Annotated in this window: 81 protein-coding genes and 1 tRNA gene (1 of these 82 cut by a window edge); 28 read left to right on the forward strand and 54 right to left on the reverse strand. The window is 56.2% G+C overall.

Annotated features, from left to right (window positions below; genetic code table 11):
- Positions 1 to 43 precede the first annotated feature (43 nt).
- The 5 genes from NIM72_RS06010 to yejF are packed head-to-tail and all read left to right on the forward strand — an operon-like array spanning position 44 to position 7,189.
- Positions 44 to 1,606, forward strand: a complete 1,563-nt coding sequence (locus NIM72_RS06010; RefSeq protein WP_222925208.1) for a cyclic di-GMP phosphodiesterase — start codon at positions 44 to 46, stop codon at positions 1,604 to 1,606.
- A 44-nt stretch (positions 1,607 to 1,650) separates the two neighbouring features.
- Positions 1,651 to 3,459 (forward strand): extracellular solute-binding protein, encoded by a 1,809-nt coding sequence (locus NIM72_RS06015; RefSeq protein WP_253419351.1) that lies wholly within the window; start codon positions 1,651 to 1,653, stop codon positions 3,457 to 3,459.
- 11 nt (positions 3,460 to 3,470) lie between these two features.
- Positions 3,471 to 4,565, forward strand: coding sequence for a microcin C ABC transporter permease YejB (locus tag NIM72_RS06020; RefSeq protein WP_253419354.1), 1,095 nt, complete (start codon positions 3,471 to 3,473; stop codon positions 4,563 to 4,565).
- Positions 4,562 to 5,584 (forward strand): ABC transporter permease, encoded by a 1,023-nt coding sequence (locus NIM72_RS06025; RefSeq protein WP_253419357.1) that lies wholly within the window; start codon positions 4,562 to 4,564, stop codon positions 5,582 to 5,584. The genes NIM72_RS06020 and NIM72_RS06025 overlap by 4 nt, the downstream gene beginning before the upstream one ends.
- On the forward strand, positions 5,585 to 7,189 hold the full coding sequence (gene yejF / locus NIM72_RS06030) for a microcin C ABC transporter ATP-binding protein YejF (protein ID WP_253419360.1): 1,605 nt from the start codon (positions 5,585 to 5,587) through the stop codon (positions 7,187 to 7,189).
- On the opposite strand, the gene NIM72_RS06035 is transcribed toward yejF, so the two are convergent.
- The 3 genes from NIM72_RS06035 to rsuA all read right to left on the reverse strand — a co-directional run bounded on the left by NIM72_RS06035 (position 7,176) and on the right by rsuA (position 9,753).
- A complete protein-coding gene (locus NIM72_RS06035; protein ID WP_253419363.1) occupies positions 7,176 to 7,496 on the reverse strand; it encodes a hypothetical protein in 321 nt (106 codons plus the stop codon). The two genes, yejF and NIM72_RS06035, sit on opposite strands and share 14 nt — an antisense overlap.
- Positions 7,497 to 7,787: 291 nt before the next feature.
- Positions 7,788 to 8,984: a Bcr/CflA family multidrug efflux MFS transporter gene (locus NIM72_RS06040; RefSeq protein ID WP_161732183.1), complete on the reverse strand. Its 1,197-nt coding sequence runs from the start codon at positions 8,982 to 8,984 to the stop codon at positions 7,788 to 7,790.
- 49 nt (positions 8,985 to 9,033) lie between these two features.
- On the reverse strand, positions 9,034 to 9,753 hold the full coding sequence (rsuA, locus tag NIM72_RS06045) for a 16S rRNA pseudouridine(516) synthase RsuA (RefSeq protein ID WP_161732182.1): 720 nt from the start codon (positions 9,751 to 9,753) through the stop codon (positions 9,034 to 9,036).
- A 155-nt stretch (positions 9,754 to 9,908) separates the two neighbouring features.
- On the opposite strand from rsuA, the gene NIM72_RS06050 reads away from it, so the two are divergent.
- Positions 9,909 to 11,663 (forward strand): DEAD/DEAH box helicase, encoded by a 1,755-nt coding sequence (locus NIM72_RS06050; RefSeq protein ID WP_253419366.1) that lies wholly within the window; start codon positions 9,909 to 9,911, stop codon positions 11,661 to 11,663.
- 163 nt (positions 11,664 to 11,826) lie between these two features.
- Entirely contained in the window at positions 11,827 to 12,111 is a 285-nt protein-coding gene (rplY, locus tag NIM72_RS06055) for a 50S ribosomal protein L25 (protein WP_013358540.1), read from the forward strand.
- Positions 12,112 to 12,231: 120 nt separating this feature from the next.
- Here the strand turns inward: rplY and yejK are convergent, their stop codons facing one another.
- Positions 12,232 to 13,236 (reverse strand): nucleoid-associated protein YejK, encoded by a 1,005-nt coding sequence (gene yejK / locus NIM72_RS06060; RefSeq protein ID WP_161732180.1) that lies wholly within the window; start codon positions 13,234 to 13,236, stop codon positions 12,232 to 12,234.
- A 158-nt stretch (positions 13,237 to 13,394) separates the two neighbouring features.
- On the opposite strand from yejK, the gene NIM72_RS06065 reads away from it, so the two are divergent.
- From NIM72_RS06065 to NIM72_RS06090, 5 genes are all read left to right on the forward strand, one after another.
- Entirely contained in the window at positions 13,395 to 13,622 is a 228-nt protein-coding gene (locus NIM72_RS06065) for a YejL family protein (protein ID WP_010248348.1), read from the forward strand.
- A 22-nt stretch (positions 13,623 to 13,644) separates the two neighbouring features.
- Positions 13,645 to 15,399: an LPS biosynthesis-modulating metalloenzyme YejM gene (gene yejM, locus NIM72_RS06070; RefSeq protein WP_253419369.1), complete on the forward strand. Its 1,755-nt coding sequence runs from the start codon at positions 13,645 to 13,647 to the stop codon at positions 15,397 to 15,399.
- A 73-nt stretch (positions 15,400 to 15,472) separates the two neighbouring features.
- Positions 15,473 to 15,549: transfer RNA gene (locus NIM72_RS06075), tRNA-Pro, on the forward strand.
- Positions 15,550 to 15,988: 439 nt separating this feature from the next.
- Positions 15,989 to 16,192 carry a hypothetical protein gene (locus NIM72_RS06085; protein WP_161732178.1) on the forward strand — a complete coding sequence of 68 codons (204 nt, stop codon included), beginning with the start codon at positions 15,989 to 15,991 and terminating at the stop codon, positions 16,190 to 16,192.
- Between the two features lie 72 nt (positions 16,193 to 16,264).
- The gene (locus NIM72_RS06090) at positions 16,265 to 16,981 is read left to right on the forward strand and encodes a 4'-phosphopantetheinyl transferase (RefSeq protein ID WP_253419372.1); all 717 of its coding nucleotides are present in this window, start codon (positions 16,265 to 16,267) and stop codon (positions 16,979 to 16,981) included.
- A gap of 156 nt (positions 16,982 to 17,137) precedes the next feature.
- Here NIM72_RS06090 and NIM72_RS06095 read toward each other — a convergent pair whose 3' ends face one another.
- The 3 genes from NIM72_RS06095 to apbE all read right to left on the reverse strand — a co-directional run bounded on the left by NIM72_RS06095 (position 17,138) and on the right by apbE (position 20,573).
- Complete coding sequence (locus NIM72_RS06095; RefSeq protein WP_161732176.1) at positions 17,138 to 18,790, reverse strand: multidrug ABC transporter permease/ATP-binding protein; 1,653 nt, start codon at positions 18,788 to 18,790, stop codon at positions 17,138 to 17,140.
- Positions 18,791 to 18,885: 95 nt separating this feature from the next.
- On the reverse strand, positions 18,886 to 19,527 hold the full coding sequence (alkB, locus tag NIM72_RS06100; RefSeq protein WP_222925202.1) for a DNA oxidative demethylase AlkB: 642 nt from the start codon (positions 19,525 to 19,527) through the stop codon (positions 18,886 to 18,888).
- Positions 19,527 to 20,573: an FAD:protein FMN transferase ApbE gene (gene apbE / locus NIM72_RS06105; protein ID WP_253419375.1), complete on the reverse strand. Its 1,047-nt coding sequence runs from the start codon at positions 20,571 to 20,573 to the stop codon at positions 19,527 to 19,529. The genes alkB and apbE overlap by 1 nt, the downstream gene beginning before the upstream one ends.
- A gap of 172 nt (positions 20,574 to 20,745) precedes the next feature.
- Here apbE and NIM72_RS06110 point away from each other — a divergent pair, with 172 nt between their 5' ends.
- Positions 20,746 to 20,856 (forward strand): response regulator, encoded by a 111-nt coding sequence (locus NIM72_RS06110; protein ID WP_202604857.1) that lies wholly within the window; start codon positions 20,746 to 20,748, stop codon positions 20,854 to 20,856.
- A 149-nt stretch (positions 20,857 to 21,005) separates the two neighbouring features.
- Positions 21,006 to 21,200: a hypothetical protein gene (locus tag NIM72_RS06115; RefSeq protein WP_150010500.1), complete on the forward strand. Its 195-nt coding sequence runs from the start codon at positions 21,006 to 21,008 to the stop codon at positions 21,198 to 21,200.
- Between the two features lie 26 nt (positions 21,201 to 21,226).
- On the opposite strand, the gene ompC is transcribed toward NIM72_RS06115, so the two are convergent.
- From ompC to NIM72_RS06145, 6 genes are all read right to left on the reverse strand, one after another.
- Positions 21,227 to 22,345: a porin OmpC gene (gene ompC / locus NIM72_RS06120; protein ID WP_161732173.1), complete on the reverse strand. Its 1,119-nt coding sequence runs from the start codon at positions 22,343 to 22,345 to the stop codon at positions 21,227 to 21,229.
- Positions 22,346 to 22,943: 598 nt separating this feature from the next.
- Positions 22,944 to 24,113, reverse strand: coding sequence for an HlyD family efflux transporter periplasmic adaptor subunit (locus tag NIM72_RS06125; RefSeq protein ID WP_161732172.1), 1,170 nt, complete (start codon positions 24,111 to 24,113; stop codon positions 22,944 to 22,946).
- On the reverse strand, positions 24,110 to 26,254 hold the full coding sequence (locus tag NIM72_RS06130) for a type I secretion system permease/ATPase (RefSeq protein ID WP_253419378.1): 2,145 nt from the start codon (positions 26,252 to 26,254) through the stop codon (positions 24,110 to 24,112). The genes NIM72_RS06125 and NIM72_RS06130 overlap by 4 nt, the downstream gene beginning before the upstream one ends.
- A gap of 16 nt (positions 26,255 to 26,270) precedes the next feature.
- Positions 26,271 to 27,626: a TolC family outer membrane protein gene (locus NIM72_RS06135; RefSeq protein ID WP_253422001.1), complete on the reverse strand. Its 1,356-nt coding sequence runs from the start codon at positions 27,624 to 27,626 to the stop codon at positions 26,271 to 26,273.
- Positions 27,627 to 27,930: 304 nt separating this feature from the next.
- Positions 27,931 to 29,847, reverse strand: a complete 1,917-nt coding sequence (locus NIM72_RS06140) for an Ig-like domain-containing protein (RefSeq protein WP_253419381.1) — start codon at positions 29,845 to 29,847, stop codon at positions 27,931 to 27,933.
- Positions 29,848 to 30,192: 345 nt separating this feature from the next.
- Entirely contained in the window at positions 30,193 to 48,195 is an 18,003-nt protein-coding gene (locus tag NIM72_RS06145) for an Ig-like domain-containing protein (protein WP_253419384.1), read from the reverse strand.
- A 738-nt stretch (positions 48,196 to 48,933) separates the two neighbouring features.
- On the opposite strand from NIM72_RS06145, the gene NIM72_RS06150 reads away from it, so the two are divergent.
- Genes NIM72_RS06150 through rcsB form a run of 3 tightly spaced genes read left to right on the forward strand, consistent with a single transcriptional unit; the run spans position 48,934 to position 53,417 of the window.
- Positions 48,934 to 50,088 (forward strand): MFS transporter, encoded by a 1,155-nt coding sequence (locus NIM72_RS06150; RefSeq protein WP_253419401.1) that lies wholly within the window; start codon positions 48,934 to 48,936, stop codon positions 50,086 to 50,088.
- A 19-nt stretch (positions 50,089 to 50,107) separates the two neighbouring features.
- A complete protein-coding gene (gene rcsD, locus NIM72_RS06155) occupies positions 50,108 to 52,765 on the forward strand; it encodes a phosphotransferase RcsD (protein WP_161733348.1) in 2,658 nt (885 codons plus the stop codon).
- Between the two features lies 1 nt (position 52,766).
- Complete coding sequence (rcsB, locus tag NIM72_RS06160) at positions 52,767 to 53,417, forward strand: response regulator transcription factor RcsB (protein WP_003854204.1); 651 nt, start codon at positions 52,767 to 52,769, stop codon at positions 53,415 to 53,417.
- A 54-nt stretch (positions 53,418 to 53,471) separates the two neighbouring features.
- Here rcsB and rcsC read toward each other — a convergent pair whose 3' ends face one another.
- Together rcsC and gyrA are read right to left on the reverse strand one after the other, a co-directional pair.
- Positions 53,472 to 56,324, reverse strand: coding sequence for a two-component system sensor histidine kinase RcsC (gene rcsC / locus NIM72_RS06165; RefSeq protein WP_161733350.1), 2,853 nt, complete (start codon positions 56,322 to 56,324; stop codon positions 53,472 to 53,474).
- A gap of 621 nt (positions 56,325 to 56,945) precedes the next feature.
- Positions 56,946 to 59,618, reverse strand: a complete 2,673-nt coding sequence (gene gyrA / locus NIM72_RS06170) for a DNA topoisomerase (ATP-hydrolyzing) subunit A (protein WP_161733352.1) — start codon at positions 59,616 to 59,618, stop codon at positions 56,946 to 56,948.
- Positions 59,619 to 59,795: 177 nt separating this feature from the next.
- Here gyrA and ubiG point away from each other — a divergent pair, with 177 nt between their 5' ends.
- The 4 genes from ubiG (at position 59,796) to yfaE (ending at position 64,800) form a co-directional block, all read left to right on the forward strand.
- Entirely contained in the window at positions 59,796 to 60,521 is a 726-nt protein-coding gene (ubiG, locus tag NIM72_RS06175) for a bifunctional 2-polyprenyl-6-hydroxyphenol methylase/3-demethylubiquinol 3-O-methyltransferase UbiG (RefSeq protein WP_090959232.1), read from the forward strand.
- A 527-nt stretch (positions 60,522 to 61,048) separates the two neighbouring features.
- Positions 61,049 to 63,334, forward strand: a complete 2,286-nt coding sequence (nrdA, locus tag NIM72_RS06180) for a class 1a ribonucleoside-diphosphate reductase subunit alpha (RefSeq protein ID WP_013358562.1) — start codon at positions 61,049 to 61,051, stop codon at positions 63,332 to 63,334.
- A 72-nt stretch (positions 63,335 to 63,406) separates the two neighbouring features.
- Positions 63,407 to 64,537, forward strand: a complete 1,131-nt coding sequence (gene nrdB / locus NIM72_RS06185) for a class Ia ribonucleoside-diphosphate reductase subunit beta (protein WP_161733354.1) — start codon at positions 63,407 to 63,409, stop codon at positions 64,535 to 64,537.
- Between the two features lie 2 nt (positions 64,538 to 64,539).
- The gene (yfaE, locus tag NIM72_RS06190; protein ID WP_010258095.1) at positions 64,540 to 64,800 is read left to right on the forward strand and encodes a class I ribonucleotide reductase maintenance protein YfaE; all 261 of its coding nucleotides are present in this window, start codon (positions 64,540 to 64,542) and stop codon (positions 64,798 to 64,800) included.
- 411 nt (positions 64,801 to 65,211) lie between these two features.
- Here yfaE and NIM72_RS06195 read toward each other — a convergent pair whose 3' ends face one another.
- Positions 65,212 to 66,408, reverse strand: a complete 1,197-nt coding sequence (locus NIM72_RS06195; protein WP_253419405.1) for a nicotinamide mononucleotide deamidase-related protein YfaY — start codon at positions 66,406 to 66,408, stop codon at positions 65,212 to 65,214.
- 245 nt (positions 66,409 to 66,653) lie between these two features.
- The gene (gene elaB / locus NIM72_RS06200; protein WP_003854223.1) at positions 66,654 to 66,965 is read right to left on the reverse strand and encodes a stress response protein ElaB; all 312 of its coding nucleotides are present in this window, start codon (positions 66,963 to 66,965) and stop codon (positions 66,654 to 66,656) included.
- A gap of 335 nt (positions 66,966 to 67,300) precedes the next feature.
- Here elaB and NIM72_RS06205 point away from each other — a divergent pair, with 335 nt between their 5' ends.
- Complete coding sequence (locus NIM72_RS06205) at positions 67,301 to 68,959, forward strand: glucan biosynthesis protein D (RefSeq protein ID WP_253419408.1); 1,659 nt, start codon at positions 67,301 to 67,303, stop codon at positions 68,957 to 68,959.
- Positions 68,960 to 69,225: 266 nt separating this feature from the next.
- Here the strand turns inward: NIM72_RS06205 and NIM72_RS06210 are convergent, their stop codons facing one another.
- From NIM72_RS06210 to lrhA, 15 genes are all read right to left on the reverse strand, one after another.
- A complete protein-coding gene (locus tag NIM72_RS06210) occupies positions 69,226 to 69,684 on the reverse strand; it encodes a GNAT family N-acetyltransferase (RefSeq protein WP_253419412.1) in 459 nt (152 codons plus the stop codon).
- A gap of 123 nt (positions 69,685 to 69,807) precedes the next feature.
- Positions 69,808 to 71,265 (reverse strand): NADH-quinone oxidoreductase subunit NuoN, encoded by a 1,458-nt coding sequence (gene nuoN, locus NIM72_RS06215; RefSeq protein ID WP_253419415.1) that lies wholly within the window; start codon positions 71,263 to 71,265, stop codon positions 69,808 to 69,810.
- A gap of 6 nt (positions 71,266 to 71,271) precedes the next feature.
- On the reverse strand, positions 71,272 to 72,792 hold the full coding sequence (gene nuoM, locus NIM72_RS06220) for an NADH-quinone oxidoreductase subunit M (RefSeq protein WP_161733362.1): 1,521 nt from the start codon (positions 72,790 to 72,792) through the stop codon (positions 71,272 to 71,274).
- 210 nt (positions 72,793 to 73,002) lie between these two features.
- On the reverse strand, positions 73,003 to 74,838 hold the full coding sequence (gene nuoL / locus NIM72_RS06225) for an NADH-quinone oxidoreductase subunit L (protein WP_253419431.1): 1,836 nt from the start codon (positions 74,836 to 74,838) through the stop codon (positions 73,003 to 73,005).
- A complete protein-coding gene (nuoK, locus tag NIM72_RS06230; RefSeq protein ID WP_003854236.1) occupies positions 74,835 to 75,137 on the reverse strand; it encodes an NADH-quinone oxidoreductase subunit NuoK in 303 nt (100 codons plus the stop codon). Before nuoK ends, nuoL begins: the two co-directional genes overlap by 4 nt.
- Positions 75,134 to 75,685 carry an NADH-quinone oxidoreductase subunit J gene (nuoJ, locus tag NIM72_RS06235; RefSeq protein ID WP_003854237.1) on the reverse strand — a complete coding sequence of 184 codons (552 nt, stop codon included), beginning with the start codon at positions 75,683 to 75,685 and terminating at the stop codon, positions 75,134 to 75,136. Before nuoJ ends, nuoK begins: the two co-directional genes overlap by 4 nt.
- Before the next feature lie 10 nt (positions 75,686 to 75,695).
- Positions 75,696 to 76,238: an NADH-quinone oxidoreductase subunit NuoI gene (gene nuoI, locus NIM72_RS06240; RefSeq protein ID WP_003854239.1), complete on the reverse strand. Its 543-nt coding sequence runs from the start codon at positions 76,236 to 76,238 to the stop codon at positions 75,696 to 75,698.
- Positions 76,239 to 76,249: 11 nt separating this feature from the next.
- Entirely contained in the window at positions 76,250 to 77,227 is a 978-nt protein-coding gene (nuoH, locus tag NIM72_RS06245) for an NADH-quinone oxidoreductase subunit NuoH (protein ID WP_003854240.1), read from the reverse strand.
- A complete protein-coding gene (nuoG, locus tag NIM72_RS06250) occupies positions 77,224 to 79,947 on the reverse strand; it encodes an NADH-quinone oxidoreductase subunit NuoG (protein ID WP_161733366.1) in 2,724 nt (907 codons plus the stop codon). Before nuoG ends, nuoH begins: the two co-directional genes overlap by 4 nt.
- 112 nt (positions 79,948 to 80,059) lie before the next feature.
- Positions 80,060 to 81,400, reverse strand: a complete 1,341-nt coding sequence (gene nuoF / locus NIM72_RS06255) for an NADH-quinone oxidoreductase subunit NuoF (RefSeq protein ID WP_029519446.1) — start codon at positions 81,398 to 81,400, stop codon at positions 80,060 to 80,062.
- Positions 81,401 to 81,402: 2 nt separating this feature from the next.
- Positions 81,403 to 81,918 (reverse strand): NADH-quinone oxidoreductase subunit NuoE, encoded by a 516-nt coding sequence (nuoE, locus tag NIM72_RS06260; protein ID WP_010258066.1) that lies wholly within the window; start codon positions 81,916 to 81,918, stop codon positions 81,403 to 81,405.
- Between the two features lie 2 nt (positions 81,919 to 81,920).
- Positions 81,921 to 83,720 carry an NADH-quinone oxidoreductase subunit C/D gene (gene nuoC / locus NIM72_RS06265; RefSeq protein ID WP_161733368.1) on the reverse strand — a complete coding sequence of 600 codons (1,800 nt, stop codon included), beginning with the start codon at positions 83,718 to 83,720 and terminating at the stop codon, positions 81,921 to 81,923.
- Between the two features lie 113 nt (positions 83,721 to 83,833).
- Entirely contained in the window at positions 83,834 to 84,511 is a 678-nt protein-coding gene (locus NIM72_RS06270) for an NADH-quinone oxidoreductase subunit B family protein (RefSeq protein WP_003854245.1), read from the reverse strand.
- 15 nt (positions 84,512 to 84,526) lie between these two features.
- On the reverse strand, positions 84,527 to 84,970 hold the full coding sequence (locus NIM72_RS06275; protein ID WP_010258058.1) for an NADH-quinone oxidoreductase subunit A: 444 nt from the start codon (positions 84,968 to 84,970) through the stop codon (positions 84,527 to 84,529).
- A 637-nt stretch (positions 84,971 to 85,607) separates the two neighbouring features.
- A complete protein-coding gene (lrhA, locus tag NIM72_RS06280; protein WP_013358575.1) occupies positions 85,608 to 86,531 on the reverse strand; it encodes a transcriptional regulator LrhA in 924 nt (307 codons plus the stop codon).
- 981 nt (positions 86,532 to 87,512) lie between these two features.
- Here lrhA and NIM72_RS06285 point away from each other — a divergent pair.
- Both NIM72_RS06285 and yfbR read left to right on the forward strand, forming a co-directional pair.
- Entirely contained in the window at positions 87,513 to 88,730 is a 1,218-nt protein-coding gene (locus NIM72_RS06285) for a pyridoxal phosphate-dependent aminotransferase (RefSeq protein ID WP_033733369.1), read from the forward strand.
- Between the two features lie 69 nt (positions 88,731 to 88,799).
- On the forward strand, positions 88,800 to 89,399 hold the full coding sequence (gene yfbR / locus NIM72_RS06290; protein WP_161733370.1) for a 5'-deoxynucleotidase: 600 nt from the start codon (positions 88,800 to 88,802) through the stop codon (positions 89,397 to 89,399).
- Between the two features lie 29 nt (positions 89,400 to 89,428).
- Here the strand turns inward: yfbR and NIM72_RS06295 are convergent, their stop codons facing one another.
- From NIM72_RS06295 to yfbV, 3 genes are all read right to left on the reverse strand, one after another.
- Positions 89,429 to 90,088 (reverse strand): sugar phosphatase, encoded by a 660-nt coding sequence (locus NIM72_RS06295; RefSeq protein WP_161733372.1) that lies wholly within the window; start codon positions 90,086 to 90,088, stop codon positions 89,429 to 89,431.
- A gap of 13 nt (positions 90,089 to 90,101) precedes the next feature.
- Positions 90,102 to 90,596 carry a YfbU family protein gene (locus tag NIM72_RS06300; protein ID WP_161733470.1) on the reverse strand — a complete coding sequence of 165 codons (495 nt, stop codon included), beginning with the start codon at positions 90,594 to 90,596 and terminating at the stop codon, positions 90,102 to 90,104.
- A gap of 145 nt (positions 90,597 to 90,741) precedes the next feature.
- A complete protein-coding gene (gene yfbV, locus NIM72_RS06305; RefSeq protein ID WP_161733374.1) occupies positions 90,742 to 91,194 on the reverse strand; it encodes a terminus macrodomain insulation protein YfbV in 453 nt (150 codons plus the stop codon).
- Positions 91,195 to 91,530: 336 nt separating this feature from the next.
- Here yfbV and ackA point away from each other — a divergent pair, with 336 nt between their 5' ends.
- Positions 91,531 to 92,733 carry an acetate kinase gene (gene ackA / locus NIM72_RS06310; protein WP_033733374.1) on the forward strand — a complete coding sequence of 401 codons (1,203 nt, stop codon included), beginning with the start codon at positions 91,531 to 91,533 and terminating at the stop codon, positions 92,731 to 92,733.
- An 86-nt stretch (positions 92,734 to 92,819) separates the two neighbouring features.
- Complete coding sequence (gene pta / locus NIM72_RS06315) at positions 92,820 to 94,949, forward strand: phosphate acetyltransferase (protein WP_033733375.1); 2,130 nt, start codon at positions 92,820 to 92,822, stop codon at positions 94,947 to 94,949.
- Positions 94,950 to 95,058: 109 nt separating this feature from the next.
- On the opposite strand, the gene yfcD is transcribed toward pta, so the two are convergent.
- Both yfcD and yfcF read right to left on the reverse strand, forming a co-directional pair.
- The gene (gene yfcD, locus NIM72_RS06320) at positions 95,059 to 95,583 is read right to left on the reverse strand and encodes an NUDIX hydrolase YfcD (RefSeq protein ID WP_003854255.1); all 525 of its coding nucleotides are present in this window, start codon (positions 95,581 to 95,583) and stop codon (positions 95,059 to 95,061) included.
- A 108-nt stretch (positions 95,584 to 95,691) separates the two neighbouring features.
- Complete coding sequence (gene yfcF, locus NIM72_RS06325; RefSeq protein WP_161733376.1) at positions 95,692 to 96,333, reverse strand: glutathione transferase; 642 nt, start codon at positions 96,331 to 96,333, stop codon at positions 95,692 to 95,694.
- 182 nt (positions 96,334 to 96,515) lie between these two features.
- On the opposite strand from yfcF, the gene NIM72_RS06330 reads away from it, so the two are divergent.
- Positions 96,516 to 97,412: a TIGR01777 family oxidoreductase gene (locus NIM72_RS06330; protein ID WP_161733378.1), complete on the forward strand. Its 897-nt coding sequence runs from the start codon at positions 96,516 to 96,518 to the stop codon at positions 97,410 to 97,412.
- Positions 97,413 to 97,445: 33 nt separating this feature from the next.
- Here NIM72_RS06330 and NIM72_RS06335 read toward each other — a convergent pair whose 3' ends face one another.
- The 3 genes from NIM72_RS06335 to dalD are packed head-to-tail and all read right to left on the reverse strand — an operon-like array spanning position 97,446 to position 101,614.
- Positions 97,446 to 98,726 (reverse strand): MFS transporter, encoded by a 1,281-nt coding sequence (locus NIM72_RS06335; protein ID WP_161733380.1) that lies wholly within the window; start codon positions 98,724 to 98,726, stop codon positions 97,446 to 97,448.
- A gap of 27 nt (positions 98,727 to 98,753) precedes the next feature.
- Positions 98,754 to 100,223 carry a xylulokinase gene (gene xylB / locus NIM72_RS06340; protein ID WP_253419434.1) on the reverse strand — a complete coding sequence of 490 codons (1,470 nt, stop codon included), beginning with the start codon at positions 100,221 to 100,223 and terminating at the stop codon, positions 98,754 to 98,756.
- A 2-nt stretch (positions 100,224 to 100,225) separates the two neighbouring features.
- Positions 100,226 to 101,614 (reverse strand): D-arabinitol 4-dehydrogenase, encoded by a 1,389-nt coding sequence (dalD, locus tag NIM72_RS06345; RefSeq protein WP_253419436.1) that lies wholly within the window; start codon positions 101,612 to 101,614, stop codon positions 100,226 to 100,228.
- Positions 101,615 to 101,808: 194 nt separating this feature from the next.
- Between dalD and NIM72_RS06350 the strand changes: the two genes are divergently transcribed.
- On the forward strand, positions 101,809 to 102,756 hold the full coding sequence (locus NIM72_RS06350) for a sugar-binding transcriptional regulator (protein ID WP_161733385.1): 948 nt from the start codon (positions 101,809 to 101,811) through the stop codon (positions 102,754 to 102,756).
- Between the two features lie 80 nt (positions 102,757 to 102,836).
- Here NIM72_RS06350 and hisP read toward each other — a convergent pair whose 3' ends face one another.
- The 14 genes from hisP to pdxB all read right to left on the reverse strand — a co-directional run.
- Positions 102,837 to 103,610: a histidine ABC transporter ATP-binding protein HisP gene (hisP, locus tag NIM72_RS06355; protein WP_161733387.1), complete on the reverse strand. Its 774-nt coding sequence runs from the start codon at positions 103,608 to 103,610 to the stop codon at positions 102,837 to 102,839.
- 8 nt (positions 103,611 to 103,618) lie between these two features.
- On the reverse strand, positions 103,619 to 104,335 hold the full coding sequence (locus NIM72_RS06360) for an ABC transporter permease (RefSeq protein WP_033733383.1): 717 nt from the start codon (positions 104,333 to 104,335) through the stop codon (positions 103,619 to 103,621).
- Complete coding sequence (locus NIM72_RS06365) at positions 104,328 to 105,017, reverse strand: histidine ABC transporter permease HisQ (RefSeq protein ID WP_253419452.1); 690 nt, start codon at positions 105,015 to 105,017, stop codon at positions 104,328 to 104,330. The genes NIM72_RS06360 and NIM72_RS06365 overlap by 8 nt, the downstream gene beginning before the upstream one ends.
- A 185-nt stretch (positions 105,018 to 105,202) precedes the next feature.
- Positions 105,203 to 105,985 (reverse strand): lysine/arginine/ornithine ABC transporter substrate-binding protein ArgT, encoded by a 783-nt coding sequence (gene argT / locus NIM72_RS06370; protein WP_222925187.1) that lies wholly within the window; start codon positions 105,983 to 105,985, stop codon positions 105,203 to 105,205.
- A gap of 259 nt (positions 105,986 to 106,244) precedes the next feature.
- The gene (locus tag NIM72_RS06375) at positions 106,245 to 106,814 is read right to left on the reverse strand and encodes a UbiX family flavin prenyltransferase (RefSeq protein ID WP_013358589.1); all 570 of its coding nucleotides are present in this window, start codon (positions 106,812 to 106,814) and stop codon (positions 106,245 to 106,247) included.
- Positions 106,815 to 106,927: 113 nt separating this feature from the next.
- Positions 106,928 to 108,445 carry an amidophosphoribosyltransferase gene (purF, locus tag NIM72_RS06380; protein WP_013358590.1) on the reverse strand — a complete coding sequence of 506 codons (1,518 nt, stop codon included), beginning with the start codon at positions 108,443 to 108,445 and terminating at the stop codon, positions 106,928 to 106,930.
- Positions 108,446 to 108,482: 37 nt separating this feature from the next.
- Positions 108,483 to 108,968 carry a colicin V production protein gene (gene cvpA, locus NIM72_RS06385; protein WP_003854265.1) on the reverse strand — a complete coding sequence of 162 codons (486 nt, stop codon included), beginning with the start codon at positions 108,966 to 108,968 and terminating at the stop codon, positions 108,483 to 108,485.
- Positions 108,969 to 109,232: 264 nt separating this feature from the next.
- Positions 109,233 to 110,015, reverse strand: coding sequence for a cell division protein DedD (gene dedD, locus NIM72_RS06390; RefSeq protein WP_253419455.1), 783 nt, complete (start codon positions 110,013 to 110,015; stop codon positions 109,233 to 109,235).
- Positions 110,005 to 111,273 carry a bifunctional tetrahydrofolate synthase/dihydrofolate synthase gene (folC, locus tag NIM72_RS06395; RefSeq protein WP_161733395.1) on the reverse strand — a complete coding sequence of 423 codons (1,269 nt, stop codon included), beginning with the start codon at positions 111,271 to 111,273 and terminating at the stop codon, positions 110,005 to 110,007. The genes dedD and folC overlap by 11 nt, the downstream gene beginning before the upstream one ends.
- Positions 111,274 to 111,367: 94 nt before the next feature.
- Positions 111,368 to 112,282, reverse strand: coding sequence for an acetyl-CoA carboxylase, carboxyltransferase subunit beta (gene accD / locus NIM72_RS06400; protein ID WP_222925185.1), 915 nt, complete (start codon positions 112,280 to 112,282; stop codon positions 111,368 to 111,370).
- Positions 112,283 to 112,426: 144 nt separating this feature from the next.
- On the reverse strand, positions 112,427 to 113,089 hold the full coding sequence (locus NIM72_RS06405; protein ID WP_033783739.1) for a DedA family protein: 663 nt from the start codon (positions 113,087 to 113,089) through the stop codon (positions 112,427 to 112,429).
- Between the two features lie 29 nt (positions 113,090 to 113,118).
- Positions 113,119 to 113,922 carry a tRNA pseudouridine(38-40) synthase TruA gene (gene truA / locus NIM72_RS06410; RefSeq protein WP_161733399.1) on the reverse strand — a complete coding sequence of 268 codons (804 nt, stop codon included), beginning with the start codon at positions 113,920 to 113,922 and terminating at the stop codon, positions 113,119 to 113,121.
- 2 nt (positions 113,923 to 113,924) lie between these two features.
- Positions 113,925 to 114,932, reverse strand: a complete 1,008-nt coding sequence (locus NIM72_RS06415) for an aspartate-semialdehyde dehydrogenase (RefSeq protein ID WP_161733401.1) — start codon at positions 114,930 to 114,932, stop codon at positions 113,925 to 113,927.
- A gap of 182 nt (positions 114,933 to 115,114) precedes the next feature.
- A protein-coding gene (pdxB, locus tag NIM72_RS06420; protein ID WP_253419458.1) for a 4-phosphoerythronate dehydrogenase PdxB crosses the window boundary here: on the reverse strand, positions 115,115 to 115,343 show its 3' portion. It continues 905 nt past the right edge of the window; only the last 229 of its 1,134 coding nucleotides appear in the window; its start codon lies beyond the right edge, outside the window; it ends in the stop codon at positions 115,115 to 115,117.

The following is a 115,343-nucleotide window of genomic DNA, read 5'->3' on the forward strand; positions in this document are numbered from 1 at the left end:
GTGTGCAATAACATAATAATAATTTGATCAGGGGAAGTTCCTCATGCCACTGTCGGGGGCGCTAAGGCGCCATGCCACCTATCCTCGCCGAATCGCATGGAGTAGCGCGATGGTCGGTGGCGTATTCTTTCTTCTGTTTGCCGCCCTGTCATTTCACCAGACCTGGCAGAAGCGCGAACGACAGCACCAGCAACTGCTGGAGAACAGCCGAACAGCACTACAGCAAACACTCTCCAGTCTGCTCATCAGCACCCTCAGTCCTCTGCTTCCGTTCACCCACACTGCCTGTCATACCATTAATCGTGAACTGACCTCGCGCGCCGCGTTTGCCGGTAATCTCCGCGCCATCCTGCTGGTTAACAATGGCAATGCCTTTTGCTCGTCGGCCACCGGCAGTTTTAGTCTGCCGCTTAATGTTATCGCACCCAATAGTGATACCTCACGCGATATTGATCTGCAGCTCATGTCAGGCACGCCGCTTCAGCCAAATAAACCGGCGCTGGGATTGTGGATTAAAAATCCTGGCCGTCAGCAGTCAGGTGTCTTCGCGACGCTGAATATCAGCCTGGCTCCCTACCAGCTGCAGATCTCCGGGCATCCGGAAATTACTGGTATGGCGCTGATGGCGCAAAAGAGTGCCTTAACCAGCTGGCAGCCTGGCGTGATGAAAAATAAAAGTCTGCCGCCGCCGCTGTATCAGCAGGCGCTGACAGGCTATCCGCTGGAGTTTGTGTTGTTCGGTTCGGTTCTGGCGTTCAGTGATTATCAGAATATCCTGCTGTGCAGCCTGCTGCTGTCACTGCTGGTTTCCGGCGGCTGCTGGCTGCTGTTATCTGTTTATCAGCGTCCGGGCAAAGAGCTGATTCGGGGCATGAAGCGCGGCGAGTTTCATGTTGAATATCAGCCGCTGGTTACTTCCCATGATGGTCAGCCTTATGGTATGGAAGCGTTACTGCGCTGGACCCATCCGACCGAAGGCCCGATCCCGCCCGATGTGTTTATTCAGTATGCCGAGTCGCAGAACCTTATTATTCCTCTGACCCGGCATCTGTTTCAGCTGGTTTCACGTGATGCTCACCAACTGTGTCACACCATTCCCCGTCATGCCTGCCTCAGCCTTAACATCTCTGCGTTGCATCTGGCTGACAGCGGTTTCCGGCAGGATGTGCTGCGCTGGCTTGATACCATGCCTGCGGCTCACTTTAATTACGTGTTTGAGATTACCGAGCGCGCCATGGTGCGAGATGAAAACGTCGGAGAACTGTTTGACTGGCTGCATCAGCAGCATATCAACATTGCTATTGATGATTTTGGTACCGGCCACAGTGCGCTGATCTATCTGGAACGTTATGCGTTTGATTACCTGAAAATCGATCGTGGCTTTGTCCAGCGCATCGGCACAGAAACCCTGACCTCGCCGGTGCTGGACACCGTGCTGCAACTGGCGAAGAAGCTGAATCTGAAAAGTGTGGCGGAAGGGGTAGAAACCGGCGAACAGGCCGCCTGGCTGATCCATCGAGGTGTAACCCATCTGCAGGGTTATATCTTCAGCCGTCCGCTGCGACCAGAAACACTGATAGACTATTTCCGGCGTCATAACGCCTGAGACTCTCTGGCCCAAATCGCGCCGGATATTTAACAGGAGAGAGCATGCTTTTTCGCTTAGGATTTCTGCTGCTGTGCGGCCTGTTCAGCGCCCCACTGCTGGCGGCCACGGTCCTGCAAACGTTCGCCTTCACCCAGGCGGGCGAAGCGAAATATCCGCCCGGCTTCAGCCATTACGATTACGCCGATCCCCACGCGCCTAAAGGCGGTAGCATCACTATGGCGGTAGTGGGCACTTATGACAACTTTAACCGTTACGCCTCGCGCGGCAATCCGGGCATTAACACCGGCACGCTTTATGACGGGCTTTACACCAGCTCAGACGATGAACCGGGCAGTTATTATCCGCTGATTGCTGAATCAGCACGCTACGCCAGCGATTTTACCTGGATTGAGATCCGCCTGAATCCCCGCGCCCGGTTTCATGACGGCACGCCAATCACCGCCCGCGACGTAGCGTTCACTTTTCAGAAGTTTATGACCGAGGGCGTGCCTCAGTTCCGCGTCGCCTATCGTGGCGTGACCGTCAGGGCGCTGGACGATATCACGGTCCGCATCGAGGCACAGAAACCGGATAAAGATCTGCTGCTTGGATTACTGACGCTACCGGTTATCCCCGAGTCGTTCTGGCGCGATAAGAAGTTTAACGAGCCGTTAAGCGCACCGCCGCTTTCCAGTGGGCCTTATCGCATCACGCGCTGGAAACTGGGCCAGTTTATTGAGTTCAGCCGGGTAAAAGATTACTGGGCTGCCGATCTGCCGGTGAATCGTGGACGCTTTAATTTTGATCGCATGCGCTATGACTACTATCTGGATGACAATGTTGCGTTCGAAGCCTTTAAAGCGGGTGGCTACGATCTGCGTGAAGAGACATCGGCGAAGAAATGGGCGACCCAGTATCGTGGCCGCAATTTCGACGATGGCAGCATTGTAAAAGAAACCACGCCCAATGAAGCCGCTATCGATACCCGCTGGCTGGCATTCAACAACGAAAAACCGCTGTTCCACGATCGCCGGGTGCGCCAGGCGTTATCACTAATGTTCGATTTCGAGTGGATGAATAAAGCGCTCTATTACGGTGCCTGGCTGCGTGCCAGCAGCTATTTCCAGAATACAGAGTATGCTGCCCACGGGGTGCCGGATGCACAGCAACGGGCGCTGCTCGAACCCTGGCGCGCGCAGTTGCCTCCTGCGCTGTTCAGCCAGCCTTACCTGCCACACAAAACCGATGGCAGCGGCTATGATCGCGCCAGTCTGTTAAACGCGTTTGAGCTCCTGAAACAGGCGGGCTGGCAGATCAAAAATCGCCGACTGGTTAACAATAAAACCGGTCAGCCGTTTACGGTCGAACTGCTGCTGCGCGGTGGCACCAGTACCGAATGGGCATTACCGTTGCAGCACAACCTTGCGCGGCTTGGCATTACGCTGAACCTGCGGCAGATCGACAGCTCACAGTACCTGCGGCGCTGGCGTGAAGGCGACTATGACATGATTGCCACCGTTTACGGGGCGATGCCGATCCCGACCTCCAGTCTGCAGATCCTCTGGCAGTCCGACTACATCACCTCGTCGTGGAATACCGCACGGGTCAACGATCCTATCGTCGATCACTTTGTGAAACAGATTGTCGCGCATCAGGGCGACCCTGCCGCGTTGCGGCCGCTGGCACAGGCGCTGGATCGGGTGCTGCTGTGGAATGCGTATATGATCCCGATGTGGTACAACGCTGAACAGCGGCTGGCGTACTGGGATAAGTTTTCTCACCCTGTCCGCAAGCCTGCCTACAGCACCGGGCTGGAAAACTGGTGGTACGACACTAACAAAGCCGGACGCCTGCCGGCCAGCAAACGCTAAGGAGATGACCGTTGGCCGCATACTTTCTGCGCAGATTGCTGCTGATTATCCCGACCTTATGGGCGATCATCACGCTCAACTTCTTTATTGTGCAAATCGCGCCCGGCGGACCGGTCGACCAGGCGCTGGCAAATATTGAGTTTGGTCAGACAACTGGCCTGCCCGGCAGCGGCGCGGAGAGCGCCAGTTCACGCGCCAGCATCAGTCATATTAATCCTGCTGATAATCAGTACCGTGGCGCGCGCGGGCTGGATCCCGAAGTGATTGCGGAGATTAAAAAGCGTTACGGCTTCGATAAACCGCTATGGCAGCGCTACGGCGAGATGCTGTGGAACTACCTGCGTTTTGACTTTGGCGACAGCCTGTTTCGTAGCGCCTCGGTAATCGGGTTGATTAAGGAGAGCCTGCCGGTCTCGATCAGTCTGGGATTATGGAGCACGCTGATCATCTATCTGGTGTCGATTCCACTGGGGATCCGCAAAGCGGTGCGCAACGGCAGCGCCTTTGATGTCTGGAGCAGCGCGTTTATTATCATTGGCTACTCCATTCCGGCTTTTCTGTTCGGCATCATGCTGATCGTACTGTTTGCCGGTGGCAGCTACCTTGACTGGTTCCCGCTGCGCGGGCTCACCTCGGCGCAGCACGACACGCTGCCCTGGTATGGCAAAGTACTGGATTACTTCTGGCATATCGCCCTGCCGGTACTGGCAACGGTGATTGGCGGCTTTGCTACACTGACCATGCTGACGAAAAACGCCTTTCTGGATGAGATCCGCAAGCTCTATGTCGTCACCGCGCGCGCCAAAGGGGTGCCGGAACGCCGAATTCTTTATCACCATGTGTTTCGCAATGCGATGCTGCTGGTCATCGCCAGCTTCCCCGCTACGTTTATCAGCATGTTTTTTACCAGTTCGGTGCTGATCGAAGTGATGTTCTCGCTCAACGGACTCGGCCTGCTCGGCTATGACGCGACGCTGCAACGTGACTATCCGGTGATGTTTGGCACGCTCTATATTTTCACGCTGATCGGTTTGCTGATGAATATTCTCAGCGATCTGACTTATACGCTGGTCGATCCGCGCATCGATTTCGGGAGCCGCTCATGACGCGCTCTCCACTCATTCAACAGCGCTGGCAGCGCTTTCGCCATAACCGGCGCGGCTACTGGTCGCTGTGGATCTTTCTGGTTATTTTTCTGCTGTCACTCTGTGCCGAACTGATCGCCAATGACAAGCCACTGCTGGTGCATTATCAGCAGCGCTGGATGGTGCCGCTGCTGTTTGACTACAGCGAAACCGACTATGGCGGCGTACTGGCGACAGCGGCGGATTATCAGGATCCCTGGCTGCGGCAGCGCATCGCACAGAACGGCTGGGCCTTATGGGCTCCGGTTCACTTCAGCGACAGCACCATCAATTTTGCCACCGAGGTGCCGTTCCCCTCTCCGCCCTCGGCGCAGAACTGGCTCGGCACAGACGCCAACGGTGGCGACGTACTGGCACGGCTGCTCTATGGCACGCGCATCTCCCTGCTGTTCGGCGTGCTGCTGACACTTATCTCCAGCGTCATCGGAATTGTGGTTGGCGCGGTGCAGGGTTATTTCGGCGGCAGAATTGATCTGATTGGGCAGCGGATGATTGAAGTCTGGTCTGGTATGCCGTCGTTGTTTCTGCTGATCCTCCTTTCCAGCGTCATTCAGCCCGGTTTCTGGTGGCTGCTGCTGGTCACCGTCGCATTCGGCTGGATGAGCCTGGTAAGCGTGGTCCGGGCCGAGTTTTTGCGTACCCGAAACTTTGACTACATCCGCGCAGCACAGGCGCTGGGGGTCAGCGATGCCCGGATCATGCTGCGTCACATGCTGCCTAACGCGATGGTGGCTACCCTGACCTTTCTGCCATTTATTTTGTGCGGTTCGATCACCACGCTCACCTCCCTCGACTTTCTCGGTTTCGGTCTGCCGCTGGGTTCACCCTCGCTGGGTGAGTTGCTGCTGCAGGGCAAAAATAATCTGCAGGCACCCTGGCTGGGCCTGGCGGGCTTTTTCACCCTGGCGATCCTGCTTTCGCTGTTGATTTTTATTGGCGAAGCGGTGCGCGACGCCTTTGATCCGGGCAAAGGAGCCTGAATGACGACGCCACTGCTTGCCATCAATCATCTCTCGGTCGCCTTTCGTCAGGGCGAGCAGCTTCGTCAGGTCGTGGATGACGTTTCACTGCACATCGACGCGGGCGAAACGCTGGCACTGGTGGGCGAGTCGGGTTCCGGCAAAAGCGTCACGGCGCTGTCGGTAATGCGACTGCTGCATGAGGCAGCGGTGGTTTATCCCCGCGGAGAGATTCTGTTTAACGGTGAAGATCTGCTGCGTGCCCGCGAACAGCGTCTGCGTGCTATTCGTGGCAACCAGATTGCGATGATTTTTCAGGAGCCGATGGTATCGTTGAATCCGCTACACACCGTAGAGAAGCAGCTGTATGAAGTGCTGTCGCTGCATCGTGGGCTGCGTCGTCAGGCGGCACGCGGTGAGATTATCAGCGTGCTCGATCGGGTCGGTATCCGTCAGCCTGCCGCCCGGCTCAACGATTTCCCCCACCAGCTTTCCGGCGGGGAACGCCAGCGAGTGATGATCGCTATGGCGCTGCTGACCGAGCCGCAGTTGCTGATTGCCGATGAGCCCACCACTGCACTGGATGTGACGGTGCAGGCGCAGATTCTCGCGCTGCTGCGTGAACTGCAGCGGGAGCTGAATATGGGCATGCTGTTTATCACCCATAACCTGAATATCGTGCGTCAGCTGGCGGATAACGTCAGCGTGATGCGTCAGGGTCACATCGTGGAACAGAATCGCTGCCAGATTCTGCTGAACCAGCCGCAACATCCTTACAGCCAGCAGTTGCTGGCTGCCGAGCCGGAAGGAAAAGCGCTACCGCTCCCTGCAGATGCGCCTGTCATTCTTCGGGTCGGGCAGCTTCAGGTCAGTTTTGCGCAGCGGCGCGGACTGTTCCGGCGGCAGGCCAGTGAAAAGCAGGTACTGTCCGGACTAAGTTTCAGCCTGCGGCGTGGCGAAAGTCTGGGTCTGGTGGGCGAGTCCGGGTCGGGTAAAAGCACCACCGGCCTGGCGCTGTTGCGGCTGATTGCCTCACGTGGCGAAATCTGGTTTGACGGCCAGCCGCTGCATCAGCTGTCGCGCCGGCAACTTCTGCCACTGCGTCAGCGCATTCAGGTAGTGTTTCAGGACCCGAATTCTTCTCTCAATCCGCGTATGACGGTGCAGCAGATTATTGCTGAAGGTCTGGCGGTGCATCAGCCTGAACTCAACAGTGCGCAGCAGGCGCAGCGCGTGATTGCGGTGATGGAGGAAGTCGGGCTTGAAGCAGAAAGTCGCTATCGTTATCCGGCCGAATTCTCTGGCGGTCAGCGACAGCGGATTGCTATCGCGCGGGCACTGATTCTGGAGCCAGAGCTGCTGATACTGGATGAACCCACCTCATCGCTGGATCGCACGGTGCAGAAGCAGATTCTGACACTATTACGCCGCTTACAGCAGCAGCGTCAGCTCAGCTATCTGTTTATCAGTCACGACCTGGATGTGGTTCGCGCCCTGTGTCATCAGCTTATCGTGCTGCGTCAGGGGGAGGTGGTTGAACAGGGAGAGTGTGAAACGTTGTTTGCGTCACCGACAACTGTTTATACTCGCGAGCTGCTGCAGTCGGCGCAACTCAGCCTGCGATAAAGGTTTCCGCAATCGCCACGCCCTGATTTTTCAGGCAGCAGTTAGTGGCGCTTTCGTCGCGACGCTGAATAAACAGGCAGGGCTGCCCTTCACATTCGGCCACTTTGCAGTCGACCTGAATATCCGCCAGCACCTCTTTCAGCTGCTGCAGAATCTCCCATGCCGGAATGCCGTCATGGCTGATCAGTCGCAGCGCCACGAACTCCTGCTCATCCAGCGACGTGTCATCGGATTCAATGGCACTATGGTGATCGCTGGCCCAGCGAAAACGCTGTGGCAGACGATGCACAATTGAAAGTTGCAGCATAGGTTACTCTCCCGGATGAGTTTATGTCGCAACACCGACCTTCCCGGCTGAAAACGGGTTGATCCCCGCAGAGTCAGGACAGGGATGGCAGGCCCGTCTAGGCGGATTGCAGAAGCGCATTTTTGCGACTTACATCGCACTTCAGCCTATATGTACCGCGTTCACACGACGTTAACAATCATTTTAGCTGCATTGTGGTTACTTTTTTAACTAAAAGTTTTCACAATAAAGAAACAAAACCGGCGAGATGTGCATCACTGCGGATAAAGGCGGGAAAACCACTGCGCCCGATTAACGGGCCGCAGGGCGGGAACGTGAAGCGTAGAAAAAGAGCAGCAGAGAGATTGTTGCGCAGAGCGCGATAGTACCGACCATCGGCCAGGCGCTGTTAAAACTTACCAGCGACAGCAACGCCCCCACAAAAGCACCAACGCCAAAACGCAGCGTACCCGCCAGGGACGAGGCCGTACCCGCCATGTGGGGAAACTCATCCAGAATCACCGCCATCGCATTCGATGAGACCATCGACACGCAACCGATAAACAGCGCTATCCCCATCACCAGCGGCAGGAAGCCGAGGCTGAAGGCGCTGACAATCAGCAGCCAGATCCCCATGCAGAATTGTATCAGCAGGCCCAGACGGAACATCGCCACCGGACCAAAGCGGCGTACGGCGCGGCTGTTAATCAGCGTCAGCAGAAAAAGAAACACCACGTTGAGGCCAAAATAGTAGCCAAAGTTTTGCGGTGAGACGTGATTAAGCTCGATGTAGACAAAGGGACCGGCATTGAGAAAGGTAAAGAGTCCGGCAAAGGAGAAGCCGCTCGCCAGCATGTAACTGAACGCCCGCTTGTGGCGGAACAGCGTCACGAAATTACCCAGCGTAGTGCGCAGGTGAAACCGCTGTCGCTGCTCCGGCTTCAGGGTTTCGCGGATCTGCGTGGTCACCAACACGGTCGTCACCAGTGCCGCACCCGCGAGCGCCCAAAAGATAGCGTGCCAGCTCCAGAGCACCAGCAGCCAGCCGCCGATGATCGGCGCCAGCAGCGGCGCAATGGTGGTAATCAGCATCACAAAGGACATCATGCGGGAGAAGTCCTCTTTCGAGTAACTGTCACGCATCAAGGCATTGATCACCACACTGGCTGCGGCAGCCGACAGCCCGTGAAGGAAGCGCATCAGAATCAGCTGGTCGATACTCTGCGACAGCGCACAGGCCGCGGCGGCACAGGCAAAGATCAGAGTCCCGAGTGCAATCACTGGCTTGCGCCCATAGCTGTCTGCCAGTGGCCCATAAATAAGCTGGCCAATCGCGAAGCCAAGAATATAGAGGTTGAGCGACATCTGCACGCTACCGGCTGAAACGCCAAATTCTCTTGCTATCTGGGGCATCGCAGGCAGATACATGTCGATCGACAATGGCATCAGCATGGCTAACAAACCAAGGATAACCACCAGTCCTGTTGGTGAATTCTTTTCCTTACGCACACCCTCTCCTGCACGAATGAATCAGGTACGAGCCGCCTGGCCCGCCCGGTTATTTTGCCTTCAGCTCTTTTGGCAGACCGATGCTGGCGATCTCGTCTTCCGTCAGCGCCCGGTATTCGCCCGGTTCCAGATCGTCGTCCAGCGCAATGTCACCGATACGTTCGCGATGCAGCTCAATGACCCGGTTACCGACGGCGGCAAACATCCGTTTCACCTGGTGATAACGGCCTTCGCTCAGGGTCAGCCGCACGTCTGTGGGGGTAATCACCTCCAGCTGTGCCGGTTTCGTCAGGCTCTTCTCATTGTGGAGCTGCACGCCCGCGGTAAACTGCGCGGCCGTGTCGTCACCGAGCGGCGATTCCAGGGTGACGCGATAGGTTTTCTCGCAGTGATGACGTGGCGAAGTAATGCGGTGTGACCACTGGCCATCATCTGTCAGCAGCACCAGCCCGGTGGTGTCAATATCAAGACGCCCTGCCGCGTGCAGTTTGAATGACATTGGCTCTTCGATGAAATAGAGGATAGTCGGATGATCGGGATCGTCGGTTGAGCAGACGTAGCCCTGCGGTTTGTTCAGCATAAAGTAGCGTGGGCCGGTGAGCATCTGCAGCACGTTGCCGTCGTAGGCGACTTCGTGATCGGGCAGCAGTTTAAACGCGGTATCGCGCACCACTTCACCGTTGACGGTGACACGCTGGCCACGGATCTCGCGATGAGCGATAGCGCGGCTGATTTCCAGTTGCTGAGAGATGAATTTGTCGAGTCGCATGAATTCGTTTTGCCTGTTACTGCGGAGGGAATCTGAAACGGCCTGGTTAACCGTTGAAAATGTGCGGGAAGTATAACGTGATCCGCGCCAGCCTGACAGCGCGTTTACCGCCCTTTCATGGCATAATTACCACCAGTTTTATAAAAGTGAGCAACATGTCTTTTACCTTACGTCCCTATCAACAGGATGCGGTGAATGCCACCGTGGCGCATTTCCGTCGCCATCAGGAGCCTGCCGTCATTGTGCTGCCAACCGGTGCCGGAAAAAGTCTGGTGATTGCCGAGCTGGCACGGCTGGCGCGTGGCCGGGTGCTGGTGCTGGCGCACGTCAAAGAGCTGGTGGCGCAGAACCACAGTAAATATCAGGCCTACGGGCTGGAGGCGGATATCTTTGCCGCCGGACTGCAGCGCAAAGAGAGCCAGCGCAAAGTGGTGTTTGGCAGCGTACAGTCGGTGGCGCGCAACCTCGACCTGTTCGACAGCGCCTTCTCGCTGGTGATCGTCGACGAGTGTCACCGCATCGGCGATGACAAAGAGAGCCAGTATCAGCAGATCTTCAATCATCTGCGTCAGCACAATCCTCAGCTCCGTTTACTCGGCCTGACCGCCACGCCCTTCCGTCTGGGTAAAGGCTGGATTTATCAGTTCCACTATCACGGCATGGTGCGTGGCGACGAAAAGTCGCTGTTCCGCGACTGTATCTATGAACTGCCGCTGCGCTATATGATCAAGCATCAGTTTCTGGTGCCGCCGGAGCGGCTGGATATGCCAGTAGTGCAGTATGATTTCAGCCGCCTGACAGCACAGTCTAATGGCCTGTTCAGCGAAGCCGATCTGAATCGCGAACTGAAACAGCAGCAGCGCGTGACGCCCCATATCATCCGTCAGATTGTGGCGTTCGCCGAAGATCGGCTAGGGGTGATGATTTTCGCCTCAACGGTGGAACATGCGCGTGAAATTCTGCAGCTGCTGCCTGAAAACAGCGCGCTGGTCTCCGCTGAGACGCCCCCCCGAGAGCGTGATGCCCTGATTCTGGCGTTTAAAGCGCAGCAGCTGAAATTCCTGGTGAACGTGGCGGTGCTGACCACCGGGTTTGATGCCCCGCACGTGGATCTGATTGCGATCCTGCGCCCGACAGAGTCGGTCAGCCTCTATCAGCAGATCGTCGGCCGCGGGCTGCGGCTCTCGCCCGGTAAAACCGACTGTCTGATCCTCGATTACGCCGGTAATCCGCATGACCTCTTTACGCCCGAAGTCGGCGCGCCTAAAGGGGCCAGCGACAATCAGCCGGTTCAGGTTTTCTGTCCCGCCTGCGGTTTCGCCAATACCTTCTGGGGCAAGGCGACCGCTGATGGCATGGTGATTGAGCATTTTGGCCGACGCTGTCAGGGCGTGCTGGAAGATGATGAGGGTGAGCGCGAACAGTGTGATTTCCGCTTCCGCTTTAAAAGTTGCCCCGACTGCGGCGCAGAGAATGATATTGCCGCCCGGCGCTGTCATCAGTGCGACAAAATTCTGGTCGACCCGGACGATATGCTTAAAGCTGCCCTGAAACTGAAGGATGCGCTGGTGCTGCGCTGTGGCGGCATGACGCTGGAACAGGGCCGCGACGCCAAAGGTGAATGGCTGAAGGCAACCTATTTTGATGAGGAAGGTACCAGCGTCAGCGAACGGTTTCGTCTGCAGACACCCGCCCAGCGTAAGGCGTTTGAACAGCTCTTTATGCGCCCGCATCAGCGCGCGCCCGGCGTACCGCTGGGCTGGCAGACCGCCGCTGACGTGCTGGCGTTGCAGCCATTGCTGCGTCATCCTGACTTTGTCGTGGCGCGCGCCAAAGGCCAGTTCTGGCAAATCCGCGAGAAAATGTTCGATTATCAGGGTCGTTATCGCCGCGCCAATGAGCTGCGTTAATGGACGACACAGGCAATCCGGAACCCGGCGGGCGGGTATATCGTTTGCTACCACCCGGCATAACGGCTATACTGCCGCCCGCTTTTGCATGTGCATCAGCGGGATTGAATAACCTGCCTGTTACTGGGTCGCCTGTAGCAGGATTAAATAAAGAGAGATATTAATGCTCACTATCAATGCAGTAGAACGTAAAGAGCAGGGTAAGGGTGCGAGCCGCCGCCTGCGTACAGCAAACCGTTTCCCGGCCATTATCTACGGTGGTTCTGAAGCGGCTGTTGCCATCGACCTGGATCACGACTCCGTAATGAACCTGCAAGCTAAGCCAGGTTTCTACGACGAAGTGCTGACCCTGTCAGTTGACGGCAAAGAAACTAAAGTGAAAGTTCAGGCTGTTCAGCGTCACCCGTTCAAGCCAAAACTGTTCCACATCGACTTCGTTCGCGCTTAATCGCGAATTATGTTGAAAAGTAGAAGGGCCGGTTGAAAAACCGGCCCTTTTATTTTGTCGCTGCCAGGTGAAGATTATCGTTGCGGGCAGGAAATGAAAGCCGGGCTAAGCCCGGCTTTTTTATTTGCTGCTGGTACGGCGCTGAAGCTGATCGCGCAGATTAGGCGGTGTGCCCTTAATCGTCAGGGTGTCCGTGGCCGGATCCCAGAAAATGCGTTCGCCCAGCAACATCGCATCGAAATTCAGGGTCAGTCCCCCGCCGCTTCCGGCAAACTTTGTCAGCTGGCGCAGCGTGCTGCGATCCGCAGGAAAACTCTCTTCCAGCTCATAGCCCTGCTCCTGGGTAAAGGCCTGGAAGGTTTTTTCGCCCAGCGGAGGCAGTTCGCTCGACAGATCTTCCAGCGCAATCTCCTCGCCCGCCTGTAACTGCTCATTGCAGTAGCTGTAGACCTGCTGGCGATAGTTCTGCCGCTCCTGCTTATCCAGTTCCGATTCATTGCAGTAGTCATCGACCGCCTGCAACAGACCGCGGTTCTGCGCCTTAGTGTCTAATCCCACTTCGGCACCGAGGAAGTCCATAAAGAAGTCAGCGACCTTACGACCAACGCGGCCGCGCAGGAAAGTCAGGTAACGGGTCGATTCCGGGTTGGTTTCCCATTCGGTTAAGTCGATACGCGCCACGATGTCCGCATGATTAATATCGAGATAATGCGTGCTGCTGATATCCAGCTGCTCATTGACGCGCATGCTGGACTGGCTGTTCAGCACCGCAATCAGCAGGTACTCCACCGCCAGATAGCGATAGTGAATAAACAGCACCACGCCGCCTTCCGCAAACGGATATTTTGCCAGCTCGTCGCGCAGACGACCGGTCGCGGCACGGCTAAAAGCGAGAAAATCATCGTTGCCCTTACGGCAATTACGCAGCGCTTCTGCCAGTTCACTCTCAGTGTTGAACAGGCCATAGGCTTTGCTTTTTGCGCTATAAACCCGGTGTAACTCCTCCACCATCGCGTTGACCGTGTTGGTGGCAGGCAGCAGCGAATCGCGCAGCGCCAGTTCAAGCTGGTTTTCATCGCGTTTAATTAACTGATGCAGGGCAATCTGGTCGATATCCAGACTCATGGTAGACTCTCCTTTTAGCACAGGCGCGTATTCAAACACCGCCAGCATCGGCTTTCAACTCCATGCTGAAAGCGAACGCGGTGCTTTCGATAAAATTGCGGTAAAAAGTGCGCTCTTCCGGTAATATATCGCCTTTTGAAATGAGCTTAGACGACGATATGGCACAATCATCACGCTACAGTGACGAACGCGTGGAACAACTCCTCGCGGAAATGGCCCAAATCCTGCACAAGGACAAAGCCCCCACCGATCTCTCCCTGATGGTACTGGGAAATATGGTGACCAACTTAATTAACAGCGATGTCGCTCCGGCGCAACGTCGTTCACTGGCACGATCTTTCGCCGATGCCCTTCAGGCATCTGTGCGCGACGACAACGCCCATTAATTGGCTGATTTGACTTCATAATATGGTAACCAACCGGCAGCGCTACCGCGAAAAAGTCTCCCAGATGATCAGTTGGGGGCACTGGTTTGCTCTGTTTAATATCTTATTCGCGCTGATTTTAGGCAGTCGCTACCTGTTGGTCGCCGACTGGCCTTCTTCACTGGCGGGGCGTATCTACGCCTATACCAGCTGGGTTGGTCATTTCAGTTTTGTCGTGTTTGCCGCCTATCTGCTGATTATCTTCCCGCTGACCTTTGTAGTGATGTCGCAACGGCTGATGCGGGTGTTGTCCGCGGTGGTCGCTACCGCCGGGTTGACGCTGGTGATGGTCGACAGTGCGGTATTCAGCCGTTTCCACCTGCACCTGAATCCGATGGTGTGGGAGCTGGTCATTAACCCCGATCAGAGCGAGATGGCGCGCGACTGGCAGCTGATGTTTATCAGCGTGCCGCTGATTTTCCTGGTCGAGATGCTGTTTGCGACCTGGAGCTGGCAAAAGCTACGCAGCCTGAATCGCCGTTCATTTGGCAAGCCTGTCGCCGCCCTGTTTATCAGCGCCTTCTTTGCCAGCCACCTGATGTATATCTGGGCTGATGCCAACTTCTATCGCCCGATTACCATGCAGCGTGCCAATCTGCCCCTCTCCTATCCGATGACCGCCCGCCGCTTCCTGGAACGTCACGGCTTGCTCGATGCGCAGGAGTATCAGCGTCGGCTGATTCAGCAAGGCGACCCGGAAGCGGTGGCGGTGGAGTATCCGCTGAGCGATATTACGTTCCGTGATGCCGGCACGCGTAACAATCTGCTGGTGCTGACGGTTGATGGTCTGAACAACGCTACGCTGGCCAAAGCGCTACCGCAACTCAATCAGTTCGCCAGCGAAAACGTGCGTTTCACGCAGCACTACAGCGCGGGTGATACGCCGGAGAAAGGCTTATTTGGCCTGTTCTACGGTATCTCCTCCAGCTATATGAACGGAATTCTGGCCTCCCGGACGCCGTCTGCGCTGCTGGGTGCATTGAGTACCCAGGGTTATCAGTTTGGCCTGTTCTCCTCCGAAGGCTTTAATCCGCCGCTCTACCGGCAGGCACTACTGACCGATTATTCACTGCCTGCGACCAACAGTCAGCCCAACGCCAGCACGGTGGCGCAATGGCAGAACTGGCTGGAGAAACAGAACGGTTCACAGGCACCCTGGTTCTCATGGATTGCCCTGAACGGCCCTGATGTGACCGGCGACAGTGCTAAAGCCCGTCAGCGCAGCTACCTGCGTCAGGCTCCGGCTGTTGATGAACAGATTCAGGCGGTACTTAACAGCCTGCAGGCGCGTGATTTACTGAAGAACACCGTCGTGGTGATCACCGCGCAGCGTGGTCTGGCGCTGGACGGCAATCCTGACAGTGCCGGAAACCGCCAGACATTGCAGGTGCCGTTAGTGATTCACTGGCCTGATACCCCCGCGCAGACTGTTGATCGCCTTTCTGATCATCAGGATGTGATGGCGACGCTGATGCAGCGCCTGCTGCATGTGCGCACCAATCCGGTGAATTACTCGCAGGGTGAAGATCTGTTTGCAGCGCGTCGTCGCCATGACTGGGTCGCCAGCAGTGAAGAGAATAAACTGGTCATTACCACGCCGCAGGTGACGCTGGTACTCAACAACAACGGCAGCTATCGCGCTTATGATGCGCAGGGCAACGCGCTGAAAGATCACAAGCCAGAACTGGCGCTGCTGTTGCAGGTACTCACCGAGGAGAAGCGGTTTATCGCTAACTGATTAATTATCAGGCAAATAGTTTGCAGGTATCTTGCATTAATGGTGATAACCAGTAGACTAATCCTCCAGAGTTCGGCACGTAGCGCAGCCTGGTAGCGCACGGTCATGGGGTGTCCGGGGTCGGAGGTTCAAATCCTCTCGTGCCGACCAAATTCCCCGAAAAGCAGCCCAAAAGGCTGCTTTTTGCGTTTCTGTCATCAGACCTTCACTTTCCTCGCACCTTCCGCAATCCGATCTATACTTAAAAGCATGTGGGTAACAAGAGGAGAGTTCATGACATTCATCGAAAAAGACGATCCAACAGAAGCACCCGAGTCTGGCGATAAGCAACCTTCTCCGCCAGACGAAAAGTAACCCACGAGGCCGCGTCTGACGCGGCTTTTCTCTGTCACGACTTCCCATGGCTTAACATTCAGATTAATCCCGAACGGGGTTAGCATTCTTCATGAAATCATCAGGTTATCGCTTGCAAAAAAGCCTGACCCGCTTCACAAAAGTAGTCGCCCGCTGCGCTTTTTCATCAAACTGAAACAAAAATGTCACAGAAAATAACTACCCTGAACTTCCCAGAAATTGACGGATAATTTTTATGGCGATCAAAGCGAAAAGCCTGAAAGATGCAGAAGCGTTACTTCATTCAGGCATTAGCAAAGTGGAACTGGCGTATGACATTGGCAGCGACGATTTCTTTCGTCTGGCGAGCCACTGGTGCAACCGGGGTGCACGCATCAGCAGGGGTCACCACCATTTCGTTGTTTCTCTCAAGAGTTTTGCCATTCCTCCCAACGACTGATTGCGGCGGGCTGCTTGCCCAGAACCATCGCGCCTGATTAAATGCCTTTTTAGGTTCTGATGATGGTTTCGCATGCGCTATCCCGACCTGCCGCTGCCGCCTGTTGCAGGCGGCTTTATCCTTTCCTGTCATCTTAACCACAGCGATCCTTTGCTGGCGGTGAGTCACTTTGACCCACAAAAATATCATGACGCGCTGGCTGTCGAATGGCGTATTCCGCTGCCTGCCCGACTGCAGCAGGCGGTCAATAAAAGACGTGCGGAATATCTCGCCAGCCGATTACTTGCCCGGTCAGTAATGGCAGAACTGGGCATTGATGATTTCATTCTGACCAACGCGCCTGACCGATCTCCCTGCTGGCCCGCTGGCATTCAGGCCTCACTGTCTCACAGTAGTGGTGTCGTCGTGGTGGCGGCTACGCGTCAGCCCTGCGCTATCGGGGTCGACGTCGAGCAGCTCATGTCGGAGACCACCGCGCAGGAAACGGCCGGCCTGCTGATGAATGAGCAGGAACAGCAGCTGTTGCAGACACTGCCCGTCTCCTTCAGTGCGGCCGCTACCCTGCTCTTCTCGCTCAAAGAGAGCGTATATAAAGCACTATGGCCACAACTGCATCAGCCGATGGACTTTCTGGATGCGGCACTGGTGTCCGTAGATTTCGCGCAGCAAAGTGCCACGCTGCGCCTGACTCAGCACTTCGGCGAGCGTTTTGTGAGGGGTACGTTACTGGAAGCGGACTTTATGTGGCAGGAAAATCAGGTGATCACCCTGGTCTCGCATCGGCTTTAAAAAAACCGGCTAAACAAGGGTATTTAGCCGGGGTAAACACAGACGAAAGAAGACGTTTCAGGATGGCAGAAACTGACGTTTCTGATGATTGCTAAAGTAGCCTGTCTGACGCGCAGCACGCCAGTGCGCTTTTCTGCTAAGTTTTGCCAGTTGCCGTCAAAGTCCGGTGTCGGTGCGCTTTACCGAGTCGAGTGTGGCGAGATCGCGCTCATTACCGGTCAGCTCCGTTAACTGACCTTCGCGCATCTCCAGCAGCCGATCGGCATGAATGAAGTAGTGATCGTCATGACTGATGGCAAACACCGTTTTACCCGCCTGCTGCAACCACGGCAGCAGCTCACGATAAAAGATGCGGCGAAAATGGGGATCCTGATCTGCCGCCCATTCATCCAGTAACAGCACATCGCGCTCTTCCGCCACCGCCAGCAGCAGTGCCAGTCGTTTACTCTGCCCTTTAGATAGCCGCAGGTTCAGCACTTTGTTGCCTTCAATCTTCAGTTTGTCCTGCATCTTCAGCCGCTCCAGCCACTGCTGCACCAGCGCCGGATTGGCTGCCACGCCTTCCCGCCCGATCAACCGGTCAAACAGATGCAGGTCGGTGAAGACCGCCGAAAACTGACTGCGCCACACATCCAGCTCCTCTGCCGTGATCGCTTTACCATCCAGCAGCAGCGTGCCGGACTGCGGCTGATACAGCCCGGTCAGCAACATCGCCAGCGTCGATTTACCGCTGCCGTTGCCGCCAATCAGGAACACCAGTTCCCCCCGGCGCAACGTCAGGTTAATCGGCCCGACCTGAAAACCGTTATCACCATAATGGAAAGAGACGTCGCGCAGCTCCAGTGTCTGCCAGTCAGAGACGGGAGATGGCGCGTGAAACCCGGGCTGATAGGGGGCGAGGTCAAAGGCGTTGAGCTTACGGAATGCGACCTGGGCACTGAGCAACGTCGGTAACGCACCCACCGCCGAGAGCAGCGGCGTGCGTAAGAACAGCAGCGTCAGGGAAAAGGTAGCGGCGACGGCGGTATTAGCCCAGCCCAGGCTATTGGCCATAAAAAAGACCATGCCGATAGCGCCTAACGTCATGATATTCGACCAGTTAACCGCACTGAGATGGTATGTATCTGCGCGTACAATATGGTGACGCCAGGCACGGGCATCCTCCTGATACACGGTGTCATAGACCTGCTGTGCACGGGAGCGGTTAAGCTGCAGCTCTTTGCGCCCTTCAATCACCGTCTGGTAATCGCGATAAAGGTTGTCTTCGATTTCCCGCAGCTTTGCCATGTGCTGGTAGACGCGTGAAACCAGCATCCAGCCGCCCACCAGCGTGACACCCAGCCAGAGACTGGTCACCAGCAACATTTTCGGGGACAGCCAGGCGAGATAAAGTGCCGAGCCAAGCGTAATGATGACGCCCTGAAACAGCTCCGGCAGGCGCACAAAGGCCAGCGTAATCGCCCGCACATCGCTGGTCAGTCCTGCCAGCAACTGCGCGCTGCCAAGTTGCTCGATACGTTCAACCCGGGAATCGAGGATACGCTTAATAAATTCGCCGCGCAGTCGCCAGACAAACTGATGGCCGAGCATCGTCAGCGCCAGCTGCGAGGCCAGCGTCACCGCCATCAGCACCACCAGCTGCAACAGAAACTGCGGCAACACCGCAAAAGAGGTGTTAATGGCGACAATCATTTCGCGGTTGATAAAGGCGATCATGCCGATACCCAGCACGGCGCTTAACAACGTCAGCGCAATCACCCCGATAAAAGGCCAGCGGAACTGGCGAAAAACAACGCTTAACAACGTCATGCAGGCAATCCATCAGCTAAAAATAGCCTGCAGTGTAATGGGATGCCAAATGATAGCAATAGTTATTCTCACCACGCCGTGACCGGCGTGACGGGTCAAAAGGCGCGGCGAAACGTCAGGTTATAACGCCAGGGACCGGCCAGCGGATGAACGCCTGGCTTCAGCGGCAGAATGCCGTGGTAGCGCAGGCGCGACGGCCCGCCCCATACCACAATATCACCGTGTTCCAGCAGCACACGCTGAGTTGTGTCACCACGCTCGAAGCCGCCAAACTGGAAAACCGCAGGCAAGCCCAGCGACACCGAAACGATAGGCTGGCGCAAATCTTTCTCATCTTTATCCTGATGCAGTGTCAGCTTCGCGCCCGGTTCATAGCGATTAAGCAGGCAGGCATCCGGATTAAAATCAGCAAATCCTGCCTCTGATGCTGCCTGCTGTGCCAGAGTACGAAACAGCGGCGGCATTGGTGGCCATTTACGTCCGTTGAGGTTGTCCTGCTGCTGATAATTGTAGCCACGTGAATCCACCGACCAGCCAAAATCGCCGCAATTGGTCATCGCCACCGACATGCGATGACCGCCGGGCGTAATGCGATGGGCAAACGGGTTCTGTTCCGCAATTGTCAGGATCTGTTGATAAAGCGCTTCTGCATCTTCGCGCGCGCGACGCCGCAGGATCATGGCACCTTCAGCCAGCGGCTCCTGCCAGGGGTGCTCTTCACTAAAAAGATCTAACATCAGGGTTCTCCGGATTTTTCGGGGATCAGGAAAGCAGCAAACTGCGGCGACATCCAGCTGACAAATTTATCGCCCTGCTTACTGATCAGATAGATCGCCAGATGCTCTTTTATCGCCAGCGCTTTGGCTTTTTCGGTACCGAGTACCATCAATCCGGTATCCCAGCCGTCGGCTTCCAGTGCCGTAGTGGCGATCACCGTGGCGGAAACCAGTTTATGCTCAATGGGCCGTCCGGTAACGGGATCGATCACATGAGAAATGCGCTTGCCATCCAGTTCATAATAGTTGCGATAGCTGCCGGATGTGCTGATACCGTGTCCCTGCAGATCAACGCGCGCCTGAACCGCATTTTCGCGATCGGTCGGTTTCTGAATCGCTACGCGCCACGGCTGCTGCTGCGCATTCAGACCACGACTCAGCACCGCGCCCCCGACCGACACCAGATAGTTGTTGATGCCGAGTTGCTCCATCAGGCGCGCCAGATGATCGGTTGCGAAGCCCTCGCCCACTGTTGAGAGATCGACATAAAGGTCAGGCAGATCTTTCTGCAGCCACTGCGCGTCTGCACCCTGCACCACCCGCAGATGCTGCAACCCGGTCTGCGCCCGGGCGGTGGCGATCTGTGCAGCATCCGGCGTATGAGCTGGCTGTCTGGTCGGGCCAAAACCCCATAAGTTAACCAGTGGCCCGACAGTAATATCCATCGCCCCGCCGGTTTTACGGCCAATTCGCAGTGAGGTGGTGACAATATCCGCCATGTTTTCACTTACTGCCCACGGTGACAGATCCCGGCTCTGATTGAAGCGTGATAACACGGAATCGGCTTTCCAGGTTGAGAGTTCAGCATCGTCCGCATCCAGCTGCCGCTGGATGCGCTGCTGCAGCTCCGCTTTACGTTCGATCTCCACACCCGCCAGGCTCACACGCCAGACGGTTCCCATCGTTTTTCCTTCCAGTACCAGTGCGGTTGTTGCTGCTGGCTTATCGCAGGCTGCTAACATCAGTACTAACGTCACTATAAACAGCAGATTAATCTGAGAACGCATCCTTCCTCGCATGTAACACTTTATTAGTCTCTGCTACAAAGCATAAACTTCGGGTAAATTAGCTTAAATAGCGTTGAATATTTTTCTGAATCACGAGAACATTCACTGGTCATCTATCCTGACCCCGCCTCCCGACAGGCGATAAACATTATTTCAAAGTAAGGAGCTACAGATGATTTATGCGATTCTCGTTATGGCCCTGGGCCTGTTTATTTACGGAAGTTATAAAGTGGTCGAACAGCGTCGTCATCGTCATATGACACCTTCACGGCCGCGCCATTAACAAGCCTGACTGCACCTGATTGGGGCAATGCCTCTCTGATGCGTGCGGCAAGTGTATCAAAACGGGCGCGCCGTCTGTGGCTGTGAGAGCGGTAAAGCTGGCATGAATTCTGCACTGTTGAAACAGTGTTTATCTCTGAGAGGTGCAGAATGAAAAATTCACAGAAGTGGCCGTCGGCATGGCATCACTGGCTGAGCTTTTCAGCCTTTACGCTGGCAGGTGTCGCATTTGAAGGTGCGCGATTCGGCAGTGTTGTGTCGTCGGTAACGACAGCACCGGAACCCACGAAGTGGCAAAAGGCTGAAGCGCTCAGCCCGGAAGGCGATGCAGGAGCGCAGCGGTAACTGCGCTCCCTGACAACTCAGAACGTTTAGAACTGGTAAACCAGACCCAGTGCCACCACGTCGTCGGTATTGATACCGGCTGCGTCGGTGAACGCGTTGTCGTCCAGCAGGTTGATCTGGTAATCAACATAGGTAGACATGTTTTTGTTGAAGTAGTAGGTCGCGCCAACATCGATATATTTTTTCAGATTCTGTTTGCCCCAGTTCTGAACATCGGTGCCGCGTGAGGTGACATAGGCCAGGGATGGACGCAGGCCGAAGTCGAACTGATACTGTGCAACCAGTTCCCAGTTATCCGCTTTATCCGCATAGCCGTAAGCTGAAGAGGCGTCACTGCTGTCACCAAAGCGGGTCGCATTGTAAGCACGCGAGTACATCGCGGCCAGATAGACATTGTTTGCGTCATATTTCAGACCGCCCGTGTACACTTCCGCTTTATCGCCGCGGCCAAGAATACCTGATGTCGCGCTGTTCTGATCGTTGGTACGGTCAGACTGGAAAGCCGCGGCACCAATGCCAAAGCCCTGACCCAGATCATACGTGGTGCTCAGACCCCAGCCGTCGCCATTCTGACCCAGTACGTCACGGCCATTTGCAGATTCGGTGTTGTTGCCATTCTTGCCCTGATACTGCACGGCGAAGTTCCAGCCATCCACCAGACCAAAGAAGTTATTATTGCGGTAGGTCGCCATGCCGTTGCCACGCTGATACATAAAGTTATCTGCGCCATAGGTATCGCCACCAAACTCGGGCAGCACGTCGGTCCATGCGCCGATATCGTAAGCTACGCCGTAGTTACGACCGTAGTCGAACGAGCCCGCATCCCCAAATTTTACCCCGGCAAAGCCGACACGCGTGAAACTATCAGCAGTGCCTTCAGACTCGGCGTTGTTCAGCGCAGCCTGATATTCCCACTGACCGTAACCGGTCAGTTGATCGCTGATTTCGGTTTCGCCTTTGAAGCCGAAGCGCACGTAGGATTGGTCGCCGTCAGAGCTGTCGTTGTCAGAGAAGTAGTGCAGACCGTCAACTTTACCGAAGAGGTCTAATTTGTTGCCGTCTTTGTTATAGATTTCAGCTGCGTTTGCTGATCCTGCTGCAACCAGCAATGCAGGGATCACCAGGGAGAGAACGCGACGTTTCATTTTATTACCCTCTGTTATGTGCCTTTATTATTTGCCACTGCGAACTGAATGATTAAAAATTCAGCCGGCAGGCCATTGTTGTTATATAACGGGCAATAATCCACCAGGAAAATGCTACTAAATTTCCAAAACTGTTTCATAGATCGAAACAGTTATTTCTTAATGTAAATATCGGGGAACTAATAACCAGCACAGATCGATAAAAATCAGCGCACGAATCGTTAATCTCAATTCGTATTGTTTGTTATCAACAGGTTGCATCAGAGCTTTATGAAGCACTGAATGATAAAACTTTTACGGCATCTGGTAATAGAATAGTCCCCGCTATCATCATTTATTCCATTATTACCTTCATTCTCCCCGAATGAGATGTACAACTTATTATTTCCCGCCGGACACGTTGTCCGGCATTTTTTTGCCTGAAATTTGCCGTTCCGTTATATCTGCGTAAACTTTCTTAAGCTGATTAAATTAACTCTGCCCCAGTTCCGCACAGAGTGCTAAATTTCGCACGCTTTGCGCCCTGAATGATGAAATATCCGCCATGTTAATTTATCACCGTAATTAAGCAGGCGGAGAGTGGGGATGGTGCTGATTTTCAGCGCTCGCGCAGCGATTCTTTGACTTTATTCAGCGGCTTAATCAGATAGTCCATGACCGATTTCTGACCGGTTTTAATCTCCACGTTAGCCACCATACCCGGCACAATCGGAAATTTTCGTCCGGCACGGTTGGTCAGCTCTGCTTTCTGAGTACGAACGTAAACACGATAGTAATATTGATCGCGTTTTACCTCATCCTGCAGGGTATCGGGCGATACCGTTTCAACTTCGCCGGGCAGATCACCATAGATAGAAGAGTCATAGGCGGTCACTTTTACGGTGGCGGCCAGACCGGGGCGGATGTACGCGATATCACGTGGATTGATACGCGTCTCAATCAGCAGCTGATCCTCCAGCGGCACGATCTCCATCAGTTTACCGCCCGGCTCCAGTACGCCTCCGACCGTGGTGACCTGAATATCTTTGACGATGCCGCGTACCGGCGAGTAGAGCGTGGCACGCGTCAGCTGATCTTCTTTGCCCGCAGCAACCTGCAGTTGTGCATCCAGTTCGGCATTGTTTTTCACCTGCTCTTCATGGGCGCGCACCAGATAGTCGTTACGCGCCTCATCAATTTTACCGCGCAGATCGCTGACCTGACGGCGCAAACGAATCACCTCGACCTGCCCTGCCGCACCCTTAGCCACCAGCGGTTCCGTCAGCCGCAGTTCATCCTGTACCAGTCTCAGCGACTGCTGCAGGTTACTGATGGTTTCGGTGAGATTACGACGACGCGACTCGTAGAGCTGCCGTTCGCGCGTGACCAGGTTCGGCTCCTTCAGGGTTTCGGCGCTGAACGTAAGCGGCGTGCCTGACAACTCCGCCTCAAGCCTTTCGGATGAGGCACGCAGCGTGCGCACTTTGGCCTGTGCTTCGCCGAAGTTGGACTGGAAGCGCGTCGGATCGAGCGTCGCCAGCACCTGCCCTTTCTCAACAATATCGCCCTCATGCACATTCAGCTGTTTGACGATGCCGCCGTCCAGGCTGTCGATCACCTGCGCGCGGCTGGAAGGTGTTACCTTGCCGATGCCGACGGTCACCTCATCCAGAATGGCGAAGTGCGCCCAGATGAGAAAAATTGCCAGTGCGGCGGTGCAGAGCCAGATAATCGCCGATGTCCGGCGCTCATGACGGGCAAGATCTTTATCAACAATAACCAGACTCATGCAGCATCTCCTTTCCCTGGCGTCGCTGGCGTCGTCGCACGGCGCAGGATCTCGTCACGCGCACCATCGGCCACAATCCGGCCGTTATCCATCACCACAATACGGTCGACCATCTTCAGCAGCGCCGGCCGGTGCGTCACCAGCACCAGCGTCCGGCCACTGATCCAGCCCTGTAGCTGACGGATCACATGCTCCTCCAGCTGTTCATCCATGGCCGCAGTCGGCTCATCCAGCAGGACGACCTGCGGCTGCCGCAGGATCATACGACTCAGCATCACCATCTGACGCTGCCCGCCTGACAGTCCGCGTCCGCCTTCATTAATAATGCGATCCAGACTGGCGGCATCCTGCTGGACCAGCGACAGTGCGCCGCTGATGCGCAGCGCCTGCAGCATCTCCTGTTCGCTGGCGTGGGGATTACCCAGCATCAGGTTCTGCCGCAGCGTGCCAAAGAAGAGACGGGAGTCATGCGACAGCCAGCCGAGCTGACGGCGTAAATCGACAGGATCGATACGCTCAATATCGACGCCATCGACAATCACCTTGCCCTGAGTGGCCTGCGCCTGACCGGCCAGGATCTTCAGCAGCGTCGACTTCCCTGCCCCGACTTTACCCAGAATGGCAATCTTCTCGCCGGGCTTGATCTGCAGCTGCTGCACGTTGAGCACATTCTTTTCATTCTCTTCGTCATAGCTGTAATGGACATTGCGCAGATCGTACTGGCCGGTAAGCGTCGGACAGTGCGCCAGCGTAGCGGCTTCAGGCTGATCGAGCGGCTTTTTCAGCAGCTCATCCAGCCCTTTCATCGCCATTTTGGCGTGCTGCCAGCGTGAGAAAACCATCGTCAGCTGCATTAACGGGGCGATGGTACGGGATGAGAGCAGGCTACAGGCGACCAGCGTACCGGTGGTGATTTGAGAATCGAGCACCAGATAGACACCAAACACCAGCATTCCGGCATAGGTGAGCTGCTGCACGGTTGACGCCCAGCCGGTAAGACGCGCGCCCCATAACCGCTGCTGATTGCTGATTGAAGCGCTGACTTCGTGGGTCTGTTCCCATTGACGCTGAAAATAGGGTTCCGCCTGTAGCGCCTTGATATCCTCAATCCCCTCGATGGTCTCCACCAGCACCGCATTGCGCAGCGCGCCCTCGCGCAGCCCCTCTTTGGCCAGCTTCGCCATCGGAATCTGCACCAGCAGGCCGGGAATGACGATCAGCGGGATCGCCGCCAGCGGGATTAGCACCAGCCAGCCCCCCACAAATGACATGATAAACAGGAACAGGATGACAAACGGCAGATCGGCTGCTGCACCCACCGTGGTTGAGGTTAGCAACTCGCGCACCTGGTCGATCTCACGCAGCTGCGAGATAAAGGAGCCGGTCGATTTTGGCCGCGCCTCATTTCGGATACTCATCGCCCGGGCAAACAGCATGGCCGAGACTTTGAGGTCGATGCGTTTACCCATCAGGTCTGATACCTGGGTGCGCATCAGCCGGATCACATACTCAATGGCCGCGGCGATCAGCACCCCGACAAACAGCACCCACAGCGTGGATTGCGACTGCGCCGGAATCACCCGATCGTAGACCTGCATCGAAAAAAGAATACCGGCCAGCGCCATCACGTTGCTGATCACTGAGGCCAGCGAGATCTCGGTAATACGGCGCCCCATGCCGCGAAAGTTTTTCCAGAACCAGTGCGGCTCATAGGGCTGAACGAATTCGTCGATACGCGCATCCCGGCCACGCGCCGCTACGCCTATCACCCCGACATCGCCCTGAGCACGTGCCAGCAGTTCCGATAAGGCGCTTTCACGCACCACATCGCCGCCTTCACTGAGCCAGTAGCGCGCGCTGCCGTCGGCATCAATGCTCTCCAGCACCGCCACGCTGGCATTTTCCAGCACCAGCACTACCGGGGTGATCTCCTGACGCCAGCGCAGTTTGTTCTGCGGCACCATGGTCAGATGCAATCCCAGCAGCCCGGAGAGCCGCTCCAGCTGCTGGGACACCGGCAGATGTTCAAACCAGCGCATCTGCTGACGCAGGGTTTTGCCATCGGCAGGTTTACCGAATCGCGCGGCGACGCGCAGCATGGCGGCAATCCAGTTATCGGTATTCAGGGTTGATGTACTCATTATTAATGCCTTATCGCTATTGCAGCGAAGGAAGGAGATCGCCGCTGCTTTGCTGGCGATCGATACCCATGATATCGAGCAGATTGTCTACCGCGGCGGCATAGCGCACGGTGGCATCCCAGCCGTCATAAAGCGCGGTGATACGTGAGCTGTCAGCCTGAAACACATCCTGTTCCACGCTCAGCAGATCGTTCAGGCTGCGCTTGCTCAGGCGATATTCATCGGCGTAGACATTTCGGGTATGGTCGGCGCTGGCCAGCTGCACTTCCCCGGCAGCCTGCCGTTGCTGCGCGCCAATCATGTCGGCATAGGCGGTGGAGGCATTCTGATTAATGGTGAGTTTGGCCTGCTGAACTGCGGCCTGCGCCGCTTCACGATCGCCCTCCGCTGACGCGGTTCTGGCATTGACCATGCCGCCCTGATAAAGCGGCGCTTCCACCTGCAGCTGCACTTCATCATCCCAGTAAGACGCACGATCGTTTTCATAGCGGGTCCGGCCCGCCTGCACTTTAATCGTCGGCCAGTGACCGGACTCTGCCTGGCGCACCCGTTCACGGGCGGCTTCCTGTTTCGACTGCGCGCTGCGCACCGCCGCGCTGCTTTCATAGGCGATTTTGTCGAGGGTGATCTGCTGCTTAAGCAGCGCCTGTGGCAGTTCCGGCAGCGTGGCGGGAACCACGCCGGTCAGCACAGTCAGCTGCGCGGTGGCGGAACGGTGCTGGGCACGATATTGCTCAAGCGTGGCCTGCATTGCGGCGATGCGGGTTTCCGCCTGCAAAACATCTGACTGCGAGTTGAGTCCGGCATCGGCGCGCAGTTTTGCAATATCCCGTACCCGCTGCAGCGAGGCGATATTGGTCTGCGCCGTTTCAGACAGCGCCTGATAGCGTTTGACTTCAAGGTAGGCCTGCAGCGTATCTTCCGCCACGGTAGTCATCGAATCAAACAAGCCAAAACGATAGGCATCTGACAGCGCATGCTGTTCATCGATGGCGCTGCCGGTGCGGCCAAAATCGTAAAGCAGTTGACTGAGTGTGATACCGCCGGAGCCATTATTGTTCAGACTGCCAGCGGAGTCGGTCTGGTGAGAGCGTCCCGCGGCACCCTGCAGTGAGATCTGCGGATACCAGGCGCTGCGGGCGGCATCCATATCCCCCTTGCCGACGTGGATCTGTGCCGCCGCTTCCGAGATTTTCGGATTGCGGGCGAAGGCCCGGAGAATGGCGTCGCGCAGCGTTAAGCTGGCAATCTGTTCTTCGGTCGGCGCAGCACGCCAGTTAAATTCGGCTTTAGGTAACGGTGCGGCAAAGGCCGCGTGCACTGCCACGCCACTCAGGGCGCACAACAAAAAAGTTAATCGCGCTTTGTTCATCATCAATACCAGCAGGGGTTCTTATCATCATGGTGTTTTTCCTGGTGAACAAAGCGAGCTAAAAGGAGTATGTCTCAGAGCCAGACCGCGTTATTGCTTTATTTTTTTTATGGTTCGTTAGCGGGACGCCAAACGACATTTAACATTATTAGATCATATCCCGCGCTTATTCCTGCTAAAAATAGATGAAATCATTAATATTTCTCCTGAACGGACGAAAAACAACCATCAGACAAGTCCATGCCAATCCAGACAGGCTTAACAAACCTGTCCGGAAGGCAGTGCTTTTACTAATGTGTCGGCGTCAGACTATCGGCTGTGCTGCAGGATGCTGCAGCAGATGGTCGGCAAGGGTATAAGGAACATCGGAGAAGAGATGGCTCTCCTGCGGAACAGCAGAAGCCGTGGAGGTGTGCGCCACGTACGCGGTCTCTGCCTGCTGAGTCAGAGTGACGGTTTCAAGCAAATTATCCACCGTCTGGTCCGCCATCAGGCTGGCCGTTTCGGTATGCGATGCCACCTGCACCGTCTGACTGGCCGTGGCCAGATTACCGGCGCTGTCTTTGCCGCTGACCGTCATCTGGTACTCACCATTATCCAGCGGTGCCAGCTGTCCGGCCAGAATAGTCAGCGCCCAGCCACCATCCGCTTTTACGCTGGCGCTGTAGTGCTGATCGCCCAGCGTTAATTCTACCAGGCTGCCCGGTTGCAGATGGCTGGAGCTACCCTGGATCAGATGCCAGCTGTTGACATCGGCAGCATCAATTTTATTGTCACCAAAAGCCGTATCCAGGGTCAGCGTCGGGCGCTGATGCACGGCTACGGTAAAGAGTTTATCGCTGGTCTGGGTGTCGCTGTTGCCATATTCATCCCAGCGGTGAAAGATGGCGGCGACCGGGCCATCCGGCAGTGCCAGCAGCTCGCTGGAGGTCAGTGTTACCATACCTTTGGCATCAGGCTGGTAGGTTTTACCGTTGATCTCCAGGGTGTTGGCACCTTCAACGTAGAAGCTCAGATCGTGCTGCGCCTCCTGATAGTTAAGCGTCATGTCACCGCCGATATCCATTTCGGTGTAGATCGGAATAAAACCGGTGTGGATATTCAGCTCATGCGTGACGTCAAGGTAGTTTTTGGCCCCGTCGATCGACCAGGCACGAATTTCTCCAACGTTGATAAAAGCGGGCACATCCGCTGCCGGGATTACCACCTGCCAGTGTCCATCTTCGCCTATTGTGGCGGCATAATCTTTCTGGTTGGCACCGGTGATCACCAGCCGGTGACCCGGCATCACGGTAGAGAGCGTGCCGCTCAGCAGCAGATCCTGCTGGGTTTCCGCCAGATTAATGACGTCGTCCGACGTGACCTTATCAAAGGTGATGATGGGCACGCTACTCAGGTGAGTAATCAACGTCAGATCGTGATATTCGGTCGCGGTTTTTCCATTGGGATCGGTCGCCGTGACTTTCAGACTGTAGACGCCATCCGCCAGCGCTTTCATATCACTTTCCTGGAAAGAGCCATACCACTTGCCATCACGTCCCATGACGGCGGTGGTCGTTTGCGTGCCCAACGTTAATTTCAGCACCGACCCCACCGGCAGGTGCGTTGCGCTACCGCTGATTTCAACGCCGTAAATGCTCTCAGCAATATTTACCGCGTTGTCGCCACTGATCGTGTCCACTGTCAGTGTCGGTTTGATGGTGCGGTCAACATAGAGACCAAAATCGACGTCGGTTGTGGTGCTGTGGCCCGCTTTATCGGTAAGGGTCAGCGTCAGCGAGTGATTGCCATCCGGCACACCTTTTAGCGCCTCAGCCGGCATGGAAGCGTTCCAGTAGCCCCACTTGTTAACGGTGCTGTGCCAGCTCTGGTCGTTGAACGTCAGTGTGACCGTTGAGCCTGCTTCGCCTTCCGCCCGGCCGCGCAGATGTACCGGTTTTTGCGCCTCCCAGCCGGCAATAACACCATCCATAGCAAGAGGTTCATAGGGGCGTAGCGCAACAGGAGGGGGACTCTCAACCGCGCTGACAGCCAGGGCACTGTAGTTGAGCGGGCTGCTATGCGGTGACTCCGCAGAGAAAGGGGTAACAGGCAGAGAGAGACTCTGCGTTGTGACTGGCGCAATGGCGGGCAGCGCGCTGTCGGCGACGGCAAAGTCGCTCACCGCCGTCTGGAAAATGGATTCGAACCGGACGGAACGAAGCGTATCGCGTGTTGACATAGGTAACCTCAGTTCAGAACAGAAATGCAGACCAAAGGGCCCGGATAAACCGGACGTTAAGACTGTCGATAGGTAGTGGGTCAGCTGACGCTGCCCGTTTTCGCTGGTCGGAACTGATTACCCGCAGGTAACAGGGATGATGAAAGAGGACGCTGATAAAAGCGACAAATGGAGCCAGAATGCTGATTTACGGCGTAACGCCGTTTGCTGCGCTTACCCTAATCTTTCATTCTGCTAATGGATAGTGGCGATAATCTGGAAAGTGAAATTATTACGTGACTAAAATAAAAAAAGCGGGTGCTTATGCACCCGCTTCTCAGAGCGACCTGACAGACGTTGCTGTGACTACGCCACGTGGACCTGCAGGTTCTGCTGCACCAGCACATCACCCAGGGTGTTTTCACTGCTCAGCGCCGAGTTGTGGTAGATCTCAAAGACTCTGCCCTCCACCGTGCGCTCGCCGGTCACTTCCCAGATACCGCCGTTGCTGTTCGCCAGTGTGACCTGACTGCCTTCTGCGCCTTTGATCAGCAAATCATCACTCTGTTTGTCCGTAATATTGAGTGCCTCATTGAGATCGAGTTTCACGGAGTTGGTGCCGGTTTTACCCAAATCAAGCACTTCAATGTGTTCAACTTTCAGGCCCAGCGCGGTGAGATCCAGATTGAGATACTCACCATTCAGCACCAGAGTATCGGTGCCTGCGCCGCCATCAATATGGGTAAAGTTAAGATCGCTGACCGTCACGGTATCTGCACCGCTGCTGCCGATCACCGAAGCGCCCTCTGCCGTACTGCCATCGGCCAGCGTAATCACGACGCCGCCAATGGTGTAGCCCACCTCCTCTGCCGGTGCCGCCGCCACAGCGGTGTCACTGGCTACCACGGTTTCACTGCTGCTGACCGGCGTCACCGTATCCGCTTCGGTAATCAGCGTCGAGGCCACGGCTACATGGGCGCTGTTATCGTCGCTGCTGGTACTGCTGCTATGCTGCGTCTCCACGCTGGCACTGGCGACGGTAACGCTGTCGTCCGCTATCGAGAAGAGTGCCACCGACTCGGTTGCCGCCAGCGTTGCCGGCAGCAGCGAACCCAGCAACAGAGTGTTGGTGGTGGTGTAGCTGTTACCGGCCACATCAGTGATGGAGACTTTTGCCAGCGTGTTCAGCGACAGCAGCAGGCCACCCACCGACAGCAGTGAGGGTGAGAAGTTGACCGCGTAACGCCCCAGCGCATCGGTGGTGGTGTTCAGCGTTGGCCCGTTGCTGCCGTTGGAAAGCAGCAGCGTCACGCTGACTTTCGATCCCTGCGCTGCATTCAGCGATCCCCCCTGCACGACCAGACCGGTAAGCAGAGAACCGACGATGCTGAGCACCGGATCAACGCCGACCAGCGGCTGATTATGGGACAGCGCAGTAAAGCTGCTGGTGCTCGTCGCGGTATTGCCCCCAATATCCGTCACCGTCACGGTCAGTGGATGGCTGCCATCTGCGATCCCTTTCAGCGTCGCTGACGGCACGCTGATGCTCCATGCCCCATTCGCGCCGATGGTCGTGGTAAGGACATTGCCTGCCACGTTAACCGTTACCGTACCGCCCGCCGCGTTGGTACTGGTTCCTCTGATGGTTTCAGCCGTATTGGCTTCCGCGATGTTGAGATAACCATCGCCACCAAAGAAACTGTTCACACTGACGGTCGGCGTGGTGTGACTCACCACACCCAGCGACGCCGAGGTGGAACCGTTGCTGCCCGCGCCGTTGATGACGCTGGCCGTCACGGTCTGCAGACCATCCGCAATGGCGGCGAGGTTGGCCGCCGGTACAGAGAGGCTCCAGTTGCCGTTACTGCTCACCGTGGTGCTGTAAGTCTGGCCACCCAGCGTAACGCGTATTACCGATCCTTCGGCGTTGCTGGCGGTGCCTGAAATAGTCTGCGCGGTTTTGACATCGGCTGCACTCAGCGCATTGTCGCCAAACAGTGAGGTAATGGCGACCACAGGCGTTGACTGACTGATAACACTCAGTGTTCCGCTGCTGTTCGCCACGTTACCGTAGGCATCTGTGCCGGTCACCGTCACGGTTTTACTGCCGTCAGTGATCGCGGCAAGATCCGCTTTCGGCACGCTGATGCTCCAGTTGCCGCCACTCACCACTTTGGTGGTATAGGTCAGACCGTTCAGCGTGGCGCTGACGGTCGAACCGGCCGACAGGCTGGAGGTCCCGCTCAGCGTCTGGTTCGAGGCCAGATCGGCGGCACTCAGGACGCCATCGCCGAACACCGTATTCACCGTCAGGGTTGGCTGCACCAGCCCCAGTGACACGCCTGCGCTGGTGCTGCTGACGTTGCCGACCGGGTCAGTGACCGCCGCGCTGACGGTGAAGTTACCGTTCAGCAGTGTCGAGAGCACAGCTGGCGAAACGGTGGTGGAGAAGGTGCCATCAGCGTTGACCAGCGCGGTGGCTGTTGTGTTGCCAATGGCCAGCCTGACGCTGCTGCCCGCTGCCACGCCGGAGACCGTGCCGCTGATGGTCTGGGTAACCAGCGATTCCGCCAGGTTCAGCACGCCATCACCAAACAACGGATTGAGCGTAACCTTCGGCAGATTGTGAATACCTACCAGCGCGCCGGCAGTGGTGCTGCTGGTGTTACCGGCGCTGTCGGTGACGCTGACGCCGACGGTCAGATTGCCATCCGCAATTCCCTGCAGCAGCGCAGGCGTCAGTGAGACGTTAAAGTTGCCGCTGGCATCGGTTGCCGTCACAAACTGCTGTGAACCCACCGATACGACAACACGCGATCCCGCTTCTGCACCACCGACGACGCCGCCAATCACCTGGGTTACCAGCGCATCCGCTACGTTCAGCAGACCATCACCAAACAGCGGATTTACCGTGATGGTTGGCAGCAGCGTATCGACGCGAATACCGGCGCTGGTGCTGGCGGTATTCCCCGCTGCATCCGTTACTGACGCGCCGACCGTCAGATTGCCCTGCGCCAGGGTGCCCAGGATATCCGGCGTCACCGTGGCGCTGAAGGCGCCGCCCGCACCCACGGTCGCGGTCAGCTGGCTGTTGCCCACTGAAAGCGTCACCACACTGCCCTGCGCAACGTTGTTCACCACCCCGCTGATGACCTGGCCGGTGGCGATATCAGCCAGATTCAGCACGCCATCGCCAAACAGAGAGGTCAGGGAAATGGAGGGTGTCTGGGTAAAGATGCCAATCGACGCGCTGTTCGAGGCGACATTACCCGCCGCATCCCGGACGCTGACGCCCAGCGTCAGATTGCCATCAAGCAGTGAGGTGAGATCGCTGCCCGGCAGGCTAACGCTCCATGCTCCGCCCGCCTGCACTGTCGTGCTGTAAGTTTTACTGCCAAAGGTCACCGTCACCTGTGAACCTGCAGCCGCATTACTGATTACGCCACCCACCAGCTGTCCGGCAGCCGCTTCCGCAATGTTCAGCAGGTTATCGCCGCCAAACAGCCCGGTGAGCGCGCCCACCACCGGCACCGCATCAACAATCGCCGTCACGGTTTCACCCACCGTGCGGGTGTTGCCTGCCGCATCGGTCAGGGTGACGTTAACCGCAAGATTGCCGTCCGTGACCAGATCCAGCACCGCAGGTGGCACCACGATGGCCCATTTACCATCCTGACCCACCGAAGCAGAGAGCGTGGAGCCGCCCAGTACCACCGATACCGTGGCCCCGACACCTGCCGACGTCGCCGTTCCCGAGATGGTCTGCGCCACCGTGGTATCCAGCGCACTGAGCGTGCCGTCGCCGAATACCGAATCAACCACCAGCGTCAGCGCACTGTTAACTACTTTGTTGACCGTCAGCGTCGCGTCGGTCTGGTTACCGGCTAAATCATTCACCCGCACGCCAAACACCAGCGCACCGTCAGTGAGGCCCGACAGGACATTCGGTGCAAGATCGATGCTCCAGCGGCCATCTGCACCCACCGTTGCGGTAGCGATCGGCGCGGCATCGCCCAGGTAGAGGCCGATGGTCTGGCCTTCTGCGCCCTGTGCGCTGCCTGTCAGTACCTGACTGACGGCCAGATCAGCGGCGTTAAGCACGTTATCACCCGCCAGCGCGTCAACCTGCACCAGCGGCGCGGCAGTATCCACCGTCACCTGCTGTGTCACGGTCGTCACGTTACCGGCGACATCCGCCAACTGCGCGGTGATCACCGGCGCGCTGCCATCGGTCAGTGCCTGCATCGCGCTGGCAGGAACGGTGGTGGACCAGGTGCCGTTACTCTGCACTACGGCGCTGTAAGTCTGGTTGTTGAAGGTCACAACCACCGTACGGCCTGCTTCACCGACATCGGCGGTGCCGCTAATTGCCTGGCTGGTGGCGTTTTCATTACCATTGACCTGATTATCACCCGCAAAGGCATTAATCGTCAGAGCCGGTGGTGTCAGATCAATCAGCACATTACCGCTAACGGTGACAGGGGTCGTGCCATCAGTGGCATTTACCGTGATGGCGACGCTGCCGTCCGCATTGCCAAAGGCAGTGACCGGCAACGCAGCCGTTGACCAGTTGCCCGATGCATCCAGCGTAGTGGCATAGGTCTGACCGCTAATAGTGACCGTCACTGAACCACTCGTGCCGAGGTTAGCCGAAGTACCGCTTAACACCACGCCACCCGCCACATCCTGAGAACTGATGATATTGTCGCCTGACACCGTACCCAGCGTGACCAGCGGGCCTGGCGGTGGCGTCAGATCTACCGTCAGCGGGACACTGCTGGTTGCAGTATTGCCTGCCAGATCGGTCACGGCCAGCGCCAGGGTGGTCGATGGCGTAAAGGTGGCCATCTGCTCCGGCGTCAGCGTCACGCTCCAGTTGCCGTTACCGTCAACTATTGCCGTGCCGAGGGTTGTGGTATTCAGCGACACCGTGACGACGGCACCGGTCTCAGCGCCTGACGCGGTGCCGCTGAGGATCTGCGGCTGAATGCTCTCGGCGTAGTTCAGTGCGTTGTCGCCAGTAAAGGCTGTGAAGCTAAGCACCGGCGGGGTTTTATCGAGCACCAGCGAACTGTTAATGGTCGTGCTGTTGCCCGCTGCATCCGTTGCCGTCACGGTAACCGGATAGGTGGCATCCGGCAGCGCTGAAAGCTGCGCCTGTGTCAGTGGCACTGTCCAGTTGCCATTGGCATCCACTGTTGCAGGGTAAGTCGTGCCGCCCAGCGTTAACTGCACCGTCTGATTCGCGCCCGCCTCACCGGTGGTGCCGCTTAGCGTAATGCCTGTGTCAACATCGCCGCTATTCACATAGCCGCCGAGGAATTCCGGATTGACCGCAGGCTGCGGCGCGCTGAGATCGGAGGTGAACGGCAACTGTGTTGATGTGCTGTTACCCGCCGCATCCACGACGTTAAGCGTCAGGATTTGCGTCCCGTTACCCAGAGAACTCAGCGCGTTGCCAGGAAGGTCAACGGTCCAGTTGCCGTTGCCATCCACCGAGCCGGAATAAAGACTGCCATTGAGATCAACAGTGATGCTGACCGCCTGATTATCCCCCACGCTGCCGGTGGTGCCGGTCAGGGTGATACCTGCCGCGGCTTCACTGATATTCAGGACGTTATCGCCGCCAAACGCGCCAGTATTGAAGGTTGGGACAGGCACAGCCACTTCGGTTACCACACTCAGGGCCGTCACATCACTGTTACCCGCAATATCGGTGGCGGTCACGGTAATGGTATGCGTGCCGCTGGTGAAGGTGGCTAACTGTGCCGGCGACAGAGCCAGCGACCAGCTGCCATCGTTCTGCACCGTGGCGGCCAGCGGCTGGTCGCCATTAAAGCCGGCGATCAGCACCGATACCGTCTGTCCTGCACCCGTAATGCCGGTAGTGCCACTGAGGATTTGCTCTGTTCCCGCTTCGGTGGCGTTCAGCGCACCGTCACCAAACGGCAGGTTCAGCGTCACGTCCGGCAGCGCATTGACGGCCACCAGCACAGTGCCACTGGTACTGGCACTGTTGCCGTTCGCGTCGGTGACGGTCACGCTCACCGGCCAGTTGCCATCCGGCAATGACTGCAATACAGAAGGCGGCAGATCCAGCGACCAGCGCGAACCATCCGCACTGAGCGTAGCGGAATAGACCGTGCCATTAACGGCTACCGTAACCGAGGTGGCATTATCAATGTTTACCGTACCGGTCAGGGATCCGCCTGCAGCGGCCTCTTCAGCATTGATACGGCCATCGATAAATGGCGTATCCAGCGTTGGATTAGCAATCGGCGTAATCGCGGCGACGAACGTTTTGGTCGTTTCAATACTATTACCGGCCCGATCCGTGGTAATCAGGGTCAGCGTGTGTTCACCGGTTCCCAGATTGGCGATGAACTCTGGGGGCAGGCTGGCAGTCCAGTTGCCATTGGCATCGACCGTCACCGACAGCGGGATATTGTCATCGCCTACCGTGACGCTCAGGGTCTGGCCCGGCACGACGGTGGAGGTGCCGGTTACCAGCTGAACGGAACCGGCTTCGCTGATATTAATGATGTTATCGCCGAACAGTGTCGTGTCGAAGGCGGCTGAAACAGGATCACTCTGCAGGATCTCAACGCCTGCGGTAACCTGCGCCGGATTTCCTGCCGCATCCGCGGCGGTGACGACTACCTGTGTCAGTCCATCGTCCAGGCCCGTCAGTGCGCCTGCAGCCAGGTTCAGCGTCCAGTTACCGCTGGCATCGGTGGTGGTGCTGAAAGTCTGTGTGCCGACGGTGATATTCACTACGCTGCCTTCCGGCAGATTAGTACTGTCACCACTTAGTGTTAACGCGCCTTCGGCATCGGCTGCACTGACCAGCGCATCGCCAAACGGCGTGTTCAGGGTCAGCGCTGGCAGGGTATTAAACGCCACATCCAGTGTGGTGGTGGTGTCGGTGGTGACATTGCCCGCCGCGTCAGTGACCGACACGATGATGACGTTAGGGCCGTCTGCCAGTTGCTGCACGTCGGCTGTGGGAATGGTGAGGGTCCAGTTCCCGTCAGCATCCGCCGTGGCCGTGTAGCTGACATTATTCATCGTCACCGTTACCGTCACCGGCAGGGCGCCTGTAGTGGTGCCGTTGATGGTGAGATCCTGCAGCGACTCCGCCAGATTAAGGGTGTTACCCGCGCTGACCGTAATATCTGCCAGCACAGGCGGTGTGGTGCTGAAACTGACCTCCTGCGTGGCGACAGCCGGGTTACCGGCAACATCACTGGCGGTGACGGTAAAGGTTTGCGTGCTGCCCGGCGCAACGTTGATGAAGGCTGCAGACGGTACCGTCACCGTCCAGTTGCCGTCAGCATCAATCGTGGTGCTGTAATCAGTACCGTTAAACGACACGGTCACCGGCGTTCCTGCCGCCAGCAGGGTACTGCTGCCGCTGACCGCGACATCCGTGGTGGCCTCAGTCGCATTGATCACATCATCGCCTGCCACCACGTTCAGAGTCAGCGTTGGCTGAACCAGCGCGCTGGCCAGCACGACCAGGCTGGCGCTGGCGCTGGCCGGATTGCCAGACGTATCCGCTGAGACGACAACCAGCAGTTGATCGCCATCCGGCAGATTGCCCAGATCGGCAGCCGGAACGATTACGGTCCAGCTGCCATCCGCAGCCACCGTGCCGCTGTACTGAATGGCGTTCAGCGTTACCGTGACCAGCTGGCCTTCCAACAGATTGGTGCTGGTGCCGCCGATGCTCAGATCCTGCAGCGACTCGGCCTGGTTAAGGAAGTTATCGTCACTGATTGTCCCGATGGTCAGGGTCGGCAGATTCAGGCTGTCAGCATCACGCGTCAGCGTCTGGGTCACCGTGGTCAGGTTACCCGCCGCATCTCTGATCGTCACATCGACCGGATAGCTGCCATCCGCCAGCCCCTGTACGACACCGGCAGGCAGAGTCACCTGCCATGTGCCATCAGAGAGGACCCGGGTGGTGTAATCGGTATTCTGGAAACTGACGGTGACCGTCTGTCCGGCATCCGCGACTGAGGCGGTTCCGCTAATCGCGACTGCTTCCAGCACCTCAACTGAATTGATAACGTTGTCGCTGCCGATAGGATTGATGCTTAACGGAGGCGGTGTGAGATCGACCGTGACGGCGCTGGTCAGTGAACCGCTGTTACCGGCGGCATCGCTGGCGTTGACCACCAGGGTCGTCACGCCCTCACCCAGTGCCTGCACCTGCGCTGGCGTTAAGATCAGCGTCCAGTTGCCCTGCGCATCGACTGCAGCAGGGTAGTCATTATCGCCCAGCGTCACGCTGACGGTCTGACCCTCGCCCGCGACGCCGGTGCTGCCGCTCAGCGTCTGACTGACCGTCGTTTCAGCCTGGTTAAGATAGCCATCGCCAAATGGTGTATTAATGCTGACCGACAGGGCACCGGTTGCGACGGTGATTTCACGCGTCTCCGTAACCGGATTGCCCGCCGCATCACTGACCGTCACGGTCAGGGTATACGCACCGGCCGGAATCCCTGCCAGGGCACCCGCGGGCAGCGTCAGACTCCAGTCGCCATCCTGGGTGACGGTGGTGGTCCAGATCTGGTTGTTAAGGGTAAGAGTGACCTGCTGACCGGCTTCGGCATTACTGCTGCCGCTGAGCACAATCGGCGCGGTGCTTTCAGCGATATTGACGCTGTTGTCGCCCGCAACCGGATCAAGCGACAGGGTCGGTGGCGTCAGATCGACCGTGACGCTGCCCTGGCTGCTGCCCGTGTTACCCGCCGCATCCTGTACGTTAACGGTGTAGTTAAGCGTCTCTTCCGGCAGAACGGCCAGCGCGGAGGCTGGCACGCTGGCCTGCCAGTTGCCATTGCTGTCGACCGTGCCGTTGTAGGTCACGCCGTTGAGAAGCACGCTCACCGTCTGGCCGTCACCTGTCACACCTGTGGTGCCGCTCAGGGTTTGTGACGTGGTGATGTCGCTGCTGTTAAGCAGACCATCGCCAAAAGCAGAGACGATCTGCGGTGCTGGCAGCGTCGCCAGCACGCTGAGCGCGGCTTCGCTGCTCAGGGTCGCCCCGCCGCTGTCTGTCGCGGTGACCGCGACGGTGTAAGGCCCGTCGGCGAGCGCCGTCAGTGACTCAGCCGGAACGATCACACTCCAGCGACCACTGGCCGAGACCTGCGCGGTGTAGCTGATGTTGTTAAACAGCAGCGTGACCAGACTGCCTTCAGGCACATTCGCAGAGGTGCCAGTGACAATCAGCGGCTGACCCAGCTCCTGCGCATTCAGATAGTTGTCCTGACTGATGGCATCCATCGCCAGGCCAGACGCATTGCTGTTAATGTCAAAGGTAAGATTAGTGGTGGTGGTGTTGCCCGCCACGTCGCTGACCGCCACGGTGAAACTGGCGCTGCCATCCGCAATCGCCGCCAGCGCACCGGCTGGCACGATCAGGCTCCATGCTCCGCTCGCCTGCACGGCGGCGCTGTAGACCGTGCCATCAAGGGTCACGGTGACCAGCTGGCCCGCTTCGACGTTGGACGTGGTGCCAGTCAGACGCTGATCGGTGAGGCGTTCCGCACCATCGACCACATTATTACCGGCAAAGGCATCCAGCGTCAGGGTCGGCAGCGTGCCAGCCTCTACTTTCAGCGCCAGATCGCGGCTGGTGGTGCTGGCATTACCTGCTGCGTCGCTGGCGGTCACGGTCAGAGGATAGGTGCCGTTGCCCAGCCCGGTATAAACCGTGGCGGGCAGATCCAGCGACCAGTTGCCGTTGACGTCTGCGGTGGTGCTCAGGCTGGTGCCGTTGAAGCTGGCCACAATCAGTGCATTGGCTTCACTGCTGCCGGTCAGCGTCAGCGGCTGCTGACTCTCAGCGGCGTTGATAATGCCATCGGAAGGGGTGATGAAGTTCAGTACCGGTGGCAGGGTATCCACCACCAGGTTGCCGTCAGCCTGGCTGCTGTTGCCTGCCACATCACTGACCACTACGGTGTAAGGCGTGGTGCCCTGTGGTAGCGCAGAGAGCGCCGCTGGCGGAACCGCGACCTGCCAGTTACCCGCTGCGTCGACCGTGCCGCTGTAGTTAGTGCCGCCCAGCGTGACGATAACCGTCTGGCCGTCACCGGGCACGCCAGTGTTACCGGTGATCACGCCGCCGCTGAGGGCTTCCTCGCCGTTGAGAATGCCGTCATCAAAGGCCACGCCTGGGGTGGCCACCGGCAGTGTGCTGGCCACCACCGTCAGGGTAGCGTCGCTGGTGGCAAGCTGTTGTCCACTGCCGTCGCTGGCTGTGGCGGTAATCGTCTGCGCGCCATCGGCCGCGCCGTTAAAGGCGCCTGCCGGTAAGGTCAGGCTCCAGCTTCCATCGGCCGCCACGCTGGTACTGGCTGTGGTGCCGTTGGCAAGCACGGTAATAATGCTGCCATCAGGCAGGCCGCTGGTGCTGCCGCTGACCACAACGGCACCGCCCAGCTCCTGGGCATTGAGGTAGTTGTCGTCGCTGATCGGTGCCAGCGCGATCGATGGCAGCGTGTTGTCCACACTGAAATTAAGCGAGCTGCTGGCACTGTTGCCGACGACGTTGATCACGCTGACGTTCAGCGTCTGGCTGCCCTCGCCCAGCTCTGCCAGTGCGCCCGCAGGCAGCGTAATGCTCCAGTTGCCGCTGGCCCCGACCACGCCGCTGTAGTCGGTGCCGTTCAGGGTGATGACGACCTGCTGGCCCGCTTCGACGTTACTGCTGCTGCCGCGCACCGTAATCGGCTGTAACTGTTCGGCGGCCGTGACGATACCGTCGCCGGCAAAGGCGCTGCTATCGACAGTCAGCACAGGCAGCACGTCCGGCGAGGTTGCCACATTCAGCTCAACCACCTGGCTGCTCTGATTCCCGTTAGCATTGATTTCGGTAACGGTGAGCGGATTCGTGCCCTGAGGCAGCGCCGCCAGATCACTCGCGTCGATTTGCAGCGTCCACTGCCCATTTACGCCGACGGTGGTGCTGTAGAGCTGGTCACTGAGCTGGACCGTGACAATGTCGCCGTTCTGACCGCTGCCGCTGACGACCAGCGGCTCCGCCAGTTCAGCGGTGCTCAGCGCGTTGTCACCGCTGACCGGGGCGACCACCAGCGGAGGCGGCGTGGTGGCAACCGTCAGCGCACTGTTCTGGCTGCTGCTGTTGCCAGCCGCGTCGGTGACGGTGACCACCACCGGATAGCTGCTGCCGTTGGTCAGACCGGCAAGCGCAGCAGGCGGTACGGCCAGTGCCCAGTTTCCATCAGCATCAACCGTGCCGGTATAGGTGACGCCATTCAGCGTCACACTGACGCGGTCGCCATCACTGCCTGCGCCGCTGAAGCTGAAGCCAGCAGCCTGCTCCGCGATGTTCAGCACGCCATCGCCAGCGGGCGCATTAATGCTAAAGTCGGGTGCGGTGGTAGCCACGGTGACCGGCAATGGCGTGGTAGCAACGTTGCCACTAACGCTGGTAACGGTTACGTTGAGATCGTAACGGCCATCAGTCAGCTGCTGCAGATCGGCAGCGGGTACGGTGGCGGTCCAGCTGCCATCCGCGGCAACCGTGGCGCTGTAGGTCTCACCATTCAGCACAAAGCTGACGCTGCTGCCCGGGGCGACGGTGCCGCTGACGGTCAGATCGGTGACTGTTTCAGCCGCATTGATAATGCCATCGGTGGCAATCGGATTAACGGTCAGCGCCGGTACCCCGGTATCCACCGTTATCGGTTCAATGATGCTGGTGCTGTTACCCGCGACATCGCTCACCGTTACGGTAACGGGATTGCTGCCCTGCGCCAGTGCCTGTAGCGCATCGGGCGGCAGCGTGACGCTCCAGTCACCATTTGCCGCTACCGTTGCCGGATAGCTGATGCCACCCAGGGTCACGCTGACGGCCTGGCCAGGCTGGACAGAGCCGGTCAGCGTCTGCGCTGTGCTGGCTTCCTCAGTGTTGAGAATGCCGTCAGTGAAAGGTGTGTTGATTTGGGGTTCTGCCAGCGGCGTCGTTGCCACCAGCAGCGTCTGGCTGGTCTGTACATCCCCTGAGGAGACGGTAACGGTGGTATTACCCTGCGCCAGGTTCGCCAGGTCGGCGGCGGGCACGGTCAGGGTCCAGCTACCGGTTTCATCGGTTGTGGTGCTGTACAGAGTGCCGCCCGGCACCAGCGTCACGCTGATTGGGCTGTTCGCCGGCAGGTTTGCGGAACTGCCGCTGAGGATCAAATCGCTCTGCGCATCCAGCACGTTGAGTGCGTTGTCATCACTTATCGGGGCAATCGACAGCGACGGCACGTTGGTGGCGATCACGGTGAACTGCCCCTCGGCAGGCAGTGCCGGATTTCCGGCCACGTCGGTAATCGCCACGGTAAAGGTTTTATCGCCTGCGGCACCCAGCGATCCGGCGGGCAGAGTCACGCTCCAGCTTCCGTTCCCCAGCACTGCGCCATCATAAGACTGACCGTTAATGGTCAGTAATACCGGCTGACCGGCCGGTACGCCAGTGACGCTACCGGTGACCAGAATGTCCGTGAGCTGTTCCGCGCTGTCGACCTGGTTATCGCCGGTCACAGGATCAATAGTCAGTGCCGGTGACGTTGCCGCCAGCACCGTGACACTGGAAGCGACGGTCGTGCTGTTGCCATAAGCGTCGCTGATGACCACGTCAACCGGGTAGAGAGCGTCTCCCAGCTGACTGATGATGGCAGCGGGTACCGTCACGCTCCATGCGCCATTGGTGTCAACCGTGGCGGTGTAAGTCTCGCCATTGAAACTGACTGCCACCGTGTCGCCCTGCGTCCCTCCGCGCCCGTTGATGGTGAGATCCTGCGTGTGTTCAGCGATGTTGATATAACCATCACTGCCCGGCGTAGAGACGTCCAGCAGTGGCGGCGTGGTCGCGAAAATCAGCGAGCTGCTGGCTGGCGTGGTATTGCCATCCGCGTCCGTCGCCACGATCGAGACCAGCTGAGTACCGTTGGGCACACCCGCCAGATCGGCAGCCGGAACGTTTACACTCCAGTTGCCATCCTGCGCCACTACGGCGCTGTAGGTCAGGTTATTCAGCGTGACGCGAATGATGTCACCTTCGTCGCCGGTTCCGCTGACAATCAGCGGCTGCTGCGCGTCGCTGATGTTGATCACGCCGTCAGCGTCCAGAGGATTCAGGGTTAAAGCAGGTACTTCGGTAGCAACCCGCAGATCGGTATCCTGCGTGCTGCTGTTACCGGCCGGATCGGTCACGGTCACGGTGACCGGATAAGTCTGGTTGGTCAGCGTGGCAAGATCGGCAACCGGGACGGATGCACGCCAGCTACCGTTTTCGTCCACGATAGCAGCATACGTTTTACCATTTAACCCGACCGCTACACTGTCGCCCGCGGTGCCGGTTCCGCTGATCAGCAGCGGCTCAGTGAGTTCATTATTGGTCAGAACGCCATCCCCGCCCGGTACGGTGACGGTGGCAACCGGCGGCTGCGTGCTGACTGCCAGCGTCTGCGCCTGGGTGGCGATATTGCCGCTGGCGTCGGTCAGGGTCACTACCAGCGTATAGCTGCTGCCATCTGACAGGGCCTGCAGCGCCGCTGGCGGCAGATCGACTGTCCAGTTGCCCTGCTCATCCACGGTTGCGCTGTAAATGACGTTGTTCAGCGAGACCGTTACCCGTTCGCCCGGCAGCGCACCTGAACCGCTGACCGGCACGCCTGCAGCTACTTCCGTGCTGTTAAGGATACCATCACCGCCTGCGACTTCCGCCACAATCAGGTTCGGTGGCAGCGTGTCGACACTGAAGCTCTGCGTCTCATCCACGCGGTTGCCCGCCTCATCAATCGCGGTAATAGTCAGGCTGTTAGCGCCCTGCGACAGTAAGGCGAGATCGGCGGCAGGCAGCGTCAGGTCCCAGCTGCCGTCGTCATTGACCGTGGTGCTGTAGGTTTTGCCGTTGAGTAGTACTTCGACCAATTGGCCCGCCACCGCTTTACCGGTGCTGCCACCGATCAGCAGATCACTGGCCGCTTCGGTCTGATTGAGAATGCCATCGGTAATCGCGCTTTCATTCAGCGTGATTTGCGGCAGTGTGGTGGTGACCACATTCAGCTGAGCGGAGTCCGTCAGCAGCGCACCACTGGCGTCGGTTGCGGTGACGGAGATCAGTTTCACACCGTCGGTGATACCATTGAGATCGCCCGCCGGAACGGTAACGCTCCAGAAGCCGTTACTGCCCACCACCGCACTGTAATTGTTGCCGTTGAAGTTAAGCTGCACCGCCTGGCCCGGATTGACGCCCACCGCCGAGCCGCCGATGATCAGATCGCTGCTCAATTCCTGCAGGTTAAGGAAACCATCAACGCTGACAGGTTCACTGATAGAGACCACGCCAGGTTCACCGGCTGCCGGCGCCACGTTGATGTCACGGCTGTCAGTGGCTAAAGCACCAGCTACCGACGTGACGCTAACCGTGATGGCCGTGGTGCCTGCCGCCAGGGCACTGAGCGCCGCAGACGGGATCTGCGTGCTCCAGCTGCCGTCCGGGTTAACCAGCGCACTGTAATTCTGACTGCCCAGGGTAATGGTGACCGTCTGGCCCGCCTCCACGTTGCTGGTGCTGCCGGACAGCGTCTGATCAACGGCCTTCTCGCTGTTATCCACCAGATCGTCACCGGCAAACAGAGCGATCGTGACTGTCGGCGTGCCCGGCTCCGCAGGCGCTTCCACCGCGATCACCCGATCTTCGCTTACCGTTACGCCTGCCTGACTGGTGACCGTGGCCGCGATGGTGGCACTGCCCGCCGCCAGGGCCGCCAGCGCGCTGGCAGGAATGCTCAGGCTCCAGCTGCCATCCGCGCCAACCGTGGCGCTGTAGGTCTGATCACCTAGCGTGACCGTAACAATCTGACCCGCCTCAACGTTGGTGGTGGTACCGCTCAATAGCTGATCGCTGGTTTTCTCGTCGTTACTCAGGACATCATCACCGGCAAACTGATCGAGCGTGATCACCGGCTGGCCCGGCTCAGTAACCGGTGGTTCCACGGTAATTCCCAGCGTATCGCTGACGGTGGTGCCAGCCGCATTGCTGACCGTCACGACCAGCGAGGCTGCGCCCGCCGCCAGCGCACCGAGTGCATCGGCAGGGATAGCGATATTCCAGCTGCCATCGGCGTCGACCGTGCCGCTGTAGTTCTGGCCGCCCAGCGTCACCGTGACAATCTGTCCCGCTTCGACATTGGTGGTACTGCCGGAGACCGCCTGAGCGTCCAGCTTCTCATCGTTGGTCAGGACGTTGTCGTCAGCGAAGGCATTGATGGTTAATGTCGGGGTACCTGGCGCAGTGCCCGATGACTCCACCAGGAAGTCGCGGGTTTCGCTGACGGGGGTGCCGGGCTGATTGTTAACCGTAGCGTTCAGGGTCGCACTTCCGGCTGTCAGCGCGGCCAGCGAGCTGGCCGGAATCGTGACGCTCCAGCTGCCATCTGCGCCAACCGTGGCAGTGAAGGTCTCTCCGTTCAGCGTGACAGTAACCTGCTGCCCCTCAGCGATATTGGTGGTAGTGCCACTCAGCAACTGGTCGCTGGCTTTCTCGCTGTTGCTGAGGATGTCATCCCCGGCAAAGGCGTCGATGGTCACGGTGGCCTGACCCGGCTGCGTTGCCGGGGCTTCGACGGTGATCGGCTGCGCGGTTGTGGCGACATCGCCCGCCGCATTGCTGACCGAAACGGTGAGTGAGGTCGTGCCGGCTGCCAGCGCGTTGAGCGCAGCTGACGGAACGGTGACGCTCCAGCTACCATCACCCTGCACGCTGGCGCTGTAGGTCTGGCCGCCCAGGGTAACCGTCACCAGCTGTCCGGCTTCAACATTACTGGTGGTGCCGCTGACCAGCTGATCAACCGCCTTTTCGTCGTTGCTCAGAGCGTTATCGCCCGCGAAATCATTCAGGGTCAGGGCGGGTACGCCTGGCTCTGTTGTCGGCACATCCACCGAAATATCGCGGATTTCGCTGGTGGTTACGCCCGCGACGTTACTGACGGTGACGCCAATGGCATTCGAGCCCGCTGGCAGATTGCCCAGCGCGGCTGCCGGAATAATCACACTCCAGTTTCCACTGCCATCGACGGTGCCGGGATAAGTCTGCCCCCCCAGGGTAACGGTTACCGTCTGGCCCGCTTCGATATTGGTGGTCGTGCCGGAGAGGGTCTGTGCCGTCCCTTTTTCATCGTTGCTGAGAATGTCATCCCCGGCAAACTGACCAATGGTCACGGTCGGCTCGCCCGGCTGCGTGACTGGCGCTTCCACGCTGATCGGCAGGCTGCCGGTCACGGTGTTACCGGCAGCATTGCTGACCGAAACCGTCAGGGTTGTTTCACCAGCAGCCAGTACGCTCAGGGCCGCTGATGGCAATGTGATGCTCCAGTTGCCCTGCGCATCCACGCTGCCGCTGTAAGTCTGACCGCCCAGCGTCACCGTCACCCGCTGGCCGGGTTCGATGTTACTGGTGCTGCCGGTCACGATCTGGTCAGCGGCTTTCTCCGCATTACTCAGCTGATTGTCACCGGTAAAGTCATCCACTGTGACCGCTGGCGGGCCCGTAACCACCGGCGTATCGACGGTGATGGCGCGGTTTTCGCTGGCTTCAGTGCCAGCCTGATTGGTGACGACCGCCGAAATGGCAACCGTTCCGGCGGCCAGCGCATTCAGCTGTGCAGGCGACAGCGTGATGCTCCAGTTGCCCTGCGCATCCACCAGCGCGCTATAGGTCTGGTCGCCCAGCGTAATAGTGACAATCTGGCCGGCTTCGACGTTGATGGTCGAGCCGCTCAGCAGCTGGTCACCGCTTTTCTCAGCATTGCTGAGGATGTCATCCCCGGCAAACTGATCGATGGTGATGACCGGCGTACCCGGCTGCGTCAGCGGTGCCTCTACGGTAAGAGACAGGCTGCCGCTGGCGGCGGTTCCCGCCTGGTTAGTGACCGTTGCCGTGACGGTGGTGGTGCCTGAGGCCAGCGCGCTCAGCGCATCGGCAGGCACGGTGATGCTCCAGCTGCCGTCGCCTGCTACGCTGCCGCTGTAGCTCTGGCCGCCCAGTATCACGGTAACAATCTGTCCTGCTTCGACGTTACCGGTGGAGCCAGACAGCGTTTGTGGCGTGGTTTTTTCGCTGTTGTCCAGCAGGTTGTCGCCCGCAAACGGGTTCAGGCTGATGACCGGCGTCGCTGGCGTGCCAGGATCGGCGGCGGCGACGGTAATCGGCAGGCTGCCGGTGGCCGCCGTGCCTGCGGCATTCGTGACGCTGACGCCGATGGTGGTGGTGCCTGCCGCGAGTCCTGCCAGTGCCGCAGCCGGAATCGCAACGCTCCAGCTGCCATCCGCACCCACGGTGCCATTGTAGGTCTGGCCACCCAGCGTGACGGTAACAATCTGACCTGCCTCAACATTACTGGTGGAGCCGGATACCGTTTGTGGCGTGGTTTTTTCGCTGTTATCCAGCAGGTTGTCGCCCGCAAACGGGTTCAGGCTGATAGCTGGCGTCGCAGGCGTGCCAGGATCGGCAGCGGTGACGGTAATCGGCAGGCTGCCGGTGGCCGCCGTGCCTGCTGTGTTAGTGACGCTGACATCGATGGTGGTGGTGCCTGCAGCCAGTCCCGCCAGCGCCGCTGCCGGGATCGTAACGCTCCAGCTGCCGTCCGCACCTACGGTAGCGTTGTAGGTCTGGCCGCCCAGCGTAACAGTGACAATCTGTCCCGCTTCAACATTGCTGGTGGTGCCGCTCAGCACCTGGTCGGTGGCTTTTTCTGCGTTATCCAGTACATCGTCGCCAGCGAATGTATTCAGAGTGATAGCAGGTGTCCCTGGCGTAACCGGTGTACCGGGATCGGTGCCGCCATCGTTGCCGCCACCACCACCACCGCCGCCGATGCCAACGGCCAGCCCGGCTAAGCCGAGCACACCCAGACCGCCCGCTGTTATCACGCCCATTGAGGTGTTGGTGTTATCCGCCAGGAGCAGTGGCTCTACGCTGTCGAGTGATTCATAGGTGGGCGTCACCGAACTGGAGGCGAGTTCAGCACCCTCGGCAGTCTGCGGAAAGAGCGCATGTTCCGGTGGATTGACCCCATCATCGAACACCAGTTCGCTGTGCTGACCATCGGCGTCGTCGAGGAAGAATTTCTGATAGCGTACCGTGCTACCGTCTCGCATTTTCAGCACCAGATCGTTACCCTGGCGCTCGAACTGCGTCACCATGTCGCGCGTGCCGCTGATGCGCACAACGCTGGGTTCGGTGAGGTTAATGGATTGTGACGAACCGCCAGCGGTCTGTGAGAGGAGTGTGCCGTTTTCGCGCGAGATAATGTCTACACGGCCTTGCGTGAGTTCTGCCATTTGTAACCTCTATTCCACCAGATTGGCTAATATACTGAATCTATAAACATAAAATTATTTTATGCTTATAGCCTTCACACATAGTTTCACCTTCTGAACAACAGAAGGCGTCTCAACCTGGTGCATATAGAAACGGCAAAACAAAAGTGCGTCACACGCCCCTGGAAAAGCGAAGCGTGGCGGTATTATTGTTAGATTTAGCTGTACAGACTGACGCGAAATGTAACAGTTCTGACAGGGTGATTTTTAGCGTAACCGCGATAAAAATCAACGTAAATGTACAGATTTCATTATGATTTAATCTTGATTACATTAGCCACAGATGAAGTTCAGTTTTCAAAAAATGTGCTTTGCCCTTGTTTTTTATGTCAATTTATTGCTGACTGTTTCCATGAATGATAAAAAACGGTTAAAAAACCACCCTTTAGAAAACCTGAGACCGGAAAAATAAATTTGTTAATTATGCGATTCAGCCATCATTTATGACTGGTCCTGTTCCGTCTTGTTGGGCAGCAAGTGGTTGAAAACTGGTCTTGAAATTTGAGTTAAGTCACGCCGCGAGTGTGGTGGTCATACCAGGAAAGTTCTGGAAAAAATTCGCGGCGCAGCAAAAGTCGGTAAACTCCCGGTTTTGCCCTTTAAACGATGTTGCTGCACCACTTTGATAAGAGGCGCAACGGCCACTGAACTCGCGGCCAGAGCTACACTTTTCCGCTTTATCTTTGATGAATCTGACCTATGACTGCACTGGACGCTGCACAACAACATAAGCATCAGAGCCGCCTGAACTGGGGCACGCGCACTATCTTTCTGATTAATGGCTTGGGGATGTCAGCCTGGGCACCGCTGGTGCCGTTTGCCCGCGATCGTCTGCAGCTCAGCGGTGCCTCCTTAGGCGCGTTACTGCTTTGCCTGGGAATTGGTTCGCTGGCCGCGATGCCGGTGACCGGCACGCTGGTGGCACGTTTTGGCTGCCGTCGGGTGATGGGTTTCTCGACGCTGTTAGTGCTGCTTATGATGCCGCTGCTGGCCACGGCTGACTCTCATCTGGTAATGGCCGCGGCGCTGATGCTGTTTGGTGCCGGTCTGGGCATGCTGGATGTGGCGATGAATTATCAGGCGGTACAGGTTGAGCAGGCTGCTGATAAGCCGATGATGTCTGGCTTTCATGGCTTCTTCAGTCTGGGCGGGATTCTCGGTGCGGGTACGGTGAGCCTGTTGCTGAGCCGCTCATTTACGCCGCTGCACGCGACCCTGGTGGTGATGGCCGTAATGCTGTTACTGCTGTTGTGGCGACTGCCGGTGTTAATGAGCCAGCGTCTGCACCAGCCCGATCAGCCCTGGCTGGTGATCCCACGTGGCTGGGTCGCATTTCTTGGCCTGCTCTGCTTTATCCTGTTCCTGGCGGAAGGGGCAGTGCTGGACTGGGGTGCGCTGCTGTTGCTGCAGAACCCGGCGATGTCACCCGCTTACGCCGGTCTGGGCTATGCGGTCTTTTCGGCGGCGATGACGCTGGGCCGTTTTAGCGGCGATAAGATCATCCAGCGTTTTGGCCGCTATCCGGTGATGCTGACGGGCGCACTGACCGCCGCAGCGGGCATGACGCTGGCCGTCTGGCTGCCGTGGCCGGAGATCGCCCTGCTGGCATTCCTGCTGGTTGGCTTTGGTTTATCCAATACGGTGCCGATGTTGTTCAATGCTGCCGGGAATCAACAGGATATGCCTGCGAACCTGGCGATTTCTGCCATGACAACGCTGGGATATGCGGGTATTCTCTCAGGTCCGGCTTTAATCGGATTCATTTCGCAATGGATCAGCCTCAGCGGCGCATTTCTAATGATCGCGCTGTTGCTGCTAGCGGTAGCCGCCAGTGCGCGAAAAGTTGCGCGATAATTCAGGTACCTGACACGCTATGTTGTATAAGTTTCCACTGACCTCCGGCAATGTCACCCGCTTTTTTGTGGTTTTCAATCTGGTGCTGCTGCTGGCGCTGGGCTTTATGGTGCATAACTCGGTCAATGCCTGGCTGACTGGCAAACGCTATGCGATGGACGATCTGGCGCGTGACGTGCAGAAGCGCATCGACGCCTACCGCTTTGCCACCTGGCAGATCTATGAAAACCTCTCCACCAGTGCGGCAGGCGCAACACCCGGCAGTAATCTGCAGGAGACGCGGCTGCGTCCTGACGTCTATTACCTGGAAAAAACCCGGCGTAAAACCGAGGCGCTGATTTTCGGCTCACACGACAGCAGCACGCTGGATATGACCATGCGGATGTCGAACTATCTCGACACGCTGTGGGGCGCAGAAAATCCCACCTGGTCGATGTACTTTTTAAATGGTCAGGACAACAGCCTGATTATGATCTCGACCCTGCCGCTGAAAGATATGGCGACGCGCTATAAAGAGAGCGCTATCAGCTCAATGGTAGATAGCCGCCGCGCGGAGATGCTGCAACAGGCCAATGCGCTGGATGAACGCGAGAGCTTCTCGCCGCTGCGCCATCTCGCCTTCCAGAACGACCACTATTTCACGCTGCGCACCACCTTCAATCAGCCGGGCCATCTGGCCACGGTGGTCGCCTTTGATCTGCCGGTTAACGATATTGTTCCGCAGAACATGCCGCTGGAAAACTTCCAGCTGCGTCAGGACAGCTCAATGCCTGCCACGACAGCCGATCAGCAGGAGGTGGAAAACACCCGCATCACGCTGGTTAATCCCAATATTGAGATTACGGCCACCCTGCCCAGTACGTCGCTGCAACTGGTCTATCAGGTGCCGATTACCCGCCTGATTATCGACAGCCTGCACAACCTGCTCTGGCCGCTGCTGATCAACCTGCTGCTGTTCCTGCTGTCGCTGGCGGGTATTGTGCTGCTGCGCCAGCAGTCGCTACGTCCCAGCGAGAATCAGAGCGCTGAACTTGATTCGCTACGGGTACTGAATGAAGAGATTGTGGCCAGCCTGCCGGTCGGCCTGCTGGTGTATGACTTTGCCAGCAACCGCACCCTGCTGAGCAATAAGATTGCTGAACATCTCTTGCCGCATCTCAATCTGCAGAAGATTATTAATATGTCCGACCAGCATCAGGGCGTGCTGCAGGCCACTATCAATAACGAAGTGTATGAGATTCGCCACGCCCGCAGCGTGCTGTCGCCACATACTCAGCTGTTTATGATGCGTGACCAGGATCGTGAGCTGCTGGTGAATAAGAAACTGCAGAAAGCGCAGCAGGTGCTGGATCGCAATCATCAGATGCGTCAGCAGCTGCTGCACAATCTGGGCCATGCACTGAATCAGCCTCTGGAGAAGATGGTGACGCAGCTGGTGCAGCTCAGCCAGCGTGATGCCGATGAGACCGTGCTGGACCTGCTCGATGAGAGCCAGGGACTGGCGCGACTGGTAGATGATATCGTGCTGCTCAATCGGCTTGAGGCGCATGACTGGTCACCGGATGCGACCGTCTTTAACCTGCAGGAGCTGCTGGACGAAATCGCACTGGAAAGCCTGCCGCTGATGCGTCGCAAAGGACTGTCGCTGGTGGTGAATAATCATCTGGCGAATGACGAGACGCGATTTGGCGACCGTCGCGCACTGCGCAAAGTGCTGACCACGCTGATGCACTATGCTCTGACCACCACGCGCTGGGGAAAAATCACCCTGGAAGTTAAGGCTGCGGACAAACAGGCCGATAGAGTGATCATCGAACTGGTGGACACCGGTGCGGGTCTGACGGTGGATGAGCTGGCGAATGTCGACTTCCCGTTCCTGGGCGATACCAGTCAGGATCGCTACGGACAGGCTTCCGGCATGGCGTTCTTCCTGTGTAAGCAGCTCTGCAAGCAGATGGGTGGCAGTCTCGATATCGTGGCAAAAGCGGATATCGGCACGCGCTACAACATGCAGTTGCCGCTGGTGCTGGAAGAGAAGCGCGAAGAAGAAGAGGAGAAGATTCTGGATGGTGTGACCGCGCTGGTGGAGATCACCGTGGAGGACGTACATAAAATCGTCTGCCGCCATCTGGAAAACTGGGGCGCGCGTTGTCTGACGCCCGATGAGCGCATTTCCGGTCAGGATCACGATGTGCTGGTGACCGACGATCCCGCAAAGCTTAGCGGCTGGGCACTGCTGCTGGCGGAAGATGAGCTGGGTCATCATGCACTGAACGACCAGCAGTATCGGGTCAATTTCAATCTCAGTAATGCGATGCTCGATGCCTTACTGGCCCTGATTGAGAAGCAACTGTCGCATGATGTGATGGATAATGACATGGAAGACGACACGGCCACGCCATTGATGAGCGGTGGCTATTTCCAGCTGTTTACGGAGACAGTACCGGTTGATGTGAAGAGACTGTATACTGAGTCAGCGGAAAAGGACTACGCCTCGCTTGCTCAGACAGCGCATCGCCTAAAGGGCGTGTTTGCCATGCTCAATCTGACTCCCGGCAAACAGCTTTGTGAAGAGTTAGAACACCACATTAAAGCGTGTGACGATTCAAACATTACAAATACCACCAGTGATATTGACGCTTACGTCAATCAACTGCTGCAGCAAGGTAACCAATAAGATGAATAACTTAAACGTAATTATTGCCGATGACCATCCAATTGTCCTTTTCGGTATCCGAAAGTCTCTGGAACAAATTGAATGGGTCAACGTTGTAGGTGAGTTCGAAGACTCAACAGCACTGATCAATAATCTGTCCAAGCTTGATGCTAACGTCCTGATCACCGACCTCTCTATGCCAGGTGAGAAGTATGGCGATGGTATTACGCTGATTAAATATATTAAACGTCACTATCCGGATCTGTCGATTATTGTTCTGACTATGAACAATAACCCGGCGATTCTGAGTTCTGTGCTGGATCTCGATATCGAAGGGATTGTCCTGAAACAGGGCGCGCCTACCGATTTACCAAAAGCACTGGCTGCACTGCAGAAAGGCAAGAAATATACGCCGGAAAGCGTTGCGAAGCTGCTGGAGAAGATCAGCGCAGGTGGTTATGGCGACAAACGCCTGTCACCGAAAGAGAGCGAAGTACTGCGTCTGTTCGCAGAAGGTTTCCTGGTGACCGAAATCGCCAAGAAACTGAACCGCAGTATCAAAACCATCAGTAGCCAGAAGAAATCAGCAATGATGAAACTGGGCGTGGATAATGATATCGCGCTGCTGAACTACCTGTCGTCTGTCAGCCAGAGTCAGGTCGAAAGAGACTAAGTTACGTCTGAGGCGGTGCAGCCTGCACCGCCTCTTCTCCTGCCCTATCCTGCTTTATCCTGGCCGCGTTTTACGCACCCGATCAGCATAGATTGCCAGCGTCACCTTCAGCACATCCAGCGTCACCGGTTTCGACAGACAGTTATCCATACCCGCATCCATACAACGCTGTTTCTCTTCCGCCAGCGCATTCGCCGTCACGCCCACCACCGGGAAGAGATGGCCCAGCTGACGCAACCGCTGCGTCAGGCGATAACCATCCATGTTTGGCATGTTCACGTCCGTCAGCACGATGTCGATTTCATTACGACTCAGCACGTTAAGCGCATCCACGCCATCCTGCGCGGTTTTGACCTGATAGCCCAGCGTGCCAAGCTGTTCCGATAGCAGCATGCGGTTAATCGGATGGTCATCAACAATCAGCACCATGATGTCATCGTTATGCACTTTCTCTTCGACCGGCGCGGCAAGCAGCAACGCATCCGCTGTATCGTGGCCCAGCGAAATACGATAGATGCGCGCCAGAAGAGCCGGCACCTCGTGCAGCGTGGCTGTCGAGTGGATCCAGCGCCCCGGCTGACGTTCACGCGGCATATCCACATGCGATCCGTCAAAGGTGATCAGCGCCCGCAGCGGTAAGTCGATTTCCAGTTCGTAATCGGTCATCACCACATCGTCGTGACCCGGCTTACCGTTATACTCCGCAACCTCAATGCCCTGCTGCTGAATCTGGCGGGTAACAAATTGCGCCAGATAGTCATTGCGCATCGCCAGCCAGATTTTCTTATCCTGCAAACCCTCCAGCAGCATCAGCGACGGCTTCTGTCCTTTGTAGATCGGAATACGGACAATGAACTGGCTGCCCATGCCCGGCTCTGAGTCGACCTCGATGTCACCATCCATCATGTTGATCAGCTTTTCACAGATCGCCAGTCCCAGCCCCGTGCCCTGGAAATTACGCTGCACGCCATTTCCCACCTGGAAGAAGGGATCAAACAGGCGCGGCAGCTCCTTCGCCGGGATGCCGACCCCGGTATCCCGGACGCGGAAGGCCAGATAGCCCTCCGCAACCCAGGCATGCAGGATAATACAACCGGTGTGCGTAAACTTAATCGCGTTATTCAGCAGGTTCGAGATCACCTGCTGCAGACGCAGCGGATCGCCGTCCAGCACCTGTGGCACGTCATGTTCGATGAAGCAGTAGAGCGTCAGCCGCTTCTTCACCACCAGCGACAGATAGTTGCCGACGATGTGGGTCACAATTTCACGTGGGGCAAACGGACGCGGCTCGATTTTCAACTGCTCGGACTCAATTTTCGAGAAGTCGAGAATATCGCTGATGATCTTCAGCAGCAGGCTGGAGGAGTTGTTCATCGCCGTCACCAGCGAGTCGATGCCGCTGGGCAGCTCTTTGGTCTGTAACAGGTCGAGGTTACCGATAATGCCATACAGCGGCGTGCGCAGTTCGTGACTGACGGTAGCAAGGAACATCGATTTTGACTGGCTCGCCTGCTCTGCCGCGTGAGCCATCTCCTGCAGAGACTGCTCCATCCGCACACGCGCTGAGACATCGACCAGCACGCAAATCGCCACGTTCTCATTACGATAACGCGAATGCACAAAGCTGATTTGCAGGTTGGTATTACTGCCGGTCAGCACATCGACAAAATTGACCTGCTGTCCGCCGATTATCTCATTCAGCTTCAGACGATCTTCCTGCGTCAGCAACGTCAGATAGTTATGCGCCAGTTCGTTACTCAGAATATTGGTGCCGTCGCTGGTGCGTAAAATACAGATCCCGACCGGCGCAGAAGCAACAATCTTACGGTTAAACTGCTCATGCTCTTCCAGCCGGTGCGCATTCTCCTCCGCCGGCAGGAACATCCGCCGCTCAAATACCCAGGCAAGCGTAAACAGGATCACCGCACTGAAAATATTGAGCAGCAGCGCATTAATGATCATCAGCTTGAGCTGATCCACCATCACATCGGTGGGTATCGACCAGACCACATTAAGGTCGGACGGCGGCAGCGGTTTCTTCAGCACCAGCTGACGATACCCATTCAGATAACCGAACCAGGTTTTATCATCCGGCAGATTATCGAGCGAGAAGCCCAGCCCGCCGCGCCGCGAGTTAAGCAGTGGACGATAATTTTCATCGGTAATGGACGCAATGACCGGCAGGCTACCCGGCTGAATAAACTCATCCAGGCGGATATTCTGCTCAACACCCAGCAGCGCCTGTAACTTGTTGGCGACGTAAACCGGCACCACCATATAGAAGGTGCCGACACCGGGCTGAGCACTGCTGTTGATCCAGTACATCGGATTGCGGCGATCCTCCTCACTGCTATTGCGATAGCGGAGCACATTCTCACGCAGCGATTTCAGGCTGCGTTCCCGATCGGCATTACTGCTGCCAATGGTAAAGTCGGCCAGACACTGGCTCTCGCCACCGATAAAGAACACCCGATTCAGTTCATACGATGAGGCGAAGTTACTTTTCCAATAATTGATGTAGTAGCTGAGTGAATCGAGCGAATTGCGCCAGGTATTGCTCATTGAGGTGCAGTCGCCATCCGAGAACAGCGGCGTATACTGCGGCTGGGTGGCTTTACCTGGCATCATGCCGGTCAGCACATCCAGACCACTGCTGGCGTTGGTTAAGCGGTTTTCAGTGATGTACTTCAGCTCACGCATCATGTCCGCCGAATGGCGCACATACCACTGTATCGTGCCGTAGTTGCTGGCGAACTCCTGCCGGACCTGCGTCTCTTTATTGTGCAGTACGCTGATGATGTAAAACGCTGTCAGAACGGCACCCAGCGTCCAGATTAGCAGCGCCAGCGCGCGAAAAAGATAGCGCGAGATGCGAAGCGTAGTGCGGAAAGAGACAGGATATTTCAAAGGTAACTCGCAGTTGGCAAGGTTAGTCGCATCATCGATTTTTAATGCCCATACACTAGCTTTATCGGGCGAAAAAAGCCAGCCAGCCGCAGGCTTAGCGGAAGGTTTGGGAATCTTTTAAGACAGCCAAAGCGCCATCTGCATCTCCTCAAAGCGACACCACAACCCCAATAAGAAAGGCCTGCTGTGCCCGAAGAGCAAAGCGTCCACGCCACGGATGGTGTGGACGATCCGCAGGGAGGCGGGAATCCTTTGCGATCGGGCATTGCGACCGCTCCCGACTCATAGCCACCAGCCATGTGCCCGCCCCACATCTCACCCCGCAAACACCACGCCCATCCCCTCAAAGCGACACCCAAATCCCAACAAAAAAGCCTGCTGTGCCCGAAGAGCAACGTGTCCACGGCAGGGATGGCGTGGCCGATCCGCAGGGATGCGGGAATCCTTTGCGATCGGGCACAGCAGGCATTGCGACGGCTCCCGACTCACAGCCATCAGCTCCCAGCCACCCGCCATAAACTCTCTGCCCCTGCAATCTGTCCATCACACACAAAAAAACGGCAGGCCGGGTTTCCCCTGACCTGCCGTTTCTGCAACGAACCTCAGCTCACGTCAGACAAATTACTCTTCGTCTTCAGCTGCGTCGTCTTCGTCTTCTGCATCCGCTTCCGGTGCAATCTCTTCATCGTCAATCTCAGCTTCCGGCGCAATATCATCTTCGCCTTCCGCCACGCTGCCGTCGATTGAATCCAGCTCTTCTTCTTCAACCGGCTCGGCAACACGCTGCAGAGCGACTACGTTCTCATCCTCTGCGGTACGAATCAGGATCACACCCTGGGTATTACGACCCACGACGCTCACTTCTGAAACGCGAGTACGCACCAGCGTACCGGCATCGGTGATCATCATAATCTGATCGCCATCGACAACCTGAACCGCGCCAATTACCGGACCATTACGTTCAGTCACTTTGATTGAAATAACACCCTGCGTCGCACGCGACTTGGTCGGGTATTCGCTGTTGGCAGTCCGCTTACCGTAACCATTCTGCGTTACGGTCATAATGGCACCCTCTTCACGCGGCACAATCAACGACACGACACGATCGCCTTCAGCCAGCCTGATGCCGCGCACGCCAGAAGCGGTACGACCCATGGCACGAACTGCGGTTTCTGCGAAGCGCACCACTTTACCGGCCGCTGAGAACAGCATCGCTTCGTCATTACCGTTGGTCAGCGCCACACCGATCAGCTCATCGTCATCACGCAGATTCACGGCAATAATGCCGGCGCTACGCGGACGACTGAACTCTTTCAGCGCAGTCTTCTTCACGGTACCCAGCGCGGTCGCCATAAAGATATTGAAGCCTTCGGTATACTCACGTACCGGCAGAATCGCCGTAATGCGCTCGTTGGCTTCCAGCGGCAGCAGATTGACGATTGGACGTCCACGTGCGCCACGACTGGCTTCCGGCAGCTGATAAACCTTCATCCAGTAGAGACGGCCACGGCTTGAGAAGCAAAGAATCGTGTCATGGGTATTCGCCACCAGCAGACGATCAATGAAGTCCTCTTCTTTGATACGTGCGGCTGACTTGCCTTTACCACCACGACGCTGCGCTTCATAGTCGGTCAGCGGCTGATACTTCACATAGCCCTGATGCGACAATGTCACCACAACATCTTCCTGATTGATCAGGTCTTCGATGTTAATATCGGCGGTATTTGCGGTGATCTCTGTACGACGATCGTCGCCAAACTGATCGCGCATCAGCTCCAGCTCTTCGCGGATCACTTCCATCAGACGCTCAGCGCTCGACAGAATGTGCAGCAACTCAGCGATCTGCTCCAGCAGTGCCTTATACTCATCCAGCAGCTTCTCGTGCTCAAGGCCGGTCAGTTTCTGCAGACGCAGATCCAGAATCGCCTGAGCCTGCTGCTCGGTCAGATAGTACTGACCATCACGGATGCCGTACTGCGGATCCAGCCACTCGGGACGCGCGGCGTCATCACCGGCACGCTCCAGCATCGCTGACACGTTACCCAGATCCCACGCCTGTGCAATCAGACCCGCTTTCGCTTCTGCCGGGTTTGGTGCACGACGAATCAGCTCGATAATTGGATCGATATTCGCCAGCGCAATCGCCAGACCTTCCAGGATATGCGCGCGGTCACGGGCTTTACGCAGTTCAAAGATGGTACGACGCGTTACGACTTCACGACGATGGCGAACAAAGGCATCCAGAATTTCCTTCAGCGCCATAATCTTCGGCTGGCCCTGATGCAGCGCCACCATATTGATGCCAAACGATGTCTGCAACTGGGTCAGTGAATAGAGATTATTCAGCACCACTTCGCCGACCGCATCACGCTTGATTTCAATCACGATGCGCATGCCGTCTTTATCAGACTCATCGCGCAGTGCGCTGATGCCTTCGACACGCTTCTCTTTCACCAGCTCCGCAATCTTCTCAATCAGGCGTGCTTTGTTCACCTGATACGGCAGCTCGTGAATGATGATGGTCTCGCGGCCCGTTTTCGCATCGGCTTCCACTTCGCCACGTGCGCGAATGTAAATCTTGCCGCGTCCGGTGCGGTACGCTTCTTCGATGCCACGGCGACCATTGATGATGGCGGCGGTCGGGAAATCAGGCCCCGGAATGTGCTCCATCAGCGCTTCAATGCTGATGTTCTCATCTTCAATGTACGCCAGGCAGCCGTTAATCACTTCACGCAGGTTGTGCGGTGGAATGTTGGTTGCCATACCCACGGCGATACCGGAAGAACCGTTCACCAGCAGGTTAGGGATTTTGGTCGGCAGAACTTCAGGGATCTGCTCAGTGCCGTCATAGTTCGGTACGAAATCGACGGTCTCTTTTTCCAGGTCAGCTAACAGGTCGTGGGCGATTTTCGACATGCGAATTTCGGTATAACGCATCGCTGCAGCGGAGTCGCCGTCGATGGAACCGAAGTTGCCTTGTCCGTCCACCAGCATGTAACGCAGGGAGAAAGGCTGGGCCATACGTACAATGGTGTCGTAAACGGCGGAATCACCATGCGGGTGATATTTACCGATAACGTCACCGACGACGCGGGCAGATTTTTTATAGGGTTTGTTCCAGTCGTTACCCAGTACGCTCATCGCATAGAGTACGCGACGGTGAACTGGCTTCAGGCCATCACGCACATCGGGTAAAGCTCGGCCAACGATGACCGACATGGCGTAACCGAGGTAAGAATTCTTTAATTCTTCTTCGATATTGACCGGTGTAATTTCTCTCGCAAGGTCGCTCATGGAGCCGCTATCCCTCTACTTAATCCCGGATTTTAAAGGTGCGAAAGTATATCACACTGCAATGCTCTGGTGAACGTTAACCACCGATTTCCCCTGCTTTTCATTGCCCCTGAAAGGTGTGCCAACTGCGGTTAAGCGTTTATACTGTGGGCACATTTTGTCAGGAGTTACGATTCAATGAATGCACAACCGCAGAATCATCAGCATAACGTCGATGCGCAGGAAATTGCCAAGTTTGAGGCCGTTGCCTCACGCTGGTGGGATCTGGAGGGTGAATTTAAACCGTTGCACCGTATCAACCCCCTGCGCCTGGGCTACATCGCGCAGCACAGCAATGGCCTGTTCGGTAAAACCGTGCTCGACGTTGGATGCGGCGGCGGCATTTTATCCGAAAGCATGGCGCGTGAAGGCGCAGTTGTGACCGGTCTGGATATGGGTGCCGAACCACTGGCCGTGGCGCGTCTGCATGCTCTGGAGAGCGGCGTCACGCTGGACTACGTTCAGCAGACCGTTGAAGAGCATGCGGAGCAGAACGCAGGGAAATATGATGTGGTGACCTGCATGGAGATGCTGGAGCACGTGCCGGATCCCCGCTCGGTGATTCACGCCTGTGCGAAACTGGTCAAACCCGGCGGCGAAGTCTTTTTCTCTACGCTGAACCGCAATCCCAAAGCCTGGCTACTGGCGATCTTTGGCGCGGAATATGTGCTCCGCATGCTGCCGCGCGGCACCCATGACGTGAAGAAGTTTATCCGTCCTTCCGAACTGCTGGGCTGGGTGGATGAAACGACGCTGCGTGAACGTAACATTATCGGCCTGCACTACAATCCGCTGACCAATCGCTTCAAACTGGCCCCCGGCACTGACGTGAATTATATGGTGCACACGCACCGCGCCGTATAAGTGATCGGCCCGCCTGAATCAGGGCGGGCTTGTTCTTCCCTTGCTGCTTTTCATCGCCTGCTGCCCCCGGAACCAACCGCAACAGAGGCATAGTGTTATCTGCCAGTGGGTTACGTTACACCTACTCTCTTCTGCCTCAGATTTCAGTCCGCGTCATCTTGCAACGGCCCGTGCACGTAGTCTCTTTTCGCTTTTTTTCCTCCCCTGCAGGGCCGAAAAGGGAGGATTGAATAAGAAATACGCGTCCGATCAAAGTTAGAAAAAAAAGTGTGATCTGGTTGACATGTTGCCAGGCCTTACAAGGCGTGGGCTAAGAAATTTCGCAAGAATTACAACCCCTCCAGCCATCATTTTTTGCTCTTGTTAAGCGGCCGTAAAATACTAAAATATGCCCCCATGTAGTTATGACTTTTCTCATCACCCCCTAGATGTAGTGTTTATCCACACATTATTCACAATGAATAGGCTGTGTATAAACCGGGATTTCTTTTAATTTTTGGATACTCACGCAAAGGTAAAAACGCGACATGAACCAGAGTCTGCTCGTTACTAAACGCGATGGCCGCCAGGAGCGCATTGATCTCGACAAAATTCACCGTGTGCTGGACTGGGCAGCTGAAGGGCTGAACAACGTCTCAGTGTCACAGGTGGAGCTGCGCTCCCATATTCAGTTCTATGATGGCATCAGAACCTCTGACATTCATGAGACCATCATCAAGGCCGCAGCAGACCTCATCTCTCGCGATGCCCCTGACTATCAGTACCTGGCTGCCCGCCTGGCAATCTTCCACCTGCGTAAAAAAGCGTATGGTCAGTTTGAGCCGCCGAAGCTTTATGACCAGGTCGTTAAGATGGTCGACATGGGCAAATATGATCGCCACCTGCTGGAAGATTACAGCCAGGAAGAGTTCGCGCAGATGGACGAGTTTCTCGACCACTGGCGTGACATGAACTTCTCCTACGCAGCGGTAAAGCAGCTGGAAGGCAAATATCTGGTCCAGAACCGCGTCTCGGGTGAAATCTACGAGAGCGCGCAGTTCCTCTACATTCTGGTCGCTGCCTGCCTCTTCTCTGGCTATCCGCGCGACACGCGTATGGATTACATCAAGCGTTTCTATGATGCGATCTCCACGTTTAAAATCTCACTGCCGACGCCAATCATGTCGGGCGTGCGTACCCCGACGCGTCAGTTCAGTTCCTGTGTGCTGATCGAGTGCGGCGACAGCCTGGACTCCATCAACGCCACCTCCAGTGCAATTGTGAAATATGTCTCTCAGCGTGCCGGTATCGGCATCAACGCCGGTCGTATCCGTGCGCTGGGCAGCCCGATTCGCGGCGGTGAAGCGTTCCACACCGGCTGTATTCCGTTCTATAAGCATTTCCAGACCGCAGTGAAGTCCTGTTCTCAGGGCGGCGTACGTGGCGGCGCAGCGACGCTGTTCTACCCGATGTGGCATCTCGAAATCGAAAGTCTGCTGGTGCTGAAAAACAACCGTGGTGTTGAAGGTAACCGCGTGCGTCACATGGACTATGGCGTTCAGCTCAACAAGCTGATGTATCAGCGCCTGCTGAAAGGCGAAGACATCACCCTGTTCAGCCCGTCTGACGTGCCTGGCCTGTATGACGCGTTCTTCGCCGATCAGGATGAGTTTGAGCGCCTTTACACCAAATATGAGCAGGATAAGAGCATCCGTCAGCAGCGTGTTAAAGCGGTCGATCTCTTCTCGCTGATGATGCAGGAACGTGCTTCAACTGGCCGTATCTACATTCAGAACGTCGATCACTGCAACACTCACAGCCCGTTTGATCCGCGCATCGCGCCGGTTCGCCAGTCTAACCTCTGCCTGGAAATCGCCCTGCCGACCAAACCGCTGGAAGATGTTAACGACGAAAACGGTGAGATCGCCCTGTGTACGCTCTCTGCGTTCAACCTTGGCGCCATTGAAAGCCTCGACGATTTGGAAGAGCTGGCTACCCTGGCGGTGCGTGCCCTTGATGCCCTGCTCGATTATCAGGATTACCCGATTCCGGCTGCACAGCGTGGTGCCATGGGTCGTCGTACCCTGGGCATTGGCGTCATCAACTACGCTTACTATCTGGCGAAGCACGGTGTGCGCTACTCCGATGGCAGCGCTAATGGCCTGACCCACAAAACGTTTGAAGCGATTCAGTACTACCTGCTGAAAGCGTCAAACGAGCTGGCGAAAGAGCAAGGTGCCTGCCCGTGGTTCAATGAAACCACCTATGCACAGGGCATTCTGCCGATCGATACCTATAAGAAAGACCTGGACGCGATCAGCAACGAACCGCTGCATCTCGACTGGGAGAGCCTGCGTGAAGAGATCAAGACGCACGGCCTGCGCAACTCGACCCTGTCCGCGCTGATGCCGTCTGAAACCTCGTCGCAGATCTCCAATGCCACCAATGGCATTGAGCCGCCACGTGGCCACATCAGCATCAAAGCATCAAAAGATGGCATCCTGCGTCAGGTGGTGCCGGAGTACGAGCGTCTGAAAGATCAGTACGAGCTGCTGTGGGAAATGCCTAACAACGATGGCTACCTGCAACTGGTGGGTCTGATGCAGAAATTCATCGACCAGGCCATTTCGTCCAACACCAACTACGATCCGTCACGCTTTGCCAACGGTAAAGTGCCGATGAAACAGCTGCTGAAAGATCTGCTGACGGCGTACAAGTTCGGCGTGAAAACGCTCTACTATCAGAACACCCGTGACGGTGCGGAAGATGCGCAGGATGACCTGGCACCTTCTATCCAGGATGATGGCTGCGAGAGCGGCGCCTGTAAGATCTAATGGTCAGGCGGGAGACTCTCCCGCCTCATTCATTTCACGAGGCCTGGCTTCGTCTACTTTTGGACAACTTTTATGGCTTACTCTACTTTCTCACAGAACAAAAATGATCAGCTGAAAGAGCCGATGTTTTTCGGTCAGTCCGTCAACGTGGCGCGCTTCGATCAGCAGAAATATGACATCTTTGAAAAGCTGATCGAAAAGCAGCTCTCCTTCTTCTGGCGTCCGGAAGAGGTGGATGTCTCACGCGACCGTATCGACTACCAGGCACTGCCGGATCACGAAAAGCATATCTTCATCAGCAACCTGAAGTATCAGACGCTGCTGGATTCGATTCAGGGTCGCAGCCCGAACGTTGCCCTGCTGCCGCTGATCTCAATTCCTGAGCTGGAAACCTGGATTGAAACCTGGGCGTTCTCTGAGACGATTCACTCTCGTTCATACACCCATATCATCCGTAACATCGTTAACGATCCGGCGGTAGTGTTTGACGATATCGTTACCAATGAACAGATTCTGGCGCGTGCCCAGGATATCTCACGTTATTACGACGACCTGATTGAGATGACTAACTACTGGCATCAGCTGGGCGAAGGCACGCATCAGGTCAACGGCAAGCAGGTTGTGGTCAGCCTGCGCGCCCTGAAGAAGCAGCTCTATATTTGCCTGATGAGCGTCAATGCGCTGGAAGCAATCCGTTTCTATGTCAGCTTCGCCTGTTCATTCGCTTTTGCTGAGCGTGAGCTGATGGAAGGTAACGCAAAAATCATCAAACTGATTGCTCGCGATGAAGCGCTGCACCTGACCGGCACTCAGCATATGCTGAACCTGCTGCGCAGCGGTGAAGACGATCCAGAGATGAAAGAGATTGCAGCAGAGTGCCGTGAAGAGTGCTTCGAGCTGTTTAAGAAGGCGGCGCTGCAGGAGAAAGAGTGGGCAGAATATCTGTTCAGCGGCGGCTCTATGATCGGCCTGAACAAAGACATTCTCTGCCAGTATATTGAGTACATCACCAATATCCGTATGCAGGCGGTGGGTCTTGACCTGCCCTTCCAGACGCGCTCTAACCCGATTCCCTGGATCAACTCGTGGCTGGTGTCTGACAACGTTCAGGTCGCGCCGCAGGAAGTGGAAGTGAGCTCTTACCTGGTCGGTCAGATCGACTCTGAAGTGGGCGCTAACGACTTCGACGACTTCCAGCTTTAATCATGAGCCGTGACGTTGTTATTCTGCGCAGTTCCGGCACCCGGCTGGAATGCACAGACGAGCATACCAATCTGCTGACGCTGCTGGAAGCCAACAATCTCTGCGTGGAGTTTCAGTGCCGCGAAGGTTACTGCGGCTCCTGCCGGATGCGGCTGCTGAAAGGCGAAGTGCATTATCCACAGCGGCCGCTGGCCTTTGTGCAGCAGGATGAGATCCTGCCCTGCTGCTGCAAAGCCAAAGGCGAGATTGAGCTGGAGTTATAACTGAGGTGGAATAAGTCTGGCTTGATTTGCTGTGAGATCGAGTCAGCTTAGGGAACACGGTCAGATCGGAAAGACGCAAAAAGCGTCATCCCTGACAGCTCGTCCCGCGCGATTACGCACCTCATCCCTGAGGTGCGCCCGTAGCCGGGCCAACGCGTTGCGTTGTTCAAAAACGCCTGGCGTTTTTAGTACGCACCTCATCCCTGAGGTGCGCCCGTAGCCGGGCCAACGCGTTGCGTTGTTCAAAAACGATCCCGGCGTTTTAGTCCCAGGCGCGGGACGCTTTCCTCCTCTGCCCGTGTTCCCTGCGCTTTGAGCTAATTTATTGCTGCGAGAATGACGCTGTATGGGGTTAATTCGCAGTCACATACAAGACGGGCGCCTCAGGCGCCCGTTTTATTTTCACTGATATTACTGTCTGACAGTTTCAACCACATCAATCCAGCCGTGACCGGTGCTCACTTCGCTGCCGTGTAACCAGCGGCGCAGCATGTTCATCGCCATCATTGCCACCACCTTCTGCCGCGTCTCCAGATTATGGCGACCGGTACTGAACTTCACGCGCTGACCAAAGCTGCCATCCGGCGTATGCAGCGCCACCGAAATCTCCTCCTGCTCAAGGCTGCCAACAGAGAGTGCCAGCGCTGCCTGCTGCTGCGCGGCAAAATCACGGGTGCGGTTCACCTGTTGCTCCAGCGTCTCCTGCTGTGGTGGCAGAATGTCAGCACCACGCAATGGCACGCTGGCGGTAGCCAGCTGCCAGTAAAGCAGACCGGCGGTGTATTGCTCGCTGACCGCCAGTTGTTCACCGCGCTGCTCCAGCTCGCGGGCCAGCAGGGCCGGCAGGCCTTCGGTGCCTTCAAAAATGGTGCACTCCGCCAGCAGCAGACGCACCTGCTGCCACACCTGCTCCATCGCTACCCGCTGACTGGCCGGGCCGGTAAGTTTGATCTCAATAATCGGCATCGATGAGCGATACCCCATCATCACGCCTTCCGGCAACGCCAGCGGCTCCAGTTCAGCGGCAATATCGCTTTCACCGCGACCAAAGGTCGTCAGTCGCAGGCAAACCGGCGGCTCGGGGGGCGAGAATTTGGCTTTCAGACGGGGAATGATCTGCTGCTCCACCATCACTTTAAATTCAGACGGCACGCCAGGCGTGAAGAACATCCAGCAGCGATTAAGTTGCAGGGCAAAACCACAGGCGGTTCCGACGGGATTATCAATCAGCTCCGCATTGGCCGGAATTTCAGCCTGTTTGCGATTGCTGGCCGCCATTATCCGTCCGCGACTGGCGAACCAGGCTTCCATCTGTTCCAGCCAGTCCTGCTGCATTGCCAGTTCTACGCCACAGGCATGCGCGGCAGCCAGCGCGCTGAGATCGTCACTGGTTGGCCCCAGGCCGCCATTGACTATCAGCACATCGGCCTCATGACTGCGCGCCTGCAGCGTGGCGATCAGCGACTCGAGTGAATCGCCTACCGTGGTGCGACTGGTCATGGGTAAACCCTGCTGGAACAACGTATCCGCCAGCCAGGCTGCATTGGTGTCGACGATTTGGCCATGCAGCACCTCATCCCCGGTTGACAGCATCTCTACTCTAATCACATCGGATCCTCCTTTTCACGTTTGCTTCACTGTATGAAGTCCGCCCGGGAAACACAATCGGCATTACCCGCGATTATGATTGTTGCGGCGGAGGCAGCACGTAGCGCCTGAAAGTCAGAGGGTGGAGCAGGATTGTATGACTCAGATGAGAGTATTCAGGATAGTGAGAGACCCACAAAAACGGCGGGATTTCCCCGCCGTTTTTTACTACGTTTGTCTGCTACAACTGTGTGAGCAGGTCGCGATTAGCGACGCGCCAGCAGCAGACCAAGCACCAGACCGGCAGTTGCACCAATGCCGACGCCCTGCCACGGTTTTTCATGCACGTAATCGTCAGCGCGGTAAGCCGCCTGTTTAGCGCGATAGTAGTAACTATCTGACGCCTGGCTGACACGGGATTTCACATCGTTCAGCGCCTGTTCAGCTTTGCTTTTTAGCTCAATATACTTCTGATCGGCCGGATCGCCTGATGCCTTAAGCACTTCTTCAAGGGTTTCGGTCAGTAACGCAATATCGTCATCGAGGCCCGATTCGAATTGATTTGTCTGATTTACCATCATTTCCTCCGTGTGAATTGCAAAGCAGTTCATTAACTATAGTCATAATCTGGCGCTCTGCTGTTTTCCTGCTCCAGGAATCACCTGATTTTTCATCTGCTAAAGTTGCTCAGTTCAGGCGGTGCGCCAGTTCGCTGCGCAAAGAAATGTAAGACGCCACGGCAACCACCGAATTTCGCTTCGCTTCTTTGATTAATCTGATAAATTTTGTCGGGACTGAATTTTCCAGTAACCCTACTGTCGTACCCCTCTGTTGCCTGTGATTATCGGGCCATGAAAGTGCATTTTGCACGACAGTCACGACACCCTCGAACAGCTAAGGAATGATCTCTGGCATGAATCGAAGAATGTTTATGAAAGCGTCAATGGCCTTCTCCGCCGTCAGCGGCATGACCGGCCTGTCAACGCTGTTTGCGCAATCAGCATGGGCAGAAGATGGCATTGCTGACGGTACCGCCGTACGCTTCGATTTTGACGTACTGAAGAAAAATGCGGCCGCGCTGGCGAAAAAACCCTGGGGCGGTGCGCCAGGCGCGTTGCCGGAGACGCTGGCTACACTGACCCCGCAGGCGTACAACGAAATTCAGTATGACGCTAACCACTCGCTGTGGAATAACCTGCCCGACCGTCAGCTGGATGTGCAGTTCTTCCATGTCGGTATGGGCTTTAAGCGTCGCATCCGTATGTTCTCTGTTGATGGCGCAAGCCGCGAGGCGCGCGAGATTCATTTCCGCCCCGAGCTGTTCAACTACAACAATGCGCACGTTGATACAAAGCAGCTGGAGGGCAAAACTGACCTCGGCTTCGCCGGTTTCCGCGCCTTTAAAAAGCCGGAGCTGACCCGTCGCGACATCGTCTCTTTCCTCGGCGCAAGCTACTTCCGTGCCGTGGACGATACCTTCCAGTACGGTCTCTCGGCGCGTGGTGTGGCGATTAACACTTTCAGCAACGGTCAGGAAGAGTTTCCGGACTTCACTGCCTTCTGGTTTGAAACGCCAAAGGCGGAAGATACCACCTTCACCTGTTACGCCCTGCTGGATGGTGCCAGCCTTACCGGTGCCTATAAGTTCATCATCCACTGCGAAGAGAAACGTGTGGTGATGGAAGTAGAAAACCACCTGTTTGCCCGTAAAGAGATCCGTCAGATCGGCATCTCACCGATGACCAGCATGTTCAGCTGTGGTACCAACGAGCGTCGCATGTGCAATACCTACCATCCGCAGATCCATGACTCCGACCGTCTGGCGATGTGGACCGGTAAAGGCGAATGGATTGCCCGCCCGCTGAATAATCCGCAGCGTCTGCAGTTCAACGCCTATGAAGATGAGAATCCGCGTGGCTTTGGCCTGCTGCAGCTGAATCACGACTTCAAAGATTATCAGGATGTGATCGGCTGGTATGACAAACGTCCGAGCCTGTGGGTTGAGCCGGTCGGCAAGTGGGGCAAAGGCGCGATCAACCTGATGGAGATCCCGACAACCGGTGAAACGCTGGATAACGTGGTCTGCTTCTGGCAACCGGCTGAACCAGTCAAAGCGGGCAGCGAGCTGAACTTCTCCTACAAGCTTTACTGGAGTGGTCTGCCGCCAGTACGAAGCGGTCTGGCGCGCGTGGATGCTACCCGTACCGGTATCGGTGGCTTCCCGGAAGGCTGGGCGCCTGGCGAGCACTTCCCTGAAACCTGGTGCCGTCGCTTCGCCATCGATTTTATTGGTGGTGATCTGCAGGCCGCTGCGCCGAAAGGCATTGAGCCGGTGATTACTGTCTCATCGGGCAGTGTGAAGCAGGTTGAAATTCTGTATGTCGATCCGCTCAAGGGTTACCGCATCCTGTTTGACTGGTATCCGAACAGCGATTCCACCCAGCCGGTTGAGATGCGTCTGTTCCTGCGCAGCAAGGATGAGACGCTGAGTGAAACCTGGCTTTATCAGTATTTCCCGCCTGCGCCGGATCAGCGCAAATATGTTGATGACCGCCAGATGACGGTGGGTTGATGTAAACAGGCGAGGCTCAGGCCTCGCCTGAGATTAATGACAAAGTGTGGCCCGGTTAGCTGTGAGACCAAGCCAGTGCAGGAAACATGGTCAGATCGGAAAGTCGCTTACGCCAATCCCTGCCTCGCTGGGCCTGCGCCGTCCATGGCGCGGGACGCTTTCCTCTTCTGACCATATTCCCTGCGTATTGAACTAATCCATCGCTGCCAGTTGCACCCTGATTTGAGTTTGTCAGCTGTATGAGACGAGGCTCAGGCCTCGCGTTTTTACGGCGCCTTCTTCAGCATATCGACGTGTGGGATACCATCTTCCAGATAACTCTCCCCTGTCGCCACAAATCCATGCTGCTCATAGAAGTTTTCCAGATGCGCCTGAGCGGAGAGAAACATGTCACGACCCGGCCAGTGCTGCTGACAGCTGCTGATCGCCTGCTCCATCAGACGATTGCCCAGCCGCGCACCGCGAACCCGATCTGATACAATTACCCGTCCAATTTTTACCGGGCTGTTTTCATCAATCGGAGAGAGAAGGCGCGCATAGGCCACCAGCTGGTCATCCGCCATGCCCAGCAGATGCCGGTTTTCCGCCTCCAAATCTTTGCCATCCACATCAAGGTAAGCACACTGCTGTTCGACTACAAACACGGCGCTGCGCAACGCCAGCAGCGCATAGAGTTCCGGGGCGGTGAGTTCACTATGATGTTTATCCTGCCAGTCAATGTTCATCGTCTCTCCTTTAAACCACACACTCTACATCAGTGCGGTGTCGCCAGCACCTGCTGGTCACGGCGTCTGACAGGCAAAAAAAATCAGGCCCGAAGGCCTGATTCATCACTTGCAGTCAGCTGCTTACATCAGTGGCTGTGCCATCTGCACCAGTCTGATCAGCGGCTGCGGATAAACCCCTAACAGCAGCACCAGAATGGCGGAGATCAGCACGACCACACCACCAGCCGTAAATGCCCAGTTAGCCGGGGTATCACGGGTATGCAGTTCCGGCGGGCTGAGATAGAGACTCACCGTCACGCGCAGATAGTAGTAGAGGCCAATCGCACTACCCGCAACCACAGCTCCGGTCAGCCACCACAGGTGCGCACTCACACCTGATGCGATAACGTAGAATTTACCGATAAAGCCCAGCGTCATCGGGATACCCGCCAGCGACAACATCATCACCGTCATCACGGCTGACAGGATAGGACGATGCCAGAATAGACCACGATAGGAGTAGAGCGAGTCGGCATCAGGGCCACGATACGGGCTGGACATCAGGCTCACCACACCAAAGGCACCCAGGCTGCTGAACAGATAACCCGCCAGGTATACACCCGAGGTTTCCACCGACAGCTGATGATCTTTCACCGCAATCAGCGCGACCAGCAGATAACCGAGATGGGCGATAGAGGAGTAGCCCAGCAGACGCTTGATGTTGCTCTGCGAAATCGCCATCAGGTTACCGAACAGAATCGACACGAAGGCGATCATGGCCAGCACCGTGCGCACCGCTTCGCTGTCGGTCACCGGCGCATACATGAACAGACGCATGATGACACCGAAGATGGCAATCTTGCTGGCAGTGGCCAGGAAGGTTGAAACCGGCGCAGGCGCACCCTGATAGACATCGGGCGTCCAGAGGTGGAACGGCACCAGTGAGAGCTTAAAGCCCAGACCGATGATCATCATGCCCAGACCCACCAGCAGCAGTGGCTCGTGGATCATACTGTCTGTCAGGCTCTGACCCAGCGCCACAAAGCTCAGGTTACCGGAGTCAGCGTAGATCAGTGCAATACCAAACAGCAGGAACGATGAGGCCGCCGCAGAAAGAATGGTATATTTCAGCGCCGCTTCCAGCGAACGTTTCTGGCGGAAAGCGTAGCCAATCAGACCAAACAACGGCAGTGACAGCAGTTCAATGCCGATGAACAGCGAGGCCAGATGGTTAGCGCTGGCCAGTACGATGCCACCGAGCGCCGCAATCAGCACCAGCAGATAGAACTCATCTTTGTTGTCGGGATAGCCTGCCAGCCACGGATAGGCAAAGGTGCAGGTTGCCAGACTCGCCAGCATTACCAGCGCGGTGTAGAACATCGAATAGCCATCGACGCGCAGCAGCGGCGTGACATCCATCGCCCCGACCTGACCGACAAAGTAAAGCGAGAGCAGCGCCAGGTTCAGGCCAACTACCGTTAGCGTGGCGTTAACGAAGTGGTTGCGTCGCCAGGCAATGGACAGCATCACAACCACCACCGTCAATCCGACGATTAACAGCGGTAGCAACGCAATCAATTGGTGAGGAGTTATTGTCATGGCGAATTACGGCCTTGTAGTTGAAATTGAAGCGGTAAACCACTGCTGAATATTGCTCATGGCAGCGTGCGAAGTATCCAGAATCGGCTGTGGATAGACGCCCAGCAGCACCAGCAGCACCACCAGAACACCGATGGTCATAAACTCACGCGGTGACATGCCTGGCAGCGGATCTTTCGATTTCGCTTCGCCGTAGTAAGCGCGCTGCATCATCACCAGCGAGTATACGGAGGCGAACACCAGACCAAAGGTCGCGATGATAATAATCATCGGCACCACCTGGAAGCTGCCGGTCAGAATCATAAATTCACCGACGAAGTTACCGGTGCCCGGCATACCGAGGTTGGCGACAGCAAAGAACAGCGACAGACCCGGAATCCATTTGATGCGCGACCACAGGCCACCCATCTGACGCATATCACGGGTATGCAGACGCTCATACAACTGACCACACAGAATGAAGAGTGCAGCAGCGGAGAGACCGTGCGCAATCATCTGAATCACCGCACCCTGCAGCGCCAGCTGGCTGCCGGTGTAGATGGCAATTAGCACAAAGCCCATGTGCGAAATCGAGGTGTACGCAATCAGACGTTTGATATCGGTCTGCGAGAAGGCCATCCAGGCACCGTAGAAGATACCGATGATGCCTAACCACATGGCGATGGGCGCAAACTCGGCTGACGCGTTCGGGAACAGCGGCAGGCTGAAACGCAGTAAGCCGTAAGCCGCGGTTTTCAGCAGGATACCCGCCAGGTCGACAGAACCGGCTGTTGGCGCCTGACTGTGTGCATCCGGCAGCCAGCCGTGCAAAGGCACCACCGGCATCTTGACCGCAAAGGCGATAAAGAAGCCCAGCATCAGCAGATATTCAACACCGCTCGACATTGGTGTCTGTAGCAGTTGTTCGTAGTTGAATGTCCAGACGCCGGTCGCGTTGTAGTGAACAAATACCAGGCCCAGAATCGCAATCAGCATCACCAGACCTGAAGCCTGGGTATAGATGAAGAATTTGGTCGCAGCGGAGATACGGGTTTTGCCGTCCGATGCTTTATGACCCCAGAGCGCGATGAGGAAGTACATCGGCACCAGCATCATTTCCCAGAAGAAGAAGAACAGGAACAGGTCGATGGAAAGGAACACACCGATTACGCCGCCCAGAATCCACATCAGGTTCAGATGGAAGAAGCCCTGATACTTTGAGATCTCATTCCAGGAACAGAGCACCGCCATCAGACCGAGCAGACCGGTCAGCACTACCATCAGCAGTGACAGGCCATCAATGGCTAAATGGAAGCTGATGCCGAAGCGTGGGATCCACGGAACGGAGAAACTTGACTGCCACTGCGGAATACCCGCTGCCTGCGTCAGTGAATAGCCTCCCTGCAACCAGAGTTGCAGTGAAAGCGCCAACGTCAGCCCCATGGTGATCAGCGCGATCCAGCGTGGCACCTTCGCGCCAAGGCGCTCAGTGAGCCAGCAGATCAGACCACCGACGAAGGGTATGATAATTAGCCAAGGTAATAACACGGCACACTTCCCTTTTCTTTGTCTTAGTTCGGGCTATCTTACTTGCCATTTTGCTTCCCGATAGTGCTCGCAATCCTCACATACCTCGGTATGCTCCGGTTGCTGTGCGCTGGCGGTAGCCAAACTGGCCGCGACGATAACGCCCTTGCTCAGGACAATTTTTGACATTCTCAATGGGCAGATTAGCTAACCTGCCCCGCTCATCAATCTTTAAATCACCAGCAGCAGAGCCAGCACCAGCACGGCACCCACGCTAATTGACGCAACGTACCAGCGCAGGTAGCCATTCTCACTGACCACCAGGCCTTTGTTGGCAATGCGTGACAGCAGCGCAGGCAGGTTCATCAGACCATTCAGTGGATCGCGCTTCAGCAGCCACGCAATACCCAGGTAAGGTTTGACGAACACTTTATCGTAGAGCCAGTCAAAGCCCCAGGCCGCAAACCACCAGGTGCCGAAGAAACGGCCTGGCGCACTGTTTGCAATGCGGGTAACCAGCTCACGTTTGCCCAGCCACAGCGCGGCAGCGATCAGAATGCCAACGATCGCGACCACGCCCGAGGTGATTTCCAGTCCCACTTTGCCCGCTTCACCGAACTCGCTGGCTGGCAGTACACCTGCCAGCGGTGGCGTGATCAGCGCACCAATAAAGGTGGAGAGCAGCAGCAGCACAATCAGCGGCAGATGATGGGTAATGCCTTTACCTGCGTGCGCATGAATTTTCTCTTCGCCATGGAACACAATGAAGATCATGCGGAAGGTATAGATAGAGGTCAGGAACGCCCCCACCAGACCCGCGACCATCAGATTGATGTGACCGTTAGCCAGTGCGCCAAACAGAATCTCATCTTTACTGTAGAAGCCCGCCGTAATCAGCGGCAGTGCCGCCAGTGCCGCGCCGCCTACCAGGAAGCAGGTGTAGACCAGCGGAATGCTCTTACGCAGGCCACCCATTTTAAAGATGTTCTGTTCGTGATGGCAGGCCAGAATCACTGAACCCGAAGAGAGGAACAGTAACGCTTTAAAGAAGGCGTGCGTCATCAGATGGAAAATCGCCGCATCCCACGCCTGAACACCCAGCGCCAGGAACATATAGCCAATCTGGCTCATGGTGGAGTAAGCGAGAACGCGTTTGATGTCGGTCTGCACCAGCGCGGCAAAGCCTGCCAGCACCAGGGTAATTGCCCCGATGATGCCGACCAGATGCAGCACTTCCGGCGTCAGCAGGAAGAGACCGTGGCTGCGGGCAATCAGGTAAACACCTGCCGTCACCATGGTCGCGGCGTGGATAAGTGCTGAAACCGGTGTCGGACCGGCCATCGCATCTGCCAGCCAGGTCTGTAACGGCAGCTGTGCCGATTTACCGACCGCGCCACCCAGCAGCATCAGCGTTGCCCACTGCAGCATATGGTTATCTGCGGCAAAGTGCGCCGGAGCCAGCTCCATCATCTCGCGGAAGTTCAGCGTGCCCAGCTCGTTGTAGAGAATGAACAAGCCAAATGCCAGGAAGACGTCGCCCACGCGGGTGATGATGAACGCTTTCATCGCCGCTTTGCCGTTTTCCGGATTGCTGTAATAGAAACCGATCAGCAGATAAGAGCAGAGCCCTACCCCTTCCCAGCCCAGATACATCAGCATCAGGTTATCGGCCAGCACCAGAATAACCATGCTGGCGATAAACAGGTTGGTATAGGCGAAGAAGCGGGAGTAGCCCTCTTCTCCACGCATGTACCAGGAGGCAAACATATGAATGAAGAAGCCGACGCCGGTCACCACCGACAGCATGGTCAGCGACAGGCCATCCAGCGTCAGGTTCACCTTCATGTCGAAGTTGCCGACATGCATCCAGGTCCAGAGTGACTGAGTATAAGCTTGCTGACCACTGGCGAAGAACTCGAAACCGATCAACGCCGTCGTCAGTGCGGCCAGACCCACCGATCCCATACCTACCGTGGCCGACAGGTTCTCAGACCAGCGACCGCGGGAAAACGCTAACAGCAGAAAGCCGATCAGCGGAAACAAGACAGTTAAATAGAGAAGATTCATCCGCGCATCTCGCTCACAGTATCAATGTTCAGCGTCTGACGACGACGATAGAGCTGAAGCAGCAGTGCCAGACCAATACTGGCTTCCGCTGCCGCCAGGCTGATCGCCAGGATATACATCACCTGTCCATCGGCCTGACCCCAGTAGCTCCCGGCAACCACCAGAGCTAAAGCGGCGGCGTTGATCATGATTTCAAGGCCGATCAGCATAAACAGCAGATTGCGGCGTATCACCAGCGACGTCAGTCCAAGGACAAACAGCACGGCAGCAAGAATCAATCCATGTTGTAACGGGATCATGCGTTCTCCTTTTTCACCTGAGCGGCATCAGCATTGCGGTTACTCAGGACTTCGCCCTGACGCTCTTCACGACCGATATGGAACGCCACGACCAGACCCGCCAGCAGCAGCATAGAGGCCAGTTCGACCGCCAGTACGTAAGGACCAAACAGGCTGATGCCGACCGCTTTAGCGTCGATGATGGTGCCATCAATGCCCTGGTCATTCGCCGTCAGAATGGCGTAGATCATCACCACCAGCAGTAGTAACGAAACGATGCCCGGACCAATCCACAGCGACGGACTGAGCCACTCACGCTCCTGCTTCTCAGTCTGTTTGCCCAGGTTCAGCATCATGACCACGAAGACGAACAGCACCATGATGGCCCCGGCGTAAACGATGATCTCCAGCGCACCGGCAAAATAGGCTCCCATTGAGAAGAAGACGCCCGCGATCGATAACAGCGAAACGATCAGGTACAGCAATGCATGTACCGGATTAGTGTGGGTAATGACGCGCAACGTCGTCAGCACCGCCACCAGTCCGCAAAGATAAAACGCAAATTCCATGCCTTGCTCCTTAAGGTAATAAGCCTTTGACGTCGATAGGCTTCGCTTCGTTTTCTGCTTCGCCCTTATCTTTACCGTCAATCGCCATACCTGCCATGCGGTAGAAGTTGTACTCCGGATATTTACCCGGCCCCGAAATCAGCAGATCGTCCTTCTCATACACCAGATCCTGACGCTTAAACTCACCCAGTTCGAAATCGGGAGTCAGCTGAATCGCCGTGGTCGGACAGGCTTCTTCACACATGCCGCAGAAGATGCAGCGTGAGAAGTTGATTCGGAAGAACTCCGGGTACCAGCGGCCATCTTTGGTTTCTGCTTTCTGCAGCGAGATACAGCCAACCGGACAGGCAACCGCACACAGGTTACAGGCGACGCAACGCTCCTGACCATCCGGATCGCGGGTTAACACGATACGGCCACGATAGCGTGGTGGCAGATAAACCGGCTCTTCCGGATACATCTGAGTTTCACGTTTGGCGAAGGCGTGCAGCCCGATCAGCCAGATACTGCGAACTGTCGTGCCAAAGCCTACGACAATATCTTTCAAAGTCATTTGTTAACCCCTTACGGCGCTGTGTAGAGAATCACTGCGGCAGTCGCCAGCAGGTTCAACAGCGTCAACGGCAGACACACTTTCCAGCCGAATGACAGCACCTGGTCGTAGCGCGGACGCGGAAGCGCAGCACGAATCAGGATGAACATCATCATAAAGAACGCCGTTTTCAGGGCGAACCAGATGAACGGCGGCAGGAATGGGCCGTGCCAGCCACCAAAGAACAGCGTTACGATCAGCGCTGAAACGGTGGTAATCGCCACATATTCGCCAACAAAGAACAGACCGAACTTCATACCGGCATATTCAATGTGGTAGCCGTCCGCCAGTTCCTGCTCCGCTTCTGGCTGGTCAAACGGATGACGGTGACACACCGCCACGCCCGCAATACAGAAGGTCACGAAGCCGAAGAACTGCGGAATGATGTTCCACAGATGCGTCTGGCTGTTGACGATATCGTTCATATTGAACGAGCCCGCCTGCGCTACCACACCCATCAGCGACAGCCCCAGGAACACTTCATAGCTCAGGGTCTGTGCCGAGGCGCGCATCGCACCCAGCAGCGAGTATTTGTTATTACTCGACCAGCCGGCAAACAGCACTGCGTAGACCGCAAGGCCCGCCATCATCAGGAAGAACAGCAGACCGATATTCAGGTCTGTTACCATCCAGGTTGGCGAAACCGGCACGATAGCAAAGGCCAGTAGCAGTGAAACAAAGGCGATAACCGGCGCAAGGGTAAAGATAAAGCGGTCGGTAAACGGCGGAACCCAGTCCTCTTTGAAGAACATTTTGATCATGTCCGCCACCAGCTGGAGCGAACCGCCCCAGCCTACGCGGTTTGGCCCATAACGGTTCTGGAACAGGCCGAGCAGACGACGCTCAGCGAAGCTCATGAACGCGCCGCAGGCCACCACCACCAGCAGAATCACGATGGCTTTAACAATGGCCAGCAGAATGTCGATCACGTCCGGTGTTAACCAGCTCATTGCGCTGCCTCCTGCAGAGTGTCGATTTTACCGTTCGCCAGGAATGGTGGAACGCCCGGCATTCCCAGCGGCAGACCAATCTGTCCCGCCTGCAGTGACGCCGAGAAACGGACCGGCAGACGCACTGTCTCTCCGGCACAGCTGAACTCCACCGCCGCACCATTGTTGACGCCCAGCTTCGCCGCATCCTCCGGGTTTATCACCAGCGCAGGCTCAGCCATACGCTGCTGGAAGACCGGTGAACGCTGTGACATCTCTTCGCTGCCGAACAACCGGTGAAGAGGCGCCACGCGCCACTGTGCATCACTGACAAAGGCTTTTGGTACGGTCGTAAACCACGGCAACTCACTCGAGCTGGCTTCAAACAGGCGCACGCCCGGATCGCCATGACGCAGTTTGCCGCCCACTTCCGCCTGGAATTTGTTCCACGCCTGTGGTGAGTTCCAGCCTGGTGCCCAGGCAAACGGAATCTGTGAACGCGGTGCGCCTGGCTGATTGTTCCCTTCCATTGAGAAGGCGAACATCGTGTCCTGATCCTGCGGCTGACGCGGTTCGTGCACGCTGATATTCGCGCGCGCCGCGGTACGGCCACTGGCACGGTGCGGTGAACGCGACAGTTTCTGTCCGCGAATGCGGAAGCTGGCGTCAGGTGCGGCTTCTTTAATACCCGCGAGCTGTGGCAGACGGGTGACTACCGCATCGATCACGTGATCGAGCTGCGTCCAGTCCACATGACGGCTTTCCAGCGTGCTGTGCAGTGAATGCAGCCAGCGCCAGCTCTCCAGCATCACAATGTTGTTGTCGTAATAAGCAGGATCATAAACCTGGAAGAAACGCTGAGCGCGGCCTTCATGGTTAATTGAGGTACCGTCGCTTTCGGCGAAGCTGGCGGTTGAGAGCACCAGACCCGCTTTCTCCAGCGTTGGGGTACGCTGATGATCCACCACAATCACGTTAGTGGTCTGAGCCAGCGCCGCATCCACCAGCGCTTTCGGCGCATGGCGATAAAGGTCATTTTCCAGCACTACCAGGGCATCAGCTTCACCGTTGCTCAGCTGCTCCAGCGCCTGCTCCAGCGGATTGCCGCCAATCATGCCCAGCCCGATGCTGTTCGCGTGACCCGCCAGCAGGGTAATGCCGACATCTGCACCACGTGCCTTGAGGGCTTTCGCCACGTTAGCAGCGGCTTCAATGACTGCGCTGCTGCCTGAGTGAGTTCCGGAGATAATTAATGGCTTTTTCGCGCCGGCCAGCGCCTGAACGACAACATCCATTTTCCCGCTGAGTTTGCTGTCGAAATCGGTGACTGCAGGCGCAGATTCATCCAGCGCACTGGCGATAGCGAAGCCGAGGCGCGCCTGATCTTCAACCGGTGCACGATAGCTCCATGCCGCGATATCATCCAGACGGGTTTCATCAACGTGCGTAACAAACAGCGGATGTTTCGCGTTCTGACCGATGTTCATGATGGCGGCGATCTGCCAGTCTGCGACTTTCTGCGCAGCGGCCATATCACGCGCTTTGCCTTTTACTGCCTGGCGCACAGAGAGTGCCACACGAGCACCCACCTGTGTCAGGTCTTCACCCAGTACCAGCACCGCATCGTAGCTTTCAATTTCACGCAGCGATGGCGTATAGATTCCGCCCTCGCGCAGGACTTTCAGCATGAGTTCAAGACGGGCCTGCTCATCCGCTGGCATGCCGGTTGAGAAGTTCTCTGCACCCACCAGTTCACGAAGGGCGAAGTTACTTTCAATGCTGGCGCGCGGCGAGCCAATACCGATCACTTTCTTCGCCTGACGCAGCAAATCTGCTCCGGCGTTGACCGCCTGCTCTGCGTTCAGCGTGACCCAGTCGTTGCCGCGCAGCAGCATCGGCTGACGTGGGCGATCTTTGCGGTTCACGTAGCCATAGCCAAAGCGGCCACGGTCACACAGGAAGTAGTGGTTTACGGTACCGTTATAGCGGTTTTCAATACGGCGTAACTCACCATAACGCTCACCCGGGCTGGTGTTACAGCCGACGCTGCACTGCTGACAGATGCTCGGTGCAAACTGCATATCCCATTTACGGTTATAGCGTTCGGAGTGCGTTTTATCGGTGAAGACGCCGGTCGGGCAAATTTCAACCAGGTTGCCGGAGAATTCGCTCTCCAGCGTGCCATCTTCCGGGCGACCGAAGTAGACGTTGTCGTGCGCGCCGTAGACACCCAGATCTTTGCCATCGGCATAATCTTTGTAGTAGCGCACGCAGCGGTAACAGGCGATACAGCGGTTCATCTCATGAGAGATGAACGGGCCGAGATCCTGATTACGGTGAGTACGCTTAGTGAAGCGATAGCGACGGAAGCTGTGGCCGGTCATCACTGTCATATCCTGCAGGTGACAGTTACCGCCCTCTTCACACACCGGGCAGTCGTGCGGGTGGTTGGTCATCAGCCACTCCACCACGCTTTCGCGGAACTCTTTCGCTTCGCCATCATCGATGGAGATGAATGTGCCGTCAGAGGCCGGCGTCATGCAGGACATGACAAGACGGCCGCGGGTATCTTCGGCATTCTGGAATTGCTTTACCGCACACTGGCGGCAGGCCCCAACGCTTCCCAGCGCCGGATGCCAGCAAAAGTAAGGAATATCAAGGCCCAGAGAGAGACACGCCTGTAGCAGGTTGTCCGCTCCGTTCACATCATACTCTTTACCGTCTACATGAATTGTAGCCATAGTGACATGCTTCCGTAAGGCTCGTCAGAGACGAGCGTTAATCATATTCTTGCCCCGACGCACGACATTGTCGGGGCGGCGGCACCAGGCCTGTTCCGTGTGATGCGGTGAATTACCAGCGCGCTTTCAGCAGGTTTGGCTGGATCCCACCAATAGCGCGGGTATTGCCAAACACCTGCGGTGCCATGCCAGCTTCAAACTCTTCACGGAAATATTTAATCGCACTCTGTAGCGGCTCAACCGCACCCGGCGCATGCGCGCAGAAGGTTTTACCCGGGCCAAGCTGACGGCAGAGTTGCAGTAAGGTTTCGATATCCCCTGGCTGACCCTGTTTCTGCTCCAGCGCACGCAAAATTTTCACGCTCCACGGCAGGCCATCGCGACACGGCGTACACCAGCCACACGACTCACGGGCAAAGAACTCTTCCAGGTTACGCACCAGCGAAACCATATTGATTTCGTGATCGACCGCCATCGCCAGTGCGGTGCCCAGACGGCTGCCCGCTTTACCAATGCTGGCAAATTCCATCGGCAGATCCAGGTGCTGGTCGGTCAGGAAGTCGGTTCCTGCGCCGCCAGGCTGCCAGGCTTTGAACTTCAGCCCGTCACGCATGCCACCCGCATAATCTTCAAGAATTTCACGCGCGGTGATACCGAATGGCAGCTCCCAGACGCCAGGATTTTTCACCCGTCCGGAGAAGCCCATCATTTTGGTACCGGCATCTTCGCTTTTAGAGATGTTTTTGTACCACTCGACGCCATTGGCCAGAATCGCCGGGACGTTGGAGAGGGTTTCCACGTTGTTCACGCAGGTCGGTTTGCCCCACGCGCCCGCACTCGCCGGAAATGGCGGCTTGGAACGCGGGTTAGCACGACGGCCTTCCAGTGAGTTAATCAGTGCCGTCTCTTCGCCGCAGATATAACGACCTGCGCCGGTGTGAACAATCAGCTCAAAGTCGAAGCCGGTACCCAGAATATTTTTACCGATATAGCCCGCTTCCGTCGCTTCAGCAATCGCACGACGCAGATGCACCGCGGCTTCAATGTATTCGCCACGTAAGAAGATATAGCCACGGTAAGCCTTCAGCGCAAAGGCGCTGATCAGCATTCCTTCCACCAGCTGGTGAGGCATCTGCTCCATCAGCAGGCGGTCTTTATAGGTGCCCGGCTCCATCTCATCAGCGTTACACAGCAGGTAGCGGATGTTCATCGACTCATCTTTCGGCATCAGGCTCCACTTCAGACCGGTAGAGAAGCCTGCACCGCCGCGCCCTTTCAGGCCGGAATCTTTCACTGCTGCGACGATTTCATCCTGCGACATGCTTTTCAGCGCTTTTTCCGCACCGGCATAGCCGTTTTTGCTGCGGTATTCATCAAGCCAGACAGGTTGCTTGTCGTCACGCATCCGCCAGGTCAGCGGATGGGTTTCAGCAGTACGAATGATCTGTTTAATTGTCATTGATACTGCTCCAGTAAACCAGGGATGCCTTCCGGCGTCAGATGCACATGCGTGTCTTCATCCACCATCATCGTTGGGCCCTTGTCGCAGTTGCCCAGACAGCAGGTTGGCAGCAGCGTAAAGCGGCCATCAGCCGTGGTCTGACCCGGTTTGATATTCAGTTGCTGTTCCAGTGCTGACTGGATGCCCTGATAACCGGTGATATGACAGACCACGCTGTCACAGTAACGGATCACATGACGACCCACCGGCTGACGGAAGATCTGGCTGTAAAATGTCGCCACACCTTCAACATCACTTGCCGGGATACCCAGGACTTCGGCAATCGCGTTGATTGCACCGTCCGGCACCCAGCCGCGCTGTTTCTGCACGATCTTCAGCGCTTCAATTGAGGCTGCACGCGCGTCTTCGTAATGGTGTTTTTCGTGCTCAATAGCGTGATGCTCTTCCGCGCTCAGCACGAAGACCTCGTTAGGGTCGATCGTTTTAATGGCAATGTGTTGATCGTGCATAATTAGCGGTCCACGTCTGACATAACAAAATCGATACTACCCAGATATACGATCAGGTCGGATACCAGGCTGCCACGGATTACGGAAGGAATCTGCTGCAGATGCGGGAAGCTCGGCGTACGCACGCGGGTGCGGTAGCTCATGGTGCTGCCATCGCTGGTCAGGTAGTAGCTGTTGATCCCTTTCGTCGCTTCAATCATCTGGAACGATTCATTGGCAGGCATAACCGGCCCCCACGACACCTGCAGGAAGTGTGTGATCAGCGTTTCAATGTGCTGCAGCGTGCGCTCTTTAGGTGGCGGCGTGGTCAGCGGATGATCCGCTTTAAACGGCCCCTCTGGCATGTTGTTGAGACACTGCTCAAGAATGCGCAGCGATTGCCACATCTCTTCCATTTTCAGCATGACGCGGCTGTAAGCATCGCTGACGCCGTCGCCAACCGGGATTTCAAAATCGAAGTTTTCGTAGCCGGAGTATGGACGCCATTTACGTACGTCAAAGTCGAGACCTGTCGCACGCAGACCAGCACCGGTAGTGCCCCACGCCAGCGCCTCTTCCATGTTGTAAGCGGCAACGCCTTTGGAGCGGCCAATAAGTACGCTGTTGCGCAGTGCCGCTTTGTCATACTCTTTAAGACGCTTTGGCATCCAGTCGAGGAAGTCACGCAGCAGACGTTCCCAGCCTCGCGGCAGGTCGTGCGCGACGCCACCGATACGGAACCACGCCGGGTGCATACGGAAACCGGTAATCGCCTCAACCACGTCATAGATTTTCTGACGGTCGGTAAAGGCAAAGAACACCGGCGTCATGGCCCCGACGTCCTGAATAAAGGTGGAGATATAAAGCAGGTGGCTGTTGATGCGGAACAGCTCAGAGAGCATCACGCGGATCACGTTAACGCGATCGGGCACCACGATACCGGCCAGTTTTTCCACCGCCAGTACGTACGGCATCTCGTTTACGCAGCCGCCGAGGTACTCGATGCGGTCAGTGTAAGGAATGTAGCTGTGCCACGACTGACGCTCGCCCATCTTTTCAGCACCACGGTGGTGATAACCGATGTCAGGCACGCAGTCGACAATCTCTTCACCATCCAGCTGCAGAATGATGCGGAACGCACCGTGCGCCGACGGGTGGTTAGGCCCGAGGTTCAGGAACATGAAGTCTTCGTTAGTGGTACTACGTTTCATACCCCAGTCTTCAGGCTTAAAGGTCAGCGCCTCCATCTCTAAATCTTCTTTCTGCCTGGTCAGCGTGAAAGGATCGAATTCAGTGGCACGCGCCGGGTAATCTTTACGCAGCGGATGACCTTCCCAGGTCGACGGCATCATGATGCGCGTCAGATGCGGGTGGCCATCAAAGGTGATACCAAACATTTCCCAGGTTTCACGCTCATACCAGTTGGCATTCGGGAAAAGACGGGTAATGGTCGGCAGATGCATGTCGTTTTCTGAGAGTGCCACCTTGAGCATGATGTCGCGGTTGCGTTCAATCGACAGCAGGTGGTAGAAAACGGAGAAATCCGCCGCAGGCAGGCCTGCACGGTGGGTACGTAAACGCTCATCCACGCCATGCAGGTCATAGAGCATGACGTAAGGCTTGGGTAATTTACGCAGGAACTCGATAATTTCCAGTATCTGTTCACGCTTCACCCACACCACCGGGATACCGGTACGGGTTGGCTGAACAGTGAAGGCATCCGGCCCAAAACGGTTACGCAACTCGCCGATCACCGGGTCATCAAGGTGATCACGGGTTTGCCATAGAGGCTGAGCGAGATCTTGCGTGGTCAAATCTGTCATACGTTACTCACCATTCCGGCCTGGTCTCAGGCACTCAAATGAAGGCGTCAGGATGGGGCCATGCATTAAATTGTGATGTTCTGCTGCAGGCGCTGTTTTCCATCCATACGGTTTTAAACTTCGTCCGGGCTGCGCAGATTTGTGACTGCGATGCGCTCGCCGCGTTTTCTTTCACGCTCTGAAGGCATATTGGCGCGGTAAACGCCCTGATCGCCGACAACCCATGAAAGCGGACGGCGCTCTTTGCCGATCGATTCCTGCAGAAGCAGCAGTGCCTGCATGTAGGCTTCAGGACGTGGCGGGCAGCCAGGAATGTAAACATCGACCGGCAGGAATTTATCGACGCCCTGCACCACCGAATAGATGTCATACATACCGCCCGAGTTGGCGCAGGCACCCATGGAGATCACCCATTTTGGTTCCAGCATTTGATCGTATAAACGCTGAATAACCGGAGCCATTTTAGTAAATGGCGTACCGGCAATAACCATGAAATCCGCCTGACGTGGCGAGGCACGCATAACTTCAGCACCAAAACGCGCCACGTCGTGGACCGCGGTAAACGATGTTGTCATCTCTACGTAACAACATGACAGGCCAAAGTTATAAGGCCAGAGGGAGTTTTTACGTCCCCAGTTCACCATGTCATGCAGGGCATTTTCGAGTTTGCCCATATAAACGCTGCGATGAACGTGCTGCTCCAGCGGATCGCTGACGATTTCCTGCTTTTGCAGAGGATAACGGTCGTTCTCACCACCGTTCGGGTCTATGCGGGTGAGCGTATAGTCCATCTTATTGCCTCTCTTTTACTGCTTATGAGGATTGGTGTGGCTGACCGTAGTGGTTTTCACCACCACGCGACGGCGAGCTGGCGCCCAGTCCAGTGCGCCAATGCGTACCAGATAGACCAGACCCGCCAGGAGCACCAAAATGAAAATTGCGGCTTCCACAAAGCCGATCCAACCGCTTTCACGGATTGAAGTCGCCCATGCGTATAAAAAGAGGGCTTCGACGTCGAAAATGACGAAAAACATCGCAACCAGATAAAATTTCGCCGAGAGGCGGATATGGGTATCACCAACGGATTCGATGCCCGATTCGAATGGCGTGTCTTTGTAGCGGGCGCGCGCTCTGCCGCCAAGCAGCCATCCTCCGGTCAGCATGAAAGCACACAGGCCAAAGGCAATAACGATAAATACGATAAACGCCCAGTGCTGAGCGATGATTTCGGTGGTAGTTGACATACTCATTGCTTACTCATCAAAAGTGGCGCTGGCATCCTGCACGCGTTTCCCGCAGCAAACTGACCACATCGATTCAAGGGAAGGGTAAAAACCTTTTAAATGTTGCTGTTATCAGGGAATAAGCAGCCATTTTATGGGGTTTTTACTCCTTTCTATAACCTTTTGTCAACTTTGACAAAAGTATCCAAACATTATTTCACACCTGCATCATATTATTAACAAATGATGCCCCGCTTTCCAGCTAAATCGCTTCAGTCTGTAGGGTTAATTTTAGTGTAGCGGGTATTCACATGCATGGATCGTGCATTTAACAAACATATTTTGACAGGTATGACTCTGTTTTCCTTCCCCTTATCAGGGGTATTTTCTTGATCCAGAACACAGTTCTGCCCTTTTTGCGTTAAATTTCTTCACCTCAAGCTGCAATCCGGAACAAATGGTTCATTTAGTCGGTTGGCAAGTTTCAGTTCGTTAGTGAGTGAAATGTAGTGAGGGTTTTACATCAGGCAGAGTGGCAGGTGGGAAAAGTCTGAAGAGTGTCAGAAATAAAAAAGCCTCTCATTCTGTTCAGGAAAAGAGAGGCCTATGTATAAGCGTTTGTTAAGGCAATCACGCCAGTGTTGAGTACAACACGTTAGCGAAATTACTCTTCGTCATCCAGCAGCAATGTACCATCTGGATTGTTGCTCAGGTTATAAGGATCATTGGTGGACTGCATGGCGTTGAAGATTGCCAGCGCCAGCTCATTATCGCTGTCAGGATTGCGGCACAGCAGATATTGCGTATCTGGCAGAACCGGCAGCCCTTCCGCCGCACCCATCACGCGCAGTTCCGGGCTCATCATCTCTACCGGACGCGCAGTTACGCCCAGCCCCGCTTTCACCGCGGCACGAACTGCAGCCAGTGTGGAAGCGACATAAGAGATACGCCACGGGATACCCGCTTCATTGAGATGATCAATTGCCATATCGCGATAAGGACTTGGCTCATCCAGCAGCACCAATGGAATGGCTTCGCCGCGCTGGAAAATATAATCCGCTGCGCAGTACCACAACGTAGGTGAGGTACGCAGGACCTGATAGGTAAAGTTGCCCGGGCTGGAGGTGGTCACGACCAGGTCCACTTCACCCTGATTGAGCATTTCCATCATAAATGGATTACGTTTAACCCGCACATCGATTGCCAGTTTCGGATAAACCGAGGTTACCCGGTTTAACAGGAAAGGCAGAATAGTGTCAGAGGTATCATCAGAGGCACCAATGGTCAGCACGCCCTGAATGTTACTGTACATCAGAGATGTGCAGGCTTCGTCGTTAAAACGAAGAATTTTTCTCGCATAGCCTAAAAGCTGGATACCGTGCTCTGTTAACAGCTTGTTACGTCCATGTCTGGCAAACAGCTCTTTACCTACCAATTGTTCCAGACGCTGCATTTGCTGACTGACTGCTGACTGCGTTCTGCAGACCGCTGCAGCGGCCGCTGCAAAGGTATTCAAATCCGCAACGGCAACGAAAGTTCTCAGCAGATCGAGGTCGAGATTAAGTATCGGACGATTTGCATTAGTCATGTTTTTTCTTCACTTATAAGATTTTTACGAACTACTACCCTGGTGTTATTACAAGCTTATCAAAGTGATAAGCAGTAATGGTGCTTAATGACAGTCCTGTGTGAAGACTGACACAAAAAAAATTTATGTGGATCCTGCACTGTTGACTCCCCTGAAAGGGCCATAGCGCTTTTCAATCCATAGTACTTTTCAAGACAGATACAACTTCTGAACCGATGGCGCTGGGGTGCGCAAATGCAGGAAGCTGCGTAGTTGTCTTATTCCCACCAGAAATAATCGGGCGGGATAAAAATCGCACTTTTCAGGCCAGTAAGACGAAGCGGCCATGTGTATTAAATAATAAATTATACTTAATCATTTTTGACTTCAAAATGGAAATGATTTTGTGAAAAGCGCTGTAAATTTTGTGCTAAAGGCATTTCCGGACCCTTATGCCACATTATTGATCACTTTTTAAGCCTTCAGCGTTCCGAAATTTAGTGAAGAAGTGTTAAGTACTGCTCACAATCCTGATAAATGCGTGCCAGAAACGCCTCGTCATTTGGTAATTTTCCGGCGATCACAAGGCCTTAAACAGGCAACTCTTAAGCAGTGTTAAGGCGTAGACGTTGCACGCGTCATAAAATTGTCCACAAAGTGAACATTTATAAAATATCCTTTAACTATTTACCTGGGTGTATATTTCAGGTGCAAAGAAAAGCGTCCTTTACATAACGTTCATATTTCATTTCACAATACCAGAGCCTTATGTTGTCTCAGCACCCCTTTAGATAGTTTAAAATATTTCTATATACATCATTTTTGGTTTTATCAACCATCTCACGCCTTGTTAAATCTTTTTTACGCTACTCACCGTCTAAAAAGTTGTCGAACCCGCCAAAACGGGGCGGCACCCTTCATTTGTGACCGGCAGGAGAGTACATTGTGCTGGTTCGATTTCAGTGGCAGCCAAAAAGGATTCTGCCCGTTAAGGCGGTAACAATGACTTTTCAAATAGATAAATCCGGAAAACTCGATAACGTCTGCTATGACATCCGTGGCCCGGTCCTGAAAGAGGCGAAGCGCCTCGAAGAAGAAGGCAATAAAGTTCTTAAACTGAACATCGGCAATCCGGCGCCGTTCGGTTTCGAAGCACCGGACGAGATTCTGGTCGATGTAATTCGTAATCTTCCCAGCGCTCAGGGCTATTGCGACTCCAAGGGGCTCTATTCCGCCCGTAAAGCGATCATGCAGCACTATCAGGCGCGCGACATGCGTGATGTCACGGTAGAAGATATCTACATTGGCAACGGCGTTTCAGAACTCATTGTCCAGGCGATGCAGGCGTTACTGAACAGCGGCGACGAAATGCTGGTGCCAGCACCTGACTATCCGTTGTGGACGGCTGCGGTTTCCCTCTCCAGCGGAAAAGCGGTGCACTATCTGTGTGATGAGTCAGCAGGCTGGTTCCCTGACCTGGATGATATCCGCAGCAAGATAACACCCCGTACCCGCGGTATTGTAATTATCAACCCGAATAACCCGACCGGCGCGGTCTACAGCAAAGAACTGCTGTTAGAAGTGGTTGAAATTGCGCGTCAGCATAACCTGATCATCTTTGCTGATGAGATCTACGACAAGATCCTTTACGACGAGGCACAGCACCACTGCATCGCTGCCCTGGCCCCGGATCTGCTGACCGTGACCTTCAATGGCCTGTCTAAAACCTATCGTGTAGCCGGCTTCCGTCAGGGCTGGATGGTACTCAACGGGCCGAAGAAACATGCGAAAGGCTACATTGAAGGGCTGGAGATGCTGGCGTCTATGCGCCTGTGTGCCAACGTACCGGCCCAGCATGCCATCCAGACAGCGCTCGGCGGCTACCAGAGCATCAGCGAATTTATCATGCCTGGCGGTCGTCTTTATGAGCAGCGCCAGCGTGCCTGGGAATTGATCAACGATATTCCCGGCGTCAGCTGTGTGAAGCCGCAGGGCGCGCTCTACATGTTCCCAAAAATTGACGCCAAAAAATTTAATATCTTTGACGATCAAAAAATGGTGCTGGATTTTCTCCTTCAGGAGAAGGTGCTGCTGGTACAGGGTAGCGCGTTCAACTGGCCATGGCCCGATCACCTGCGCATTGTTACGCTGCCTCGTGTGGATGATCTGGAGATGGCGATTAATAAATTTGGTCGCTTCCTGCAAGGCTATCGCCAGTAATCACGCCCGCGTATACTGATGCTATTTGGGGAGAGCCTGTCTCTCCCCTGCCTGCTAACAGGAACGCTCATGACACAAAGCCACTTCTTTGCTCACCTCTCCCGTCTTAAGCTGATCAACCGCTGGCCACTGATGCGCAATGTGCGTACCGAGAATGTTTCTGAACACAGTCTGCAGGTCGCCATGGTGGCGCACGCGCTGGCCGTCATCAAAAATCTTAAATTTGGCGGCTCGCTTAATGCCGACCGCATCGCCATGCTGGCGCTTTATCATGACGCCAGCGAAGTGCTCACCGGCGATTTACCCACTCCGGTTAAGTATTACAACGCACAGATTGCCCACGAATATAAGAAAATCGAGAAGATTGCCCAGCAGAAGCTGATTGAGATGCTGCCGGAAGAGTTTCAGGCAATCTATCGCCCGCTGATTGATGAGCATCTGCACAGTGGAGAGGAGCAGGCCGTTGTAAAACAGGCGGATGCACTCTGCGCCTACGTTAAGTGTCTTGAGGAGTTGTCTGCCGGAAATAACGAATTTTTACTGGCCAAAGCGCGACTGGAAAAGACGTTAGCGCAGCGGCGTTCGCTGGAGATGGATTACTTCGTTGAGGTGTTTATTCCGAGTTTCAGCCTGTCGCTGGATGAAATTTCGCAGGATACGCCACTGTAAACCCGACGGCCTGGCCGCCGGGCAAATCTTTAAGCCTGCTGGCTGAAGGTAAAGCTGCCGTCAGACTCGCGGGTGACAACCAGAGACGCCAGTGAGTCGAGCCGAAGCGCCACGTCATCCAGCCGCGGTGTCTCCGCCGGAGCATTGATGGCAATTACCGCACAACCCGCGTTCAGGCCGGATAAAATACCCGCGGGTGCATCTTCTGCCACCACACATGACGTCGCCGCTAACCCCAGCTTCTCCGCACCAAGCAGGTAAGGATCGGGCTCAGGTTTGCCTTTAGCGACCTGCTCAGCGGTAATGAACACGGCGGGCTTCGGTAATCCTGCCGCTTTGTGACGGGCATGAGCGACCGGCACCGAGCCAGAGGTGACTATCGCCCAGGGAATCTGCAACTCATTCAGCCGGTTCAGCAGCGCATGGGCGCCTGGCAGCGCCTGCACACCGTCGGTGTCTGCCGCTTCAGCCTGCTCCAGCGCGACAAACTCTGCCTGGATAGCCTCTTCCGACTGGCCTGCCATGAAATGACGCAGAGAGGTAATCGCCTGTTTGCCATGGATGAAATCCAGGATCTCATCAGCGGCGATACCATGACGGGCACCCCACTGGCTCCAGGCTCGTTCAACCGCTGGCAGTGAATCTACCAGCGTGCCGTCTAAATCAAATAGAAAACCTCTGTAGGTCACGCGCTTCTCCTCATCAGGCATTAATCACTTGCGCAATTTCGTTTGCACTTAAATGGTACTGGCGCGGACAAGTCTGCCACAAAGCTAACATCCGTTGATACTTTTCCCACATCGGGGTCTGCGCGTTAAAACCGTGTGTACCGGAATCGAAGTGGGTATAACGCCCTTCGGTATTGACCATAAAACGGACGTAGCCCAGCAGGCGTGCTTCTGTTGCCGCATCAAAGCCCAGAAAGGCGAGACGGCGCTCCTCAACCTGACTTTTCTCTTTAAGATTCGACCAGGAGACGTGCAGTGCGTGATGCATCTCCATTATGTCGATCACTGTCCGGCAGATCGCTTCACTCAGTTCGCCAAACTCTTTATCCAGCTCGCGCATCTGCAGCGCATAACCGCGTTCGATAATGGTCTGGTAACGGCGAAAACGTTCAGCGTTTTCCGGCTCAAGCATGGCCATGATTTTGTACTGGTTGGTAAGAATCAGACGCTGCGCATGGGTCATTTCCATCATTTACTCCCGGTCAGAGACCGCTCAGTTAATCGACAATGGAGAAATGATTGCACAGCGTTAGCAACACGGGAATCGCCGTATCGCCTTTCTTTGATTTAGCCGCAGGTTAGCGGTAACTATTTTACCGCCAGCCCAGGATGGGTCAGAGATCGTCGAGGAAGGTGCGGTCGAGTTGTTTAAACGCCCGCTTAAGCAGATCGGCCAGTGCCTGATAAGTCGGCTTGCCTTCTACCGGTGCTATCGCCTGCCCCGCTTCTTCCAGCCGGGCACGCACTTCATGAAACCAGTTAAGCAGCGTAGGCGGTAGCGGCGTTACTGAACGCTTACCCAGCCACCACAGTCCCTGCATCGGCAGGCTGCAGGCAAACAGCGCCGTTGCTACTGCCGGACCTAACTGACCGCCCATCGCAATCTGCCAGGTCAGCGTAAAAATCGCCAGAGGTGGCATAAAGCGAATGGCGAAACGCGTTGCCGATGAAACGCGGTTTTCCGGGAACACCGGGGCCAGGCGCTTATCAGCGGGCCAGGTCTTCATATAGTGTTGGCCGCGCTGAAACATCCGAAACCAATTGGTACTGCCAGATTCATTCGCCATGGCTCACCTCAACTAATGCTGCAAAGATTAAAAAATAGTTATAAAGACACAACTTTACGTAACAACCTTCAATTATTTTTGTCTTTAAAGAGGACTCCGGCTATTCTGACGCCGTTTTAAACCTCTCCGGGAGCGGAATGCGCCTTTGGGAAGAGGCCTGAGCCATATTTCGACAAGGCAATCTTAAAATTTTCACGTAAGATTGCTAAAATTTTTTGCGGAATTGAGAATTTCTGTCTACCGCATGATGTTTGTCATTAATCTACCAGCTTTCATGGGCTACGCTGATAGTCTGATTGCGTTATATTTAGCCACTCTCAAAAAATAGGTACTTCCATGTCGAGTAAGTTAGTTCTGGTTCTGAACTGTGGCAGCTCTTCCCTCAAGTTTGCCATCCTTAACCCTGCCAGCGGTGAAGAGTTCCTGTCAGGCCTGGCGGAATGTTTCCATCTTCCTGAAGCCCGCATCAAATGGAAGCTGGAAGGCGAAAAACAGGAAGCGCCTCTGGGTGCTGGCGCAGCGCACAGCGAAGCGCTGAACTTTATCGTTAAAACCATTCTGGCACAAAAACCTGAGCTTTCGGCACAAATTGCTGCAATCGGCCATCGTATCGTACATGGCGGCGAGAAGCTGACGCAGTCAGTCATCATCACTGAAGACGTGGTACAGGGCATCAAAGACGCCTCCTCTTTTGCACCGCTGCACAATCCGGCTCATCTGATCGGTATTGATGAAGCGATGAAAAACTTCCCGCACCTGTCAGATAAGAATGTCGCGGTATTCGACACCGCTTTCCATCAGACAATGCCGGAAGAGTCTTATCTCTATGCGCTACCGTACAAATTATATAAAGAGCATGGCGTTCGTCGCTATGGCGCGCATGGCACCAGCCATTTCTATGTGACTCACGAAGCCGCCAAAATGCTTAATAAGCCGCTTGAGTCCCTGAACATTATCACCTGTCACCTCGGTAATGGTGGTTCAGTTTCTGCCATTCGTAACGGCGAGTGCGTAGACACCTCAATGGGTCTGACTCCGCTGGAAGGTCTGGTGATGGGAACCCGCAGTGGCGACATCGATCCCGCGATCATCTTCTTCCTGCACGATACGCTGGGTATGAGCGTTGACGCCATCAATAAACTGCTGACCAAAGAGTCAGGCCTGTTAGGTCTGACCGAAGTCACCAGCGACTGCCGCTACGTAGAAGACAACTACACCACCAAAGAAGATGCGAAGCGCGCAATGGATGTCTTCTGTCATCGCCTGGCGAAATATATCGGCAGCTACACCGCGCTGATGGATGGCCGTCTTGACGCCGTCGTGTTCACTGGCGGCATCGGTGAAAACGCCGCGATGGTCCGTGAGCTTTCACTGAAAAAACTGGCACTGCTGGGCTTCGACGTCGACCACGAGCGCAACCTGGCGGCCCGTTTCGGCAAGTCAGGTTACATCAATAAAGAAGGCACCCGCCCGGCGCTGGTCATTCCGACCAACGAAGAGCTGGTCATTGCCCAGGACGCCGCGCGTCTGACTGCGTAAAATACTTCTCTCCGTCAGCTCAGGCTGACGGAGTTGTTTTTGACACCCTGCCACTACTGAGAGGTTCAAACGTGTCACGTACAATTATGCTCATTCCGACCGGCACCAGCGTCGGCCTGACCAGCGTCAGCCTTGGCGTTATTCGCGCCATGGAACGTAAAGGCGTTCGCCTTAGCGTCTTTAAGCCAATTGCTCAGCCACGTGCTGGCGGCGACACCCCGGATCAAACCACCACCATCATCCGTAAGAACTCCTCGATTCCTGCCGCAGAACCGCTGCAGATGTCGCGTGTTGAGTCACTGCTGGGCTCCAACCAGCAGGATGTGCTGATGGAAGAGATCATCTCCCGTTACCATGCCAACACCCAGGATGCGGAAGTGGTGCTGGTTGAAGGTCTGGTTCCAACCCGTAAGCATCAGTTCGCCAACGCGCTGAACTATGAAATCGCGAAAACCCTGAACGCGGAAATCGTCTTCGTGATGGCGCTGGGCAATGACTCTCCGGCACAGCTGAAAGAGCGCATTGAACTGACGCAAAGCAGCTTCGGCGGTCAGAAGAACAAAAATATCACTGGCGTGATCATCAACAAACTCAACGCACCGGTTGACGATCAGGGACGTACCCGCCCTGACCTGTCAGAAATCTTTGATGACTCATCAAAAGCCAGTATTGCCAATATCGATCCTAAGCAACTGTTCTCAGACAGTCCGCTGCCGGTGCTGGGCTGCGTGCCGTGGAGCTTTGATCTGATTGCTACCCGCGCGATCGATATGTGCCGCCACCTGGATGCTCGCATCATCAATGAAGGTGAGATTCAGACTCGCCGGGTTAAATCTGTTACCTTCTGCGCCCGCAGTATTCCGCACATGCTGGAGCATTTTCGTCCTGGCTCACTGCTGGTGACTTCTGCTGACCGTCCGGATGTGCTGGTCGCCGCCTGTCTGGCCGCGATGAACGGCATTGAGATTGGCGCAATCCTGCTGACCGGTAACTACGAGATTGACGATCGCATTGCCCGTCTCTGCGACCGCGCCTTCCAGACCGGCCTGCCGGTGTTTATGGTGAAAACCAATACCTGGCAGACCTCACTGAGCCTGCAGAGCTTTAATCTTGAAGTGCCTGCTGATGACACGCAGCGCATCGAGAAAGTGCAGGAATATGTCGCCAGCTACATTAATGCAGAGTGGATTGAGTCACTGACCGCCACATCTGAACGCAGCCGTCGCCTGTCACCACCCGCCTTCCGCTATCAGCTTACCGAGCTGGCGCGTAAAGCGGGCAAACGCGTGGTGCTGCCAGAGGGTGATGAGCCGCGTACGGTTAAAGCGGCTGCTATCTGTGCTGAACGCGGCATCGCCACCTGCGTACTGTTAGGTAACCCGGAGGAGATTCAGCGTGTCGCTGCGGCTCAGGGTGTTGAACTGGGCAAAGGCGTTGAGATTGTTGACCCGGAACAGGTCCGTGAAAACTATGTGCCGCGTCTGGTTGAGCTGCGTAAGAGCAAAGGCATGACCGAAGTCGTCGCTCAGGAGCAGCTGGAAGATAACGTGGTACTCGGCACCATGATGCTGGAGAGCGGCGAAGTGGATGGCCTGGTGTCAGGTGCGGTTCATACGACCGCCAACACCATTCGTCCGCCGCTGCAGTTGATCAAAACCGCGCCTAACAGCTCACTGGTATCCTCGGTGTTCTTTATGCTGCTGCCGGAGCAGGTGCTGGTTTACGGTGATTGTGCCATTAACCCGGATCCGACCGCTGAGCAGCTGGCTGAGATCGCTATCCAGTCAGCTGATTCTGCCAGCGCCTTTGGTATCGATCCGCGTGTTGCGATGATCTCCTACTCTACTGGCACGTCAGGTGCGGGCAGCGACGTTGAGAAAGTGCGTGAAGCAACGCGCATTGCGCAGGAGAAACGTCCTGATCTGGTGATCGATGGTCCGCTGCAGTATGACGCCGCGATCATGGAAGATGTGGCGAAATCTAAAGCGCCGAATTCCCAGGTTGCCGGGCGCGCTACTGTGTTTATCTTCCCGGATCTCAACACCGGTAACACCACCTACAAAGCAGTACAGCGTTCAGCCGATCTGATCTCCATCGGACCGATGCTGCAGGGTATGCGTAAGCCGGTTAATGACCTGTCTCGCGGTGCGCTGGTGGATGACATCGTCTACACCATCGCCCTGACCGCCATTCAGTCTCAGCAGGCTGAAGGCTAAACGGCTGGTCATAACGAAAAAGGCATGCCCCAGAGCATGCCTTTTTTTCGCCGGTAACAAAGCGGCCCGGTCTGATGCAGATGAATAACCTGAATTAAGGCGCCTGTTTTCAGGCCCGGTTATCGCCGTTGCGGCTCATCCACAGGGAGAGCGCTTTCAGCGAATCATCGGTGAACTCATCACAACGCGCGGTGATCTCATCGGGCGTCATCCAGATAATCTCATCGACTTCCGATTCCTGCATGGCGAATGGCCCGTGTGACACACAACTGAACAGACCGCCCCAGACACGACAGTGCTGATCTTCGAAGTAGAATTTGCCATGTTCAGCAAATGGCACCGCGGCGATCCCTAACTCCTCTTCTGCTTCACGTCGCGCAGATTCCAGCATATCTTCACCGCTCTGCACCACGCCGCCCGCGGTTGCGTCGAGTTTGCCCGGCATAAAATCTTTTATCTCGGTGCGACGCTGTACCAGAATCTTACCCATACCGTCATGAACCACAATATAGGTAGCGCGGTGACGCAGGCATTGAGCACGCATCTGCGCACGTGTCGCCTGAGCAACGACTTCATTCTCTTCGTTTACGATATCGACCCACTCGATGCCGTCACCCGCAGTTTGATCCACCATCAGTAACCCTTTCCTGTTTGGCGTACAGTTGTGTACGCAGTTTGCCACGTCGTTATTTTTATGTGGCGTAAGGTAATCACTTCCGACAGCCTGAGCAAGCCCTGGCTGTTACCGATTTTTACCACTTTCTGCTAACCACAGCTGCACCGAGGCGCGCTGCCACTGAAACTCAGCATAATGCCGCAGACGGGCGGGCAAAGGATCGCCATGTAATACCAGCCGGTTAAGCATTACTGCCAGATCGGTATCCGCGATGGACCACTCACCAAACAGGTTCTGTTGCCCCTCAGGCAGCAGACGATCGACAGCGGTAACCAGTTTATCCACCGCCTGCTGCGCTGACGCAGTCAGTGGCGCAAAACGCTCACCAGCAAACAACACTTCTGTCGGACGCTCCTGACGGATCCACAGGAAGTCACTGCGTAGCCAGGCCTGAATCTCCCTGGCACGGGCGCGCTTCTCACGGTCACGTGGATAGAGGCGTTCAAATTCGGGGGCAGGAAAACGCTCTTCGAGATATTCCGTAATCGCCGAGGATTCGCTTAACAGGAAGTCATCAATCTGGAGAGTCGGCACACGGCAGGTCAGCGACAGCTCGCGGTATGCTGCGGCGTTTTGCTGATTCTGCGACAGATCGACACGTTTCAGCTGGAATGGGATCCCTTTTTCGGTAAGAGCAACATAGGCAGACATAGCGTAAGGACTGAAAAATGATGAATCTGACCACAGGGTGATGGACGGATAATTCATCGGTTACCTCAATTGGCTGTCAGGGTTGCATCATGTTTACCGATTTTTTTTTGCGAAGGCAACGCTGAGCTGCTCCGATCTCTGCCACCGGAATAAGAAAGCGCGACGCGACTCACTCTGGAATGGCTCGACTCTTCTATGCTGAAAGGTGCAAATAACAAAAACATCAAGGGAGCCGCAACATGCACATTCTAATTACCGGTGGCACGGGACTGATTGGCCGACACCTGATCCCGCGCCTGCAACAGCTGGGGCATCAGATAAGCGTGGTGACACGTGACGTGGTCAGCGCACGTGAAAAACTGGGCGAGAACGTCGCACTCTGGTCAGGCCTGGCGCAACAATCGAATCTGGATAACATCGATGCGGTAATTAATCTGGCGGGAGAACCCATCGCCGACAAGCGCTGGACGGAGCCGCACAAACAGCAGCTGTGCGAAAGCCGCTGGCAGATCACCGAGCAGATTGCCTCACTGATTAATGCCAGTGCAACGCCACCCGCCGTCCTGATTTCTGGTTCGGCAACTGGCTTCTATGGCAATACCGGCGATCTGGTGCTGACTGAAGAGGACCAGGGACAGGATGAGTTTACCCATCAGCTCTGCGCCCGCTGGGAGCAGCTGGCGCTCAGCGCCGCGAGTGAACGTACCCGCGTCTGCCTGATACGCACCGGCGTGGTGCTGGCTCGTGAAGGCGGCGCACTCAGTAAAATGAAACTCCCCTTTAAGTTTGGCGCGGGCGGGCCGATCGGCAGTGGCAAACAGTATATGCCATGGATCCATATCGATGACATGGTCAACGCGATTCTCTGGCTGCTGGATCATGAGGATCTGCACGGCCCGTTCAACATGGTGGCCCCTTACGCGGTACGTAATGAGCAGTTTGCCGCCACGCTGGGGCGGGTGATGCATCGTCCGGCCTTTATGCGCACGCCAGCCAGCGCCATTAAGCTCATGATGGGCGAATCGTCGGTACTGGTGTTGGGAGGACAGCATGTGCTGCCAAAGCGGCTGGAAGCCTCTGGTTTCGGCTTCCGCTGGTACGATTTGCAGGAAGCCTTACAGGATGTCGCAGGATAACCCTGCAGCGGCCCAGGGCCGCCGCAGGGGTAATTAGCTACGCTGTCCGGCCACCCGCGACTGCATTGCCTTCTCTTCCCGCGTGTGCCCCGGTTGTGGCACGCGGATAATAAAGGTCAGCACGCCAGCGAACACATACAGCGCGGTATAGGCCCATACCACTCCGACGATGTCGAAGAATGGCAGCATGATGGAGGCGATAGCCGGTGCCACAAAGTTACTGAGTCCCGCGGAGAGATTGTAAATCGAGACCGCTGCCCCTTTGTGATGCGGCTCCAGCGTCGGAAAGACGGCGGTCATCGGCACAAACGCGGCAACAAAGATCCCCAGCATGACCGCAGGAATTAATGCGACCCAGAAATTATGCCCCGCATGCAGCGGCAGGTAATAGAATGTCAGGCTGGAGATAGCCATGCCCAGGCAACCAAACCAGCGTACCTGACGGATCCAGCCTAGCTTCTCACCAGTGAGGCCCCAGAAGATATTCGTAAAGATGGTAACAAAGAAGAACACCGCCCAGATCTGTAGCCATTCAGAAAGGGTAAAGCCGAGACGGTCGACAAACAGCAGTGGCATGATAATGGCGAAACCAAACAGCGACAGCGTGTTGATGATGCGAATCAGGCAGGCATAAAAGACATGCTGATTGGTGAACAGGATGGTCACGGCACGCGACATCTCTGTCATCTTCTCACGCATCGGCAGATTCACGCGGGAACGATCTACCGGCACGTTGCGCAGGCTGAACCAGGCAAGAATCCCACCACAGGCGACCCAGATGATGGCCAGCCACAGCGTTCCGGTCTCCCCCAGCATCGGAATGGTCAGACTGGGCAGATAGCTGCCCACCACGCCAATGCCGATTGAATACATCGCCCAGAACCAGCCGGTCGCCGCCGCCAGTTTCTCGCGCGGTAAGACCTGCACCAGCATCATCATGAAAGAGTAGATAAACAGCGGATAAGCCAGCCCGCGAATGCCGTAAAACAGCACCATAAGGGGATAATTACGCAGCCCAAGCCCAAGCGACATAAACAGTGCATGCATGACGATCCACAGCACAAAGCCAATCATCATCGCGCGCTGCGGCGTGATCAGCTCGGCGACCACGCCCGATGCCCAGGCTGCCAGCGCTGCTGCCAGACCATAGAAGGTGAACACGACGGCAGACTGCGCGGGCGAAAAGCCCATGTCGGTGATATGGCGCGACAGAAACGCCATTTCAAAGCCATCACCCGCCATAAAGATGGCGATAGCGAGGAAGCCCCAGAACATCTTTTTCGGTAAGCCAAACCAGTATTCATTCGATTGCATCACAATCACCTTCTGTTTGGTTAGTCGTTATGCAGGCAGCAGGTTACGCACCTGTTGCTGCTGGATGTAAAGTTCCCGGAACAGACGCAGCCGCTGTTGCAGCACGGCTCCGCGAGCGTTGTTCGGTTGATAGCGCGCCTGGACTGGCGGCTTCAGACACACCTCATGCTCAGCACCGCCCTCAGCCAGCCACGCCAGACGTGCCGCCCCCAGCGCGCCAGAGGCGCTGGCCGGGTGGGTAATAACCGGCAGTTGCAGCACATCGGCAATCAATTGCGCCCACAGCGTGCTGCGCGCTCCCCCACCGGTGAGGCTGTATTGCTGAATGTGGTGCCGGGCCTCGCCGAGCGCCTCTGCCCCATCAGCCAGTCCAAATGCCACGCCTTCAATCACCGCATAGCCCAGCAGGGCGCGCGGCATTTCATGCCGCAGATTGAAGAAAGCACCGGAGGCGTCAGGATCGTTGTGAGGGGTGCGCTCCCCGGAGAGATAGGGCAAAAAAATCGGGGCGCTACGCAGCTGTTCATCACTGAGCTGTGCCATCTCCTCCATCAGCTGGCTTTCACTCACTGACAGCAGATTGCACAGCCAGCGCAGACAACTGGCGGCGCTGAGCATCACACTCATCTGATGCCAGCGGCCCGGTAGCGCATGGCAAAAGGCGTGCACCCCGGATTGCGGGTCCGCCTGTAAACGGTCATTGACGACAAAAATCACCCCGGACGTCCCCAGTGAGATAAAAGCATCCCCGGCGTTCACCGCACCTACCCCGACGGCCGACGCGGCATTGTCCCCGCCGCCTCCTGCAACCTTGACTAAGGTGGATAAGCCCCACTCGCTCGCCAGTGTCGGCTGCAGATGTCCACTTACTGCACTGCCTTCCACCAGTTCAGGCATTTGGGAACGCTTCAATCCGGTGATGGCCAGCAGTTCGTCCGACCAGTCACGCCGTGACACGTCGAGCCACAGCGTTCCGGCAGCATCCGAAGGCTCAGTGACAAAGCGCCCGGTCAGACGCCAGCGCAGGTAATCTTTCGGCAGCAGAACCTTATTGATGCGGCTGAAGATTTCTGGCTCATGTTCCGCAACCCAGCAGAGCTTCGGTGCAGTGAAGCCAGGCATAATCATATTGCCGCTGATCGCTATCATCCGGGGATGGTGCTTCGCCAGCCTTTCACACTGCGGTGCACTGCGCGTGTCGTTCCACAGGATACATGGACGCAGCACCCTGCCCCCGGCATCCAGCAGCACGGCCCCGTGCATCTGACCGGACAATCCTATCGCGCGAATCTCAGCCCATGCCTGAGGAAACTGATGACGTAATTCCGCCAGAACCTCACAGCAGGCTTGCCACCAGCGTTCAGGTTCCTGTTCTGCCCAGTGAGGATGCGGACGCTGCACGCTGAGCGTGGCGTGCTGAGACGCCACAATCTCACCCTGAGTGTTCACGATCAGCGCTTTAAGCTCTGAAGTACCGATATCAATACCGAGATACATGATTACACCGCCGCCAGTTCAGGCTGCTTCAGCCACTGCTGCAGACTCGTCACCCGGCGCGTCACCAGCTCATGAAACGCCCTATCGGACGCCAGTTCCGCAAACAGCGCGCGATCGCTCAGGAACGCACGGAGCGGATCGGCGCTGGCAAACTGTTTACGCAGCGTTTCGACCTGAAGCGCACCATCCTGATAGGGATAGGGTAAGTCGTCACTGGCCCAACGCTGCATAAACAGGAAGAAGAGTGCCGGGATCACCGCCGTTGCGGCCGGCTGCACGCCGCGCTGGTAACACGCCTGCAGGGTTGGCGTCACCATGCCGGGAATTTTGGACAAGCCATCGGCACCGACGCGCTGATTGGTGTCCTGAATATAGGGATTACTGAAGCGGGCCAGCACCACATCGCGATAATCCGCCAGATCGAGCGGGCTGGGCGAAAGTGAGGGAATGACATCCTGGGTCACGTAGTCGTGCGCCAGTTGATAAATGGCCGGATGACGGGTGCTCTCATCAATATAGTTCAGCCCAATCAGCGTGCCCGCCCAGGCAATCGCGGCATGGGTCGCATTGAGGATGCGAATTTTCGCTTCTTCCCACGGCAGCACCGATTCCACCAGCTCTACGCCCGCCTTTTCCAGTGCCGGGCGTCCGGCAATGAAATCATCCTCAATGACCCACTGAATAAAAGATTCGGCCATTACTGCTGCGCCATCCTGTTTGCCGGTCGCCGCCTGCACGCGTTCGGCCACCTGCGGGGTGGGTCGCGGCGTTATGCGATCGACCATGGTATTCGGTGAACGGGTCTGTGCACGCACCCAGTCGGCCAGCGTGGTATCGCCTTTGGCAGTCAGAAACGCCAGGAAGGCGTCACGAAAACGCTCGCCATTGTGACGCAGATTGTCGCAGTTCAGCAGCGTGACCGGTGCCCCGCCCTCGGCAACTCGCTGTGTCAGAATGCGGCTGAGTGCGCCGTAGAGGGTGCGGATATCGCCACCCAGATCGGCCTTCACGTCCGCCTGACTGAGATCCAGCGTAAACGCGGGCGTCAGGTAGTAGCCTGCTTCAGTCACGGTGAAGCTAATCACTCGCGTTTCCGCACGCGCGCCCTGCTCAATCAGCGCGCTGATGTCGCTGTCCCAGGGCAAAATTTTGCGCAGCGACGTGATGGTTTCATAGTCGCGCTCACCTTCAGGCGTCACGGTTTCCAGCACATATTCGCCCTGCTGCTGCGCGAGCTGATCAAGCAGCGGCGCGGCGTCCTGGCGGATATTGCCCAGTGCGATGCCCCAGCTTTCGTCGCCCTGCTTACGCAACTGATGCAGATACCACGCCTGATGTGCCCGATGAAAAGATCCTGCGCCGATATGCATCCACACGGATTGATTGGTCATAATCGCCTCAATTAAACATTTGCCACGATGAGGGGCATTTGCCCGATAGCCGTTAGCATAGTGTTCATCACGCAGACCCTTCTGCGAGCTCTGTCACAAATAATGCTTTTGCTCTTTTATTGGGCTTTTGCCCGATTAGCGCTTTTTGCACGGCTCGCGTTAAGATGTCTCCCTGAATTCGACGGAACAGCGTGATGAGCAGAGAAGAGAAAAAGCAGGAGCTGGCCGCGCGTGCCGCGTGGATGTATTACGTTGCGGGCGTGACACAGCAGGAGATTGCGCAGGCACTGGGATTATCGCGCCAGGTGGCGCAGCGTCTGGTATCCAGTGCTCGTGAAATGGGCATGGTAAACGTAAAAATCGATCATCCCGTCACGCACTGTCTGCAGCTGGCGCGTGAGGTCAAGGAGAAGTTTGGTCTGGATCTCTGTCGCGTCGTGCCCTCGGCCAGTCTGAACGAGGATGCCATTCAGCAAATGCTGGCAGTCGAAGGGGCGGCGGTGATGGCACAGTTCATCAGTGAGGAAGCGCCACAGGTCTTTGGTATTGGTTCCGGTAAAACCTTACGCTCTATCATCGACGCGTTACCCTGGGTGGATCGCCCGCAGCATCATTGCGTTTCGATGATTGGCGCCATCGCGCGGGATGATTCCGGAACACGTTATGATGTCCCGCTGAAGATGGCCGAAAAGATGCAGGGTAAGTATTTCTTTATTCCGGCCCCCCTCTACGCCGACACGCCTGAGGATAAAGCGATGTGGGTGCAGCATAAGGTCTACCAGCGCGTCACCGAACGCGCCTTACGGGCAGACGTAGCCTTTGTCGGGATTGGCGAAGTGATGCCAGGCTGTCCACTGAACGCCGAGGGATTTATTACCGATGCGCAGGTTGAGGCGCTGAATGCGCGTGGCGTCGCAGGCGAGATGCTCGGTCACTTTTTCAATCAGCAGGGTGAACGCGTGTGGGGGGAAACGGATGAACTCCTGACCAGCGTGCATCTGGAAAGTCAGACACAACGCAAAATCATTGGCTTTGCCGGTAGCGAACGCAAGTACCCGGCGATCCGAGCCGCCTTACAGGGCGGCTGGGTATCGGGTCTGGTGACCGATGAGGACACGGCGCTGAAGTTACTGCAGACGTGAAGCAGCGGGCAGGCAGCGTACCGGCGCAGGGCACGTAACGCCGGAGTCCTGCTTCCCGCACCTGTCCTCCCCGATAACCGTTACTTCAGCGATCCCTTGAGGAACTGCTGTAAACGCGGACTTTTCGGGCTGCCGAACACCTCCGCAGGCGGACCCTGCTCTTCGATTTTTCCCTGATGCAGAAAAATCACGTGATTTGAGACGTGACGGGCAAACTCCATCTCGTGGGTCACCACCACCATAGTTTTTCCTTCTTCCGCCAGCTTCTGCATGATGCGCAGTACTTCCCCGACCAGTTCCGGATCAAGCGCCGAAGTGGGTTCGTCAAACAGCAACACTTCTGGCTCCATCGCCAGCGCGCGCGCAATCGACACACGCTGCTGCTGACCACCAGAAAGGTGCACCGGATATTTTGCCTGCGCCCGCGCATCAATCCCGACTTTATCGAGGTATTTGATGGCACGCTCACGCGCCGCCGCTTTGCTCAGCCCCAGCACCTGAATCGGCGCTTCCATCACGTTTTCCAGCACGGTCATGTGACTCCACAGATTAAAGTGCTGGAACACCATGGTCAGGCTGGTACGTAACGCGCGCAGCTGCTCTTTGTCAGCCACTTTGAGCTGACCATCTTTGTCACGGACTAAGGTAATTTGTTGGTTATTCACCATGATGCTGCCTTCACTCGGTTTTTCGAGGAAGTTAATGCAGCGTAAAAAGGTACTTTTCCCTGAACCGGACGATCCAATGATACTAATCACATCGCCCGCTTTAGCAGTTAACGAGACCCCTTTCAGCACTTCATGTTCACCATAACGTTTATGCAATTCGGTGACGCTTAATTTATTGTCAGCCATAGTTCTTCTCAATGCGATGAAGAGGGTTTCACGTGGGCCAGCCAGCGACGTTCCGCCAGGCGGAACAGGCTGATCAACACGTAAGAGATAATCAGGTACAACACAGCCGCCAGACCAAAGGCGGTAAACGGCTGATAGGTCGCCGAGTTAATATCCCGCGCGATTTTCAGCAGATCCGGCACGGTGGCGGTGAAGGCCAGCGCCGTGGAGTGCAGCATCAGAATCACTTCGTTGCTGTAGGCCGGCAGTGCCGTACGCAGCGCCGATGGCAGGATAATGCAGCGATAAAGTTTAAAAGTAGAGAAGCCGTACGCCCGTGCCGCCTCAATTTCACCGTGTGGCACCGAGCGAATCGCACCGGCAAAAATTTCCGTGGTGTAGGCGCAGGTGTTGAGGGTGAAGGCGAGCAGCGTACAGTTCAGACCACTGCGGAAAAAGGCATTCAGCAGTTCAGTGCCTTTCACAATCTCCAGCGTGTACATGCCGGAGTAGAACACCAGCAGCTGCACATAGAGCGGCGTGCCGCGAAAGACGTAGGTAAAGAGCCAGACCGGAAAGCTGATAAAACGGTTTGGCGAAACCCGGGCTATCGCCAGCAGAATGGCCAGACAGCCGCCAATGGTGACGGAGAGAATTAACAGCCACAGGGTGATAGCCACACCGGTAAAACGATAGCCGTCCGTCCAGAGCAGCGATTTCCAGTATTCCTGAATAATCTCAATCATAACTCGCCCTCTTCACACCGACCGTATAGCGGCGGTTCAGCCACCACAGCACGCCGTTCGACAGCGTAGTGAACACCAGATAGATCACACCGGCGACAATGGCGAAGTAGAACGGCTGCCAGGTACTTTTCCCCGCCAGCTGCGTTGCCTTCACCACATCTTCCAGCCCCAGCAGCGAAACCAGCGCGGTAGCTTTCAGGATCACCTGCCAGTTATTTCCGATGCCCGGCAGCGCATAGCGCATCATGGCCGGAAACAGAATGCGGCGGAACACCTGCGCGCCGGTAAAGCCAAACGCAGTAGCCGCTTCAATCTGCCCTTTTGGCACCGCCATAAAGGCGCCACGGAACGTTTCGGTGAAGTAAGCACCATAGATAAAGCCGAGCGTGATGATACCAGCAACCATCGGGTCGATATCAAACTGCGCCATGCCCAGTGCGTCGGTGACATGGTTGAGGACAATCTGCAGACCATAGAAGATCAGCAGCATGAGTACGAGGTCTGGCACACCACGAATCAGCGTGGTGTAGCCTTCAAAAATCATCGCCAGTGGCCGGCTGCGCGACAGTTTCGCGCCTGCGCCTATCAGGCCCAGCAGCACTGCCAGCACGACGGAGGTGAGCGCCAGCTCCAGCGTCACCAGCGTGCCCCGGAGAATTACATCAGAATAGCCATACAGCATCGAGAGGGTCCTGTCGTGGGGTGAAAACGAAACGCTGCCCGCCAGTGATTGACGGGCAGTTTAGCCTTACCTCTCCTGTGTGAATGCCATACGCCAGAAAGCCTGTCCGGTTTCCGCGCCAGGCAGAACCGGCTCAGGCCCGACACAACGGCAGCCGGGTCACAGCGGGTAAAGCGACAGGATGATTAGTCGCCGTACACATTAAAATCGAAGTATTTCTTCGCAATCTTGTCGTAAGTGCCATCTTTACGTATATCAGCAAAAGCTTTGTCGATGGCGGCTTTCAGTTCGCTGTCATCTTTACGCAGTCCCATGCCGGTACCGACGCCAAAAATCTTGTCATCTTTCACGGCCGGACCCGCGAAGGCGTAATTTTTACCGACCGGCTGCTTCAGGAATCCTTCGCTGGCCTGCACTTCATCCTGGAAGGCAGCATCAATACGACCGGCATTCAGATCCTGATAGACCAGATCCTGGTTAGCATAAGGCGTAACGTTCACCCCTTTTGGCCGCCAGTTCTGATTGGCGTAGGTTTCCTGGGTGGTGCCCTGCAGCAGACCGATGTTTTTGCCTTTCAGCGACTCAATGGTCGGCTCAATTTTCGATCCCTTCGGTGCGACTAAACGCGCGTTCGCCGCATAGAGTTTTTCCGAGAAGGCGATCTCTTCCTGACGTTTTGCTGTGATGGAAAGTGAGGAGATGATGGCATCAATTTTCTTCGCTTTCAGCGAGGGGATTAGCGCATCAAAGTCGCTTTCAACGTAGGTACATTGGGTATGAATGCGTTTACAGATTTCGTTAGCGAGGTCGATATCGAAGCCTACTAACTTGCCTTGCGCGTCTTTCGACTCAAACGGTGGGTAAGTTGGATCTGTGCCGATACGGATTGAACCCGGAACTGCCGCAAAGACGCTGGCAGCACTGGTTAAGCCCAGCATCAGGGAAAGAGCCAGAACACGCTTTTTCATAGATTACCCTCAAGTGAAGTGCTTTTTGTTATGTGGTTCGTGATGTGTTTGCGCAAAGTAATTTGCATGTTTCATGCCAGTTCTGCAAGTTATCCACGCCGTTAACGTGATGACAGACAGGCGAAAACGCTGAGTTTGTGAGGGGAATATAGCAGTGAAGTAAAAGAGAAAAAGCGACGTTGTTAACTTTTGGTGCGTCAAATGCACGAAGAGTGATCCGAGGCGCGCTTATGCACTAAATAAGTGCGCCAGGGGAACTTTATGCACCCTGCCAGCGCATAAAGAGATCTTCCGGTAATTCGATATCGAACTGATCGATTACCCGATTAACAGTCTGGTCGATGAGCTGATCGATGGTTTCAGGCCGATGATAAAATGCCGGCACGGGCGGCATGATAATGGCACCCAGTTCGGCCGCGGTGGTCATCATCCGCAGGTGGCCGACATGCAGCGGGGTTTCGCGTACGCACAACACCAGCTTACGCTGCTCTTTTAACACTACGTCAGCCGCACGGGTCAGCAACGAGTCACTGTAACTGTGGACGATGCCAGAGAGCGTTTTCATTGAGCAGGGTAAAATCGCCATGCCCAGCGTTTTAAACGATCCCGACGAGATATTTGCTGCAATATCGCGCACGTCATGCACCACATCGGCCAGCGCCTGCACGTCACGCAACGAATAGTCGCTCTCCAGCCCCAGCGTCTGACGCGCCGCCTGGCTCATGACCAGATGCGTTTCTACCTCTTCCACCTGCTGCAACACCTGCAGCATGCGCACGCCATAGATCACCCCGCTTGCGCCAGAGATGCCAATGATGAGTCGTTTCATATTCCAACCTTATGTCAGCCAATGTGCCATCATACGCGGCCAGCGGGTTTCTGAAAACAAACAGGGCGGGATTGCTCCCGCCCTGTTTTATGCTGCCCGATTATGGGTGGATATCAGCCTTCGTTGTGCAGCTCAAGGTTTTCGACTTCGTTCTGGCGCTGAAGCGCTTTGGCATCGTCATTACGCAGCGACTCCAGATACTCCAGATACTGCTGGTCGACATCTTTCGTCACGTAAATGCCGTTGAACACCGAGCACTCAAATTGTGCAATGTCCGGATTCTCCTCACGCACCGCTTCGATCAGATCGTCGAGATCCTGGAAAATCAGTGCATCGGCTTTAATCAGCTGTCGAATCTCTTCGACTTCGCGGCCGTGCGCAATCAGTTCCGTGGCGCTCGGCATATCGATGCCGTAGACGTTCGGGAAACGAATTTCCGGTGCCGCTGAGGCCAGGTAAACCCGTTTCGCACCCGCTTCACGCGCCATCTCAATGATCTGCTCTGAGGTGGTACCGCGTACGATAGAGTCATCCACCAGCAGCACATTTTTATCACGGAATTCAGCGCGGTTCGCGTTGAGCTTGCGGCGCACCGCGCTGCGGCGTAACTGCTGGCCTGGCATGATAAAGGTACGACCAACGTAACGGTTTTTCACGAAGCCCTGGCGATAAGGCTTGTCAAGAATACGGGCGATTTCCAGCGCGATATCGGTAGAGGTTTCCGGAATCGGAATCACGACGTCGATATCGAGATCTTCCCACTCGCGGGCAATTTTCTCGCCCAGCTTGGTGCCCATGCGGACACGGGCGCTGTAGACCGAAATCTTGTCCAGGAAGGAGTCCGGACGCGCAAAGTAGACATACTCGAACAGGCACGGATTGCTTTTTGGGTTTTCAGCACACTGACGGGTCGAAAGCTGGCCTGCTTCAGTGACATAAACCGCTTCACCCGGAGCAACGTCACGGATGAACTCAAAGCCCAGCGTATCCAGCGCGACGCTCTCGGAGGCGACCATATATTCGGTGCGGCCATCGGCGATAACGCGCTTGCCCAGCACCAGCGGACGGATGCCGTTAGGGTCGCGGAAGGCCACCATACCGTGGCCGATAATCATCGCTACGACGGCGTAGGCACCGCGCACCTGCTGATGTACGGCAGCCACCGCAGCAAAAATGTTGTCAGCTTCCAGCGGATCGTTCTGGAAACGATCTAACTCCTGCGCAAAAATATTCAGCAGGATTTCAGAATCTGAAGTGGTGTTAACGTGGCGGCGACCCTTTTCAAACAGGTGCTTACGCAGCACATGTGCGTTGGTCAGATTACCGTTGTGCGCCAGGGTAATGCCATACGGGGAGTTTACATAAAATGGCTGCGCTTCAGAGGCACTTGAGCTGCCTGCGGTGGGATAACGCGCGTGACCGATCCCCATATTGCCCTGCAGTCGCTGCATGTGGCGTGCTTCGAAAACGTCGCTGACCAGGCCGTTTGCCTTTCGCAGGCGAAAACATTTCAGCGCATCGATAGTACAAATGCCTGCGGCATCCTGCCCGCGGTGCTGGAGCACCGTTAACGCGTCATAGATCGACTGGTTGACCGGCATGAAACCGGTGATACCGACAATACCGCACATGTTGTCATTTCCTCATTTAGCCGCACACCCGGTCACATCACCGGGGTAAAAAACTCGACGTGCTTTTCAGGTAATCAAAGAACCACCTGATGATATAACTGAACTCGGGAATGAGTTGAGACTGTTGCCAGTCCGGACTTTTGGAAAAGCCAGTGAATGTATCAAGGAAGAACAGCAAAGCGGCTACGATCAGCACACCACGCAACGCCCCGAAACAGACGCCCAACACCCGGTCGGTTCCCGACAGGCCGGTTTTTTCTACCAGCGTGCCGATAACGTAGTTCACAATGGCACCCACAATCAGCGTCGCCACAAACAGCACACCGATGGCAATACCGTTACGAACCAGTTCGTCGTCAAAACCTGTAAACCAGACTGCAAGGTAGGCGTAGTAATGACTGGCGACAAAAAACGCGCATCCCCAGGTAACAAGAGATAAGGCTTCCCGGACAAACCCACGAACCAGGCTGACCAGAGCCGAAAAACCAACTACCGCAATAATGACGTAATCAATCCAGATCATGAACTCTTCCAGCGCCAGTGCAATTGCACCCCTGCATCCAGTTCGGGGCGCATTCTAACAGAAAAAGAAAACGTTTGCGTAGCGGTTTTCTTTTTCTGCATCCATAAAAGCGGCGATGAAAAAAACTGCAATCGCCCGGGTGATTCTCAACCAGACAGCCTGTTGAAAATCTTCACTCTTTTTCGTGACAGCGCGCGTTAAGCGCGCTGCCTGCCCGGTAAAAGACGCTGCCTGTTACTGCTATCGGCAGCGCCAATCGCCGGTTTAACGGGCGCTATACGGTTTTACAACACCGCCCAGTCCTGAGATGCTTTTCAGTTCACCCACCGCGCCTTGCATTTTAGCTTTCGAGGCATCAGGGCCAACGTAGATACGGGTAATCTGACCCTGAACCGGCGTTGACGGCACGGTAAAGGCGCGATAGCCCGACAGCCGCAACTGCGCGACAATCTCATTTACTTTACTGGCGTTCTTCAACGCACCTAACTGCACCACATAAGCCTGCCCCGCCGGAGCCGTGGTCTCTGCCACTTTTGGCGCCTCTTCCTGCTTTGGCTGCTCAACCGCTTTGGATTGCTCAACCGGCTTCGGTTTAGGCTGCTCCACGACTTTTGGCTTCTGCTGTTCAACCGGCTTCTGCTTAGGCTGCTCGGTGACTTTAGGTTTCTGCTGCTCTGCCGCTTTCGGCTTCGTCACCGTCTGTGCAGGCACAGACTGATGGACCGGCGGCGGCGAGACGACGACAGGATCGCTCTCTTCATACGGCTGCGTCCGTCCCTGCTCCGCCGTGGCGTTGGTTTTACCATTGTCATTGCTGCTATTGACGGCACTGCCTGCGCCTTCCGGCGGCTGAGCGGGCAGCGACTGGGTTACCGGCGGCACCATTTCGCTATCCTGCTGATCGTCAGGTTTCGGCACCAGCGGGATGGCGGCGAACTCCTCTTTGTAATGCTTTTTCTGACCATCCAGCAGCCCTGGCAACACAATCACGCCAACGGCAACCAGAATAACGGTGCCGACTAAACGGTTCTGAAACTTACTTGCCACGTCCTTTCTCCGTTTCAATCGATTCCATGACCTGTGCCACAGTGTGGAATGAACCACACACCAGCACAGTGTCCTGCGGCGCAGCCCGCTGGTGTGCCTGCTGCCAGGCGAGTTCAACCGAACCAAAGGTCTCGCCCTGCGGCAGCGCGTCCAGCAGTTGCTCTGCACTGGCACCGCGCGGACCGTCAAGCGGTGCACAGTACCAGGCATCAACTATTGGAGCCAATGCGGCGAGCGTTCCGGCGATATCTTTATCGTGCAGCATGCCCACGACGGCATGCACCTTGCCGCGTTTCGGCAGGGCCGCCAGCCGCGACGCCAGATAGCCTGCCGCGTGCGGATTATGGGCGACATCCAGAATCACGCGCGGTGATTCACTGATAGTCTGAAACCGCCCTGGCAGCATCGCCAGCGGCAGGCTGGCGCGAATCTGCGCTTCACTGACCTCAAGCCCTGAAACACGCAGCGCCACCAGCGCGGTCGCCGCGTTAGGCAGCGGCACCTGAGGCAGCGGCAGATCGTTCAGCTCGCCCTGCACATCACGCAGCGACCAGCTTTCGGCCTGCGCATGCCAGGACCAGTCGCGGTTGCGCTGTAACAACTGAGCGCCTTTTTCCTGCGCGACCACAGCGATGCTGTGTGGCATATCGGGTTCACCGACTATCGCCGGTTTCCCCGCGCGGAAGACGCCCGCTTTCTCACGTCCGATGCTTTCGCGATCCGGTCCCAGCCAGTCGGTGTGATCCAGTGCAATGCTGGTGACTACGGCGACATCGGCATCCACGATGTTGGTGGCATCCAGTCGTCCGCCGAGGCCGACCTCGAGGATCACGACATCCAGCTGCGCCTGGCGAAACAGATTCAGCGCAGAGAGCGTACCGAATTCAAAGTAGGTCAGCGAAATATCAGCCCGTCCGGCTTCAATCTCCGCAAAGCTGGCGCAGTGCTGCGCTTCACTCAGCTCCTCGCCCTGAACCCGGACGCGTTCGGTATAGCGCACCAGATGCGGCGAGCTATAGACGCCTACGCGATAGCCTGCGGCAATCAGCAGCGTTTCCAGGATGCGACAGGTGGTGCCTTTACCATTGGTACCGGCTACGGTAAAGACAAACGGAGCGGGTTTCAGCAGGTCGAGACGTTGTGCTACCTGACGAATACGGTCCAGACCCAGTTCGATGGCCTGAGTATGCAGGTGCTCAAGATAATAAAGCCACGTGGCCAAAGGCGACGTGGCTTGAGGAAGGTGAAGATTGTCCATATGTCCCGTTTTGCTTATTTATACCTGGCAGACTGGTGCTGCGGTATACGGTGCATTGGTAAGAGGCGCGACAGGCGCGCCTCTCTATCTCCTGTCAGGCCTCGTTGCTTTCCGATTCAGTCGTCGCGGGAGCGGACGGTTCACCGTCATGCAGCGGTGCCGGCAGGTTCATCATTTTGGCCAGCAGGCTTGCCAGTTTGTAGCGCATTTCCGGGCGGCGGATGATCATATCAATCGCGCCCTTCTCAATAAGAAACTCACTGCGCTGGAAGCCCGGCGGCAGTTTTTCACGCACTGTCTGCTCGATGACGCGTGGGCCGGCAAAGCCGATGAGCGCTTTAGGCTCTGCGATGTTGAGGTCACCCAGCATGGCGAAACTGGCAGAAACGCCACCCATAGTCGGGTCAGTCAGCACGGAAATATACGGAAGACCACGCTCCTGCATTTTTGCCAGTGCCGCACTGGTTTTCGCCATCTGCATCAGTGACTGCAGCGCTTCCTGCATACGGGCACCGCCACTTGCGGAGAAGCAGATCAGCGGACAGTTATCTTCCAGCGCCTGCTCAACTGCACGTACAAAGCGTGCCCCCACTACAGAGCCCATTGAACCACCCATAAAGGCAAATTCAAACGCTGCCGCAACAACTGGCATACTGTGCAGCTGACCTTTCATGACGATCAGCGCATCTTTCTCGCCGGTATCTTTCTGTGCTGCTACCAGACGATCTTTGTACTTCTTCGAATCGCGGAACTTCAGCAGATCTTTGGGTTCAAGTTCACTGCCAAGCTCAACCATCGTGCCCTGATCGAGGAAACTGCCGAGGCGCTCACGCGCGTGCATACGCATGTGGTGGTCACACTTCGGGCAAACCTCAAGATTACGCTCCAGCTCGGCGCGGTAGAGAACCTGCCCACAGCTGTCACACTTGGTCCAGACCCCTTCCGGGATACTGGCTTTGCGCACAGGCGTTCCGGTGCTTTTATTAAGAATGCGTTCAATCCAGCTCATTGATGACCTTTCTGTTTAAAACTGACCTGGTCCAGTCGTCTTGATACTGCTGAAAACCGCTTCAGCAGACGGTAAATGTCGCTCATTAAACCACAACCTGTTCAGACTGTGGATAAAAATCTGGTCTTACCCCTGAGCGAAGTCTTACGGCAGCTTCTGCTGCTTCGCCTGACGGCGATGACGCCAGACTTCAATCACACCCGGCAGAATCGAGACCAGGATAATGCCCACAATCAGCAGCTTCAGGTTTTCCTGCACCACCGGCAGATCGCCAAACAGGTAGCCGGCATAGGAGAACAGCAGCACCCATAACAGCGCACCCGTTACGTTGAACAGCGCGAAATGGCGATAGGACATATGGCCCATACCGGCAACAAACGGGGCAAACGTGCGGACAATTGGCACAAAGCGCGCCAGGATAATGGTTTTTCCACCGTGACGGGCATAAAACGCATGGGTTTTATCCAGATGACTACGACGGAAAATCTTCGAGTTCGGGTTACTGAACAGCCGTTCGCCAAACAGGCGGCCAATGGTATAGTTCACCGCATCGCCCAGCACCGCGGCCACCACTAACAACGCCACCATCACATGCACATTGAGATCGTTACCCGGCAGTGCAGCCAGTGCGCCCGCAACAAACAGCAGCGAATCGCCCGGCAGGAATGGCGTCACAACCAGCCCGGTTTCGCAGAACAAAATCAGGAACAAAATAGCGTAAATCCAGATACCGTACTGTGCAACCAGCTCGGCCAGATGCACATCGATGTGCAGAATAAAATCGACCAGAAAATGGAGAAACTCCATAGCGCGCCCTTTTAAGTCCTGAAAGTGAATTAATCCGCAAGGAACAACGGTCCCATCGACGGCTGTGGTAACGCAAAGTGGGATGGGTAATCCACCGCCACCAGATACAACCCTTCTGCCCGGGCTGTGGCTGCGGCTAATGTCCGATCCTTCGCCGCCAGCAGCGTTGCCATCCATGACTCCGGCTTATTGCCGCAGCCTATCTCCATCAGGCTGCCCACGATATTGCGCACCATGTGATGCACAAAAGCGTTGGCTTTAATATCCACAATCACATAGGGACCCTGACGCATCACGTTGAGGTGAATCACGTTGCGCCAGGGTGTACGTGACTGGCACTGCACTGCGCGGAATGAAGTGAAATCATTCTCGCCTAACAAACATTGCCCGGCGCGCTGCATCTTCTCTGCATCCAGTGGATGGTAGAAGTGCGTCACGCCCTGCGCCAGCACCGCCGGACGCAGGCGCTGATTGTAGATCAGGTAGCGATAGCGTCGGGCCGTGGCGCTGAAGCGGGCATGAAATTCATCCGGCACCGCTTTCACCCAGCGCACTGCAATATCCGGCGGCAGATTGGCGTTGACGCCCAGCGTCCAGGCGCTATCAGGCCGCTGCGAGGTCGTCTCGAAATGGACCACCTGCCCCGTCCCGTGCACGCCCGCATCGGTACGACCAGCACAAAAAATGCTGACCGGGTGATCGGCGACCTTCGACAGCGCGCGCTCTACCTTTTCCTGCACGCTGCGAACTTCATTCTGGCGCTGCCAGCCGTAGTAACGGCTGCCGTCATACTCGATGCCGAGCGCCAGTTTTTTCGTCTGACCATCGGACATGGTTACAGATACTCCTGAACCAGTTTCTCAGCGGTTTTCACCGCCATCAGCGCGCCGCCAAAACGAATGTTGTCCGCCACTGACCAGAACTGCAGCAGCTCTGGAATACCGTAGTCGTTGCGCACAGCGCCGATGCTCAGTTCGCCGTTGCCTGAGGCATCCGTCACTGGCGTCGGCACGTCATCCTCTTCGCTCAGACGAATATCTGACGCCAGCGCCAGCTCGGCACGCGCTTCTTCCGCAGAGAGCGGGCGCAGGTTTTCGATATGCACAATCTGCGCGTTACCGTAGAACACCGGAGCCTGTACGCTGCTGACCGCAATGGGCAAGCCTTCGTCCTGCAGGACTTTGCGCACCTGATCAATCAGACGGCGTTCACTCTCCACGCTACCTTCTGCGTCGGCCTGTTGTGGCATCAGGTTAAACGCCAGCTGACGACCAAAGTGATGTTCATCAGCCGGAATACCGTTGAGCAGGCGGGCACTTTCCCCCGCCAGCGCATCGACTGCCACTTTGCCGTAGCTGGAAACCGAGATCAGATTCGTCACCTGTAAACGGCTCAGCCCGGCCGCATCTACCAGCGGTTTAATCGCGGTCAGCAACTGGCTCACCAGGTTGTCCGCCACGCTGATGATGTTGCGATTGCGATAATCTGCCAGCACCTGCGGATTCACATCCGGCACCACCAGCGGCACATCGGGTTCCAGCGCAAACAGCTCGCTGCTGTCGATCACCAGACAACCGGCATTGGCCGCTTCGTCGGCAAAACGTGCCGAAGCGTCACGGCCCGCGACGAAAAAGGCCAGCTGCGCCTGTGACCAGTCGAACGTCTCTGCATTATCGACCCGCACCGAGCGGCCTTCGAAACGTTTGATTTCACCCGCACTGTTTTCGCTGGCCAGCAAATATAATTCACCAACCGGGAACTGGCGTTCCGCCAGCAGTTCCAGTACAGCGTTCCCTACTGCGCCTGTCGCGCCAAGTAGCGCAATATTCCAGCCGTCAGACATGTTGGTTTACTCCAGACAATGACATAAAAACAGAAGGCGGTGATATTCACCGCCCAGGGATTCAGATTTATTCCCCCCTTAAATCCAGCCGCCATACAGAGACGCCCGCGTGACACGCGCCTTCCGTTCACTGATTAATTCAGTGCGGAAACCGCGCCAGGGCGCCTGACCTTCAGCGCCCGCTATTCTGGGGAGTAGATTGCGTTAAAGCCCAGCAGGTTCAGCATCTCAGCCGTTGAGGCGTCATCGCAGCTTACCTGCAGCGAAGACCACTCGCGGCGCTCCAGATACTGCTTGCGCAGGCGATCAAACTCGCCGGGTTTCGCCGCCACTTTACGTAGCGGGGCATCATCGCGGCGCACATCATACACCAGATGCGCCAGACGTTTCAGTGTTGGCTGATCCAGCGAG

The sequence above is a fragment of the Pantoea sp. B550 genome (assembly GCF_024158165.1).
In the GTDB taxonomy this organism is placed as follows: domain Bacteria; phylum Pseudomonadota; class Gammaproteobacteria; order Enterobacterales; family Enterobacteriaceae; genus Pantoea; species Pantoea alfalfae.

Bases quoted from the DNA above. Each gene is read 5' to 3' on its own strand.
- NIM72_RS06010 (WP_222925208.1), top strand. From the start codon at position 44: ATGCCACTGTCGGGGGCGCTAAGGCGCCATGCCACCTATCCTCGCCGA.
- NIM72_RS06015 (WP_253419351.1), top strand. From the start codon at position 1,651: ATGCTTTTTCGCTTAGGATTTCTGCTGCTGTGCGGCCTGTTCAGCGCC.
- NIM72_RS06025 (WP_253419357.1), top strand. From the start codon at position 4,562: ATGACGCGCTCTCCACTCATTCAACAGCGCTGGCAGCGCTTTCGCCAT.
- yejF (WP_253419360.1), top strand. From the start codon at position 5,585: ATGACGACGCCACTGCTTGCCATCAATCATCTCTCGGTCGCCTTTCGT.
- NIM72_RS06035 (WP_253419363.1), bottom strand. From the start codon at position 7,496: ATGCTGCAACTTTCAATTGTGCATCGTCTGCCACAGCGTTTTCGCTGG.
- rsuA (WP_161732182.1), bottom strand. From the start codon at position 9,753: ATGCGACTCGACAAATTCATCTCTCAGCAACTGGAAATCAGCCGCGCT.
- NIM72_RS06050 (WP_253419366.1), top strand. From the start codon at position 9,909: ATGTCTTTTACCTTACGTCCCTATCAACAGGATGCGGTGAATGCCACC.
- rplY (WP_013358540.1), top strand. From the start codon at position 11,827: ATGCTCACTATCAATGCAGTAGAACGTAAAGAGCAGGGTAAGGGTGCG.
- yejK (WP_161732180.1), bottom strand. From the start codon at position 13,236: ATGAGTCTGGATATCGACCAGATTGCCCTGCATCAGTTAATTAAACGC.
- NIM72_RS06065 (WP_010248348.1), top strand. From the start codon at position 13,395: ATGGCACAATCATCACGCTACAGTGACGAACGCGTGGAACAACTCCTC.
- yejM (WP_253419369.1), top strand. From the start codon at position 13,645: ATGGTAACCAACCGGCAGCGCTACCGCGAAAAAGTCTCCCAGATGATC.
- NIM72_RS06085 (WP_161732178.1), top strand. From the start codon at position 15,989: ATGGCGATCAAAGCGAAAAGCCTGAAAGATGCAGAAGCGTTACTTCAT.
- NIM72_RS06090 (WP_253419372.1), top strand. From the start codon at position 16,265: ATGCGCTATCCCGACCTGCCGCTGCCGCCTGTTGCAGGCGGCTTTATC.
- NIM72_RS06095 (WP_161732176.1), bottom strand. From the start codon at position 18,790: ATGACGTTGTTAAGCGTTGTTTTTCGCCAGTTCCGCTGGCCTTTTATC.
- alkB (WP_222925202.1), bottom strand. From the start codon at position 19,527: ATGTTAGATCTTTTTAGTGAAGAGCACCCCTGGCAGGAGCCGCTGGCT.
- apbE (WP_253419375.1), bottom strand. From the start codon at position 20,573: ATGCGTTCTCAGATTAATCTGCTGTTTATAGTGACGTTAGTACTGATG.
- NIM72_RS06110 (WP_202604857.1), top strand. From the start codon at position 20,746: ATGATTTATGCGATTCTCGTTATGGCCCTGGGCCTGTTTATTTACGGA.
- NIM72_RS06115 (WP_150010500.1), top strand. From the start codon at position 21,006: ATGAAAAATTCACAGAAGTGGCCGTCGGCATGGCATCACTGGCTGAGC.
- ompC (WP_161732173.1), bottom strand. From the start codon at position 22,345: ATGAAACGTCGCGTTCTCTCCCTGGTGATCCCTGCATTGCTGGTTGCA.
- NIM72_RS06125 (WP_161732172.1), bottom strand. From the start codon at position 24,113: ATGAGTCTGGTTATTGTTGATAAAGATCTTGCCCGTCATGAGCGCCGG.
- NIM72_RS06130 (WP_253419378.1), bottom strand. From the start codon at position 26,254: ATGAGTACATCAACCCTGAATACCGATAACTGGATTGCCGCCATGCTG.
- NIM72_RS06135 (WP_253422001.1), bottom strand. From the start codon at position 27,626: ATGAACAAAGCGCGATTAACTTTTTTGTTGTGCGCCCTGAGTGGCGTG.
- NIM72_RS06140 (WP_253419381.1), bottom strand. From the start codon at position 29,847: ATGTCAACACGCGATACGCTTCGTTCCGTCCGGTTCGAATCCATTTTC.
- NIM72_RS06145 (WP_253419384.1), bottom strand. From the start codon at position 48,195: ATGGCAGAACTCACGCAAGGCCGTGTAGACATTATCTCGCGCGAAAAC.
- NIM72_RS06150 (WP_253419401.1), top strand. From the start codon at position 48,934: ATGACTGCACTGGACGCTGCACAACAACATAAGCATCAGAGCCGCCTG.
- rcsD (WP_161733348.1), top strand. From the start codon at position 50,108: ATGTTGTATAAGTTTCCACTGACCTCCGGCAATGTCACCCGCTTTTTT.
- rcsB (WP_003854204.1), top strand. From the start codon at position 52,767: ATGAATAACTTAAACGTAATTATTGCCGATGACCATCCAATTGTCCTT.
- gyrA (WP_161733352.1), bottom strand. From the start codon at position 59,618: ATGAGCGACCTTGCGAGAGAAATTACACCGGTCAATATCGAAGAAGAA.
- ubiG (WP_090959232.1), top strand. From the start codon at position 59,796: ATGAATGCACAACCGCAGAATCATCAGCATAACGTCGATGCGCAGGAA.
- nrdA (WP_013358562.1), top strand. From the start codon at position 61,049: ATGAACCAGAGTCTGCTCGTTACTAAACGCGATGGCCGCCAGGAGCGC.
- nrdB (WP_161733354.1), top strand. From the start codon at position 63,407: ATGGCTTACTCTACTTTCTCACAGAACAAAAATGATCAGCTGAAAGAG.
- yfaE (WP_010258095.1), top strand. From the start codon at position 64,540: ATGAGCCGTGACGTTGTTATTCTGCGCAGTTCCGGCACCCGGCTGGAA.
- elaB (WP_003854223.1), bottom strand. From the start codon at position 66,965: ATGGTAAATCAGACAAATCAATTCGAATCGGGCCTCGATGACGATATT.
- NIM72_RS06205 (WP_253419408.1), top strand. From the start codon at position 67,301: ATGAATCGAAGAATGTTTATGAAAGCGTCAATGGCCTTCTCCGCCGTC.
- NIM72_RS06210 (WP_253419412.1), bottom strand. From the start codon at position 69,684: ATGAACATTGACTGGCAGGATAAACATCATAGTGAACTCACCGCCCCG.
- nuoN (WP_253419415.1), bottom strand. From the start codon at position 71,265: ATGACAATAACTCCTCACCAATTGATTGCGTTGCTACCGCTGTTAATC.
- nuoL (WP_253419431.1), bottom strand. From the start codon at position 74,838: ATGAATCTTCTCTATTTAACTGTCTTGTTTCCGCTGATCGGCTTTCTG.
- nuoK (WP_003854236.1), bottom strand. From the start codon at position 75,137: ATGATCCCGTTACAACATGGATTGATTCTTGCTGCCGTGCTGTTTGTC.
- nuoJ (WP_003854237.1), bottom strand. From the start codon at position 75,685: ATGGAATTTGCGTTTTATCTTTGCGGACTGGTGGCGGTGCTGACGACG.
- nuoI (WP_003854239.1), bottom strand. From the start codon at position 76,238: ATGACTTTGAAAGATATTGTCGTAGGCTTTGGCACGACAGTTCGCAGT.
- nuoH (WP_003854240.1), bottom strand. From the start codon at position 77,227: ATGAGCTGGTTAACACCGGACGTGATCGACATTCTGCTGGCCATTGTT.
- nuoG (WP_161733366.1), bottom strand. From the start codon at position 79,947: ATGGCTACAATTCATGTAGACGGTAAAGAGTATGATGTGAACGGAGCG.
- nuoE (WP_010258066.1), bottom strand. From the start codon at position 81,918: ATGCACGATCAACACATTGCCATTAAAACGATCGACCCTAACGAGGTC.
- nuoC (WP_161733368.1), bottom strand. From the start codon at position 83,720: ATGACAGATTTGACCACGCAAGATCTCGCTCAGCCTCTATGGCAAACC.
- NIM72_RS06270 (WP_003854245.1), bottom strand. From the start codon at position 84,511: ATGGACTATACGCTCACCCGCATAGACCCGAACGGTGGTGAGAACGAC.
- NIM72_RS06275 (WP_010258058.1), bottom strand. From the start codon at position 84,970: ATGAGTATGTCAACTACCACCGAAATCATCGCTCAGCACTGGGCGTTT.
- lrhA (WP_013358575.1), bottom strand. From the start codon at position 86,531: ATGACTAATGCAAATCGTCCGATACTTAATCTCGACCTCGATCTGCTG.
- NIM72_RS06285 (WP_033733369.1), top strand. From the start codon at position 87,513: ATGACTTTTCAAATAGATAAATCCGGAAAACTCGATAACGTCTGCTAT.
- yfbR (WP_161733370.1), top strand. From the start codon at position 88,800: ATGACACAAAGCCACTTCTTTGCTCACCTCTCCCGTCTTAAGCTGATC.
- NIM72_RS06300 (WP_161733470.1), bottom strand. From the start codon at position 90,596: ATGGAAATGACCCATGCGCAGCGTCTGATTCTTACCAACCAGTACAAA.
- yfbV (WP_161733374.1), bottom strand. From the start codon at position 91,194: ATGGCGAATGAATCTGGCAGTACCAATTGGTTTCGGATGTTTCAGCGC.
- ackA (WP_033733374.1), top strand. From the start codon at position 91,531: ATGTCGAGTAAGTTAGTTCTGGTTCTGAACTGTGGCAGCTCTTCCCTC.
- pta (WP_033733375.1), top strand. From the start codon at position 92,820: ATGCTCATTCCGACCGGCACCAGCGTCGGCCTGACCAGCGTCAGCCTT.
- yfcD (WP_003854255.1), bottom strand. From the start codon at position 95,583: ATGGTGGATCAAACTGCGGGTGACGGCATCGAGTGGGTCGATATCGTA.
- yfcF (WP_161733376.1), bottom strand. From the start codon at position 96,333: ATGAATTATCCGTCCATCACCCTGTGGTCAGATTCATCATTTTTCAGT.
- NIM72_RS06330 (WP_161733378.1), top strand. From the start codon at position 96,516: ATGCACATTCTAATTACCGGTGGCACGGGACTGATTGGCCGACACCTG.
- NIM72_RS06335 (WP_161733380.1), bottom strand. From the start codon at position 98,726: ATGCAATCGAATGAATACTGGTTTGGCTTACCGAAAAAGATGTTCTGG.
- xylB (WP_253419434.1), bottom strand. From the start codon at position 100,223: ATGTATCTCGGTATTGATATCGGTACTTCAGAGCTTAAAGCGCTGATC.
- dalD (WP_253419436.1), bottom strand. From the start codon at position 101,614: ATGACCAATCAATCCGTGTGGATGCATATCGGCGCAGGATCTTTTCAT.
- NIM72_RS06350 (WP_161733385.1), top strand. From the start codon at position 101,809: ATGAGCAGAGAAGAGAAAAAGCAGGAGCTGGCCGCGCGTGCCGCGTGG.
- hisP (WP_161733387.1), bottom strand. From the start codon at position 103,610: ATGGCTGACAATAAATTAAGCGTCACCGAATTGCATAAACGTTATGGT.
- NIM72_RS06360 (WP_033733383.1), bottom strand. From the start codon at position 104,335: ATGATTGAGATTATTCAGGAATACTGGAAATCGCTGCTCTGGACGGAC.
- NIM72_RS06365 (WP_253419452.1), bottom strand. From the start codon at position 105,017: ATGCTGTATGGCTATTCTGATGTAATTCTCCGGGGCACGCTGGTGACG.
- argT (WP_222925187.1), bottom strand. From the start codon at position 105,985: ATGAAAAAGCGTGTTCTGGCTCTTTCCCTGATGCTGGGCTTAACCAGT.
- NIM72_RS06375 (WP_013358589.1), bottom strand. From the start codon at position 106,814: ATGAAACGACTCATCATTGGCATCTCTGGCGCAAGCGGGGTGATCTAT.
- purF (WP_013358590.1), bottom strand. From the start codon at position 108,445: ATGTGCGGTATTGTCGGTATCACCGGTTTCATGCCGGTCAACCAGTCG.
- cvpA (WP_003854265.1), bottom strand. From the start codon at position 108,968: ATGATCTGGATTGATTACGTCATTATTGCGGTAGTTGGTTTTTCGGCT.
- folC (WP_161733395.1), bottom strand. From the start codon at position 111,273: ATGGACAATCTTCACCTTCCTCAAGCCACGTCGCCTTTGGCCACGTGG.
- accD (WP_222925185.1), bottom strand. From the start codon at position 112,282: ATGAGCTGGATTGAACGCATTCTTAATAAAAGCACCGGAACGCCTGTG.
- NIM72_RS06405 (WP_033783739.1), bottom strand. From the start codon at position 113,089: ATGGAGTTTCTCCATTTTCTGGTCGATTTTATTCTGCACATCGATGTG.
- truA (WP_161733399.1), bottom strand. From the start codon at position 113,922: ATGTCCGATGGTCAGACGAAAAAACTGGCGCTCGGCATCGAGTATGAC.
- NIM72_RS06415 (WP_161733401.1), bottom strand. From the start codon at position 114,932: ATGTCTGACGGCTGGAATATTGCGCTACTTGGCGCGACAGGCGCAGTA.